This window comes from Actinomadura formosensis, assembly GCF_050948385.1.
Classification (GTDB): domain Bacteria; phylum Actinomycetota; class Actinomycetes; order Streptosporangiales; family Streptosporangiaceae; genus Spirillospora; species Spirillospora formosensis.
Map to the genome: position 1 here is coordinate 3666428 of NZ_CP192011.1, position 108121 is coordinate 3774548.

Sequence of the window (108121 nt, forward strand, 5' to 3'; positions counted from 1 at the left end):
TCCATCGGTGCCACGGATGTCACCTGGAAATCCTGAGCGTCACGCCGGCGGCCGGGCGAGTTTGGCGGCCACGGCGTCGAGGACCCACTCCAGGCCGGTCGCGAAGGACGCCTCGGCGTCCACGTCCGTGCCGTCGTACACGGCCTTGGCCAGTGCCGGGAAGCGGCCCGTGGCCAGTATCCTCCGCAGATGCGGGCCGGAGGCGCGCTGCCAGTCGCGCTTGGACAGGCCCGTGGCGCGCTCGGCCCGCAGGTTCGCGATCTCGCGCCTGATCGCGCCAGTGAAGTAGGCGCTGACAGTCTCCACGGCGCGCAGGACGGTGTCGAGGTCGGTGAGGCCGTCGAGGGCGGCCAGCGTGGTCTCGGTCACGGCGAGGGCGTTCGGGCCCAGGGTCGGACGGCCGCCGAGCAGGTCGGCCAGCCATTGGTGACGGAGGGTGGCCTGTCTGGTGCGGTGGGCGCGGATGCGCAGCGCCTCCCGCCAGTCACCGGGCTGCTCCTCGGGGAGGATCTCGGCGTGGACCTCGTCCACCATGAGGTCGAACAGCTCCTCCTTGGTGGAGATGTATCCGTACAGCCGCATCGGGCCGACGTCCAGCCGGGCGGCGACCTTGCGCAACGACACCGCCTCCAGCCCGCCCTCGTCGGCCAGCGCGATGGCGGCGGCAACGATCCGCTCCCGGTCGAGCGGCGCGGGGCGAGTCGGCGGCTCCGGCCGGTCCCACACAGTCATGGTTACAACGTACTGTTGCGATACGTTGTAAGAGAAAAATACAGTGTATCGACATGAGACACCGTATCGCCGTGATCGGGGGCGGCCCCGCCGGCCTTACCTTCGCCCGCGTCCTGCACCGCCATGATCATCGCGTCACCGTTCTCGAGCGCGATCCCGGCCCCGACGCCCGTCCCCCGGGCGGCACGCTGGACCTGCACGAAGGGCTTGGCCAGCTCGCGCTGGCGAAGGCGGGGCTGCTGGCGGAGTTCCAGGCGCTGTCCCGTCCCGAGGGGCAGGCCATGCGCATCCTGGACACGGACGGGACCGTCCTCCGCGACTGGCAACCCCGTCCGGGTGACCGGGCCAATCCCGAGATCGACCGCGGGCAACTCCGTGACCTGCTGCTCGGCCCTCTGGACGTTCAGTGGGGGCGGAGCGTGACGCAGGTAGTGCCGCAGACCCGGGATGGCGTGCTGGTCCATTTCGCGGACGGGCGACAGGAAACCTTCGACCTCGTGATCGGCGCGGACGGCGCCTGGTCCCGAGTCCGCCCGGCGATCTCGTCCGCGACGCCGCACTACACCGGCGTCACCTCGGTCGAGACCTCCCTGGACGACATCGACACCCGCCACCCCGACCTCGCCCGGCTGATCGGCGACGGTTCCGTGGCTGTGTACGGCGTGAACCGCGGCCTCGTCGCCCAGCGCAACAGCGGCGGCCACGTCAAGGTGTACGCCCAGTTCCGCGTGCCGCTGGACTGGCACACGGACCTGGACCTGGCCGAGGTCGAGGCCGTGCGATCAAGCCTGCTGGCTCTGTTCGACGGCTGGGCCGCTCCCGTCCTCGACCTCCTCCGCCACGGCACCGCTTTCGTCCACCGTCCCCTTTACGTCCTGCCCGTGTCCCACACCTGGGCCCACGTCCCCGGGGTGACGCTGCTGGGCGACGCCGCCCACCTGATGCCCCCATTGGGGGTGGGCGCGAACCTCGCGATGCTGGAAGGCGCCGAACTCGCCGAGTCCATCGCCGCCGCTCCCGGCCCTGGAGATCTGGACGAGGCCGTCCGCGCCTTCGAGGAACAGATGTGGGCACGGGCCGGCAGGTGGGCGAGAATCACGACGGCCGGTCTGGAACGCCTCGTGAGCCCGGACCCCGCCGAAGCCCTCGCCCTCTTCGACGAAGTCCAGCCGTCCTGACTGCCAAGCGCGATGTTCTCTGGTTGCTGTCCGGCCGCACCGCCCACGGCCTCCCGGCCCTCCCGCGGGCCGATGCGCATCGGCCGGTCAGGCTTGTCCGGCTTCGGGATGCCGGATGCCGCGGCCGGTGTTGACGAGATCGGCGAGCAGAGCGACGACGGTGGCCACGCGGTTGGTCAGCGCGTCCTCGAACGGCTCTGGATCGTTCTCGAAAGCTCGCCGTTGAGGTGGAAGTAGCAGCGCCGTCATGCCGGCGATTCTGCGCGCTCGGGCACCGCCCCGGCCACTTCCCGGGAAGCGGTGGTGCGGGCGGGCAGGACGACAACGGCGAGCACCGCGGCAGCGAGGGAGAGCACGCCGCAGACCACCAGCACCAGGTCCATGCCGTGGACGAAGGCCGCGTGGGCCGAGGCGGCCAGCGCGGCGTCGTGCAGTTGCTGCGCCACCGCGTCCGCGCCGGAAACCGAGCCGCGGGCGGCGGCCGCGGCGTCGGCGGGCAGACGGTCGGTCACCAGCCGCCGCAGGTAGCCGAATCCGAGCAGGCTGCCCAGCGCGGCGACCCCGAGGACGCCGCCCACCTGCTGCACCGTCTCCAGCAGGCTGGTGCCCGCCCCGGCCCGGTCGGCCGGGAGGGTACCGATCGCCAGGCTGGTGGCGGGGACGACCGCGAGGCCGAAGCCGAGGCCGGTCAGCACCAGCCAGAGAGCGGCGAAGCCGTAGCCGTCCGCAGGCCCGGTGGTCGCGCCGAGCAGCGCGCCGCCGGCGAGCAGGGTCAGGCCGAGGGCGATGACGGTGCGTGCGCCGAGGCGGGCGACCACCGGCTCGCCGGCCGCGGCGGCGGCCATCAGCCCGCCGATCAGCGGCAGCATCCGCAGACCGGTGCCGAGGGCGTCGGCGCCGAGCACGCCGGAGAGGTACTGCGGGAGGACGAAGAGGACGCCCATGACCGCGAAGTTGACGAAGACGGCGAGCAGCGCGCCCCAGCGGAACCCGGGGTCGGCGAGGAGCCGCAGGTCGACCAGCGGGCGCGGGTGGCGGCGCTCGTGCCAGAGGAAGGCTGCCAGCAACGCCAGGCCGAGCGGGAGCGAGACCAGGACCTGTGGGGCGGACCAGCCCTGCTCCGGGATCAGGATGGTGCCGTAGACCAGGGCCGTGATGCCGAGGGCGCTGAGCACGGTGCCCGTGGCATCGAACGGGCCGTCGACTCCGGGGCGGCGCTCGTGGCCTGCGTCGGAGGGGAGCAGCCAGGCGGCGGCGGCGAAAGCGAGGGCGACGACCGGCACGTTGAACAGGAAGACCGAGCCCCACCAGAAGTGCTGCAGCAGCCAGCCGCCGACGAGCGGACCGACCGGCAGGCCGAGTGCGGTCGCGGCGGTCCAGACACCGATGGCGCGCGGAAGTTCGTCCTTGTCGAAGACGCGGGGCAGGATCGCCATGGACAGCGGCATGATCGCCGCCGCGCCCAGGCCGAGCACGGTGCGGGCCGCGATGACGCCCGCGGCGGAGCCGGCGGCGGCGCCGCCGAGCGAGGCGAGACCGAACAGGGCCATGCCGCCGAGCAGCAGCCGCTTGTGGCCGAAGCGGTCGCCGAGCAGGCCGAACGGCAGCATGGCGATCGAGAGGGCGAGCAGGTAGCCGCCGCCGATCCACTGCAACTGGGCACTGTCGGCGGGCAGCCGGGCGGCCAGCGTGGGCAAGGCGACGCTGATGACGGTGCCGTCGAGCCCGACGATCAGCACGCTCAGGGTCAGCGCGGCCAACGCCAGCCAGCGGCGCGGGGAGCGGGGAAAAGCGGGGGCGGTCATGTCTGCCTCCTGGGGAGTCCGGAAACTGTTGGTGGACGGGGCCATCTCTGACACTGAATTTCCCTGGGGGATGAGCTGGTGGGGGGTTCAGGCGGCGCGGCGGTAGTCGGTCAGGGGCCGGGTGCTGCGGGCCTGCAGGCGGCGCTCGGCCGCGCCGAGAGCCTTCATCAGCGGCAGGCGGGCGAGGGCGTCGCGGACGCACCGGCCGCCGTCGGTCTTGGGGATCATGAGGCGGACGTTCGGGCCGATCTGCTGCTTGCGGTCGACCAGCGGCCGGTGGACGGCGTCGTAGCGGGCGAACGCGGTCCGGTGGTCGCCGCCCGCGGCGGCCAGTTCCCCGGCCAGCCGGTAGGCGCCGGTCAGGGCCAGCTCGGCGCCCGCGCCCGAGGCGGGGGAGGCGCACCAGGCCGCGTCCCCGACCAGCGCGATCCGGCCGTTCGACCAGGAGTCCATCTGCACCTGGCCCAGGGAGTCGAAGTAGAAGTCGGGGTCGGCCAGGGCCGCATCCAGCAGGCCCCGGGTCGGCGCCCACGGGTGGTCGGCGAACTGCTCAGCGACCAGGCGCTTGTGCGCGGCGACGTCGCGGTGGTCGACTTCCAGCCGCTGCGAGCGGAACATGAAGTACGCCTTGGCCTGGGCGTGGTTGCCCGACCGGTAGATCCCGGTCATCTTGCCGGGGGTGTTGAACATCGTCACCCAGCGGTCCTCGCCCAGCGCGGCGTCGGCGTCGGCGAAGGCGAAGTAGTGGTCCTTGAACGCCACGAACCGCTCCTCGGGCCCAAACGCCAGCCGCCGGACGTTGGAGTGCATCCCGTCGGCGCCGATCACCAGGTCGAAGCGGCGGGCGGGCGCGTGCTCGAAGGTGACTGTCACCTCGTCGTCGTCCTGCTCCAGGGCGCGGATCGAGTCGCCGAACAGGATCTCGGCGTCCTCGGTCGCCTCGCGCAGCAGCGCGACCAGGTCACCGCGCATGATCTCCACCGAGCCGGGATCGCGGGTGTCGATCCGGGCGACGGCGCGGTCGGCGGCGTCGACGAACTTCATGCCGCGCACGTCGGTGGCCAACTCCCGCACCCGGGCCATCAGGCCCATCCGCTCGACCACGGTGACCGCGTCGTCGCGCACGTCCACGCCGTTGCCGCCGGCGCGCAGCTCGGGAGCGCGCTCGACGATGGTGGGCCGGAAGCCGTGCCGGGCCAGCCAGTGGGCCAGCGTCAGGCCGGCGATGCTCGCTCCGGAGATCAGGATCCGCTCGTTCATGGGGGGCTCCTCACGCTAGGATTAAGTGAAACGTACGTTCCAGATGATTATGTGGAAGGAGCATTTCACTTGTCAACGCCTTCACCGGAACCCGCGCCCACGCCCAGGCGGCGCGCCGACGCCGTCCGCAACCGGGACCTCACCCTGGACGCCGCCATGGCGCTGCTGGCCGAACCGGGCACCTCCCTCACCGTCGAGGCCATCGCCAAACGCGCCGGACTGGGCGCCGCGACCGTCGTGCGCGCCTTCGGCGGCAAGGACGCCCTGCTGGACGCCGCCGTCGCCCGGCTACTGCAACCCGTCGTCGAGCGCGCCCGCACCCTGCTCGCCGAGACCACCCCCCACCAGGCCCTGTGCACCTTCCTGCGCGAGCTGATCGCCTTCCAGACAGCGCACCACGCCGTCAACGACCAGCTCGGCGGCCTCGACCTGCCCGCCACCACCGCGCTGCGCGCCGACCTGGTCGCCGCCGTCGAGGAGATGATCGACGGCGCCCGGCGCGACGGCGAGGTCCGCACCGACCTCGACCCCGCCGTCACCACCACGCTCATCGGCGCGACCGCCCTGGCCGTCGCCCGCGCCGAGCCCCCCTCACCCGGCCTCACCGACGCCTACCTCACCGTCCTGCTGGACGGCCTGCGCCCCCACAACTGAGGCGCGCGGGTCCAGCCGTGCCGGCAGCCGAGCCTTGCCCGTTTCCCTCCAGCCAGGAGCCCAAGCCCATGAGGCTGCGGGGGTGCCGACCTTGTCGATGAAGGCCGGGAGGAGCCGGGGCTTGTGCGGCTAACGGCCCAGCGGGTCAAAGAGAGCGGAGCTGTCGTGGTGTGGCGCGGTGGACGAAGCCGGCCCATGCTCGTTCGAAGCCCTGCGCAGCCCATCCGGTTCGCTGTCCCCACCGGAGGTGGGAGGGCCGAAACCCCAGGTGCATGCTGTAGCGGGCACCGCGAGGCGCAGTCAGCCGGGTACCGCGGTGGAAGGTCCCGTCTCGAAGGCGATGACCGTACCGGCCGGTCCGGCGCCGGATACCTCCGCCTCGTACAGTTCCAGGCTGCCGCTCCCGGCGAACGCGCGTGGCCTGGCCGCCCGTGGTGCTCGGCGGGCGCGGCGGCCAGGTCCATGTTCTCCACTGGTCCGGCCACGCCGGGCTCGTGCCGCAACGTGTCGGCCGCCCCTCGTGGGTGGTGGACGATGGTGACGTGGAGAACCTGCCCGACGACGTCCGCCATCACTGCGACGACGGCCCGGCGAGCGTGGCCGCAGTCCGTGAGCTGGCCTCAGGCGACCTCGACGAAACCCGGCATGAGACGGCGGTGGACGCGCTGGCGGACCTGATCGTGAACGGTGCGGGACCGGCGGCCCGGGAGTCCGCAGTGATCGCGCTGGCGGAGATCGACCAGGACAAGGCCACCACCGCCCTCTACCGGATGTTCGATCGTCACGGCGGCCACGGTTCCGCCGGGCGGTTGCTGGCGTACTTCACCGGCGAGGACGAATCCCCGACCGAGGAGCTCATCGCGAGCCTGCCAGGAATCGGCAACTTCCTCGGGGCGCTGGCCTCGGCCGCCTTGGGCGAACGCGGCGCCGCCGCGGTCCCGGCGGTGCACGCGGCGCTCCGCGCGTTCCCCTTCCCTTCCCGGCACGGCGCCGACCACTGGTTCCGTGACGAGTCGACCAAGTACCGGCTGATGTACGCCCTCGGGAGGGCCGGCGCGGCCGCGGCGCCCGCGACGCCGACCCTGCTGGCCGTCCTGGAGGACGAGGAGATCTACCGGGACACCCGGCACCAGGCGGAGGTGACCCTGCAAGCGATCGGCCTCCCGGAGACGGCCGACACGATCGCCGCCGAGATCCGGCGGCGGGCCGACCTTGCCGTCCACGACGAGGACGACGGTTTCAGCCTTCTGCTCGATGTGCTGCTGGGCATGCCGCCCTCGGCCCTGGCAGCCTCCCGCGAGGTCGGACCGGCGCTGGAGGCGGTGCGGCGCCGCTTCGGCGACGGCATCAGGACGTATGAGGAAGACGGCGAACTCCGCGAGTACACCGTCTTTGGGATACGGCACGCCGACTGCATCGACGAGAAGATCACCGAGCAGATCAAGAAGTGAGCAGCCCGCGGATGGGGGAGGCGACCGTGTCGAGCGCGATCTTCTGGAAGTCGCCCGTGCCGGGGTCTTCGGCTGATCGATAATCTCAACGTTGAGATGCTTCGGGGAGGTGCGATGGCGGACGCGGTGGACGCGATTTTGGCGCAGTGGGCGCGTGAGCGTCCCGACCTGGACGTGTCGGCGATGGGCGTCATCGGGCGGATCTCGCGGGCGCAGCAGCTGCTGGGCCGGGAGCTGAAGGCCTTCTTCGCCGCGCACGGCCTGGAGCGCTGGGAGTTCGACGTGTTGGCGACGCTGCGCCGGCACGGGGCCCCCTATGAGCTGACGGCGGGGGCGCTGCTGAAGGCGGCGATGGTGACCTCGGGCGCGATCACCAACCGGATCGACCGGCTGGAGGCCAAGGGGCTGGTCGAGCGGGTCCGTGACGCCGGTGACCGGCGGTCGGTGCGGGTTCGGCTGACCCCGCGGGGCCTGGAGGTCGTGGACGAGCTGCTCGGCCTGCACACCGCCAACGAGGACCGGCTGCTGGCGGGGCTGGACCCGGCCGGCCGTGACCGCATCGCCGCCGCGCTGCGCACGCTGCTGGAGTCGCTGGGCGACACCTCTCTCGGCTAGGTGGGCAGGTCGCGGGTGGCGCGGGTGGCGCGGCGGGCGATGGCGGCCAGGTGCGGGGCGAGTTCGGGTGGGTCGAGCAGGGTGTAGTCGACGGGCAGCAGGGCGACGCGGTGGGCGAGGAACCGCAGTGAGTCCGACCGGGTGTGCAGCAGGCAGGCGTGGTCGCCGGCGGGTTCCAGGACGCCCTGCCAGGCGGTGACGTGCTCGGCGGCCTCGGTGATGGGGACGTGCAGCAGGAGCCGCGCGCGGATCGTCCCGGATCCGCCGGCGAGGGCGTCCATGGTCCAGGAGACGGGGTCGGCGCCGCCGGGCAGTTCCCGTTCGGGGCCGCGCATCCCGGTGCGGTGGGGGTCGGTGATGCGGTCGGCGCGGAAGGTGCGCCAGCCGGCGCGGTCCTCGTCGTGGGCGAGCAGGTACCAGCGGCGGGCGGCGGTGAGGAGCCGGTGCGGCTGTGCCAGCCGCCGGGCCCGCTGCCCGCCGGCGGCGGTGTAGGTGAAACGGACCATCTCGCGGGTGACGCAGGCGGCGGCGAGCAGGGCCAGGACGGCGGACTCGGCGGGGGGCGGCGCACCGTCGTGCGGCGGGAGCGGCGCTGCGGCCTCGGTGAGCGCGGCGACGCGCTGCCGGAGCCGGTGGGGCAGGACCTGTTCGAGTTTGGCGAGGGCGCGCAGGGAGGTGTCCTCGATGCCGGTGACGGCACCGGCGGCGGCGGTGCGCAGGCCGATGGCGATGGCGGTGGCCTCCTCGTCGTCCAGCAGCAGCGGCGGCATCGCGGTGCCGGCGGTGAGGCGGTAGCCGCCGGTGTTGCCGTGGGTGGCGTGGACGGGGTAGCCGAGGCCGCGGAGCCGGTCGATGTCGCGGCGGATGGTGCGGGCGGTGACGCCGAGCCGCGCGGCCAGTTCGGTGCCGGACCATTCGCGGGGCGTCTGCAGCAGGGACAGCAGCCGCAGCAGCCGCCCGGACGGATCACGCATGTTCGCCATCCTGCCGTCCTGCTAGGACGTTCGCTGACCTATTGGCGGTCTAGCGTCGCCGGAACCGGGACGGAGGGCCCGTCCCGCAACGGCAAGGGGAGGCACGCCATGCTGCGAGGATTCGCGACCATCAGCCTGTGGGCGGACGACCTGGAGGCCGCCGGGGACTGGTACGCCGAGCTGCTGGGCGTCCGCCCGTACTTCAGCGCCCCGGGCCCGGACGGCCGCGCCGCCTACTACGAGTTCCGGGTGGGGGACTACGCGCACGAGCTGGGCCTGGTCGACGCCCGGTTCCGTCCCGGTGGCCCGGGCACCGGGGAGCCCGGCGGCGCGATCATGTACTGGCACGTGGACGATCTGGAGGCGGCGGTGGCCAGGCTGCTGGCGATGGGCGCCCGCGAGCACGAGAAGATCACCGAGCGCGGTGAGGGGTTCGTGACCGCGTCGGTGATCGACCCGTTCGGCAACCTCGTGGGCGTGATGTCCAACGCCCACTACCTGGAGGTCCTGGCCGGGGCCGCACCGCGCCGGCCCGCCGGGGAGGCGGGCCCCGGCGGGCCGGCGCGGGTCAGGCGCCGACGTACTGGCGCAGGTGGCGGGCGGTGAGGGTGTCGGCCCCGGCGACCAGATCGGCGGGGGTGCCGGTGAAGACGATCTCGCCGCCGTCGCTGCCGGCGCCGGGGCCGAGGTCGATGATCCAGTCGGCGTGCGCCATGACGGCCTGGTGGTGCTCGATGACGATGACGGTGTTGCCGGCGTCGACGAGCCGGTCCAGCAGGGCCAGGAGCTGGTCGACGTCGGCGAGGTGCAGGCCGGTGGTGGGCTCGTCGAGGATGTAGACGGCGGCCTTCTCGGCCATGTGGATGGCGAGCTTGAGGCGCTGCCGCTCACCGCCGGACAGGGTGGTGAGCGGCTGGCCGAGGGTCAGGTAGCCCAGGCCGACGTCGGCGAGGCGGTCCAGGACGGCGCGGGCCTGCGGCGCCGGCGGGCCGGCGGTGAAGAACTCGCGGGCCTCGGCGACCGACATGGCCAGGACCTGGCTGATGTCCTTGCCGCGCAGCGTGTGGGTGAGGACCTCGGCGGTGTAGCGGCGGCCCTCGCACTCCTCGCAGACCGAGGCGACGCCGGCCATCATCGCCAGGTCGGTGTAGACCAGCCCGATGCCCTTGCAGGTGGGGCAGGCGCCTTCGGAGTTGGCGCTGAACAGGGCGGCCTTGACGCCGTTGGCCTTGGCGAACGCGGTGCGGATCGCATCCAGCAGCCCGGTGTAGGTGGCGGGGTTGCTGCGGCGGGATCCGCGGATGGGGGACTGGTCGACCACGACGACGCCGTCGCGTCCGGGCAGCGCCCCGTGGATGAGGGAGCTCTTGCCGGACCCGGCGACGCCGGTGACGGCGGTGAGGACGCCGAGGGGGATCTCGGCGTCGACGTTCTTGAGGTTGTGCAGGTCCGCGCCCTTGATCGACAGGTGCCCGGACGGCTCGCGGACCGTGTCGCGCAGCCGGGCGCGGTGGTCGAGGTGGCGTCCGGTGAGGGTGCCGGACGCGCGGAGCCCGGCCAGGTCGCCGGTGTAGCACACCCGCCCGCCGGAGGCGCCGGCGCCGGGGCCGAGGTCGACGATGTGGTCGGCGATCATGATCGTCTCGGGCTTGTGCTCGACGACCAGGACGGTGTTGCCCTTGTCGCGCAGCCGCAGCAGCAGGTCGTTCATGCGCGCGATGTCGTGGGGGTGCAGCCCGGCGGTGGGCTCGTCGAAGACGTAGGTGACGTCGGTGAGGCTGGAGCCCAGGTGGCGGACCATCTTGACGCGCTGCGCCTCGCCTCCCGACAGGGTGGTGGACTCGCGGTCCAGGCTGAGATAGCCGAGACCGATCTCGACCAGGGAGTCCAGGGTGCCCTGCAGGGTGGCCAGCACGGGCGCGACGGACGGGTCGGTGATCTCGCGGACGAACCCGGCCAGGTCGCTGATCTGCATGGCGGCGCAGTCGGCGATGTTGCGGCCGGCGATCCGGCTGGCCAGGGCGGCGGGGTTGAGCCGGGCGCCGCCGCATGCGGCGCAGGCGCTGAAGGTGACGGCGCGGTCGACGAACGTGCGGATGTGCGGCTGCAGGGTCTCCTTGTCCTTGCCGAGGTACAGGCGCCGCACCTTGACCAGCAGCCCCTCGTAGGTGGTGTTGATCCCGCTGCTTTTGATCTTGGTGGCGGGTTTGTTGAGGAAGTCGTCCCACTGGGCGGGGGTGTAGTCGCGCACCTTGGCGTCGGGGTCGACCAGGCCGGACTCGGCGATCACCTTCCAGTACCAGGAGCCGACGGCAAAGCCCGGGACGGTGATGGCGCCCTCGTTCAGCGACAGGTCGCGGTCGACGAGCTGGTCGATGTCGACCCGCGAGGCGCGGCCGAGGCCCTCGCAGGCGGGGCACATGCCCTCGGCGTTGTTGAAGCTGAACGCCGAGGAGGTGCCGGCGTGCGGCCGGCCGATCCGGCTGAAGATGATCCGCAGCATGGTGTGGGCGTCGGTGGCGGTCCCGACGGTGGAGCGGGCGTTGCCGCCCATCCGTTCCTGGTCGACGACGATCGCGGCGCTGAGGTTGCGCAGCGCGTCGACGTCCGGGCGGCCGACGGGCGGCATGAACCCCTGCACGAACGCGGTGTAGGTCTCGTTGATCAGCCGCCGCGACTCGGCGGCGATGGTGCCGAACACCAGCGACGACTTGCCCGACCCCGACACGCCGGTGAACACGGTGAGGCGGCGTTTGGGGACGTCCAGGTCGACGCCGGCGAGGTTGTTCTCCCGGGCGCCGCGGACCTCGATGACGTCGTGGGCGTCGGCGGCGGCGCGCCCGCCCGGCGGCGGAGCCGTCGGCTGGACGGACATGGGGCTCCTTAATGGCTTAGACTGTAAAGAGAAGGATCAGTTTATGCCATAAGGAGATGTGGCTTGGTCGTCTTCGCCGGGCAGGGTGATCCGCGCCGCTCGATGGAACTGCTGTGGCGCGCGCCGGGGCCGTCCCGCCACGGGCCGGGGCCGAAACCGGGCCTGAGCGTGGAACTGATCGTGGACATCGCGATCGCCGTCGCCGACGAGGCGGGAATGGCGGCGCTGTCGATGCGCGCGGTCGGTGAGCGCCTCGGCCGCACGGCGATGGCCCTCTACACCTACGTCCCGGGCAAGAGCGAACTGGTCGACCTGATGTACGACCGGGCGCTGGCCGAGCTGCCCGCCAGCTACGACCTTGCGGGGGGCTGGCGGCCGGCACTGATGCGCTGGGCGCAGGACTCCTGGGAGTTCTACCTGCGGCATCCGTGGATGCTGCAGGTCTCCCAGGCCCGCCCGGTGCTGGGCCCCAACGAGTACCGGGCGCTGGAGGCGCTGCTGGGCGTCCTGACCGCGACCGGGCTGGACGCGCGGCGTGTCCGGCGGGCGGTGTCGGCGCTGGCGAGCGTGGTGCGGGGCACGGCGCAGACCCTCGCCGAGTCGCGGCAGGCGGCACAGGCGACGGGCCTGTCGGAGGAGCAGTGGTGGTACGGCCGCACCGACGCCCTGGAGGAGGTGGCACCCGGGTTCGGCGAGTGCTTCCCCCTGGTGTCCAGGCTGTACGGCAGTGCGCAGCCCGCCGGCCACGACGATGTCCCGTACCTGGAGCAGGCGGCGCGGGAGGCGTTCGAGGACGGTCTTGAACTCGTCCTGGACGGCATCGACGCCGCCATCGCCCGCACCTGAACCCGGTGCCGGCGGGGCCGGGGTGTGAGGTGCATCTCGCCCGGCCCGGCAGACGTCACATTCGTGAGGCCCGGGCGCTCATATCAGTATGGGAACTTTCGTGGTCCAGCCACGCGAGGCGGTCTGCCACACCCTGCTGTACGCCGCGCACCACGCATTCCGCCGGGACCTGGACCGGCTGGCGGCGGCCGTGGCGGCGGGCAAGGGCGGGGCCGCGCACGTCCGCGCGGGCTGGGACAACTTCAAAGATCAGCTGGACATGCACCATGACCTGGAGGACCGGCTGCTGTGGCCGCGGGTGCGGGAGGCGGTCGCGGGGCGCCGCGCCGAGCGGGCGGTGCTGGAGGAGATCCGCGCCGAGCACACCGGGATCGGCCCGCTGGTCGCCGATGTCGACGCGGCGCTGGGGGACCGCGGCGCCGCGCCGGGCGCGGTGCGGACGTTGCGGGAGGCGCTGGAGGCGCATCTGCGGCACGAGGAGGCGACCGCGCTGCCGCTGGCCGAGGCGGTGCTGGCGCCGGGGGAGTGGCGGGCGCTGGCCGTCGAGGCCGGCGCCCGCTGCCGGGCCGGCGTGCCGCTGTTCGTGCCGTGGGTGGTGGACGGGATCGCGCCGGTCGAGCGGAGCCGGTTCCTGACGGCGCTGCCCCGGCCGCTGCGGGAGCGCAACCGGGTGATGTGGGAGCCCCGCTACCGCAGACGCCGTCTGTGGAGCCCCTGAGCCCGCCCCCCGGGGGGGGCGGCACGGGTCACCGGTGCGGCGCTGGCGGCCAGGACGGGACGGCCGCCGCGGGACGGGGTCGAAAGCAGGTGGTGAGAAGGGCCAGGACGGCGACGCCAGCGGTGAGCCAGGCGGCGTAGTCGCCGATGTGGCCGGAGTGCAGCGCGTGCAGGCGGGCGGCGGTGACCGCGCCGGCGGCACGTCCCGCCCGCCGGGAACGCCGACCGGCCCCGCCGCGCGGCGGGGTGGCGGGCGGCGGCGACGGCGCCGCGGGTGAAGGGCAGCCGCAGCCCGGCGGCCACCGCGGCGACAGCACCGGCCGCAGCGGCCAGCGCCCCGACGGTGATCTCGGTGAGAGATGCCGGACACCAGCCCCAGGCAGAGGGCCAGCAGCGCAGCCCATCAGGCCAGCGGCTGCGCGGCTCGGCGGGCGGACCCGGGGCGCAGCAGCCGGGCAGGGCCGCCGCGGCGCGGCGCGTGCGCACCGGGCAGTGGGGCATGCGGCTGGGCGGGCATGGCCTTCGCCATACCCGGACCGACGGTTCCAACCGTCCCACGCCCGGACCGCCATGTTTACGGCGAGCAGGCCGGGTACGGCAATACCGAGGACGAGGCGGCCACACGGCCGCTGCGCGAGCACACCCCCGGGATGCACATCCGCATCGCGCGTCTACGCCGGCGTCGGCTTCGCCACCGTCTTTGTGACGCAGACCGGTCCCGGCACCGACGGTTTCGGCTTCTGCGCCGGTGAGGCGCCGCCGCGGCCGCGCAAGCGGCCGACCCGGCGCCCGCACGTTTCCCAGACACAAAAGCCCCAGATGGAAGGACGGACGATGGAAACCCCCTCGGTTCCCGACAACGGGTCCGGACAGATGAGCAAGAACGTGACCCGCGCCGGCACGACCGCCAAGACGGCCGCCGGCGAGGCGGGCGGTGCCGCAGGCAGCACGGCCGGCGGTGCGGCCGGCGCCGCGCAGAAGACCGCCGACGCCACCGCGCGGGCCACCGCGCGGGCCGGCGGGCAGGTGGCGGCACTGCCCGGCCATGCGGCGGCCCTGGTCAAGCTGGTGACGCTGCGGCGGTTCCTGCGGGCGGCGCCGGTGGTGGCGGCCGCCGCCGCGGGCGTCGTCGCCGGGCGCCTGACGGCCAGGAAACGCTGACCCCCGAGCCCCGCAACCGCCTGAACGCCCCCGGCCCGCCCCGGGGGCGTTTCGCTCCCGGGGCGGGCCGGTTCGGCCGCCCGCACCGGGCCGGGTGCGCTGACCCGCCGCTGACCGAAACCAGGTCATCCGTTTAGAGAGGTCAGTGAGGGTAAACCCCGGTCGTGCGAAACCCCGACAACAACCCCCATTCGAGGTGATGACATGACTGGGCCGATCGCCCAGCAGACTTCGGGCACCAACCAAGTCCAGCGTGGCGGATCCGGCAGCGGCCTCGCCGACGTCGTCGACCTGATCCTGGAGAAGGGTCTGGTCATCGACCTGTACGCGCGGGTGTCGCTGGTCGGCATCGAGATCCTCACGGTGGACGTGCGGATCGTGGTCGCCAGCGTCGACACCTACCTGCGCTTCGCCGAGGCGGTGAACCGGCTCGACATCGCCCACGACGGCACCTCCCAGGGCCTGCCGCAGTTCGTGGGGGGCATGCAGGAGTCGGGCGCGAAGAAGAAGACGCGCGGCGCGCTGGAGGGCGCTCAGGAGCGGCTGAAGGAGACCTTCGGCGGCTCGGACGAATCCGATGAGGAACAGCAGCCCGCACGGCGCCGCTCGTCCCGCAAGAAGGAGGACGAGGACGAATGAGCACGCCGCACAACCCCCCCGGCTCCGGCGACCGGGTCCCGCAGTACGTGTACGGGGTGACCCGTTCGGGCACGCCACTGCCCGCCGACGTGGCCGGCCTGGACGACCGCCCGGTGTCGCTGGTGGAGAACGGCGGCGTGTGCGCCGCGATCGTCAGCGACCTGCCCACCGGCCGGGCACTGGGTGAGCGCGCCGACCTGGTGGCGCACCAGCGGGTGCTGAACGCGCTGGTGGACGCCGGGACCGTAGTGCTGCCGTTCCGGTTCGGCGCCGCGCTGGCCGACCACGCCGCCGTGGAGAAGGAACTGCTGGCCGCCAACTCCGAACGTCTCGGGCAGGTCCTGGACCAGCTGGACGGACGGGTGGAACTGCGCGTGAAGGCCACCTACGTCCAGGACACGGTGCTCGGCGAGATCATGACGGCCGAACCGGAGATCGCCGAACTGTCGCGGCGGCTGCGGGAGGTCCCGCCGGACGCCGCCGACGCGGTCTACTACGACCGGATCCGGCTCGGCGAGCTGATCGCGCAGGCGATGGAGCGGCGCCGCGAGCACGACGGGCAGGTCCTGCTGGACGGGGTGGCCCCGGCGGCCGAGGCGTTCACCCGCAAGACCCCCGCCCGCGAGGAGGACGTCCTGGACGCCTCGTTCCTGGTCCGCGCCGACCACCGCGAGGCGTTCGAGCAGGCCGTGGACGAACTGGGCCGCGAGCACGGCGACCGGATCCGCATCCGGCTGATCGGGCCGCTGCCGCCCTACGACTTCGTCCCGGAGGAGTGAAGGAGACCATGGGACTGTTCACCGGGCTGGTGACCCTGCCGCTGGCGCCCGTGCGGGGCGTGATGTGGCTGGCCGAGACCCTCACCGAGCAGGCCGAGGCGCAACTGTACGACCCGGGGCGGATCGCCGCGGAGATGCAGCAGGTCGCCGACGAGACCGCCGCCGGTGAGATCACCGAGGAGGAGGCCGCCGCCCGCGAGGAGGAACTGATCCACCGGCTGAACGAGGGCCGCGCCCGCGGCGTGCAAACGGGCTGGTAGGGGAGGCCGCGATGATGTCCGCGTCCGAGGCCGCCAAACGGGCGGTCGAGCACGTCACCGCGATGACCGGCCGCAGCGCCGAGAGCGTGGTGGGGATCGAACGCACCGGCGAGGACGGCTGGCGCGTCACGGTGGAGGTCGTGGAGACCCACCGCATCCCCAACTCCGCCGACATCCTCGCGGCCTACACCACCGAGGTGGACGCGGACGGCGAACTGGTCGCCTACCACCGCGCCCGCCGCTACCCCCGCGGACAAGTGGAGAGGAACTGAGCACACGTGAGCGAGATCTCCTGGACCGGCTCCCGGTCCCCGGCACGGTCGATGTCCGGTGAGCGGACATCGGCCAACCTGGCGGACCTGCTGGAGCGCATCCTCGACAAGGGGATCGTGATCGTCGGGGACATCCGGGTGAACCTGCTCGACATCGAACTGCTGACCATCAAGCTGCGGCTGCTGGTGGCATCGGTAGACCGGGCCAAGGAGATGGGCATCGACTGGTGGGAGCACGACCCCTCACTGTCGTCCAAGGCCCGGCACAACGAGACCGAGAGCGGCCCGTCCGCCGACCGTGAGCTGCTGGAGGAGAACCGGCGGCTGCGCGAGCGGCTCGCCGCCCTGGAAGCAGGGAAGGAACCGACATCATGACCGGGACCCGGTTCGCCGGCGACACCGCCGTCTACCTGTACGGGGTGGCGCGCGGCCTGGACCCGGCAACGCTGCACGACGCCGCCGGGGTGGCGGGCGCACCCGTGCGCGGCGTCGTCGCGGGCGAACTGACCGCGCTGGTCAGCACCGTCGCGCTGGCCGACTACGGCGAGGCGGCACTGCGCGCCAACCTGGAGGACCTGGGATGGCTGGAGGCCACCGCCCGCGCCCACCACGACGTGGTGGGCCGGGCCGCGCACGCCGCACCGACCGCACCGGTGCGGATCGCGACGATCTACCGCGACGACGCGCGGGTCGCCGAGGTGCTGGCCGCGCAGGGCGAGCGGTTCACCCGGGTCCTCGACCTGATCTCCGGCCGGTCGGAGTGGGGCGTGAAGGCCTACGCCGACCCCGAAGCCCTGCGCGGCGACACCGGCGGCGACACCCCAGATCCCGGTGGGGGGCTCGCGCCCAGCGCCGAGCCCCCCACCGGCCCCCAACCCGGCAGCCCGCCCGGCGGCCCTTCGGCCGGCGTGGGAACGGCGTACCTGCGGCGCCGGCAACAGGAACGCCGCCGGCGCGCCGACGCCGGACGCCGCGTGCGCGAGCAGATCGACGCCGTGCACGCCGAACTCGCCGGCCACGCGGTGGCCTCCCGGCACCACCCGCCGCAGGACCCCCGCCTGTCCGGGCGGCCGGGCACGCAGATCCTCAACGTCGCCTACCTGCTGGACGAGGAACAGGTAGAGGGATTCTTGGCGGTGACACGCGCCACCGAAGAGCAACTGGCGGGCATCGAGGTGGAGGTGACGGGGCCATGGCCGCCGTACTCCTTCATCGACACCGCCGACACCCCGGACACGCACTCACCGGAGGACGTGTGACGGCCGTCCTGGACCACGGCACCGACGCCCCGATGGAGCGGATCGCGCTGGTCGACCTGCTCGACCGGCTCCTGGCGGGCGGCGTCGTCATCACCGGAGACCTGGTGATCTCGATCGCCGGGGTGGACCTGGTGGAGGTGTCCCTGCGGGCACTGGTCACGGCCGTCCGCGCCGAACTGCTGCCCGACGAGCCCGGCGAGGAGGAGGAACCATGAGCCGACCCGACCGAGACACCCGTGCGCCGGTGGCGGGGGAGGTGTCGGTACGGGACCCGGCCGCCGGGGACCCGTTCACCGACGACATCCTCGCCGGCCGCACCGGCGGCCCATCCGATCACGCCCCCGTGCGAGCCGCACCCGTCCGGGAGCGGGACCTGCGGGAACGCTCGTCCCGGACGATGCAGCGGCTGCGGTCCGACCCCGAAACCGTCGAACGCGACCTGGTGAAGCTGGTGCTGACCCTGGTCGAACTGATCCGCCAGCTGATGGAGCGGCAGGCACTGCGCCGCGCCGAAGGCGGCGACCTGACCGACCAGCAGATCGAGGACCTCGGGCTGGCGCTGATGCGGCTAGAGGAGGCCATGACCCGCCTCAAGGACCACTTCGGCCTCGACGACCACGACCTCAACCTCGACCTGGGCCCCCTCGGCCCGCTCCTGCCCGAGAACTGACCGGCCGATTCACAGCGGTCGCCTTGAAGAAGGTGTAGTGGAACGTCCCGTTCTGCCCGGCGGCACGGTGCAGGTCGGCGATACCGCGGTCCCAGTCGGCGGGCGTGGCCAGCCCGGCGGCGACCGCGTCATCGCGGACCGCCGCGACCATCGCGGCGAAGGTGTCACGCGTGAACGCCTCCGCCAGCACAGGCCGCGCCCGGTCGGCGTACACGGTCCGGGGGACGACGGCGACCCGCGCATATCCGGCATCGCTCAGCAGCGGCTGCAGACGCCGCCCGATCAGCGCGTCCCCACCCGCCGCGGCCTGCAGCGCCACCTGGTGCGCGATCACAGCGCGGGCATGGGCACTGTCGGGATGAAAGAACGCCGACCCGTGGTCGCCCTCGATCACGGTGAGCGTCCCACCGGGCCGCAGCACCCGCCGCAGCGCCACCAGCGCACCGCACGGATCCCGCAGATGCTCCAGCACGAAACACACGAACACATGGTCGAACGCCCCCTCCCCGAACGGCAGGTCATACAGGTCGGCCCGCAGCCAGCCCACCCGCGCACCCGGACACGCCGCCGCCACCCGCGCACGGGCCTGCGCAAGCGACGCCTCGGACACATCGACGGCGGTCACACGCGCGCCGGGGGAGCGGGCCACCAGATGCACCGTCTGCGCACCGACCCCGCAGCCGGCCTCCAGCACCCGGCTCCCCTCCGGGTACGACGTCCCCTCGTACAGCAGGTCGGCGAGCGCATCGGCCTGGTCACCGAGCCGCCGCGCCTCACGCCCGGAATATCCGTGCACATACCTGGTGGTCTTCATACGATCACCCTGGAGCCCACAATGGTCCAGTGCACAGGTCCAATACCGGCGAATCCGACCGGTCCGTAACGCGAGGGTCGGACTTCCTGCAACTCGACCCCGCCGACGCCCCACCCGGCGGCCTGTCGGACTGGCTCACCGAACGGCTCCGCAACGCCATCGCCGACGGCCGCCTGCCCATCGGCAGCCGCCTGCCGGCGACCCGCGCCCTGGCCACCGACCTGCGCGTCTCCCGAGGCGTCATCACCGAGGCCTACCAGCGCCTCATCGACGACGGCCACATCGCCGGACGCGGCCGCGCCGGCACCATCGTCGTCGCCGCCCCGCTCACCCCGCCACCCGCGCCGACCCCGAACCCACCACCCGGCGCCCCTTTCCCCACAGCGCCCGGCACCGACGCCTTCGACGTGCTGCGCGCCGCACCCGCCCGCATCGACCTGACCCCCGGCGTCCCCGACCTGTCGGCGTTCCCCCGCGCCGCCTGGCAACGCGCCGAACGCACCGTCCTACGCGACCTGCCCGCGGCCGGACTCGGCTACGGCGACCCGCGCGGCACGCCCGCACTGCGCACCGCCGTCGCCGCCTGGCTCGCCCGCACCCGCGGCATCCGCGCCGACCCCACCCAGATCGTCATCGTCGCGGGCACCGCACAAGCCCTCGGCCTCATCGCCCGCACCCTGACCCACGACGGCATCGACACGGTCGCGGTCGAGGACCCCGGCTCCCTCGGCGTCCGCCAACACCTGCGGCACTGGGGGATCACCACCCCTCCCATCCCCGTGGACCACGGCGGCGTCCGCGTCGACCGGCTCCGCGAATCCGGAGCCCCCGCCGTCCTGCTCACCCCCGCCCACCAGTTCCCGACCGGGGTCGTGCTGACCGGAGACCGCCGCCGCGACCTGCTGCGCTGGGCCGCCACCGGCGGCCTGGTCATCGAGGACGACTACGACGCCGAGCACCGCTACGACCGACCACCCGCCCCAGCCCTGCGATCCATGCTCCCCGACCGCGTCTTCCACGCCGGCAGCGTCTCCAAACTGCTGGCCCCCGCGCTGCGGACCGGCTGGCTCGTGCCGCCACCCCGCTTCCTGGACGCCGTCATCGCCGAGAAACGCTTCGCCGACCTCGGCAACGCCGCCCTGCCGCAACTCGTCCTCGCCGAACTGATGACCTCGGGAGAGATGGAACGCATCCTGCGGCTGCTGCGGCGCCGCCACCGGCGCCGCCGCGACACCATGATCGCCGCACTCGCCGCGCACCTGCCGGACACGGCCGTACACGGCGCCGCCGCCGGCCTGCACCTCACCATCACCTTCGGCGAAAACACCGGCAGGCACATCGACGACGCCGCACTCGCCGCCGCGGCCCTGCACGAGGGCGTGAAGGTCCACCCGCTGTCATGGCACGCCCAACGCCCCACCCAGCCCGGCCTCGTCCTCGGCTACGCCGCCGCCACCACATCCGACATCACCGACGGCATCGCCGCCCTCGGCCGAGCACTCAAGAAACACACCCCGAGACACCCAGCGCCCCACAGATCCCGATAGGCACCCACCACCCCGCGGAGGGTGGCCCTGCCACGCGGGCTTCAGCTCGCCCGCACGGCGTGGAGCGCGGTGAAGGCCAGGAGGAGCGCGGCGGTCCGCGGCGGATCCTCAAGCATGGGGGAGTGCCCGACATCGGACAGCAACTCCACTCTCGCGCCCGGAACGACACGGTATTCGGCGGCGGAGGAGGAACGCCATCTCCGGTCCTCCGCACCGAAGATCACCAGCAGCGGCTTACCGAGGGGCGCCAGCCGATCGGGGAGCGCACGCTGCTTCAGGTAGCCCTCGACCGCCCGCGATGTCGCGGTGAGCGCGTGGTAGGTCATGCCGCGCACATCGTTGACGAGCCGCTGGGGAACCGCGTAACCGTGGCGGCTGAACCCGGTGCCCAAACCCCGGCGAAGAACCTTGTCGCTCCGAAACCGCACTGGTCCGCTTCGACCATGCCGCCCACCGCCTGGCCGCGGGCGAAAACGCAGCCCGAGTCGCGGCGGAAGGCGGCTACGCCGACCAGTCCCACCTGCATCGCGACGTCATCGCGTTCACCGGAGCAACCCCGGCGACCGTGGCCGGCGAACCATGGCCGGCGGTCGACGACATCGCATGGCCCGACCACGAAACACCCGACCAAAACCTACGCCCGACCACCCTCGCCCGCCCTGCGCCTTTCGCCTAGCCGCGCCCACCCCAGCACGACCGCCACCACCAGGTACGGCACCGCCGCCACCCCCATCAGCACCCCCGCACCCGCCCACCGCGACCCCAACGCCCACCCCGCGAACACCAGCACCGCCACCGTCTCCGAACCGAACCCCGCCACCGACGTCACCGTCGCCCGCGCCCCGTCCCCGATCCGGTCCTGCAACCGCGCATCCGCCGCCGCCATCGCCCACCGGAACACCCCGAACGCCACCGCCACCCCGACCAGCCCACCCGGACGCCCGCTCAGCGACCCCACCGCCAGGCACCCCCCACCCACCGCCAGCACCGGCGCCAGCCACGCCGCACCCCGCCCCGCCAGCCAGCCGCCCACCGCGTCCCCGACCGTCACCACCAGCACCAGCAACGGCACCGACGCCTCCGCCACCCCCGTCGACCGCACCAGCAGCGGCACGTACTCATCCAACGACGTCACCCCCTCCAACACCGTCACCAGAACCAGCGCCCACCGCACCGCCGGCTCCCGCCGCACCTGCGCCCACCCCTCCCGCACCACCGACCCCGGCGACGGCTCCTGCCCGTCCCCGCCGGGCACCCGCGTCTCCGGCAGGAAACACCCCGCCACCGCACACGCCGCACACGCCGCCACGCTCGCCGCCCCCAGCGCCCGATAACCCCCGACCGCCAGCACCGGCGACGCCACCGCCGACGCCGCCACCACCGCCAGCAGCGACACCGACTCAGAACGCCCGAATAGGCGCGCGTACACGCCCGTCGCCCCCACCCGCTCCAACTCCTCGTACACCAGCGCCTGCGTCGTCCCCGACCGCAACGCCGACCCGACACCCCACAGCACAAAACCCGCGGCGAAAGCCGGATACGACGGAAAGAACGCCCACAACCCGAAACCCGCCCCCGCCAGCAGGGGAGAGGCCACGAGCAGCAACCGGCGCGAGAACAGATCCGCCCACAGACCGGACGGCACCTCAAAGCCGAACGCCGTGACCGACCAGATCACGAACAGCGACGAAATGGCGGCGGGAGACAACCCGGTATCGGCGAACAACACCGCATACACCGGGTACAGAAGAACGAAATCCTCAAAGAACGCGTAGACGTACAGCCTCCGCGCGAGCCCCGCCTCAGCCGAAGATCAATGTCGTTGTCGCATACCCGCACTCTAACCGCCGCGCCGCTCCACGCGCACCCCCCGGATCCGCCGGGGGAGAGGGGTCAGGCAGCGGGATCACGGCCGAACAGCGCCAGCAGCCGCGACTGATCATCGGCATCACCGGCCACGGCGGCCTCCGGGCCGACCTTGCCCATCTCACGCCCGCGCGGCCCCATCTGCCGCGCCGTCTCCAGCGCCGGACCCACCAGATCCGCGTCCAGCGCGGCCGCCTGCCCGGTGGCCCGCGCCAGATCCCACGTGTGGACGAGCAACTCCAGCGGATACCGCTCCACCCACTCGCACACCGTCATCTCCCCGAACGCCAGCCGAATCCGGCGCTCCAGCGCCCCCGGCCGTTCCAGCTCCGCCATCATCCGGGCCCGCACCGCACGCCAGCTCATCACCGGATCGGTACCGGCGACCACCCGCCAATCCGGATCGTCCTGGGGGAGAGGCCGCCCGGCCGCCCGCAGCTCGATCACCGACAGCCCGGCGATCACATGCCCCGCCACATCGACCGCGGCCCAGCCCGCGCACGGCGACGGCGAAAGCCACCGGTCCGCCGGCACCGCCGCGAGCACCGCCTCGAACCCGTCCAACGCGCGAACGAAACCCTCCGGAACCATGCGCCACCACCCGAACTCGGACCGCAGTCGACGGATCCCACCAAGGTAACGATCAGTCTGCCCACAGCAGGGGAGCACGATCAAGACCACCGGCCGCTGCCCGCCCCCGCCTTCCCTCCGCCTCACTTAACATAATGTTCATTATCGACCAAGCTCTGAGGCGGGTTCCGGCAGGTGAGCGCACTCGTCCCAACCTGTCATCACCGCGTCCCTGCAGTCTGAGGCAAGCTGAGCGGCCGCGCGTCGCATGCCGACGTGGGTTTCGCTCGCATGATTCGCCGTCGTGGAGCGGACCCCTTGGCCGTGATCGCCACATGACGTCGACGAGTTCTTCGCCCACACATGGAATCGGCGAGCACGTCGGCCGTCGACGCCGCAGGCCGATTCAAGCCGACGTGGTTGAGCGGCTCAGGAAGGGAACACCGACAGGCCGTCGATCTGCATCCAGCCGTCAGTGCCCATTCCCCAGAACCCGCAGAATACCGTGACCGAAGTGCGATTACCTGGATTGAACGGTTGCACGATTTCCTGATACTTCCCGGCCGGGCTGGGCCCGAAGTGCTGTTCGACCGGCGGCCATATCCCGGACATCCGAACGCCGAAGAAGGCGGTGTTCACATCGGCGCCGTTACCGTGACCGGACGTCCGAACGAACCCGCGTAGGACATAGTTTCGATTCGGGTCCACCGGGATCGTTTGCAGAATCGCATTCCAGTTCCGGCTCGAGGTGCGGATCCACGCGTTGTTCGCGCCGGTGTCGGCCAACCCTCGGCCAATGTCAAGACCTTTGGAATCTGGACCTTCCGTGAACCACGGGGGGACCACCAGCGGCGGCGACTGCGTCCATTCGAAGCCTCCGTCGAGGAGATCATCGATCCGGACATATGCGGTGGCATTATTGATAGTGAACCGGTAAGGCGTGAGTGCGCTCGCCTGTGTCAGGGTGGTGGGTGCCGCACCGAATACCCTGTGGCGCACGGTGACCGCCCGGAGGTCCCAGTTGTCGGTGCCCTCGAAGGGGCCGTAGGCGCGCAAATCGGGCTCTAGGGCGATGGAACTGATGTCGCCTGCCGGAATGTCTACTCCGTAGAGTTGTCGGAGATTGATCCCGATCGTGTGAGAGGTGTTACTTCCCCAACTCGCACCCAGGTTCACGTTCCCTATGGATCTCGGCCCCCGGGCTTCACCGCCTCGAGCCCTGACATCGACGCGTACCGTCAAGCCGACGCCGCCACCGCGCAGGTCGTCTCCACCGGTCTCGAACGTGACCAGAAGGCAGGTTTCGGCCACGGCCGCCGTACAGTCGTTGAATTCACCTGCCAACGCCGCGCCTGCCGGCACCGCAAGCCCGAAAACCGCTGCCGTCGCGGTGATGACCGATGCGATCCTCTTGACAGTGGCCATGGATCCAGATCTCCCATGCGATTGGGCTCGCCCCTCCATGGCAAGTAGAACCCACAATCAAGTTCAGCGGTGAACCGGTGACCAAATGTGGCCACATGTGCCTGAAGTCATATTGTGCCGTTCTAGGCCAATTATTGATCTTTTCAAGATGTTCATCGAGTTTCGGCATTCACCAACCTCAGTGCCCATCTGATGGGGCTCCTTCACAGTTCGATCCAGTAGCGGTCCTCGCCGCGGGCGCGGCCGTCGTGAACACCGCCGTTCGCGATGATCACGCGGCGGGACGGGTCGTTACCGGTGGCGCAGGTCAGCAGGATGCGGTCCAGGCCGAGGCGGCGGCACTCCACCAGGCCGGCGGCGAGCATCCGCGTCGCGTGGCCCCGCCGCCGCCATGGCATGACGACGTGATAGCCGACGTGGCCGCCGACCTCGGCGAGCTCCGGTGTCAGGCGGTGCCGGACGATCAGCGTGCCCAGGTAATGCTCACCCGAGACGTACCAGAACGTCGTGCACGGAACGCCCCAGCGCTCCTGGACGCCGCGGCGCCGCGCGGCGAACGCACCGAAGTCCTCGAATGCCTCGTCCAGCCAGTCCATGGGGTCGCCGCTCGCCAGGTGGTCGGCCTTCTCCCCGGCCAGGAACGACTCGCGCACGGCCTCCGTCGGCGGGACCAGGCGCGGGGGTGGGATGAGGTCGTCCATGCGTGCCAGTCTCGCCCGATACGGGGTGTCCGGCGGTGCGGGGTCCGGCGGGCCGCCGCCTCTCCTCCGCCGGCAGGGCTCGCCCGGGTTTGCGGTCAAACCAGACAGAAGCTGAATTCTGTCTGGTTTGCGACATTTGTGACGTTTTATCCGTTCACGCCCGGTGGTCGGGCCGCGCTTGCACGCCCCCGAGAGCGAGCGGGTCATCCGTGCTCCCCCGGCTCGGAACGAGAGGTGTCGGGGGTGACGAGGGCGGCGAAACGGAGGGCGTCGCGGACGGCGGCGCCACCTGGGTCGTTGTTGAAGTAGACGTAGGCGTCTTCGTCGTGGGCCAGTTCGCCCGCCCAGGTCTGGAGGGTCTGGTCGTCATACTCGGGCCAGGGCTCCGCAGGCCCTTCGTGGAAGCGCAGGTAGAGCCAGCCGGTGGTCCGCCAGAGGGGTGTCTGGGGACGGCCGAGGCTGTCGGCCCAGCACAGGGCGGCGCCGTGCCGTTCGAGGACGCGGCGGGTCTCGTCCGTCCACCATGAGGGGTGGCGGGGTTCGACGGCGATGCGAACCTCCGCGGGGAACTGGCGCAGGCAGGCGGTGAGGCGGTCGGTGTCGGCCTGCAGGGTGGGCGGGAGTTGCAGCAGGACGGGGCCGAGCTTGGTGCCGAGCCCGTTGGCGGCGTTCATGAGGCGGGCCACGGGTTCCGCGGGGTCCTTGAGGCGTTTCATGTGGGTGAGGTAGCGGCTCGCCTTGACCGCCATGACGAAGCCGGGCGGGGTGTTGTCGCGCCACAGCTCGAACGTTTCGCGGCTGGGCAGGCGGTAGAAGGCGTTGTTGTTCTCGACGGTGGCGAAGACGTCGCCGTAGTGCTGCAACCAGCGGCGCTGCGGGAGGCCGGGCGGGTAGAGGACGCCGCGCCAGTCGGTGTACTGCCATCCCGATGTGCCGATGAGCACGGCCCCTCCCCCTCGTCCGGTGGTGCGTGCCCCGGGTCATACCCCGCGGCGGCGGGGTTCGAGGGTGCGGATGTAGTCGACGAGGCGGACGCCGATCTCGAACGGGATGTCGGGGCCGTCGAGGTCGAGGTCGGGCCAGGTTTCGGAGATGCGGCGCCAGGTGCGGCGGCCGAGGAAGACACCGGTGACGGGGTCGTCGCCGAGTTCGGCGCGCCACTGCGGTTCGGTGGTGAGGAGGCGGGTGAGGGCGGCGTCGTTGTCGGGTTCGTTGCGGTGTTCGGCGTGGAAGCCGATTTCGACGGCGTGGGTGCGGGCGCCGGGTGCGAGGTCGGCGGGGATGATCTGGGCTTCGTAGTGTTCGCGGTGGGGTGCGGGGTCGCCGAACCAGGCTTTGACGCCGTTGTGGCGTGTCTGGACGTGGGGGTGCCCGAGGGCGGGCGGGGTCGATCCCCGGATGATCTCGCTGACCTGGTCGAACAGTGCGCGGTCCGTCATCGTGCCGATCTTAGGGGTGTTTGTCGGTGGCGGGCGGTAGCGTCCGGCGGGTGCGTCCTTCCGATGTTCAGCGTCTGACGGTGGCCGAGTGTGCGGATCGTTATGGGGAGATGGTGCGTGCGAAGACTTCGACGGGGGCGTTGGCGCCGGCGTCGGCGGAGGTGTACGCGCGGGACGTGGTGACGTTCGCGGCGCTGGCCGGCCCGGATCGGGTGCTGGACGATCTGACGGGTGAGGACGTCGATGAGGTGCTGCTTCGGTTCGCGCGCAAGCCGGATGAGCGGCGGCGGGTGCGTCCGGTGGCGGCTGGGGGCGGGCCGTTGCAGAGTGCGGCGTCGCAGGCGCGGTTCCGGCGTTCGGTGTCGGCGTTCTTCCGGTATGCGGTGGTGGCGGGGTGGGTGCAGCTGAATCCGATGCAGGCGGTGACGGTGCGGCCGAAGCATCGGGGTGGGTTGCGGGCGGAGCGGCGTGCGTTGACGGTGGAGCAGGCGGAGGGGCTGCTGGGGGCGGCGCGTGAGCTGGCGGAGGAGCCGGTGGCGGCGCGGCGGCGGGTGGATCAGCGGACGGAGTTGCGGGACGGGTTGATCGTGTTGCTGCTGGCGGCGGTGGGGCCGCGGGTGTCGGAGTTGACGGCGGCGAACACCGAGGATTTTTTCGTGAACGGGGGGACGCGGTATTGGCGGATCTTCGGTAAGGGTGGGCGGACGCGGGATGTGCCGCTTCCGCGTCCGGTGGTGGAGGTGCTGGATGCGTATCTGGTGGACGGGCGCGGGCTGCTGGATCGGGGGCGGGAGCCGAAGGCGCTGCTGTTGTCGTGGCGGGGGCGGCGGCTGGCGCGGGGTGATGTGCAGGGGGTGATCGACCGGGTGCTGGAGCGGGTGGAGCCGGGGCGGCGGCGGAGTGTGACGCCGCATGGGCTGCGGCATACGACGGCGACGCATCTGCTGGCGGCGGCGACGGACATGGATGCGGTGCGGCGGGTGCTGGGGCATGCGGATCTGTCGACGCTTGGGCGGTACCGGGATGAGCTGCCGGGTGAACTGGAGGCGGCGATGCGGGTGCATCCGCTGCTGGGGCCCGTGGAGGGGCGCCGGGGCGGCTGACCGTCCCCGCTCCCCCTCTCCCCCCGCCCCGCTGCGGGGGTCAGGTGGTGAGGGTGCGGGCGAGGGCGTAGGCCTCGGTGAGGTCGGTGCCGCGGTAGTCGAGGGCGGCGATGTCGGCGAGGTGCTGGTCGGCGTTGACGGCGACGGTGTTGGTGAGGTGCCGGAAGAGGGGCACGTCGGACATGGAGTCGCCGTAGGCGGTGCATTGGGTGAGGGTGAGGCGGTGGCGGGTGCGGAGCTCTTCGGTGACGCGGACCTTGTCGGCGGGGGTGAGGATGCCGGTGGGGTCGAGGGTGCCGGTGAAGGGCATCGGGGGGAAGCGGGAGGCGATGACGTCGTCGAAGCCGAGATCGAGGAGGTGGCGGGCGAAGAAGTCGGGCGACATGGTGATGACGGCGGAGTGTTCGCCGCGGGCACGGATGTCGGCGCAGACGTCGGCGATGCCGGTGAGCCAGGTGGCGGTGGTGTAGGCGGTGGCGACGATGTCGGGGGTGAGGTCGCGCCAGAGGCGGTGGATCTCGGTGGAGAAGCCGCGGGTGTCGAGGGTGTCGGTGGTGAATCGGGCTTCGAGTTCGTGGAGTTCGGGGAGGGTGCCGAGGTGGCGGGCGATTTCGAGGTTGGCGGTGGTGCCGGTGAGGAGGGTGCCGTCCATGTCGAAGATGTGCAGGTGTCCCACAGGATGTGGAGTGTGGCGGATGGGCGGGTGGGGGTGCGAGTGGTTTTCGGGTGTCTGCCCGCCGGTTTGGCGCGCTGGTGGGCGGCTTTGGAGGGGGGTAGGTCGGCGGTGGCGAGGGCGTCGCCGAGGAGTTGGAGGGTGTGGTCGTGGTCGCAGGCGCGGGTGGCGGCGTCGTGGGCTGGTGTGTTCATGGTGGTCTCCCCTGTCGTTGTGCTCCTTTCAGGGTGGTGGTCGCCGTGGGGGTGGGTCGTCCTTCTGGGTGAGGGATGTGTCGTACATCGTTCGGAGGATGCGGGGTTTGTCCTCTGCCGAAAGTCGGGGGTGGTGATGGTCGTCGGTGGGATCCGCGGGCGGGTGATCGTTTTCTAGTGTCGGGTTCATGGACGTGGTCATGGGGGTGGTGGACACGGCGGTGACGTCGCCGTGGTTCTACGTGGTGTTGTTCGTGGTCGCGGTGGTCGACGGGTTCTTCCCGGTGGTGCCGAGCGAGAGCATGGTGATCACGGCGGGGGTGTATGCGGCGTCGGGGCAGCCGGATCCGGTGCCGGTGGTGGTGCTGGCCGCGCTGGGGGCGTTCGCGGGTGATCATGTGTCGTTTCTGGTGGGGCGCTGGTCGGGTGGGCGGCTGGTGCGGGGGCTGCGGGCGGGGTCGCGGCGGCATGCGGTGTTCGGGTGGGCGCGGCGGGCGATGGCGGAGCGGGGTGGCCTGATCCTGGTGGTGGCGCGGTATGTGCCGGGTGGACGGACCGCGGTGACGGCGACGATGGGCGCGGTCGGGTATCCGGTGCGGTGGTTTTCGTTGTTCGCTGCGGTGGCGGCGGTGTCGTGGGCGGTGTACGGGACGGTGCTGGGTTATGTGGGCGGGGTGGCGTTCGAGGGTGATCCGTTGAAGGGGGTGGTGGTCGGGTTGGGGCTGGCGCTGTCGGTGGCGGTGGTGGTGGAGGGGGTGCGTTTTGTGCGGCGCCGCCGGGCGGGTGCGCGGCCGCGGGGTGCGGACGGCGGCGGTGCGGGGGCGGGGCCGTTGGCGGGCGGGTGATGTGTTGGCGGTGATCGTGGAAAGTGCCGGGTTTCGGGCTCGGGTGGTCGTAGGGTGAACTCCTGCGGTCCGTCCGGGGTCTCAAGGGTGTCGGGCGGGGATCGCTCGTGAGTGTGAGGGAGAGTATGGGAGCGCCGGATTTCAGCGCCGATCTGTACCGGGAGATCACCGGGTTCGCGCAGGGCACGCCGTCCTGGGTGCATGAGGTGGCGGACGTGGGGACGGATGCGGGGCTGCTGTTGTTCGCCGTGTTGTTCGTGGCGGGCTGGTGGCGGGCGCGGGGGCTGGACGCACGCGCGATGGGTTTGGCGTTGGCGGCGCCGTTCGCGGTGGTGTCGGCGTATCTGGTGAGCGAGGTGTCGAAGAGTTACATCCAGGAGGAGCGGCCGTGCCGGGCGGTGGCGGGTGCGGTGCACATCGCGGCGTGTCCGTCGCCGGGTGACTGGTCGTTCCCGAGTAATCACGCGACGATCGCGGCGGCGTCGGCGGCGGCGATCGTGGTGGCGTGGCGGGCGCTGGCGCCGGTGGTGCTGCCGTTGGCGGCTCTGATGGCGTTCTCGCGGGTGTTCGTGGGTGTGCATTATCCGCATGATGTGGCGGCGGGGTTCCTGGTGGGCGTTGTGGTGGCGCCGTTGGCGGCGCTGCTGCTGGTGCGGGTGCTGCGGCCGTTGGTGGAGGCGTTGCGGGGCGTGTCGGTGGGTGGGGTGCTGCTGGGGGCGCGTCCGGCGGCGGTGGCCGGTGCCGTGGGTGTGCCGGGGGCGCCGGTGCCGCATGGGGGGCTGGGGCCGGCGGTGGGTGCCGCCGCTCCGGTGGACGATGCGGCGGTGACGATGCCGGATGTGATGGGTGGGGTGACTCGCCGTCAGGGGCCTGTCCCCTAGCCCGGTGGGGTTCGGCGGGCCGTTCCGGTGGTGTGCCGGGGCGGCCCGTTTTGTGTTCGGTGTTCGCCGTTGACGCCGAGGCGTGTGTCAGGGGGTTTCGCCGGTGTCGTCGACGAGGCCGGCTTCGTAGGCGATGACGGCGGCCTGGACGCGGTTGCGGACGTCCAGGCGGGTGAGGATGGCGCTGACGTAGGCCTTGACGGTGCCTTCGACGAGGTGGAGGCGGGCGGCGATCTCGGCGTTGGGCAGGCCGGCGCCGAGGAGGGCGAGGACGTCGCGTTCGCGGGGGGTGAGGGCGGCGGTGCGGCGGCGGGCGCGGGCGCCGCCGGCGAGGCGGCCGGCGCCGATCTCGGTGATGACGCGGTGGGCGACCTTTGGGGACAGGTAGGCGGCGCCGCCGGCGACGGCGCGGACGCCGGCGATGAGTTCGCGGGGGTCGCCGGATTTGAGGAGGAAGCCGCTGGCGCCGCCGGACAGGGCGCGGGCGATGTAGTCGTCCTCGCCGAAGGTGGTGAGCATGATGATGCCGGTGGCGGGGGCGGTGCGGCGTAGTTCGGTGGCGGCGGTGAGGCCGTCCAGGCGGGGCATGCGGATGTCGAGGAGGGCGACGTCGGGGCGGTGGCGGAGGGTGAGGTCGATGGCCTCGTGCCCGTCGGCGGCCTCGGCGACGACGTCGATGCCGGGGTCGGCGGTGAGGATGGCGCGGACGCCGGCGCGGATCATGGCCTCGTCGTCGGCGAGCAGTGCGCGGATCACGGGTTCTCCTGGTCGCGGTGGCGGGTGCCGAGTTCGGCGGTGTCGTAGGCGTTTTTGGTGGTGAGGCGGCCGCCGGTGAAGCAGAGCCGGTACACGCGGGAGGGGCCGAGGAGGTTGGCGTCGGGGCGGTAGTAGCGGCAGTCGGCGTGGGCGGGTTCGGGGACGGTGGTGTGGACGATGCCGGCGTCGGTGGTTTCCATGGGCGGCAGGGTTTGCTCGACCTGGTGCTGGGGGGTGCCGACGCGGAGGGCGGCGTAGTCGGCGGGCGGGAGGACGGAGTTGAGGGCGGCGTAGATGTAGTAGCCGGCCATGAGGGCGCCGAGGGCGGCCATGAGGGCGGTGGGGACGGCGATGGCGGTGATGAGTCCGCGGCGGACCTGGCGGCGTTCGCGGCCGAGGAGGCGGGCGGATTCGGAGGTCCACTCCCCCGGCGGGGCGGTGGCCGGTTCGGGTGGGGTGGCCGGGGGGACGGCGGGGAGGCAGGCGGTGAGGGTGAAGCCGCCGCCGGGGGTGGGTGCGGTGTGCAGGGTGCCGCCGAGGACGCGGAGGCGTTCGGTGAGTCCGGTGAGTCCGTGTCCGCCGGAGGGCGGCGGTGGCGGGTCGTTGGGTGGCGGGTCGTTGGGTGGCGGGTCGTTGGTGACGGTGATGGTGAGTGCGCTGCCGGTGCCGCGGGTGAGGGTGGCGGTGATGGCGGCGCCGGGGGCGTGCTTGGTGGCGTTGGTGATGGCCTCCTGGACGACGCGGTGGGCGGTGAGCGCCGCCATCGGCGGCAGGCCGGTGAGGGCGTCGTGGCCGGTGAGGTGGATGGGGACGCCGGAGGCGCGGGCGCGGTCGACGAGGTCGGGGATGCTTTCGCGGGCGGGCCGGACCCGGGCCGCACCGCCGCCGAGGCCGCCGTCGCCGTGGTGGTGGTCGTGGTGGTCGTCGCGGAGGACGCCGATGATTTCGCGGAGGTGGTCGGTGGCTTCGGCGGCGCCGGTGCGCAGTTCGGCGGCGGCGGCGCGGTGCCGGTCGTCGAGGCCGGGGGTGACCTGCAGGGCGCCGGCGCGGACGGCGATGAGGGCGAGTTCGTGGCCGAGGGAGTCGTGCATGTCCTGGGCGATGCGGGCGCGTTCGCGGAGGCGTTCGCGTTCGGCGGTGATGCGCTGCTGGTGTTCGAGGCGTTCGGCGCGTTCCCATCCGGCGCGCAGGAGTTCTTGGTGCTGGCGCCAGTAGCGGCCGATGAGCCAGGGCAGGACGCCGAGCAGGACGAGCCAGACGGTGGAGGGGAACCAGGTGGCCACGTCCAGGCCGCGGGCGATCGCCAGGAGGCTGCCGCCGAGGAACACGGTGGTGAATCCCCACAGCAGGGGCTGTGTGCGGGCGGTGCGCAGGCCGGTCAGGTAGGCCAGGACGGGCATGGCGAACACGAAGTTGCCGTGGATGAGGTTGAGGGGGATGGCGGTGAGCAGGGCGGCGGTGGGCCAGGGGCGGCATCCGGCGATGGCGGCGGCCAGGACGGCGAGCCCGGCGCCCTGCAGCCACCAGAACGCGTGGCCGGGCTGCGGCGGGGAGATCATGTCGGCGGTGACGGGGAACGCCAGGACGGCGTAGAGCAGGGTGTCCTTGATCAGGGCGGCGCGGGTGGGGCGGCGGATCGCGGCGCGCAGCGCGGCCGGGCGGGCGGTTTGGAGGGCGGTCCGTGCGGCGTGGGTGAGGGTGTGGGGTGCCCGTGCCGGCGCGGAGTCGTTCACGGGCTTCACGCTACTGGCCGGTGAATCGCGGCGTTACTGACGAAAGTCGGGGTGCGGGTGCGGCGTGAAGATCGCGGGAGGGGCCGGGCTGAACTACGGTTGCCCCCGTGAGGGCGGCCTTGGTGCGCCGCCTCGGCGGTGGCGGGGCCGGGCGTGGCCGCCGCTGGACGGCGCCGGTGGTGAGGTGGAGGGGATCGCGTGATCCGGGTGATGCTGGCCGACGACCAGAGGCTGGTGCGGGCGGGGTTCCGGTCGATCCTGGAGGGTGAGGACGACATCGAGATCGTCGCCGAGGCCGGGGACGGGGAGCAGGCGGTGGCGCGGGCGGGTGAGCTGCGGCCCGACGTGGTGCTGATGGACGTCCGCATGCCGGTGCTGGACGGGTTGGAGGCGACCCGGCGGATCATGGCCGACCCGCGGCTCACCGGTGTCCGCGTGGTGATCTTGACGACGTTCGACCTGGACGATTACGTGTACGGGGCGATCAAGGCGGGTGCGAGCGGGTTCCTGGTGAAGGACACCGAGCCCGCGGAGCTGATCCACGGGGTGCGGGTGGTGGCGCGCGGTGACGCGCTGCTGGCGCCGGCGGTGACGCGGCGGCTGATCGCCGAGTTCGCGTCCCGGATCACCGCTCGGCCGCCGGCGGCGGAGCTGAGCGTGCTCACCGGGCGGGAGCGGGAGGTGCTGGAGCTGGTGGCGGCGGGCCTGTCGAACGAGGAGATCGCCGGGCGGCTGGTGCTGTCGCCGGCGACGGCGAAGACGCATGTCAGTCGTATCCTGGCCAAGCTGGGGGCGCGGGACCGGGCGCAGTTGGTGGTGCTGGCGTATGAGACGGGTGTGATCCGTCCAGGCTGGTTCGGCTGACCCGGCGCCCCGGCTGGACTTGGCTGAGCCGCCGCAACCGGGCAGGGCGGGGCGGTGTTGAACGGATGTGACGGTTACGGACGAGGCTCTCCCCCGCTCCCCCGCCGCCGGCCCGGCGGGCGATCCGGTGGGCGCGGAGGTCGTCGCGGCGCTGGTGCGGGACCTGGACGTGGGGTTCGCGGCCCTGTACGAGGCGTACCGGGGCGCGGTGTTCTCCACCGCGCTGCGGCTGTGCGGGCGGTGGGCCGAGGCCGAGGACCTGTCCGCGGAGGCGTTTCTGCGCGCCTACCGGGCGCTGGCCGGGTATGCGCCGGGGCGGGTGGCGGCGCTGCGTCCGCGGCCGTGGCTGCTGACGATCCTGGCGAACGTGTGGCGCAACAGCCTGCGGTCGGCGGCGCGGCGGCCGGCGGCGGCGCCGTTGGAGGACGCCCCCGATCCGCCCGATCCGGGTGAGGGTGTGGAGGATGTGGCCGCGCGCCGTGAGACGGGCCGGGAGCTGGCGGCGTTGCTGGCCGCGCTGCCCGAGATGCAGCGGGCGGCGGTGGTGCTGCGGCATGTGACCGATCTGCCCGTCGCCGAGATCGCGGCCGTCCTGGATCTCCCGGAGGGGACTGTGAAGTCGCACATCTCCCGGGGGCTGGCGCGGCTCCGTGAACTGCGTGCCGCCGGGCGGGATCCGGGGCAGAAAGGGGGCGTCCGATGAGCGGCATCGATTCAGGTGGCATCGGCCCGGGTGGGGCGGCTGATCGGCTGGAGGCCGAGCTGGCGGGGCTGGCCGCCGACGCGCCGCCCGCCCTGCTGGACCGCATCGCCGCCCGCCGCGTCCACGTCGCGGGGCCGCTGGAGGAGGGGCCGCTGGTGGGGGTGCAGGTGGCGTTCACCGACCGCGGTGTCGCCTATCTGCGCGCCGGGATGGGCGAGCGGGAGTTCGCCGAGGCGTTCCGGGCCCGGTTCGCGCGGCCGCTGCTGCCCGCCGCGCGTCCCCCGGCCGGGCTGGTGCCGGCGCTGCGCACGGGGCGGCTGGGCGGGCTGGCGCTGGACCTGCGGGGGCTCGGTGATTTCGAGGCCGCGGTGCTGCGCGCCGCGGCGCAGATCCCGCGCGGGCAGACCCGCCCGTATGCGTGGGTGGCGCGGCGGGCGGGGCGGCCGAAGGCGGTCCGGGCGGTGGGGTCGGCGCTGGGCCGCAACCCGGTCCCGCTGCTGATCCCCTGCCATCGGGTGACCCGGTCGGACGGGTCGCTGGGCGGCTATGTGTTCGGTGCGGACGCCAAGGAGCGGCTGCTGCGCGCCGAGGACGTGGACGTCGACGCCGTGGCCGAGCTGGCGCGGCGGGGGGTGCGGCTGGTGGGCTCCGACACCACCGGGGTCGTGTGCTATCCGACGTGCGGGGACGCGCGGCGGATCGCGCCGGGGCACCGGCGCGGGTTTCGGGATCTGGCGGCGGCGCGGGCGGCCGGGTACCGGCCGTGCGAGCACTGCCGTCCCGCCTGACCCGCCCCCGGGAGGCGCATAGATCGGTGTCGGCCGGGAATGGGGCGTCCACCTGCGGGGACGATCCCGCATCGAGCACCGCCGACGAGGGGGAGATCGCCATGCGTGTCGTCGTGACCGGCGCCACCGGCAACATCGGGACCAGCACGCTGCGGGCGCTTGCCGAGGATCCGGCCGTCACCGCCGTCACCGGTCTGGCCCGCCGCGCGCCCGGGCCCGGCGCCGTCCGCGACACCGATCCGGCCGGCACCGGCAAGATCGAGTGGGCGACCGCCGATGTCACCGACACCGATCTGGTTCCGCTGATGCGCGGCGCCGACGTGGTCATCCACCTGGCGTGGCTGTTCCAGCCCACCCATCGGCCCGCGGTCACCTGGGACGCCAACGTCGTCGGCAGCGGGCGGGTGTTCGACGCCGCCGCCCGGGCCGGTGTCGCGGCCCTGGTGTACTCCTCGTCCGTCGGTGCCTACTCCCCCGGTCCCAAGGACCGCCCGGTCGATGAGTCCTGGCCTACGCACGGGTGGCCCGGTGCCGCCTATTCGCGGGAGAAGGCGTACGTTGAGCGGCTTCTGGACGCGTTCGAGATCGCCAATCCCGGCTGCCGCGTGGTGCGGATCCGGCCGGGGTTCGTGTTCGAACGCCAGAGCGCGGGCGAGCAGCGCAGGCTGTTCGCCGGTCCGCTGCTGCCCGGGCGGCTCGTGCGGCCAGGCCGTATCCCGGTGGTGCCCGACCTGCCGGGTCTGCGGCTGCAGGTGCTGCACTCCGCCGATGCCGGGCAGGCGTTCCGGCTCGCCGCGACCGGTGATGTCCGCGGCGCGTTCAACATCGCCGCCGAACCCGTCCTGGACTCCGCCGAACTCGCCGACATCTTCGGTGCCCGCACGGTCCGGGTGCCCCAGCGGGGGGTCCGCGCCGCGATCGCCGCCGCGTGGGCGCTGCACCTGGTGCCCGCTTCGCCCGGTCTGTTCGACCTGGCCATGGAGATCCCGGTGATGGACACCGCGCGGGCCCGCACCGAACTGGGCTGGACGCCCCACCACACCGCCCGCGAGGCGTTCACCGAGTTCCTGGAGGGCCTGCGCGCCGGTGCCGGGCGTGACACCCCGCCGCTGGCCCCCGGCACCGGCGGGCCGGGCCGCGCCCGCGAGTTCGCCACCGGCGTCGGCCGTAAACCCTGACCCGCGAACACCGACCCGCGAACACCGACCCGCATCCCCGATCAGCATCCCGGTCCGCGATCACGAATCCGGAGGTCACCCGATGCCGACGATCACTGCCGACCACCTGCACGCCCTGCTGGCCTCCAGCGACCGCGGCGCCGCGCTCGTCGTGGTCGAGGGCCGCGCCGCCGTCGTCCCCGCCGATCCCGGCCGGGGTGACGGGCCTGAGGAGGCCTTGATGATCACCACGCGGGAGGCCGTCATCGCCGAACTCGACACCGGCGCCAACGAGGAGCGGATCGAGGCCCTGGCCCAGCGCCTGGACGTCGCCCTGCAAAGCCTCGGCGGCTGACTCCGCTGACGGCCCGCATCCCCGCCGGTCACCCGGCGGGGGCCTGGCCCGTGTCCTGAGCGGTGCCCGGATCTGTGCCCTGATCTGTGTCGGGGGCCGTGCGGACGCGGCGGCGGTGGCTGGTGTCGCAGAACGGGTAGGAGCGGCTGCGCCGGCACGTGCACAGCGCCACCAGCCACCGGTCCGACACCACCGTCGACCCGTCCTCCAGGACGACTTCGACCGGGCCCTCCACCAGCACCGGGCCACCCGGCATCATCCGCACCCGCCGCCGGTCCCGGTCCCGCGCGGGCATACGCTCAGGCGGGCTGCCGCTCACGCGCGTCCCCCTCCTCGTCCTGCTCGCCCCGATGCCCGGTGATCCGGTCGGCGCGCACCACGACCAGTTCCTCGTGGCGCTGCCCCGGGCCCAGCAGGCCCCGCGCCGCCAGGCCGGCCGCGCGGCGCCGCATCACCGGCCCGAACGGCTCCCGGTGCCGCGCCACCACCGACGCCCGCAGCCCCGCGGCGCGCAGCGACACCAGCGTCGCCGCCACCCCGTTCAGCGCCGAATGCACCACCAGCAGCGTTCCCGACGGCGTGAGGTGCCGCGGCGCCCGCGCGCAGATCCGGTCCAGCAGCACGCGCCCGCCGGGCCCCGCCTCCCACGCCCGGGAACGGCCCCGTACCCGGGCCGGGTCGGTGTCCCCGGCCACGTACGGGGGGTTGGCGACGATCACGTCGAACACCTCGTCCGCCACCGGCGCGAACAGGTCGCCGCGCAGCACCCGGACCGGCAGGCCCCGCACCAGCGCGTTCATCCGTGCGGTCAGCACCGCCTGCGCCGAGACGTCCACCGCGACGACCTCGCAGCCGGCGCGTGCCGCCGCCAGCGCCACCGCGCCCGTCCCGGTGCCGAGTTCCAGCAGCCGTGTGCCCGCCGGCGCCCCGGAGCGGCCCAGGGTGCGGGTCAGCGCGTCCGCCAGCAGCGAGGTGTCGGACTGCGGCCGGTACACCCCCGGCGGTCTCAGCAGCATCACCGGCCCTCCTTCACCGCGCCGGCCGGTGCGTCCGGGAGCGGGCGGCGCAGCGCCGAACGTCCCGCCCCCCAGGACCCCAGCAGGCGGGCGGCCAGCCGGTCCTCCAGCAGCCCCGTCGCCCGCACGCCCAGCGTCACGTCCCCGGCCAGGTCCGGCTCGGCGTCCAGCAGCGCGCCGATCACGTCGTGGCGCAGCACCTGTTCGTGGACGGCGTCGGCCTCGATGTGCTCGGTGTAGAACAGCCGGGCCCGCGGGCCCGCGCCCAGCCGCTGCAGCGCCGCCGCCATCCGCCGCGCGGACGGCGCCGTGGTGATCTCGGCCGCGGCGAAATGCCCGACCAGCGCGCCCCGCAGCGACCGCCGCAGCCCGAACAGCGACATCATGTTCACCGTCGCCAGCATCACCGCCGGGGCCGCGTCCACGTGGGCGCCGTAGGAGGAGTCCAGGCCCAGGTCGTCCAGCAGGCCGGCGTACAGGCCCTGGTGCATCATTTCGGGGCGTCCGCCGCCGAACTCGTCGTTCTCCACCGCCACCAGCGCGGTCTTGGCCCGGCCCCGCAGCCGCGGGATGACCCACGCATGGGGGTCGGCTTCTTTCAGGTGGTATATCGCCCGCAGCGCCGCATGTTCGCGGACCTGCCACCGTTCGCCGTGGTCGCGCAGGTGGTGGGAGACGCCTTGGGCGTCCACCGGCTCCACCAGCAGTTCCTCCAGCGCCGCCTGCACGTCGGTGCCGCCGGGGGTGTCGCGGCGCAGCGCCGCCAGGAACACCGTCTCCAGGGCGCCGCGCAGCCGCAGCAGCGCCGGGTCCCATTCCCAGTCGGGGTCGACGCCGGTGAACCCCTGGTAGTGCAGCTCGTAGCAGGTGTGCAGGGCCAGTTGCAGGTCCTCGCCGTAGGGGTCGGCGGACGCGGCGGCGCCGGCGGGCAGCAGGGCCGGGTCGCCTGGCGGCGGGCCCGCCCGCAGGGCCGTGATCACGGCCTGGGACAGGGGGCCGCGTGGTAGCGGCGGCCCCGGCGCGGTGTCCCGGGCGCGCGGCCGGACCGGGGTGGCGGGCGTCCCGGTGGGAGCCCGCCGTAGGGCGATGGCATGCGGAACGGTCATGTCTCCTCCGTGGTCAAGGGGCGTGGGCGGGGAGGTGCGGTCAGGGGGCGTCCGGCTCCGGTACCCGCTCGCATGCGTCCCATACGTCCGGTTCCTCCCCCGGGGGCGCGGTGGGCAGGACACCGGACTCGGTCTGGCGCGCCAGCATCTCCACCACCGTGCGGGGACCGCCCTCCACACCGTCGCCGGCGGCGTGCTCTGCGGCGGCGCGGCGCTGCCGGTCCGCGCCCGTCCCCGCCCGGCGGACGCCCTCCACCAGCGTGAACACCCGGTCCAGGTCCCCGGTGCCCGCCAGTGCGGGGGCGGCGCGGGCGATCAGGTCGTCCACCAGCCGCCACGCCGGGACGGACCGCCCGGTGACCGGGTCGGCCATCCGCCCGTCCAGGCCGCGGCGGGCCGCGTTCCACAGCGCCGCCGCGCACACCTGCCCGTCCGCGCGCGGCGCCTCCCGGCCGGCCGCCAGATCGGCCAGTGCCGCACCGACCAGGCCCCGTGTCAGCGCCGCCTGCAGCACCGCCTCGTCCGCGGTGGCCGCGGTGTCGGCCGCCCGGACCTCCACCGTCGGCCACCGCGGCGAGGGCCGCGCCAGCCAGAACGTCATGGCCGTGTCCACCAGCACGCCCGCTTCCACCAGCGCCTCGACCCGCGCGTCCCACGCGGCCGCCGACGCCGACCACGGCGGCACCCCCCATCCTGGGAACCGCGCCATCTCCACCATCCGGCGGGCCGCGTAACCGGTGTCGCGGCCGCGGTCGAACGGCGAGTTCACCGACAGCGCCAGCAGCACCGGCAGCCACGGCCGCAGATGGTTCACCACCGCCACCGCGGTCTCCCGGTCCGGGACGCCGACATGGACGTGGCAGCCGCACGCCTGGTAGTCCTCCACCACGTCCCCGTAGGCCGCCATGATCGCGGCGAACCGGTCGCCGCGGGCGGGCGGCGGCGCGGGAGCGTCCAGCACCGGCGTGCCCGAGGCGACCAGCCGGGCGCCGCCCGCCCGCGCCGCCGCCGCCAGCCGCGCCCGCCCGGACCGCAGTTGGGCCCGCAGGCCCGCCAGGTCGCGGCACACCCCCGTCGCCGCCTCCACCTGCGAGGACAGCAGCTCGGCCTGGAACGAGCCGCCCGAACTCTCCCACCCGTGCGGGCCGACCACCGCAAGGACACGTGCCGCATGCGGAACGCACCGCCCCGACACCGCGTCCACCAGCAGGAACTCCTCCTCCACGCCGAGAGTCACGCCCGGTGCCCCGGGGCCGTGTGCGCCCATGTGGTGTCCCCCTCGCTCGTGCGCGCCCCCGTCACCGGTGGCAATGCCCGCGCAGAACGTCCCCTCCCGCCCCCGGGCAAGATCCTTTGCGCCGCCGCCCGGCCCTGGTCGGCCGTGCCGTTCAGTGGTGCCGTTCAGCCGTGCAGGGCCACGTAAGGGGCCAGGGCCAGCAGGCTCACCACCAGCGCGCCTTTCAGCGCGCCGGCCGGCACCGCCCGCGCGATCACCCACCCCGCCAGCACTCCCGCCAGCTCCGGGACGCCCACCACCGCCGCCAGCGGCCAGTCCACCGCGCCCGCCGCGACGTACCCGGCCGTCCCGGCACCGGCGATCACCACCGACTGCGCCTGCGCCGCCGCCAGCGCCGGCAGCACCGGCGTCCCCAGCGCCACCAGCAGCGGGACGCTCAGCAGCGGCCCCCCGACCCCGAACATCGCGCCCACCACCGCCACCCCGGCGCCCACCGCCGCGGCGGCCGGCCGGCCCAGCTCACCGGCGGCCCGCGCGCCGGGCGGGCGCCGCCACAGCACCAGCACCGCCACCAGCGCGAGGAAGATCCCCAGCAGCACCCCGAACATCCGGCCCGTCACCAGCCCGTTCAGCAGCACCCCCAGCGGTGTCCCCACGACCGCGCCGCCCGCCAGCAGCGCCGCCGTCCGCCGCGTGCCCGGCTCCCGCAACTGCCCCGACCGGGTGTAGACGGCCGTGCCCAGCAGGCCCGTCGCGACATTGGTGACGATCGCCGTCCCCGCCACCTGCGCCGGCGGCAGCGCCGTGAACGTGAACAGCCCCACGGTGATCAGCACCCCGCCCGGCCCCACCGCGGTGATCCCGACCCCGGCCGCCAGCGCCAGCAGCATCAGCCCCGCGAGCGCACCCGGCTCCAGCCCGGCCACCGGCCCGTCCCCTCAGCGGCCGGCCGGCGCCGTGGCGGCGGCCGGCGGAGTCCCCGCCCGCCCATGGCCGCCGATGGCCGTGCCCGCGCTCATCGCCGCACACGCTACACCGCCGTCCGCGTCCGATGGCCGGACGGGCGCGGGTCTGGCATCCTGGCCGGCGGGTGGGACGCCCCGCCCGCCGGGACCAGGGGGGCAAGCCGTGCGCTACGTGCTCATGATCTGCAGTGACGAGACCGCCGGGACCGATCCCGCGCGCGCCGCCGCGACCGGCTGCGGCGGCTGGTCGCAGGAGATGACCGGCCGCGGCGTCATCCGCGGCGGCGCCGGGCTCGCACCGGCCAGCAGCGCCACCACCGTGAAGGTGCGCGGTGCGGAGGTGCTGCTCACCGACGGGCCGTTCGCCGAGACCAAGGACCAGATCGGCGGGTTCAGCATCATCGAGTGCTCCGGCCTGGCGGAGGCGATCGAGATCGCCGCCCGGCACCCGTGGGCCGAACTCGGCCAGATCGAGATCCGCCCGGTCGAGGAACCGGGCCCCGCGCAGGCGTGACCGCCACCGCGCAAGGCGCCGCGGAAGCCGCCGGGGCGGGGGGGGTGTGGCGGGGGCCGTCACGGCGGCGTTCCGCGCCGAGTGGGGGCAGGTCGTGGCGACGTTGATCCGGCTGACCGGCGACTGGGACCTGGCCGAGGAATGCGCGCAGGACGCCTTCACCGCCGCGCTGGAACGCTGGCCCCGCGACGGTGTCCCGTCCCGTCCCGGCGCCTGGCTGACCACCGTCGCCCGCAACCGCGCCCTGGACCGGGTCCGCCGCGACGCCGCCGGCGCCCGCAAACTCGCCCGCATCGCACCCCCCGAAGACCCCGCCGAACCGGGTGAGGCGGGTGAGGCGGGTGAGCCGGGCGGGTTCGGTGACGACCGGCTGCGGCTGATGTTCACCTGCTGCCATCCCGCGCTGCCGCTGGAGGCCCGCGTCGCCCTCACCCTGCGGACCCTGGCCGGGCTGACCACCGGCGAGATCGCCCGCGCGTTCCTGGTCGGGCAGGAGGCGATGTCCAAGCGCCTCACCCGAGCCAAACGCAAGATCCGCGACGCGGGCATCCCCTACCGCGTTCCGCCGCCCGACCTGCTGCCCGAGCGTCTCACCGCCGTCCTCGGCGTGCTGTATCTGCTGTTCAACGCGGGCTACACCGCCGGCGGCGGGGACGGGTTGCAGCGCCGCGCCCTGTGCGGGGAGGCGATCCGGCTGGCCCGGCTGCTGACCGCCCTGCTGCCCGCCGAACGCGAGGCGCGCGGCCTGCTGGCGCTGATGCTGCTGCACGACGCCCGCTCGGCCGCCCGCACCGACACCGCCGGTGTCCTGGTCCCCCTGGAACACCAGGACCGGTCCCGGTGGGACGCCGCCGAGATCGCCGAGGGCGTCGCCCTGCTGGAGGACGCGCTGGCGCCCGCCCCGGACCGGCCACCCGCCGGCCCCTACCAGGTCCAGGCCGCGATCGCCGCCTGCCACGCCACCGCACCCGACGCCGCCGCCACCGACTGGCCCCAGATCGCCGTCCTGTACGAGCGGCTGGAGCGGCTCGTGCCGTCCCCGGTCGTGGCGTTGAACCGCGCCGTCGCGGTCGGCATGGCCCGCGGTCCCGCCGCCGGGCTCGCCCTGGTCGACGAACTCGACCGCGCCGGGACCCTGGCCGGCTACCATCTGCTGCCCGCCACCCGCGCCGACCTGCTGCGGCGGCTGGGCCGCCGCGCCGAGGCCGCCGCCGCCTACCGCAGCGCCCTGGAGTCGGCCGCCAACGACGCCGAACGCCGCTACCTCGCCCGCCGCCTCGGCGAACTCGCCTGAAAAAACCCGCCGAAAAATTCCCGCCGCGGGTGTCCGCCTGGGGCCGTGTCGTTCGTCGGTGGGGTGAAACGGCCTGCGGCACCTTCGAAGGCCGCCAGCCTGGGAAGGGACACCCACATGGAAACCGTGTACTCCAAGGACGGCACCCGCATCGCCTGCGACCGGACCGGCGCGGGGCCCGCCCTCGTCCACGTCGGCGGCGCCCTCAACGACCGCGGCGCCGGTGCCGCGCTCGCCGGGCTGCTCGCGGAGCGTCACACCGTCCTCACCTATGACCGGCGGGGCCGCGGTGACAGCGGCGACACCCAGCCCTACTCCGTCGACCGTGAGATCGAGGACCTGGCCGCCGTGATCGACGCGGCCGGCGGGTCCGCCGCGGTGTACGGGATGTCGTCGGGCGCGGTGCTGGCGCTGCGCGGCGCCGCCCGCGGGCTGCCCATCACCCGGCTCGCGCTGTACGAGCCGCCTTTCCACTCCGGGCACGACGACCGGCTCACCCGCGCCCGCGCCTACCACACCGAGCTGACCGTGCTGCTGGCCGACGGCCGCCGCGGCGACGCGCTCGCGCTGTTCATGACCGGTGTCGGGATGCCGGAGGAGATGGTGCGGCAGATGCGGGGCGCGCCGATGTGGCCCGCGCTGGAGGCGCTCGCGCCCACCCTCGCCTACGACTCGGCCGTCATGGACGACGCCGCCGGCGGCGCGATGCCCGAGGCCCTCATCGAGCGGGTCACCGTGCCCGCGCTCGTCCTGGACGGCGGCGCCAGCCCCGCCTGGATGCGCGACACCGCCCGCCGTGTCGCCGCGCTGCTGCCCGCCGGGACGCACCGCACCCTGGAGGGCCAGACCCACGACGTCGCCCCCGAGGTCCTGGCGCCCGTCCTGGCCGGGTTCCTCGCCGCCTGACCCGGGGCCGCCTGACCCGGGGTCAGGTCACCGGGACCTCGATGTGGCCGGGTGTGCCGCGCCGCACCGTGGCCCGCCCGGCGGTGACCTCGGCCGCCCACGCCTCGAACGCCTCCAGGTCCGCTGTGGGCACCGCCACATCGGCCTCCACGCCGGTGCCGTAGCGGACGTCGCCGGGCTGGTGGCCGCGGGCGTGCAGGTCGCCGAGGAACCGTCCCGCCAGCGCGTGGTCGACGCCCACGGTGACCGTCACCACCGGGCGCAGTTCCACCACCCCGACGGCGTCGATGGTGTCGGCGACCGCCTGCGTGTAGGCGCGCACCAGGCCGCCCGCGCCGAGCTTCACCCCGCCGAAGTAGCGGGTGACGACCGCGGCCGTGCCGGTCAGGCCGCGCCGCACCAGCACCTCCAGCATGGGGATGCCCGCCGTCCCGGCCGGTTCGCCGTCGTCGCTGCTCTTGGTGATCTCGCCGTGTCCGCCGACCACGTAGGCGGTGCAGTTGTGGGTGGCGTCGCGGTGCGCCCGCCGGTGCCCGGCGATGAACGCCGTCGCCTCGGCCTCGTCGGCGGCGCGGGCGAGCGTGCAGATGAACCGGGATCTGCGGATCTCCAGCTCGTGGGAGCCGCCCTGTCTGATCGTGCGCATGGCGTCTCCGAGTCTATGTTTGCCGGGCCGCGCTGCCGGTCAGTCTCTGGGGATGCAGACATTGGACGCGCTTTACCGGCGCTGGCTTTTCCAGGTGTGGAACGGAGACTACGCCGTGGCGGAGGAGATCCTCGCCCCCGGCTTCACCGGGCACTGGCCAGACCTTGAGGTGCACGGCCCGGCCGGGGCGATCGAGCAGGTCCGCCGCTCCCGGGAGTACTTCGGCGACGTCAGCACCACCCTCGACGTCGGGCCGGTCGTCGGCGACGGCATGGTCGCCGCCGGGTGGAGCTTCCACGGCTCCTACCGCGGCGGCATTGCGGGAGCGACCGCCGCGCCCGGCACACGCGTGTCGTTCAGCGGGCACGACATCTTCCGCGCCGAGGGCGGCCGGTTCACCGAGTACTGGGTGGTCTCCGACGCGCTGGGCCTGATGACCGCGCTCGGCGCCGTCGGCCGGCCCGCCCCGCACACCGGCCCGGGGCGGGTCAGACAAGGTCGATGAGGTCGATGAGGTCGGCGATCGAGGGGACGACGCGGTGCGGCCGGAACGGGAACCGGGCGATCTCGTCTTTGCGGGTCACGCCGGTCAGCACCAGGATCGTCTCCAGCCCCGCCTCGATGCCGGCGACGATGTCGGTGTCCATCCGGTCACCGATCATCGCGGTGCGCTCGCTGTGCCCGCCGACCACGTTCAGCGCCGTCCGCATCATCAGCGGGTTCGGCTTGCCGACGAAGTAGGGCTCCACCCCCGTCGCACGGGTGATCATCGCGGCGACCGCGCCGCACGCGGGCAGCGACCCCTCCGGGGACGGGCCGACCGGGTCGGGGTTGGTCGCCACGAACCGCGCGCCGCCCTCGATCAGCCGGATCGCGCGGGTGATCTGGGAGAAGCTGTAGGTGCGGGTCTCCCCCAGCACCACATAGTCGGGGTCGATGTCGGTGAGGACGAAATCGGCCTCGTGCAGCGCCGTGGTCAGCCCCGCCTCCCCGATCACATACGCCGACCCCGCGGGGCGCTGGTCGGCCAGGAACCGGGCGGTCGCCAGCGCCGAGGTCCAGATCGACCCGGCCGGGACCTGCAGGCCCGCCGCCGCCAGCCGGGCCGACAGGTCCCGGCGCGTGTAGATCGAGTTGTTGGTCAGGACCAGGAACGGCTTGCCGGACGCCGACAGCCGGCGCACGAACTCCTCGGCGCCGGGGACGGGACGGCCCTCGTGGACCAGCACCCCGTCCATGTCCGACAGCCAGTACTCGATCGGCCCGCGTTCGGTCATGTCCCCATTGTCGCAGGTGAGGATCTTTGCCCGGCCGTTACAGGGTGGCCAAGCCGTTACAGGGCGGCCGGGGCGTGTCGGCTCGGGTCGTGCCGTCAGCCGGCGGTGACGGCGTGCAGGACCGCTGCGATGCCCTGCGCGGACAGGCCGGACGGCGCCAGCGCCGCGACCAGCCGGTCGCGGCGGCGCCGGATTCCCGTCGCCGCCGGGGTGCGCCCTCGGCTCGGCGTTCATGCTCGCCGGGCTGGCCGTCGCGGCGCGGGGTGAGCGGCCGAGCACGGGGCACCCCGCGGACCGGCCGCTTCGCCGCCGTCTCTGGTTCCGCGGGCCGGGCCTGCCCGGCAGCCCCGGCGGCAAGACCCGCAAGACCGGGCCGCGCGCGGAGCTCCTCGGCCGGCCCCGGCCGCCCGAGCGCGTAGGGTGATCTTGTGACAAGCAACGATCCGCGCTCCGGCATCCGGCAGATCGACGCGCCCGGCCTGGCGCCCGGCCCCGGCTACAGCCATGTGATCTCCGTCGACGTGCCCGGCCGGCTGGTGGTCGTCAGCGGGCAGATCGCCCTGGACGCCGCGGGGAACCTCGTCGGCCCCGGCGATCTGGAGGCCCAGACCCGGCAGGTGTTCACCAACCTGGAGGCCGCGCTGACCGCCGCCGGCGCCCGCTGGGAGCACGTCGTGCGGCTCGGGTACTTCCTGCGGGACGCGGGCGGCGTCGGCGTCGTGCGCGCGGTCCGCGCCGAGTTCGTCCCCGAGGGCGTGTCGCCCGCCGCGGCGCTGATCGAGGTGTCCCGGCTCGTCCGCGACGACCTGCTCATCGAGATCGAAGCCCTCGCCGTCGTCCCCGCCACCTAGCCGGACCAAAAAAGGGGGGGCGTCCCGGGTCTCCCGGGACGCCCCAGCACACCCTCGGGTGTGCGCGCCGGACGACGCTCAGACGTTCACGCCGAAGTCGGAGGCGATGCCCGACAGGCCCGATGCGTAGCCCTGGCCCACCGCGCGGAACTTCCACTCGGCGCCGTGGCGGTACAGCTCGCCGAAGACCATCGCGGTCTCGGTCGAGGCGTCCTCCGACAGGTCGTAGCGGGCGATCTCGCTGTTGTCTGCCTGGTTCACCACGCGGATGAACGCGTTGCGGACCTGCCCGAAGTTCTGCTGGCGGCTGTCGGCGTCGTAGATCGACACCGGGAACACGATCTTGGACACCTCGGCCGGGACACCACCGAGGTTGACCTTGATCTGCTCGTCGTCGCCCTCGCCCTCACCGGTGAGGTTGTCGCCGGTGTGCTCGACCGAGCCCTCCGGGCTCTTGAGGTTGTTGAAGAACACGAAGTGCTGATCCGACAGGACCTTGTTCTCCGCCGAGCACAGCAGGGCGCTGGCGTCCAGGTCGAAGTCGGCGCCGGTCGTGGTCCGCACGTCCCAGCCCAGACCGACCACGACGGCGGTCAGTCCGGGAGCCTCCTTGGTCAGCGAGACGTTGCCGCCCTTGCTCAGACTGACTCCCACTGTTGTCTACCTCCGTATCGGCCTGCGGGTGCGGTCACCCGCGATCGGTCTGTCTTACCAGAACGGTAGCCACCCCTCGCCGGTTCCCCCGTCCACTCGGCGGATTCGCGGCGTGGCGTGCCGTTTCGCCCCGTCCCGAGCGTAGGGGACGGGGCCCGGCGGCCGGGACGGAAACGCGGTCAGCGCTTCAGCGCGCGCAGCACCCGGCGGGACTCGGCGCGCCGGTCCCAGGCGACCGCGGCGAACACGACCGCGAACGCGGCGGGCAGCGCGCTCCACGCCGGCTCCAGCACCAGCACCTGGGTGAGGATCGCGCCGGCCATCAGGCCGATCAGCCCGGTCGCGGCCAGCCCGGCCAGCCGCGGGATCACCAGCCCGACCGCGCCGGCGATCTCGACCACGCCGGTCACGTACCGGAACCACTGGCCCCAGCCGATCTCGGTGAACGTCTCGACCGCGTCGGCCTGCCCGGCCAGCTTGGGCAGGCCCGAGGCGACCAGCAGGAACGCGGCGAGCAGGATCTGCGCCGCCCACAGCACCTTGCGCAGGGTGCGGCGGCCGTCCGCGGCCGGGCCGGTGACGGCGGCGCGGGCCTGGGGGGTGCGGGCCTGGGGGGTGCGGGTGGTCTGAGCGGTCATGGCGGTGGTCCTTTCGCGCGGTGCGTCTCATCGGCTTTTCACTGACGCGTCGCGCGGGCTCCCGCCGGATCGACATCCCGCCGGATTTTTTTTCCGCACGATTTTTTCGCCGCCGCCGGCCCTGTCCCGTGGGGGTCAGGCGGTGCGCGGCCAGCGGGCGCGGACGGCGTCGATGCACACCTCGCGGGACACCGGGCCCCCGAACCGCAGCCGGTCGTAGGCGGTGAACGGCGGCTCCAGCGCGTCCAGTTCGTCGACCAGGCGGTGCAGCCGGCGCGTCCAGGCCGGTGTACCGGCGTCCGGCCGTCCCGGCGCCGCGGTGATCGCGGCGACCAGCGCGGCCTTGGCCTGGACGGTGCGGGGCGACACCGTCCGCAGGCACACGTACTGGCCGCTGAGGTAGGCGGCCCATTCCTCCTCACCGGCCGCGGGGTCGTCCCAGTGGGCGACGCACCATCCGTGCAGGGCGTCCACGCCGCCGGCCGCGTCGGCGAGGGCGAACAGGTCGGACGGCACCATCTCGGTGCCGTCCGAGCGCAGGTAGGCGGGCAGCGGCAGCCGCCCGGCCAGCATCAGCCGCCGCGTCTCGCCGGTGTCGCGGCCGGCGGCGCGGCACACCTCCCGCAGGCCGGTGTACCAGGCGGTGACGTAGGCGTCGTCGGCCGCCGTCATCGGGTGGTCGCCGTTGACCTCGCGGAACCGCGCGGCCAGCCGTGCTTTCAGGTCGCGGTTGTCCATGCCGCCGACGCTAACCCGCGGTCGTTTCGGCGCCGCGCGAACCATGGCCGCGTAAAAGGGCGACGCGAAGGACGCTCACGGGGCCGGCTCGCGGGGCCGGTTCACCAGGGCGACAGCACGAGCGCCTGGACGGCCAGCGCGGTCACCGCCTGCGCGGCCATCCATGCCCGCGGGGCGGTCCGGTGCAGGGACGCCGCGGCCAGCGGCCACGCCGCGAACGGCACCCAGATCCGCTCGACCTCGCCGCGCGTCACTCCCGACGCGTCCAGGACGAGCACGCCCACCAGCGCCGCCGCCGCCAGTGCCGCCACCGCCGCCGGTGGTGACACGGCCCGCGCCCGCGCCGCGCCGCGCAGTGCCCCCAGCGTGGTGGGCAGCGCGTGCGCGACCGCCGGGCCGGTCAGCAGCCCCAGCACGGCCACGTTCGCGAACAGGAAGTAGGCGTATGACCGCTGCGCCGACCCGCGGCTGACCAGGTAGGTGTCCAGGGTGGCGCGGACCCCGTCCGGCCACCAGAACCCCAGCAGCGTCAACGCCGTGGGCACCACTGCCAGGCCCGCCGCCACGGCCGCGAGCATCCGGGCCCGCGGGCGGGTCAGCAGCAGCACCGCCAGCGGCACCGCGAACAGCGGCAGCAGCCCGTAGCTCAGATAGGGCAGGCACCCCAGCAGCAGCCCGCCCGCCGCGGCGGGGGCGAGTGCGCCCGCCCCCGCCCGGCGCGCGGCCAGGGCGAGCAGCGCCGTGCCCCACGCGCTCACGGCCAGGAAGAACGCATCCATCGCGGTCGCCACCCACACCGCCAGCGGCGCCAGCACCAGGAACGGCGCCGCCGCCCGCGCCGCCCGCTCGCCCGCCAGGCACCGCACCGTGACCGTGATCGCGGCGGCCGCGGACGTTCCCGCCGCGATGACCAGCGCCGCCGCCCAGCCGGTGCCGCCGAGCCCGGCCTTGTCCAGCGCCCACAGCACCAGCATCGGCAGCGGCGGATGCCCCCGCACGTGCGTGGGGTAGCCGCCGAGCCGCTCGGTGAACGTCCGCAGCCACGCGAGCGGGTCGGGGCGCAACCGCGCCAGGCCCGCCGGGTATTCGGTCGGCGCGTTCAGCGGCGCCGCCGCCGCGTCCGGGCCGTCGCTCACCGCCAGCGCCACCGTCCACGCCGCGGCACCCGCCCAGGTCAAAAGCGGCAGCGTCCGCCACGGCAGCCGCGCCGCCAGCGTCGGCAGCGCCGCGACCGCGACCGCCGCCAGCACCGCCGCCGGCAGCAGCTCCCAGGTCAGTGGCCGCTCCCGCGCCTGCGCATGCAGTGGGGGCAGCCGGTCCTCGGTCGCCAGGCCGGCGCGCCGCAGGTACCAGCCCGTGGCGAACGCGGCCGCGATCCCGGCCGCCCACACCGCGACGGCCACCCACCCGGGCCAGGCCCGCCGCCGCGTTGCCGCCGCGTGCCCGCCGGCATCGGTGAGGGTCACCGGCCCGGTCCCTTCCCGCCGGCGGTGCGGCGCGCGCCGCACCGCCGCCCCGGCGCCCGCGGTGAACGATGACCGCGCGGGCGATGACCGCGCGGGCCACGGCGGCGCAGGCCGCCGCGGCGGCGATGCAGCCCAGCACGACCGCCAGGTTGCGTTCGTAGGGCAGCGGGAGGCGGGACGGCTCGTCGGCGCGGCGCCCATGACCCAGGACGAGTGGGAGCGCGACCGCGGTGACGCACGCGCCGACGAGCAGCGCGGCACGCACGATGCGCCGGTACCGGCCGGGCAGCGGCCCGGTGAGCAGCCCCGCGGCCAGCACCACCGGGACCAGGACGCCGTCGTGCACGAGCACCGCCCCCGCGAACCATGCGGCCCACGCGGTGACGGGAACGTCCATGACGATCCCGCGCAGCCCCAGCGCGATGAGCACCAGGCCCGCCGCGTACGCCACGATCCGGGTCTTCACCAGACCACCACCCGATGCACCCATTTGGTCTGCATGACCCCGGGCCGGTTCGGCGCGATCAGGCGGCAGGGATAGCCGTGGTCCAGGGCGAGGGGCGCCCCGTTCAGGCCCAGGGCCAGCAGGGTCAGCGGGTCGTGCCAGTGCGGCGGATCGACCTGGGAGGCGCGGTGACGCCCGTGGCGTTCCAGCGACTCCACCCGCACCCGCGCGTCGCCCGCGACGCCGGCCAGGTGCAGCACGTCCCGCAGCCGCACTCCCCGCCAGGTCGCTTCCACGCTCCAGCCCTCCACGCAGGAGATGGGCAGCCGCGCGGTGTGCTGCGGCAGTGCGCGCAGGTCGGCCAGGGTCAGGGTGAGCGGCCGTGTGACGCGGCCGGTCACGGTGAGCCGCCAGCCGGGGTCGCGGGCCAGGGAGGTGACGCCGGTCGCGGCGGCCGATCTGTTGACCGGGACGCCCTGCGGCCCGTTTCCCGGGCGCCGCGGCGCCAGCACCGCCAGCCGCGCCAGCGGGGTGGCCGCCTCCCCCGCGGTGGTCAGGGCGACCGCTCCGCTCGCGGCGGCGACGGTCAGCAGGAAGCCGCGGCGCCCCACCGCGTCCTGCGGCCGGGTCATCACGGCCCGGCGCGCCCTGGGCCATTGACCGGCCACGTGGATGACCAGCGCCCCGAGGAGGATGTAGGCCGTCCAGTAGTGCGCGGTGGTGAAAAAGAACCCGAACGCATACCAGTAGCCGATGTTCAGCACCCCGGTGACGGACTGGAACAGGGCCGCGCCGACCAGGGCGAAGACCAGCAGCCGCCGCGCCCCGTGGGCCAGGGACCCGACCGGCGGCCACTGCCACAGCCGGGGGTAGACCGTCCACAGCTTGGCCAGCAGCAGCGGCACCGTCGCCAGCCCGCCGATGACGTGCACGCCCTGGGTGACCCGGTACAGGTTCACCGGACGCGACGGCCACCGCGTCCACCCGGCGGGCTGCTGCATGAAGTGGCTGACCAGCCCGGTGCCGAACGAGACCAGGACGCCGGCGCCGAGCGCGATGCCGAGCAGGGACGCGACCCGCTCGTCGTGCAGCCGGCTGGTGAACCGGCCCGGCAGCGCCGTGACCGCCGCCGGGAGCCGCGCAAGCGCGGGTTTCCAGGCCCCGGGTTTCAGCGACGCGGGTTTCCGGAGCGCAGGGCGACGAACCATCGGTCGGCCTCCTCCCAGAGTTCGGTCACGGTCGCGGTGCAGGCGGCGGCGAGCCCGGCGACGGCGTCGGCGGACACGTGCGCCCAGGTGAACCAGTCGCCGACCGAGCGGCCCGAGCGCAGCCGCAGCGGCTCGACCCGGAACCCGGCGCCGGGCGGCTCGGCCTCCAGCAGGACCCGGCCGCCGGGGGCCAGCAGCGCCAGGACGCGGCGCAGCAGCGCGGCGGGGTCCCCGCCGATGCCGATGTTGCCGTCGGCGAGCAGCACGGTGCGCCAGCGTCCGGTGCCGGGCACGCGGCCGAACACGTCCCGGCACAGCGCGGGCCCGCCGGCCGCGACGGTCAGCGCGACCGCGGCGGGGGCCAGGTCGATGCCCAGTACCGGGACGCCGCGCCGGGCGAGCGCGACGGTGAGGCGGCCCGGCCCCGACCCGACGTCCAGGGTGGCGCCCTCGCAGCGGTCCAGCAGCCCGCCGTCACCGGGCCGGGCCGCGAGCCAGTCCTGGACGGGCAGCGGGCGGCGGCGGCCGTCGGCGTGTTCGATCTCGACGCGCGCGCCGCCCCGCAGCGCCTCCTCGTACAGTTCGCCGATCATGGCCGGACGGTCCGCGTGCCCAGGGCCCGCACGGCGGCGGCGAACCGGCCGCCCCCGGCCATCGCGGCGACGGCGCGCGCGTCGGCGGGGGTGTCGACGTCGGTCAGCTCGGGCAGCAGCCCGACCCGCAGCCCCGCGTCGCGCAGCCGCGCGAGTTGCACCGTCCCGGTGTCGGGGCGCGACATCGGGACGCCGCGCAGCAGCCGCGCCTGGGGGCGGCGCAGCCCGAGCAGCCAGAACCCGCCGTCGCGGGCGGGCCCCAACACCGCGTCGCACCGGGCCAGCAGCCGCGCGGCCCGCGCCAGGAGCGCGGGCGTGACCTGGGGGGTGTCCATCCCGATGAGGACGAGGGGGCGGCCGGCCCACGCGTCGGTGAACGCGGCGGCCAGGCGCTCGTCCAGGCCGCCGCCGCGCTGGGCGACGACGGTGAAGCCGCCCGGCAGCCACGGGCCGGGGGTCCCGGCGAGCGCGAGGGTCCGGCGCACGGCCGGGGCGGCGGCGGCCGCGGCGAGGGTGTCGCGCAGCGCCGCCTCGGCCAGCGCGGCGGCCTCCGCGGGGGTGTAGGCGGAGGTCAGGCGCGTCTTGACCCGCCCGGGCACGGGCTCTTTGGCGATGACGATGAGATCCGCGCCGGGGCCCGCGCCGTTCACGGCGTTCACGGCGTCACCTGCGCCAGGACGCGGCGCATGTCGCGGACGGCGCGGACCGTCCCGCCGACCGTGCCGGTCACCTTCGACACGCCGGTGCGGGGACGGTAGGCGACGTCGATCTCACCGATCCGCCATCCGGCGTGGGCGGCGCGCAGCACCATCTCCAGCGGGTAGCCGAACCGGCGGTCGCGCAGGCCGAGGGCCAGCAGGGCGTCGCGGCGGGCGGCGCGCATCGGGCCGAGGTCGTGCAGGCGGGTGCCGGCGCGCCGGTTCAGCGAGCGGGCCAGGACGGTGTTGCCGAGGCGGGCGTGCGGTGGCCACGCGCCCCGCCCGCACGGCCGCCGCCGGCCGAGCACCAGCGCCGGCCTGCCGGCCTCCTCCAGGTCGCCGAGCGCGGCGGCCAGCCGGGGCAGTTCGGCCGGGTCGAGGGAGGCGTCGGCGTCCATCACGCACACGACCTCGCTTTCGGCGGCCAGCAGCCCGGCGTGGCAGGCGGCGCCGAAGCCGCGGTCGGCGGCCGGCACGACGCGGGCGCCGTGGGCCGCGGCGACGCGGGCGGAGCCGTCGGTGGAGGCGTTGTCGACGACCAGGGGCCGGAACCCGTCCGGCATCCGGGTCAGGACCCAGGGCAGGGCCTCGGCCTCGTTGAGGCACGGGAGAAGCACATCGATCACGGACCTGACGCTACTTTCGGTGCCGGGGGAACGACCCTTACGAACCGGTGACGGGCGGGCGGGCGAACTCGGCCATGCCGGCGGCGAACGCCACCGCGGGGGTGAAGCCCAGTTCACGGCGGGCCCGGTCGGGCCGGGCGACGATGTGGCGGACGTCGCCGAGCCGGTAGCCGCCGGTGACGTGCGGCTGCGGGCCGCCGAACGCGGCGGCGAGCGCGGCGGCCATGTCCCCGATCGTGCGGGGCTCGCCGCTGGCGATGTTGTAGGCGCGCAGCCCGCCGGGTTCGGGCGGCCCGGCCGCGACCCGTTCCAGCGCCAGCACGTTGGCGCGGGCCACGTCCCGGACGTGCACGAAGTCGCGGCGCTGCCCGCCGTCCTCGAACACCAGCGGCGCCTTGCCGTCCAGCAGCCGGGACCGGAAGATCGCCGCGACGCCGGCGTAGGGGGTGTCGCGCGGCATCCGCGGCCCGTAGACGTTGTGGTAGCGCAGCGCGGCGGCCGACCCGCCGGTCACGCGCGCCCACGAGGCGGCCAGGTGCTCCTGGGCGAGCTTGGTGTCGGCGTAGACGTTGCGGGGGCCGGGCGGGGCGTCCTCGGCGACGGCCCCGGGGACGAGGGGCCGGCCGCAGGTGGGGCAGCCGGGCTCGAACCGTCCCGCCCTCAGCGCCTCCTGCGGGCGGGGCCGGGGACGGACGGGCCCGTGCCGGTCGCAGGTGTAGGCGCCCTCCCCGTACACCACCATCGACGACGCCAGCACGAGGGCCGCGACGCCCGCGCGGGCCATCTCGGCCAGCAGCACGGCGGTGCCCTGCACGTTGGCCGAGGTGTAGGCGGGCAGGTCGGACACCTCGACGCCGAGGCCGACCTTGGCGGCCTGGTGGCAGACGGCGTCCACGCCGGCCAGGTGCCGCGCGACCGCGGCGGCGTCGCGGACGTCGGCGGCCGGGCCGCCGAGCCCGTCGGGCCGCAGGTCCAGGCCGCGGACGCGGTGCCCGGCGGCGGCCAGCGCCTCGGCGATGTGCGAGCCGATGAATCCGGCCGATCCGGTGAGCAGTACGTTCATGGCGACGAACGTAGGCCGCACGGCCCGGCCGCGGCGCCGCGCGCGGCCCGGTCACGGCGCCTTGTTCGCACCTTGTAAGAACTTCACCGCGCGGGCCGGGCCCGGCGGGTTCACGGTGTGACGAGCGGGGCGAGCAGGTCGACGGCCTTGTCGACGTCGGCTTCGGTGGTGGTGAGGTGGAACGCGCAGCGCAGCCGTCCCGCCCGGACGGTGGCGATCACGCCGTTGCCGCGCAGCAGGTCGGCGGCGCCGTCCGGGACGGCGAGCGACACGATCGCCGAGTCGCCGGGCGGCAGGCCGAGCCCGGCGCGGAACCGGCGGGCCAGCGCCACGTCGTGGTCGTGGATCGCCGGGACGCCGACCTGTTCGAGGAGTTCCAGGGCGGGGGCGTGCCCGGCCCAGCACTGCCATGCCGGCGACAGGTCCAGGCGGCGCGCGTCGGCGGTGAGCCGCAGCGGCAGCCCGTAGATGGAGTCCCAGATGTCGGCGCCCGCGTACCAGCCGGCGCCGACCGCGGGCAGCGCGTCCAGGGCGTCGGGGGTGCCGGTGAAAAAGCAGGTGCCGCGCGGGCCGAGCAGCCACTTGTAGCCGCCGGCGACGAGCCAGTCGACGCGGTCGGCGGGCAGCGGCAGCCAGCCCGCGGCCTGGGTGGCGTCCAGCAGGACGCGGGCGCCGTGCGCGCGGGCGGCGCCGATCAGGTCGTCGAGGGGGGCGATGCGGCCGTCGGCGGACTGCACCGCCGACACCGCGACCACGCCGGTGCCGCCGGTGACCTGCTCGGCGATCTGCTCCAGCGGGACCGACCGGACCGACAGCCCCGGCCGGGCCGCGAACGGGAACAGCAGCGAGGTGAAGTCGCCGTCGGCGACCAGGACCTCGGTCCCGGCGGGCAGCGACGCTGCGACCAGCCCCACGTAGTAGGACACCTGCGGCCCGCACGCGACCCGCGCCGCGGGCACGCCGAGCAGCCCCGCGAACGCCTTCCGCGCCCGCGTCACCGCCTGGTCCAGCGTGTTGGGGATCATCAGCCCGGCGGCGCGGTCGCGTTCGGCGGTGAGCATCGCCTCGTGCGCGGCGCGCGGCGGCAGCCCGTAGGTGGCGGTGTCGAGGTAGGCGACGCCGGCGCTGAACTCGCGCTGCGCCTCCTGGAGGGAAAGGGTCATACGCCGATCATGCGGCACCCGCCGCCGGACCGGCACCCCCGGGGTGCCGGTCAGGACAGGTGGCGGTGCAGGTCGGTGAGGCGTTCGGCGGCGGCGAGGACGGCCTCGGCCAGGCCGGGCAGCCGGTCGTCGCCGAACCGCACCGCCGGGCCCTGCAGCGCGACGGCCGCGAACACGCGCCCGCCGCCGTCGCGGACCGGCGCGGCCACCGCGCGGACCCCGGCCAGGCGTTCCTCGTCGTTGACCGAGTAGCCCCGCTCACGGACGCGCCGCAGATCGGTCTCCAGTTCGCGGCGTGTGGTGAGGGTGGCGGGGGTGTAGCGGCGGTACGGCTCGTCCATCGCGACGGGGTCGTCGTCGTAGGCCAGCAGCGCCTTTCCCATCGCGCACGCGTGCAGGGGGTTGCGGTCGCCGGGCGGCTGGTCGTAGCGCAGCGGATGCGCCGAGGGCAGGTGCAGCAGGATCGCGACCTCGTCACCGGCCCGCACGCCGAGGCTGACGGACTCGCCCGTGTCGTCGCGCAGCGCGGTCAGTTCGGGTTGCAGCAGCGTGGCGCCCATCCGCTCCAGCGCCAGCCGGCCGAGGATCGCGGTGGTGGGGCCGAGGAAGTACCGCTCGCTCGCCGGGTCCTGCGCGAGCATCCCGGTGGCGTGCAGGGCGTGCACGATGCGGTGCGCGGTGCTGACCGACAGGCCGAGCCGGTGCGCGATCTCGGTGGGGGTCTGCCGGGCGGTGCGTTCGAAGGAGCGCAGCACCGCCACCGACCGGTCCACGGTCTGCGTTCCCGGTTTGGGACGGCATGCCTCCTGTGTGCGCCCGCTCGCCTGTCCGCCGGGGACGGCGCCGCTGTCGTCCGTCACGCGTCCCATCCTCCCACCGCGCCCCGGCGGGCCCCCGGCAGGGGCGTGCCATGGTGGCCGGGTGGCCCCCAACCCCGCTACGCCCGGATGTTGCGCATCGTGCCCGCAGGACGGCGGGTCCGTCGCCGTGGCTGACGGCCCGGCACGGAATCGCCTCCGTGCGCAACCCGTGCGCGAGCCTGCTGCGCCTGCACGCCGAGGCCGGCACGGCGGGATTTGCGTTTTCATCTCTAAAATCATGGTCATGACCGCTGCCCTCGTGCTCATCGACCTCATGCCGCGGATCGTGGCGCTGCCCGTCGCCCCGCACTCCGGGGAGGAAGTGCTGGAGCGGTGCCGCAAACTGGCCGAGGCGTTCCGCGCACAGGGGCGCCCCGTGGTGCCGGTGCGGGCGGAGCGGCCGGACGTGGACGAGCAGCCACCGGGAAGCGACCTGGTCGAGGGCTTGGAACAGGACGGCGACATCGTCGTTGTGAAGCGGACGCTGAACGCCTTCCACGGCACCGGGCTGCATCGGCGGCTGCAGGAGCGCGGCGTGACCACGCTGGTGCTCGGCGGGCTCGTCACGACGATGGGTGTCGAGTCCACCGCCAGGGCGGGGGATGACCACGGGTACGAGTTGGAGTTCGTCGCGGACGCGATGTCCGGGCCGGCCGCCGACGAGCACGACTTCACCGTGGCGAAGATCTTCCCGAGGCTGGGCACGGTGCGCAGCACCGACGCCTACCTCTGACGCCTCGCGAGCCGGCGCCTGGCGGGCGGCGGGCGGCGTGCCCGCCGCCGGCAACCGCGATGCGGCCCCGCGGCGGGCTGCCCGCCGGGGTCCTTCAGCTCTGGCGCAGGCAGATGCAGAACGGGTGCCCGGCCGGGTCGGCCAGCACCCGCCAGCGGTCCTCGCCGGGCTGGAAGCCGAACCTGCTCGCGCCCAGTTCGACGGCCCGCGCCTCGGCCTTGTCCAGGTCGTCGACACCGAAGTCGAGGTGGAACTGCTGGGGCCGCTCCCCCTGCGGCCAGGTGGGGGCCCGGTGCCCGGGGACGCCCTGGAAGTAGACGTCCACGCCGTTCGGCAGCGTGACGGCGGCGGCCTCGGGGGTGTCGTAGGTGACCGCGCCGCCGGTGAACGCCGCGTAGAACGCCGCGAGCGCCGGCGGCTGCGGGCAGTCGAGGGTGACGGCGACGAACTCCGCGATGCCGGACTCCGCGATATCGGACATGGTGCACTCCTTCGTGATCGGGATGCCCCCAGGCTCCCAGCAGAAGCTGACACCTTCTGTCAGGTACGTGCGACCACGGCTACGCGGGACGCGCAGGTGGGACGCACAGGTGGTGCGCGCGGGTGGCTAGCCGCCCGCGGCGCGGGACAGGCGCGCCGCCATGGCCGCCACGCGGTCGCGGAGCTCGGCCGGTTCGCGGATCTCGAAGTCGATGTCGAGGTAGGCGATGCGCAGCGCCGTCCACTCCAGGGAGTCGGCGGCGGTGCGCAGCACGCAGGTGCGGTCGTCGACCGGCTCCACCTCGGCGCCGGTGACCCGGAACCGGTCGGCGAGTTCGTCGGCGGAGGCGTGCACGACCAGCACCGCCCGCCGCAGCGGACGCGACAGCGCCAGCGACCGGGTGACGAACGCGGCGGTGTCCTCGGCGGGCGGCTCGCGCGGCGCGCACCGGGCCCCCGTCGGCTGCGGGGACGACAGCCGGTCCACGCGGAACGTCCGCCAGTCGCCGCGGCCGGTGTCGAACGCGACCAGGTACCAGCGCCGCCCGGCCGACACCAGCCCGTGCGGTTCGGCCACGCGGCGGGTCTCGGCGCCGCCGGCGTCGCGGTAGGTGAAGCGGAGACGTTCGTGGTCGCGGCACGCGGTGGCCAGCACGGTGAGCGTCTCGGGGGCGGCGGCCGGCCCGGCGGGCGGGCCGGTCAGCGGTGTGGTGGCGCTGTGCAGGGCGGTGACGCGGCGCCGCAGCCGGGTGGGCAGCACCTGTTCGAGCTTGGCCAGCGCCCGCACGGACGCCTCGCCGATGCCCTCGACCGCTCCGCCGGCGGCGGCCCGCAGCCCGACGGCGATCGCGACGGCCTCCTCGTCGTCCAGCAGCAGCGGCGGCATCGCGGCGCCGGCCTCCAGCCCGTAGCCGCCGGCCGCGCCGAGGGTGGCGTGCACGGGGTAGCCGAGGCCGCGCAGCCGCTCGATGTCGCGGCGGACGGTGCGGGGGCTGACGCCGAGCCGCTCGCACAGCTCCGGCCCGCTCCATTCGCGGCGGGCCTGCAGGAGCGACAGCAGCCGCAGCAGACGTTCGGACGACATGCCCCCAGTATGCGCCCTCAATGAGGCCAGGTCCTGACCTCCTTCATGGTTAGCGTGGCCGGTATGAACGGCGACGACATCGTGATCACCGGGGCCCGGCACAACAACCTCAAGGACGTCTCGCTGCGCATCCCGAAGAACCGGCTCGTGGTCGTCACGGGCGTGTCGGGATCGGGCAAGTCGTCGCTGGTGTTCGGGACGGTCGCGGCCGAGTCGCAGCGGCAGCTGGGCGAGACGTTCCCCTGGTTCGTCCGCGACCGGATGCCCCGGCGCGAGCGGCCCGACGCCGACGTCATCGACCGGCTCACCACCGCGGTCGTGGTCGACCAGCGGCCGATCGGCGGGAACGCCCGCTCCACCGCCGGGACGATCACCGACATCTCCCCCGTCCTGCGGGTGCTGTTCTCCCGGCACGGCACGCCCAGCGCCGGGGAGGCCGCCGCGTACTCCTTCAACGACCCGCGCGGCATGTGCCCCGGATGCGACGGCCTCGGGCACGTGGCCCGGGTCGACCTGGACCGGTTCCTCGACACCGGGCGGTCACTGAACCAGGGCGCGATCACCTTCCCGCCGTTCGGCGTCGGAACGTTCACCTGGCAGCTGCACGCCGAGTCCGGCCTGTTCGACCCGGACAGGCCGCTGCGCGACTTCACCCCCGCCGAATGGGACCTGCTCCTGCACGGCAAGGGTTTTCGCGTGCCGCGCCTGAACCGGACCGGGTCGATGGGCCACAACGCCTACGAGGGCCTGATCGAGCGGTTCGAGCGCCTCTACCTCGGCCGGGACCTCGATGCGCTCCCGGCCGCGCAGCGGGAGGCGGTGCGGCGCGTCGTCCGCGAGGACACCTGCCCGGCGTGCGGGGGTGCGCGCCTCAACCCGGCGGCGCTGGCGTCCAGGATCGGCGGACGCACCATCGCCGACCTGTCCCGGATGGAGATCGGTGACCTGATCGCGGTGCTCGGCGAGATCACCGACCCGGTCGCCGCGCCCATCGCGGACGCGGCGATCACCCGGCTGCGGCGGCTCACCGACATCGGCCTCGGCTACCTCACCCTGGACCGGCAGACCCGCACCCTGTCGGGCGGGGAGGCGCAGCGGCTCAAGGTCGTCCGGCACCTGGGGTCGAGCCTGACCGCGATGACCTACATCTTCGACGAGCCCAGCGCCGGGCTGCACCCCCGCGACGTGGACCGGCTCACCGCGCTGCTGCTGCGGCTGCGCGACAAGGGCAACACGGTGCTGGTGGTCGAGCACGACGCCGATGTCATCCGCGCCGCCGACCACGTGATCGACATGGGGCCGGGCGCGGGCGTACGCGGCGGGCACGTGGTGTTCACCGGCACGGTCGGCGCACTGCGCCGCGCCGACACCCCGACCGGGCGTGCCCTGCGCCGCACGACACCGGTCAAGGACACCTTCCGGGAGCCGACCGGCTGGATGACGGTGACCGGCGCCCGCACCCACAACCTGAAGGACGTGACGGCCCGGTTCCCGGCCGGGGTGCTCACGGTGGTGACGGGCGTGGCGGGATCGGGCAAGAGCACCCTGGTCATGGACGAGTTCGCCGCCCGGCACCCCGAGGCGGTCGTGGTGGACCAGTCGGCGATCGCGGCGTCCCGCCGGTCGAGCCCGGCCACGTTCCTCGGCGTGATGGACCCGCTGCGGCGCCTGTTCGCGCGGGCGAACGGGGTCCCCGCGGGCCTGTTCTCCCACAACTCCAAGGGCGCGTGCCCGGCCTGCGGCGGCCACGGCGTGATCGTCACCGACCTGGCGTTCATGGATCCGGTGACGACCCGGTGCGAAGCGTGCGGGGGCCGCCGGTACCGGGCGGAGGTCCTGGCGCACCGGCTGCGGGGCCGCACCATCGCGGACGTGCTGGAGATGACCGCCGAGGAGGCCCTGGCCTTCTTCACGGCCTCCTCCCCCCGCCCGCCCTTCTCCGGCCCGTCCTTCTCCGATCCGGCCGGGCGGAAGATCACCGCCGCGCTGCGGGCGCTCACCGAGGTGGGCCTGGGCTACCTGACGCTCGGGCGCCCGCTGACCTCGCTGTCGGGCGGTGAGCGGCAGCGCCTCAAGCTGGCGGCGCGGCTGCGCCGCACCGGCACCGTCTACGTGCTGGACGAGCCGACGACCGGCCTGCACAGGACCGACGTCGGCGCGCTCCTCGCCCTGCTGGACGGGCTCGTGGACGGCGGTGACACCGTCATCGTCATCGAGCACGACCTGGAGGTCGTCGAGCACGCGGACTGGGTGATCGACCTCGGGCCGGGCGGCGGCCGGCACGGCGGCGAGATCGTCTTCGCCGGCACCCCGGCGGCGCTGGCGGCTGCGCCGGACTCGGTCACTGCCCGGTTCCTGCGCCGCGACCTGGCCCGGGATCTGGGGCGGGACGCCGTCGCCGGGTAGTACCGGCGGAGGGGCCATCCGGGGGTAAGGAGGACGATGATGACCGAGCGTGAGCCCGTCGAGGCCCGCAACCTCGACATCTACGGCGGCGGCGAACTGGCGTGGGAGACCGTGCGGGACGCGCTGGCGGCGGCGCTGCCCAAGCCGGAGACGGCGGTGTTCCTGGGGACCGTCCGCCCGGACGGCCGTCCGCACTCGGCGGGCGTCGGCCCGCTGTGGCGGGAGGGCGAGCTGTTCTTCACCAGCGGGCCGGGCACCCGCAAGTCCCGCAACCTCGCGGCGAACCCGGCGTGCACGCTGTCGGTGCGGGCGCCGGTCGCCGACGTCGTGCTGGAGGGCACGGCGGAGCGCGTCACCGACCCGGCCGTCCTGGAGCCGGTCGCGGCCGCCTACCGGGAGGGCGGCTGGCCGGCGCGGGTCGACGGGGACGCGTTCACCGCGCCCTACAGCGCGCAGAGCGCCGGCCCGCCGCCCTGGCATCTGTACCGGTTCATCTACCACACGGTGGTGGCGGTGGGCACGGTGGAACCGTTCGGCGCGACCCGGTGGCGCTTCGCGTCCTGATCGCCACCTCCCGATCATCGACTTTGGTCTGCGGGCCGTGGACGTTCGGGCATCGGGCGGACTCCCGGCCGTGACGGCCACCGCCCCTGCCGGGTCTCCCCCGGCCGAGCCGTCACCGGAACCGTAGACTCTGCGGTCATGAGCGACCAGACCTCCCCCGCCCCGTACCTGTCGGAGCTGTTCTCGCTGGAGGGTCGGGTCGCGGTCGTGACGGGCGGCAGCTCGGGCATCGGCCGGGCGATCGCCGTGGCGCTCGCGCGGGCGGGCGCGGCGGTGGTGGTGGTCGCGCGGCGGGAGGCGGAGCTGGCCGCGACCACCCGGGAGCTGGAGGGGCACCGGTGCCGGGCCGCGTCGGTCAGCGCCGACCTGGGCTCGCGGGACGCGGTCGCCAAGGCGGCCGAGGAGGCGGCGGCGGCGTTCGGGGAGCCCGACATCCTGGTCAACGCGGCGGGGGTCAACCTGCGGCCGCCGATGGACGATCTCGGCGCGCAGGTGTGGGACACCACGATGGCGGTGAACCTGGACGCGCCGTTCCTGCTCGGGCAGCGGTTCGGGCCCGGCATGGCCGAACGCGGGTTCGGGCGGCTGATCCACATCGCCTCGCAGCAGGCGTTCCGTGCGTCGTTGACCAGCGGCGCCTACGGGGTGTCCAAGGCGGGGCTGGTGGCGCTGGCGCGGTCGCAGGCCGAGGCGTGGTCGGCCCGCGGCGTCACCGCCAACACGCTCGTGCCGGGGTTCGTGATGACGCCGCTCAACACCCGGGTGTCGGCGGACCCGGTGAAGGTGAGGGCGCTGGCCGAGCGGACGATGGCGGGCCGCAACGGGCTGGCGGAGGACTTCGCGGGCGCGGCGGTGTTCCTGGCGTCGGCGTCGTCCGGCTACGTCACCGGCCAGTCGATCTTCGTGGACGGCGGTTTCTCCGCCCACTAGCCCGCGGTGCCGCGGCCCCACAGTCCGGTGGCCTCGACGGCGGCGGCGGGCCCGCCGGCGTGCACGATGCCGCCGGCGGGCCGTCCGTCCTGGTCGTGGACGTGCCATCCGCCGAGCTGCACGACGGGGATCCGCCCGGCGCGCATGGCCAGCGCGATCTCCGACAGCGTCCCCCAGGATCCGCCGACGGCGATGAGCGCGTCGGCGGCGTTGACGATGACGTTGTTGCGGGCCTGGCCGAGGCCGGTGGGGATCACGGCGGTGAGGTCGGGTCCGGCGGCGGCGCGGTCGGCGGCGGGCAGCACGCCGACCACGGTGCCTCCGGCGGCGCGGGCACCGGCCGCGGCGGCGGCCATCACGCCGCCGAGCCCGCCGCAGATCACCACGGCGCCGCGGCCGGCCAGCAGCCGCCCGGTCTGGTAGGCGAGGTCCCATTCGCGTGCGGTGCACTCGCCCGGCCCGCACACCGCGACCTGGGCGGGCACCTATTCGGCGTCGTGCCGGGCCGCGATCTGGTCGATCGTCGCGGCGAGGTCGAAGTCCTTGCCGGTGAGGCCGCCGGCGCTGTGGGTGGACAGCGTGAAGGTCAGGGTGCGCCAGCGGATGTCGATGTCGGGATGGTGGTCGGCGTCCTCGGCGGCGCGGGCGACGTCGGTGACCACGTCGATCCCGGCCAGGAACGAGGGCGCCTCGACCTGCCGGCGGATGGCGTCGCCGTCCCGGCTCCAGGCGGGCAGGCCGCGCAGGCGGTCCGCGACGGCGGTGTCGTCGAGCGTGTCGGCCATCGGGCTCACTTCCTGTTGGTCGGTGCCGTTGGTGGTGTTCTCCGCGATCCCGCGGGGACCGGATCCCGCGAGCAGCGGTTCAGTGGTGACTTCGGTGGTGACCTGGGCGGTGGCCTCCGCCCACGCGTCGCCGTCCTGCGCGTCACCGGTCTGCTCGCCGGTCTGCACGGTCGCCTCGACGATGACGGACGCCGTCACCGGCGCGGGACGGGTCGCGGTCGTCCAGGTGGTCTTGGCGACGTCCACGACCACGTCGCGGGACACCTCCAGCATGGCTCCGCGCAGTTCCTCCTTCAGCGCGAGCTTGAGGGCGTCGCGGAGCAGTTCGCGCAGCACGGCCTCCATCGCGGCGGTGGCGGCGCGGCCCGCGGCGCGCACGGCCAGGTCACGGGCGGTGCGGGCGAACGCGCTGCCCGCGGCGGCGGTGAGCAGGTCCCCGGCGGCCCGCGCGGCCTGTGATCCGGCCGCGCGGGAGGCCAGGTCGGCGGCCGCACCCGTCAGGGGGGCCAGTTCGGCGGCCAGGCCGGTGTCCTCGGCGGCGTCGCGGGCGGTGTCGCGCAGCGCGGCGGCCAGGTCCCGCGCGGCCTGCTCGGCGGTCTGCCGGACGACCCGGGCCACGACGTCCCGGCCCACGATCAGGGCGGCGTCGGCGGCCGCGCCGGCGACGGTGTCGATCGCGGCGTCCACGACGGCTTTGGTCGCGGCCTGCACGACGGGCGCGGACGCGGTGCGCCCGGCGACGTCCAGCGCGGTCGCGGTGGCGGCGCGGGTCAGCGGGTGCCCGGCGGCGAAGCGGCGCGCGGCGACCGCCGCCGGATGCTGCGCGGCCTGCTCGGCGAGGACCATCGCGGCGGTCGCGGCCTCGAACGCGCCGGCGGTGGCGGGGTTGGCCGCGGCGGCGGCGCGGGCCTCGGTGACGGCACGCTCGGCGGCGGCGCTCGCGGCCCGGACGGCGGCGTCCCGCGCGGCCTGCTCGATCACCCGCATGGCGGGTGTGCCCGACAGCTGCTCCAGGACGCGGGCCGCGGCGAGCGCGGCGGCGTCACGGGCGGTGTCGCGCACCGGTTCCCCGGCCTGCGCGGCCAGCCGCGCGGCGGTCGCGGCGGCCGGCGCCAGCCCGTCCCAGATCTCCTCCAGCCGCTCGGCGGCGGCCCGGTCGGCCCGCTCCACGAGCCCGCCGTCGCGCCGGTCCCTGTCGTCCCGGTCCCTGTCGTCGTCCACGGTCACGCCTCTCATCGCGATCCGCCCCCCAAATCACCATAACTTCCGAGCGCCCCCGCTGGTTCCGTCGCTAGCGGCCGCGTGTCCGGTAGGTGCGCACCGACAGCGGGACGAAGATCGCCAGCAGCACCACCGCCCAGCCGAGGGTGGCGGCGACGGGGTGCGCGACGGACCACGCCAGATCCCCGGTGCGGGACGCGGCGGGCGCACCGGGGTTGCCGAACAGGCCGCGGCAGGCGGCGGTGAGGGCGCTGACGGGGTTCCAGTCGGCGATGACCTGCAGGACCTTCGGCATGCCGCCGGTGGGGACGAAGGAGTTGGACAGCATCGTGACCGGGAACACCAGCGGCATCAGCTGGTCGGCGGTCTGCTCGTTCTTCACCACGAGCCCGAGGTAGCAGCCGGCCCAGCTGAGCGCGTACCGCATCAGCGCCAGCAGCGCGAACGCCTCGGCGGTGGGCCCGATCCCGCGGTGGGCGCGCCATCCGACCAGCAGCCCGGCCGCCGCCATGACGGCCATGCCGAGGACGCCGTTGAGGATCTCGGCGCCGGTCTGCCCGAACGGGACGGCCGAGCGGGCCATCGGCATGGAGCGGAACCGGTCCATGACGCCGCGGGAGGCGTCGGTGGCGACCCGCATGGTGACGGCCATGGTGGCGGTGAAGGTGACCATGGCGAACAGGCCGGGCATCAGGTATTCGCGGTAGTCGCCGCCGCCGGGGACGGAGATCGCGCTGCCGAACACGTACCCGAACAGCACGACCATGACGGCGGGGAAGATCAGCGCGGCGATGAGCTCGCCGGGTTCGCGGCGGACGCGCGACAGTTCGCGTCCGATGAGGGTGAGGCCGTCGGCGAGGGCCCAGCGCAGCCGTCCGGCGTGGGCGGTGAGGGCGGTCATCGGGCGGTCTCCTTCTCGCGCTCGCCGGCCTGGTCGCCCGCCTGGTCTCCGGCGGGGCCGGCGGTGAGGCGCAGGAACACCTCGTCGAGGGTGGGGCGGCGCAGTCCGGCGTCGGCGGCGGTGATGCCGGCGCGGTCGAGTTCGCGGACGACGTCGGCGAGCCGGACGGCGCCGGCGGGCAGCGGGACCGACAGCCGGGCGCCGTCCAGGGCGGGGTGGGCCCCGGCGAGGGCGTACAGGACGCCGGCGGCGGCACCGGCGTCGGCGGGGTCGCCGAGGACGACGTCGAGGCGGTCGCCGATGGATGCCTTCAGCCGGTCGGGGGTGCCGGTGGCGATGACGCGGCCGTGGTCGACGACGGCGATGTCGTCGGCGAGGTGGTCGGCCTCGTCCAGGTACTGGGTGGTGAGCAGGACGGTGGTGCCGTCGGCGACCAGGTCGCGGACGGCGTCCCAGATCTCGCCGCGGCTGCGGGGGTCCAGGCCGGTGGTGGGCTCGTCCAGGAACAGCACCTGGGGGCGCAGGATCAGGCTGGCGATCAGGTCGAGGCGGCGCCGCATCCCGCCGGAGTAGCCGCTCACCTGCCGGTCGGCGGCGTCCATCAGCCCGAACCGTTCCAGCAGTTCGTCGGCGCGGCGGCGGGCGTCGCGTCCGGACAGGTGGTGGAGGCGGCCGAACATGCGCAGGTTGCCGCGTCCGGTGAGCTTCTCGTCGACGGCGGCGTGCTGGCCGGCCAGCCCGATGCGGGCGCGGACCCGGTCGGGGTGGCGGGCGATGTCGTGGCCGGCGATGCGGGCGTGCCCGGAGTCGGCGTCGGCCAGGGTCGCCAGGATGCGCACGGCGGTGGTCTTGCCGGCGCCGTTGGGGCCGAGCACGCCGCAGACGGTCCCGGCGGGGACGGCGAGGTCGAGGCCGTCCAGGGCCTGGGTGGTGCCGTAGCGCTTGCGTAGCGCCTCGGCCACCACGATCGGTTCGTTCGTCACTCCGCCTCCTCTGGGTACAGCGTACGCATCTACGGTAGACAACCGGGTACGGCGTACGCAACTAGGATGCTCACAACGACGGCGAGCAGGAGGTTCGGTGACCGGCGGCGAGCGGCACGTCAGCATCTGGTCGATGCCCGAGCGGCAGGGCCGGGGGCCGCGCCCCGCCTACAGCCGCGCCCAGATCACCGAGGCGGCGATCCGCATCGCCGACGCCGAGGGGCTGGAGGCCGCCTCCATGCGCCGCATCGCGGCCGACCTCGGCACGGGCGCGATGTCGCTGTACCGCTACGTCCCGTCCCGCGACGACCTGATCGAGCTGATGATCGACCATGTGCTGCTGGAAATGGACATCCCCGACCGTCCCACCGGGGACTGGCGCGCCGACCTGACGCTGATCGCCGAGAACACCCGGGCGGCGTGGCGGCGGCATCCGTGGCTGGTGGGCCTGTACCGCCCGCGCGCCACGCTCGGCCCGAACCGGCTGCGGCTGCTGGAGTTCGCGTTCGGCGCCCTGGACGTCGGTGTCCCCATCGACGAGATGCTCACCCTGCTGGACATGCTGAACGGCTACGTCGAGCGCGTCGTGCGCGGTGAGATCGAGTGGATGCGGGAGATGCGGCAGAGCGGGATGACCCCGGAACGCTGGATGACGCAGAACGCCCCCTACGTCCGCGAACTGCTGGACACCGGCCGGTACCCGATGTTCGAGCGGATCGTGAGGGACGCGCGGCTGCCCCACATGGACCCCGAGGAGCAGTTCCGCTACGGGCTGGACCGCGTCCTGGACTGCATCGCCGGCGCCCTGCCCCCGCCGCCGTCAGCGCCCCGGCACACCCGGCGAGAGCATCGCGAAGGGTCGTAAAGTTCCCTATCACTCCCTATTTCAGCTAGGTTAGGGAGTGATGGAGGAGAAAATGTACTCGGTCGAGGAGGTGGCCGGGCTGCTGGGTCTGCATGTGCGGACGGTGCGCGGCTACATCCGGGACGGCCGGCTCAAGGCGGTGCGGATCGGCAAGCAGTACCGGGTGGCGCGCGCCGACCTGGAGGCGCTGACCGGGCGGCCCGCGCCCGCACCCGCGCCCGGCTCGGTGGAGGTGTCGAGCATCGTCCAGATCGAGGGGGTCGGGCGGGACGCGGCGGGCCGGCTGGCCACGCTCGTGCAGGCCGGCGCCGGCACTGGCGCCGGCGATCCCGGGCGGGCACTGCGCCTGCAGGTCGTCCACGACGAGGAACGCAACCGGATGAAGATCGTGATCCTGGGCGGCGCCGCGGCCACCGCCGATGTGCTGCACATGCTCGACGCGGTGATCAGCGGCGAGAACGGGCTGCTGGACGGGCGGCCGGACGGGGAGGACGACGATGGCTGACCTGGTGCAGGAGCGGGCGGGGATGACGGTGCTGGTGTGCGCCCCGGACGGCCCGCCGATCAGCACCGTGGACGATGCGCTGGAACTGATCGGCGCATCGTTCCTGGGCGCGGAGGTCGTGGCGGTGCCCGCGGCGCGGCTGGACGAGCAGTTCTTCTCGCTGGGCACCCGGCTCGCCGGGGAGATCATGCAGAAGTTCGTCACCTACCGGCTGCGGCTGGCGATCGTCGGCGACATCGGACGGTGGACGGCGGCCAGCCCGGCGCTGGCCGCCCTGGTGCGGGAGTCGAACACCGCCGACCACGTGTGGTTCGTCCCCGACCTGCACGCCCTGGACGCCCGGCTGCGCGAGATCGCCTGACCCTGCCCGGCTGACCCTGCCCGGCCGGGCAGGGTGTCCCGTCCCCAGGGTGACAGCGGGGACGGGACCAGAGACGCCGGTGGGAGTCGAACCCACATCCGCCGGGGGCGTCCGCGTGATCACAGCGTGCCCCGCGGCCGCGCGGCGCCGCAACGGGTTTTCCCCTGGAGGGGCTGCCGCCGCGCGGTTCCCCGGGGGCCGCGCGGTTCCCGAGGGTCAGGGACATCGGGGGGCCCTGGACGGTCACGGGCACGCGGCGGCGCAGGCCGTGCCCGCGGCACGGCGGCCGGGTGACGCGCAGGCCGCGCATCACCGGGCGGCGCGGGCGCTGCGGACCGCGGGAAAGGTCAGGCGGCGGCGCGTACCCGGCGGTCCAGGACGGGGCGGCGCTCACGCAGCCGGATGTAGGCGGCGGCGGAGACGACCACCCGCGCCGCGCCGATCAGCGAACCCATGCGCGTGATCGTAGAGCGGCCGCCCCCACGGGCCCAACGGGTTTTCCCGGGCCGGGTTCTCCGGGCGGGAACAAGGCACCGGCGACGTAGGCTCGGGGACGTGAGGGGCCGCGACCCGCAATACCTGGCGTTCCTGCGGCGCCGCCTCGCCGAACCCGCCGAACCCGCCGAGCCGGGCGGGACGGTCCAGGACGCGCGCCGCGCGCACGCCGCCGACCTCGCCCGCTCCCCCCGCGTGCCCGCCGGCACCGTCCGGGACCTGGTCATGGACGGGGCGGCGGGGCCGCTGCCCGCCCGGCTGTACCGGCCCGCCACCGACGGGCCGGCGCCCGCACTGGTCTACTTCCACGGCGGCGGCTGGGTGCTCGGCGACGTCGACTCCTACGACCCTGTCGTGCGGGCACTCACCGCCGCCAGCGGCGTCGCGTGGGTGTCGGTCGGGTACCGGCGCCCGCCCGAGGACCCCTTCCCCGCCGCGCTGGACGACGCCGTCGCCGCCGTCCGCTGGACCGTCCGGGGCGCCGCCCCGCTGGGCCTGGACGCCACCCGGATCGGGGTCGCCGGCGACAGCGCGGGCGGGCAGCTCGCCGCCGCGGCGGCCGGGCTCCTGCGCCGGCCGGGACCCGCCCGGCCCACCCTGCAGGTCCTGCTGTACCCGGCGCTCGACCTGCGGGACGTCCCGCCGCCCCCACCCGACCCCGACGGGCTGCCGATACCGCACTCCGGGATGCGGTCCGGGATGCGCCGCGCCCTGGCCGCCTACCTGCGCGGCACCGACCGCACCCGCCCCGACGTCTCCCCGCTGCTGGACCCCGACCCCTCCGGACTGCCCCCCGCGATCATCGCGACCGCCGAATACGACCGGCTGCGCCCCCAGGCCGAACGGCACGCCGCCCGCCTGCGCGCCGCCGGCGTCCCCGTCACCCTCATCACCGGGACGGGCCTGGACCACGGTTTCCTCGGCTGGGGCACATTCGCGCGCCGCCCCGCCGAGGCGATCGCGGAGATCGGCGGCGCCGTCCACCGCGCCCTCACCGGCGTTCCGGCCGCCCCCAACCCCGCACAGTCTCGACCTTAAAGACTCTTGCCCCTGCCGTTTAACCACTTTGACGTGGGAAATCCCAAAGAGGCGAGCCTTTACCGGAATCCGCCAACGAATCACCGGGAGGGGTCACCGTCGTACACAGGACGCACGAGATGCAGCTGATCCGGACCGCGGAGTCCGGGCACGAGGAATGGGCGTGCCCCACCTGCGGCCGCCGCATACTCCTGCACTGGCCGCCCGACTACACCAAGCAGGTCCTCACGCCCGGCGACGAGACCGCCTGCCATCTCGCCCGCAGCCCCGACGGCCCGCCCCCCGGCCCCTCCTCCGCCGTCACCGACACCGCCACCGCCGCCCTTGCGGTGGGCCGCCGGCTCCGCGAAACCGGCATCGACACGCTCCGCAGCCCCGCCCGGCCCCGCCTCAACCCCTCCGAACCCGTCTGACCCCTGTCAGGTGCGGGCCAGTTCAGCACGCAGCAGATCCAGGCCCATCGGCCCCAACTCCAGCGCCCGCCGATGGAACTCCTTCAGATCGAACACCGCACCCGCACGGCGCCGCGCCGCGTCCCGCGCCTCCAGCCACACCTTCTCCCCCAGCTTGTAGGCGATCGCCTGCCCCGGACGCCCCAGATACCGGTCGATCTCGAACGCCACCATCGAATCGGGATCCGGGCCCTTCCTCGACCGCAGGAACTCCACCCCCAACTCCGGCGTCCACCGCTCCCCCTCATGGAAACCCGTCCCCTCCGGGATCGGCAGCTCCAGATGCATCCCGATGTCCAGCACCACCCGCGCCGCCCGGAACCGCTGACCGCCCACCAGCATCCCCAGCCGGTGCGCCGGATCCCGGTAATACCCCAGCTCCCCCATCAGCCACTCGGCGTACAACCCCCACCCCTCGCAATACCCGGGATGCAGCTCGCTCGACAGCCGGTGGAACCGGTCCAGCCGCCGATTCAGCGTCGTCATCCCCAACTGCAGATGATGACCCGGCACCCCCTCGTGGAACATCGTCGTCGGCACCGTCCACGTCACGACCTCCGCGTCCGGACCGTCCACCGTCCACCACACCGTCCCCGGACGCGACAGGTCCTCCGCCGGCGCCAGGTAGTAGACCCCCGACTCCACCGGCGGAATCCGGCACTCGATCCGCCGCAACGGCTCCGGAATGTCGAAATGCACCCCGTCCAGCTCCGCGATCGCCCGATCCGCCAGCTCCTGAATCCACCCCCGGAACGCCTCCGCGCCCGTGATCCGGTGCGCCGGGTCGGCGTCCAAAGCCGCCATCACCGCCGGCAGCGGCTCACCCGGCAGGATCTCGGCCGCCGCCTCGGCCATCTCCGCCTCGATCCGCGCCAGCTCCTCCCAGCCCCACGCGTACGTCTCCGCCAAGTCCAGCTCGGTGCCGAGGAACTCCCGCACCCCCAGCCGGTACCGGTCCGCGCCCAGCGCATCCCGCTCCGGCGCCCGCGGCGCCAGCACCCCCGTCAGGAACGACGCGAACTCCCCCAGCGCCGCCCCCGCCGCCCGCGCCGCCTCCACCAGCCCGTCCCGCAGCGGCCCGTCCCCGTACCGGGACGCCAAACCCGCCAGATAACCCGGGAACTCCGCACACTCCCGCGCACTCCGCAGCACCTGCCGCCGCGCCGAACCCCGCCCCGCCCCCGACGCCCGCTCCAGCGACACCCGCAGCCCCGCCAGCGCGCCCGGCAGCGCCCGCAGCCGCGCCCACACCGCCTCCCAGTCGGTCCCCGCCCCCTGATCCAGCAGCTCGAACGCCATCCGCAGCCGCTGAACCGGCCCGTCGGTGGTGTCCAGGAACCCCTCGCGCACCCCCGCCTCGTCCAGCGCCCGCTCCACCTCCAGCCGCTCCCGCAGCACCGCCGCCGCGACCCGCCCCGCATCACCCTCCACCGGCGTACGGTCCAGCTCCGCCAGCGTCCGCCGCGTCAGATCCGCGCGGGCCGCCGCCCCGTCCGGGCCGTAGTCGGTCAGCCGCGCATCCTGCCCCGCGATCCCCATCAACGCCGCCAGGCACGGATCCAGCATGGCGAGCTCGTCGGCGTACCGGTCGGTCAGATCATCCAGAGCGGTCATCGCCCCAGGCTACGACCACCACCCCCAAAAATCGATCATGAAAATGTGACAAAACACCCACCCACTCGTCCGTCAACGCGCCTCCGCCGCCAACCGCACACCCAACCCCACCAGCACCACACCCGACACCTGATCCAGCCGCCGCCGCACCACCGGCCGCCCCAGCAACCGCCGCGCCGCCCCCACCGACCACACCACCGCCGTGTACCAGGCCAAGTCGATCAACACCCACAGCACCGAGAACCCCACCAGCACCCACCCCACCGGCCACCCCTGCGGCACGAACTGCGGAAGAAACGACACCGCGAACACCCCCGCCTTCGGATTGGCGAAATTCGTCACCAGCCCCAACCGGAAACACCGCCACCCCGACGACACCGCACCCCCCACCTCCGGCACCACCCCACCCGGCCGGCCACCACGCCGCGCCTGCCACAGCGCCCGCACCCCGAACCACACCAACACCACCGCACCCGCCACCCGCAACCCCTCATACGCCACCCGCGACGCCGCCAGCAGCGCCGACAGCCCCACCGCCGCCGCCACCCCCCACACCAGCACACCCGCCTCGTTCCCCAGCACCGTCGCCAGCCCCGCACGCCGCCCCGACCGCATCGACTGACGCATGATCACCACCGTGCTCGGCCCCGGCGCCATCGCGATCAGCACCGCCGCACCCGCAAACGCGAGCAGACTCTCCACCATCCCCCCATGATCACCGCCCCCACCCCGCCGGACAACACCGCTCCCCCCGCCTCACCCGCGACCACTCACAACGGCGCACCATCACCCCCGCCACTGCCACCCGACGGCGACGGCGCCGGAGACGGCGACCCCGGACGCGACGGCGACGTCGGCGCACCCGACGGCGACGGCCGCGGCGACGTCGGCACCGGCGACTGCGACGGCGCCCGGAACGACGGCGCCGGCTCCGGCGGCTCCGGCGCCGGCTCCCGCACCACCGGCTGACACGCGAACAACACCCCCATCAGCAACGCCAGCACCAGCAGCGCCCCCGCCAACGCCACCACCGCCGCCACCAGATTCCGCTCCGGCGGACGCTCCCCCACCACACCCGCCGGCGGCCCCGGCACCGGACCCGGCGGCCCCTCCAACGCCGGCTCCCCCGACCCCAACCAATACGGCTGGAACTGCGGGCCACGCCGCCGACCACCCCACCAGCCCCGATCCGCCCCCCGCAACACCACCGGCTCCAAAAACCGCTCCGCCCCCACCCGGTCCGCCTCGTACACCGTCGCCACCCACGGCGCCGGACCATCCGGCTGCGCCGCCACCACCGGCGCCGCACCCCCCGCACCCTCATCCCGCCCCCGCACGGCACCCGGCACCCCGCCCCGCGCGGGCACCGCCGCATTGATCGCCGCACGGAACCGATCCCGCGCCGCCGCATCCCCCGCAGCACCACGGTTCAACACCGCCACACTCACCCGCCGGCCCTCACCGTCCACCCCCAGGAACACGATCCCGGCGGCGGACTCCGACAAGCGCGCCGACAAACGAAACGGCCCCAGATGAACAGGATCACCCGGCGGCAACGGCCTCGACATGGCCGCCACACTAACAACCACGCCCCACCACCGGGCCGAGGACAGCCCCACCACCCCTGGACGATCACCCTTGAACCGATCAGCCCCCGAGCGCACGTATCACGAACGAACGGGTACAGGTGATCGGTAGGGTCTTAAGGCGCCCACCGGCACACGACGGACAGGCACACCAGGGACAGCGAGGGGACTGCCACCATGACCATCGCCGCCACGGATGTCGACGACGCCGCCGCACTCCTGCAAAACACCCTCACCGAAGTCAAAAAAGTCATCGTCGGCCAAGACCACATGGTCGAACGCATGATCGTCGCACTCCTCGCCCGCGGCCACTGCCTCATCGAAGGCGTCCCCGGCGTCGCCAAGACCCTCGCCGTCGGCACCCTCGCCCAAGTCGTCGGCGGCACCTTCGCCCGCCTCCAGTTCACCCCCGACCTCGTCCCCTCCGACATCGTCGGCACCCGCATCTACCACCCCTCCACCGAACAATTCGACGTCGAACTCGGCCCCGTCTTCGTCAACTTCGTCCTCGCCGACGAAATCAACCGCGCCCCCGCCAAAGTCCAGTCCGCCCTCCTGGAGGTCATGGCCGAACGCCAGGTCTCCCTCGGCGGCAACACCTACCCCCTCCCCAAACCCTTCATCGTCCTCGCCACCCAGAACCCCATCGAATCCGAAGGCGTCTACCCCCTCCCCGAAGCCCAGCGCGACCGCTTCCTCATGAAAATCGACGTCCGCCACCCCGCCGCCCACGAAGAACTCCAGATCCTCCAGCGGATGAGCGTCGACCCACCCGAAGCCGCCCAACTCCTCGACACCGACCACCTCGCCGGACTCCAACGCGCCGCCGAAGAGGTCTCCGTCCACGAACTCATCGCCGACTACATCGTCCGCCTCGTCATGGCCACCCGCGAACCCGAGCAGTACCGCCTGCCCGACCTGCGCGGCGTCATCGAAATCGGCGCCAGCCCCCGCGCCACCCTCGGCCTCGTCGCCGCCGCCCGCGCCCTCGCCCTGCTGTCCGGACGCGACTACGTCCTGCCCGACGACGTCCACGCCGTCGCCCGCGACGTCATGGCCCACCGCCTCGTCCTCACCTTCGACTCCCTCGCCGACGGCATCGACCCCGCCGACGTCATCACCCAGATCCTCACCGCCGTCCCCCCACCCCGCGTCGTCTGGAACCACGGAGCGGCGGCGGTGACCACCGCATGAACACCGGGCGCACCACGGGCCGGCGCCGGCGCGACGGCAAACTCGCCCACCTCGCCCCCGAACGCACCCTGCGCCGCCTCGAACTCCAGGTCACCCGCCGCCTCGACGGCCTGCTCAACGGCGAACACCTCGGCCTGCTCCCCGGCCCCGGCACCGAACTCGCCGAAGCCCGCCTCTACCAGCCCGGCGAAGACGACGTCCGCCACATGGACTGGGCCGTCACCGCCCGCACCACCACCCCCCACGTCCGCGACCTCGTCGCCGACCACGAACTCGAAGCCTGGGCCCTCGTCGACCTCACCCCCAGCATGGACTTCGGCACCGGCACCATGATCAAACGCGACCTCGCCGTCGCCGCCCTCGCCGCCGTCGGCTTCCTCACCGTCCGCCTCGGCGACCGCGCCGGCGCCTACCTCCTGCACACCGACGGGATGCGCCGCTGGCCCGCCCGCACCGGCAAAGCCGCCCTCCACGCCCTCCTGCAGACCGTCCTGGACGCCCAGTCCGCCCACGACACCCGCAACGGCCGGGCCCGCACCGTCCCCACCGCACCCCGCGACCTCGCCGCCGCCATCACCGCCCTCGACCGCGGCCAGACCCGCCGCGGCCTGCGCGTCATCATCTCCGACTTCCTCACCCCCGACGGCGACGACCCCGGCCAAGGCCCCCACGGCCGGCCCGGCTGGGAACGCCCCCTGCGCCGCCTCGCCGCCCGCCACCAGGTCCTCGCCATCGAGATCATCGACCCCCGCGAACTCGACCTCCCCGACGTCGGACTCGTCGAGATGGCCGACCCCGAGACCGGAACCGTCCACGAGATCGTGCTCAGCCGCCGCGTCCGCGAACGGTACGCCGCCGCAGCCGCCGCCCAGCGCGAGCGCACCCGCACCGCCCTGCGCCGCTGCGGCGCCCACCACCTCGTCCTGCGCACCGACCGCGACTGGATCACCGACGTCGCACGCTTCGCCCTCCGCCAGCGCCGCGCCGCAGGCCGGCCCGTCACCACCGCGGGAGTGCGCCCATGACCTTCCTGTCACCCGAACGCCTCTGGCTGCTCGGCCTCCTGCCGCTGCTGGCCGCCGGCTACCTGCTCGCGCAGCTGCGCCGCGGCCGGTACGCCGTCCGCTTCACCAACCTCGCGCTGCTGTCCCAGGTCGCCCCACGGCGGCCCGGCTGGCGCCGACACGTCGCCGCCGCCCTGTTCCTCATCATGATCACCCTGATGATGATCGGGTTCGCGCGGCCCGCCAGCTCCGTCAAGGTCCCCCGCGACCGCGCCACCATCATGGTCGCCGTCGACGTGTCGCTGTCGATGATGGCCCGCGACGTCTCCCCCAGCCGCCTCGACGCCGCCAAGGCCGCCGCCAAGAAGTTCATCGGCGACCTCCCTGGACGCTTCAACGTCGGCGTCGTCGCGTTCGCCGGCAGCGCCAACCTCGTCGCGGCGCCGTCCGCCGACCGGGAGGCCGCCATCGCCTCCCTCGACCAGCTCGTCCTCGCCAAGCGCACCGCCATCGGCGAAGCCGTCTTCACCTCCCTGCAGGCCGTCCGGTCCTTCGACGCCGAGGCCCGGCAGGACCCGCCGCCCGCCCACATCGTTCTGCTGTCCGACGGGGACAACACCACCGGGCGGTCCGTCCAGGAGGCCATCGACGCCAGCCGCGTCGCCCACATCCCCGTCTCCACCATCGCGTTCGGCACCCCGTACGGCACCGTCGACATCGAGGGCGAGACCACCAGCGTCTCGGTCAACAAGGAGACGCTGAAGACCCTCGCCGACAGCACCGAGGGCAGGGCCTACGAGGCCGCCGACGCCGGCCAGCTCCGCGACGTGTACACCAACATCGGCAGTTCCCTCGGCTTCAAGACCGAGCACCGCGACGTCGCCGCCCGCTACATCGGCCTCGCGCTGCTGTTCGCCCTCGGCGCCGGCGGCGTCTCCCTCGCCTGGTTCTCCCGCCTGCCCTGATCCGGGCCCGCCCTGACCGCGCCCGTCCAAGCCGCGGGCACTGATAGCGTCGGCGGACGTGGGGGATCACTACTTCGCCGAGCGGCCCGAGGCCGCCAGCCGGCGCCGCACCGTCGACCTCGTCCTGCCCGACCTGCACCTGCGGCTCGAAACCGACAGCGGCGTGTTCTCCCCCGACCGCATCGACCCCGGCACCCGCGTCCTGCTGGAGACCGTCCCCCCGCCGCCGCAGGAGGGGAACCTGCTCGACCTCGGCTGCGGATACGGCCCCATCGCCCTCACCCTGGCGAAGCGTTCGCCGTCGGCGACGGTTTGGGGTGTTGATGTGAACCGGCGTGCGTTGGAAAACGCTGAGAGTAATGCCAAAGCCGCCGGCCTTGACAATGTAAGGTTCAGCTTGGCGGACGAGATCGACCCCGCGCTGCGGTTCACCGCGATCTGGTCGAACCCGCCGATCCGCATCGGCAAGGCCGCCCTGCACGACCTCCTCCTCACCTGGCTCCCCCGCCTCACCCCGGGCGGGCTCGCCCACCTCGTCGTCCAGAAGCACCTCGGCTCCGATTCCCTCCAGCGGTGGCTGACCGCCCAGGGCTTCCCCACCGAGCGGATCGCCTCCCGGTCCGCCTACCGCGTCCTGCGCGTCTCGTCCCGCACGGAAGGCCCCACCCGATGAGCACCCACGACCACACCCAGGGCCGCCGGCAACTGCGCCCCACCGACGTCAAACGCCTCAACCGCGACTGGCGCCGCCGCACCGGCGCCCGCCTCGGCCTGCTCGTCGAGTCCGTCACCCAGCCGTTCAACATGGGTTCGATCATCCGCAGCGCCGCCGTGTTCGGCGTCGAGCACCTCTGGCTCGCCGGCAACGCCACTCCCCCCACCCACCGGGGCGTCGCCAAGACCGCCCTCGGCACCGACCGGCTCGTCCCCTGGGAACACGCCGGAACACCCGCCGAGGCGGCCGCCGCCATCCGCAAGGAGGGCCTGCGCCTGGTCGCCGTCGAGCTCACCGCCGACGCCGTCCCCCTGCACGAGGCGCCGCTGGACGGCGACGTCTGCCTCGCCGTCGGCGGCGAGGACCACGGCTGCTCCCCCGCCCTGCTCGCCGCCGCCGACGCCGTCACCTACATCCCCCAGATCGGGCGCGTCGGCTCGCTGAACGTCGCCGTCGCCACCGCCATCGCCCTCGCCGAGGCCCGCCGCCGCGAATGGAGCGGCTGACCCGCCTGCACCCTCACGCCCCCCGCAAATGGGTGCCACACCCCATGGCAGGCCGTGCCCGCTTGTCCCATGGTGGAGGTTCGCCACGTATTTTCCCGGCGACCGAAGGGAGCCCATCGCGATGACGGTCAACAGCGTGGTCAACGGCGTGCCCGGAGGGTACCCGCCCGGCGGCGCGGCGGCCCGGCAGGCCCGCGAACTGCTGGAGCAGGAGCGCCGGACCCGCATCGCAGAGCTGGCCCTCCTCGACGCCGAGGCCACCGGCGCACCCGACGAGGCCGCCCTCGCCCGCCGCGGCACCCTCCAGGGCAACGTGGAGGAGATCGACGCCGCCCTCATCCGCCTCGACGACGGCACCTACGGCCTGTGCGGGGACTGCCGCAAGCCCATCCCCGAAGGCCGCCTGGAGATCATCCCGTACGCGCGCCGCTGCGTCGGATGCCAGCAACGGCGACGGTGACCACCGCACCGCCGGCGGCCCCGGACGGCCCGCGCGCCGCCCTCGACCTCGGCAGCAGCCGCATCCGCGCGACCCTGCCCGCCCTGGAGGTGATCGTCGACCGCCCGTCCGCGGTCGACGATCACCTCCGGGCACCGCCGGGCGCCGCCGCGCCGGCGCGGGCCCGGCCCGCCCCATCGAGCACGGCATGGTGACCGACGCCGCGGCCTGCACCCGGCTGGCCCGGCTGACACTGCTGGCGGCCGGCGCCGGCGTGCGGCCCCGGCAGGTGCTGCTCGCCGTGCCCGCCGCCGCCAGCGGCACCCAGCTCGGCCGCGCGGCCGGCGCCGTCCGCGCCGCCGCCGAGTGCCCCGTCCGCACCATGGAGGCGCCCCTCGCCGCCGCCATCGGCGCCGGCATCGGCGTCGGCGACCCGCGGCCCCGGCTCGTCCTCGACATCGGCGCCGGGATCGTCGAAGCGGCCGTCATCATGCGGGGACGCGTGCACTGCGCACGAGCCATCCAGTACGTCCCCGAACGGCAGGCCGGGCACACCCTCCCCCGGCTGCCCGACTACGTCCGGGAACGGCTCGCCGCGAACGTCCACCACCTGCTGGCCGACCTGCCCGCCCCGCTGCGCCGCACCGCCCGCGACGGCGGCCTCCTGCTCACCGGCGGCGGCGCCCGGCTGCCGTCCCTGCCCGGACGGCTCACCGCCGAGATGTCCCTCTCGATCACGATCGCCCCCGACCCGGCCCGCGCCACCATCCGCGGCCTCGCCCACGCCTGCCGCTCCCCCGACACCTGGCGCCTCACCCATCCCTGACCCGCGCTACGATCACCCCGTGCAGTTCCTCGTCTGTGCGTAGGACGCCCCGCCGCCGCAGAACGCCGCGGCGGCCTCCGGCGTCCCCGTGAACCGCCCCTCAACGGGCTTCTTCTGAGGAACACTCTCGTGACACCGTCGTACGCGGCCGTGCTGCGCGCACCGCACGCCCTCCGCACCTTCGCCCCCGCACTGCTGGGACGGCTGTCCTACGGGACGGTCTTCCTGTCGCTCACCCTGGCCCTCACCACCGCCACCGGCTCCTACGCCCGGGCCGGCGGCCTCATGGCCCTGCTCGGCCTCGCCGTCTCCGTCCTGTCACCGCTGCGCGCGGGGCTCATCGACCGGCACGGGCCCCGCCGCGCGCTGCCGCCGATGACCGCCGCCTACGCGCTCAGCCTCGCCGGGCTGGCCGCCCTCACCTGGCGCCCCGGCGCGCCGCTCCCGATCCTGACCGCCCTGACGGCCACGGCCGGCGTCACCGCTCCCCCGCTGGGCGTGGTCATGCGCACGCTCTGGAACGTCCTCCTGCCGGACGGGCCGCTGCTCCGGCGCGCCTACAGCCTCGACACCGTCAGCGAAGAACTCGTCTTCGTCACCGGGCCGCTCCTTGCCGGGCTGCTGGCCGCGGTCGCCGTCCCGTCCCTCGGGATCGCGCTCAGCGCGGTCCTGGCGGCCGCCGGAACCGCCGGGCTGATCGCCTCCCCGGTGCTGCGGCCGCGGCCGTCCGCACACTCCAGGGGACGGCGCGTGATCCCGCTCGCCCCGGCCGTCGCCGCCGCGGCCACCGGCGTCGTGCTCGGCTCGACCGGCCTGCTCGCCGTCGCGTTCACCCGGCATCACCACCAGCCCGCCGCGGTCGCCTGGGTGGAGGCCGCGCTCGGGGTCGGCAGCACCCTCGGCGGCCTCGCCCACGGCAGCCTGAGCCGTTCCCTTCCCGGGCGCGGCCGGCTCGCCGCGCTCCTCTGCCCGCTGGGCCTCGCCCTGGCCGCGGCGGGCCTCGCGCCGTCCACCCCCGCGCTGACCGCGATGGCGTGCGCCGCCGGGCTCTTCATCGGCCCGACGCTGACCACCGCCTACCTGCTGGCCGACGCGTCCGCACCGCCCGGCGCCCGCACCCGCGCGGCGGCCTGGGTGAACACCGCGCTGAACCTCGGCGCGGCCGGCGGGACGGCCGCCACCGGCGTGCTCCTGGACGTGCTGCCCCTGCCGCTCTGCTACGCCCTCGCCGCCGCCCCCGCCATCGCCGTCGCGGCACTGCTGCCTGCGTTGCCGGAACGGCAACGCAATTCGCCTTCGGCCCTGGTCACGGCGCACCATCGGGGCATGGACGACTCCACCACCGACCAGGAATTCTGGGACGCCCGCTACGCCGAGCGCGACCACATCTGGAGCGGCGACCCCAACGCCGTCCTCGTCCGCGAGGTCACCGGGCTGACACCGGGCACCGCCCTCGACCTCGGTTGCGGGGAGGGCGCCGACGCGATCTGGCTCGCGCGGCAGGGCTGGCGCGTCACCGCCACCGACATCTCCGGGGTCGCGCTCGACCGCGCCGCCCGCCACGCCGCCGCCGCGGGCGTCGCCGACCGCATCGACTTCCAGCGGCGCGACCTGGCCGCATCCTTCCCGGAGGGCTTGTTCGACCTGGTCTCCGCGCAGTTCCTGCACTCCCCCACGGCCATGCCCCGCGACCGGGTCCTGCGGGCCGCCGCCGCGGCCGTCGCGCCCGGCGGCGTCCTGCTCATCGTGGGCCACGCCGGGCCTCCGCCGTGGGATCCCGACTCCCATCCCGACGTGCACCTGCCCACCCCGGACGAGGTGCTGAAGTCGCTGGGCCTGCCGGACGGCGCATGGGAGGTGCTGCTCAGCGACGAGCACGAACGCCTCCAGACCGCCCCGGACGGGCGGACGATGACCCGCACCGACAACGCCCTCAAGCTCCGGCGCCCGCCGGCCTGACGCTCAGTGGCGGGCCGCCCGCTCCATCAGGGCGGTGAACTCCTCCAGGGAGATCTTGCCGTCCCGGTTGGCGTCGGCGGCCACGACCACCTCCACCGCGCGGGTGCCGGTGATGTCCTGGCCGAGCCTGCTCATCAGGTTCTTCAGCTCGCCGGTGGAGATGTAGCCGTCACCGTCCACGTCTACGAGCTCGAATGTCGCCCGGTAGTCGTCCATGTCCGCCATGTGCGTGTGCTCCTTCGCTGATCGATCGCGGGGCGACGGTAGCACCACGGCCCGGCCCTTTACACAGTAAGGTCGGTGTTGATCACAAGGTCCGCCATAATCGGACGGGTGCGTCGCCCGTACGAATTCCTCGACCACCCGGGGCCGATCCCCTTCGCCCACCGCGGCGGGGCGGCCGGCCTGCCCGAAAACTCGATGGTCGCGTTCCAGCGCGCCGTCGACCTCGGCTACCGCTACCTGGAGACCGACGCCCACGCCACCGCCGACGGCGTCGTCGTCGCCTTCCACGACCGCACCCTGGACCGCGTCACCGACCGCACGGGCGCCATCTCCCGCCTCCCCTACACCGAGGTCGCCAAAGCCCGCATCGGCGGCACCGAGCCCGTCCCCCGGCTGGAGGACGTCCTCGGCTCCTTCCCCGACGCGCGCGTCAACATCGACCTGAAGGACGCCCCCGTCATCGGCCCGCTCGCCGCGACGCTGCACCGCACCAACGCCTGGGACCGGGTGTGCATCACCTCGTTCTCCACCCGCCGCCTGGCCCAGATGCGCGCCCGCCTCCCCCTGTTCACCGACCACGACGTGTGCATGGCACTCGGCCCGCGCGGCCTGATGGCGCTGCGCGCCATCTCCTACGGCGGCCCCGCCGCCAAGCTCGTCCGGCTCGCCGCCACCGGCGTCGCCTGCGCGCAGGTCCCCTACGGCCTCGGCCCCGTCCCCTTCGTCACCGAGTCGTTCATCGCCCAGGCACACCGCCTCGGCCTGCAGGTCCACGCCTGGACGGTCAACGACCCCGCCGCCATGGAACGTCTCCTGGACCTCGGCATCGACGGCATCATGACCGACGATCTCCTCACCCTGCGCCGCATCATGAGGTCCCGTGACCTCTGGCACGCCCCCCGCCCCGCCCCCACCTCCTGACGATCATCGCGCCGCATCCGCCCGCAACTCCGCAACCCCGGCGAACAGCAGCGCCCGGATCCCCGGCGACCGCGCCGAGGTCCCCGAGCCGCTCACCGAGATCCGGCGGCGACGCGAATCACAGGTCAGCGGTTGAAGCCCGGCGGGCGGTACTCGGCCGCGATGCGCATCGGCGGCTGCGGCTGCGGGCGTTCCCCGGGCCGGGACGGCTGTCCCGGCGGGACCGTCCCGCCGACCTGGAGGTCGAGGCGCTGGGCGCGGACCGCCTCCAGGAGTTCCAGATCCTCCGGGGTGACCAGGGCGGCCATCACCTTGCCGCGCCGCGTGAGCTTGACGGGCTCGCCGGTGTAGGCGACCCGGTTCACCAGATCCGCGAACTGGGCACGTGCTTCGGTTACCGGAACATCCACGTGATTCATCGTATAGCGAAACATCCGATCTCCCCTTGGCCCGGCTTCTCGCTCAGCAATACGCTCCTACGTACAGAGCGTACGAAATGTACAGATGATCGAGGAGGGGTCGTGAGCGGCGAACCGAGGCGATGGGACGGCGAGCGGTGGGCGGAGACGTTCGTGGGGAGGTCGCGGGCCGGCGTGGCGGAGGCGCCGCAGCTCGCGGACGCGCATTTGTTCGAGCGGCTGCTGGCGCAGCGGATCGTGTTCCTCGGCAGCGAGATCGACGACCGGGTCGCCAACCGGATCAACGCGCAGCTTCTGCTGCTCGCCGCGCGGGACTCCAAACGCGACATCACGATCTACATCAACTCGCCCGGCGGGGTCGTGGACGCGGGGATGGCGATCTACGACATGATGCAGTTCGTCCCGAACGATGTGTCCACGGTCGCAATGGGTATGGCGGCGTCCATGGGGCAGACGCTGCTGTGCGCGGGGACGCGGGGCAAGCGGTACGCGCTGCGGCACGCGCGGGTGATGATGCACCAGCCGCACGGCGGGATCGGCGGCACCGCCTCCGACATCAGGATCCAGGCCGAGCAGTCGCTCTACCTCAAGCGGACGCTCGCGGAGCGGACGGCGTTCCACACCGGGCAGCCGCTGGAACAGATCGAGGCCGACGGAGACCGGGACGCGTGGTTCACCGCGGAGGAGGCCCGCGACTACGGTTTCGTCGACCATGTCATCGACAACACCGACCGGGTGGGCACATGACACGGGCGGAACGGCGGTACCTCGTCCCCGAGTACGAGGAGCGGACGAGCCACGGCCGCAAGGACACCAATCCCTACAACAGGCTCTTCGAGGACCGCATCATCTTCCTCGGGGCGCCGGTGGACGACACCAGCGCCAACGACGTCACCGCGCAGATGCTGACGCTGGAGGGCATGGACCCCGACCGGCCCATCGCCCTGTACATCAACTCGCCGGGCGGGTCGCTGACGGCGATGCTGGCGATCTGCGACACGATGCGCTACGTCCGGCCCGAGATCGAGACGACATGCGTCGGGCAGGCCGGATCGGCGGCGGCGATCCTGCTGGCGGCGGGCTCACCGGGACGGCGGCAGGCGCTGCGCGGCGCGCGGATCCTGCTGCACGAGCCGGCGATCGAGGTGTCCCGCGGCTACACCACCGACCTGGACCTCCAGGCGCGGGAGGTGCTGCGGCTGCGCGAGCGGACCGAGGCGATCCTCGCGGAGGCGACCGGACGCGCCCCCGAGACCGTGCGCCGTGACCTGGACCGCGAGCGGTATTTCAGCGCCGGGGAGGCCAAGGACTACGGCCTGGTCGACGAGGTGCTCACCTCCCGCGTCTAGGGAGGGCCCGCCGATCTCCGGCCGGACGCGGGCGGCACCGGCCGGCAGTCCCGGGCCGGGACCCGGCCGCCCCCCGATCAGCGGGTATGGCGCCGGGGTTAGAACGCCGGATGTTCGGGGAATCTTGTCACGGTATCCAGCGTTGGTCAGGGCAAGACCGCAAGCCGTCTGGGAGGCACGTGACGATGGCCGAGCGCGCACTTCGCGGTACCCGGCTCGGAGCGACGAGCTACGAGAACGATCGCAACACCGATCTGGCCCCTCGGCAAGAGGTGGACTACACCTGCACCAAAGGCCACCGGTTCACCGTGACGCTCGCGGCCGAAGCCGAGGTGCCGATGACCTGGGAATGTCGCAACTGCGGCGCCACGGCCCTGCGAGTGGACGGGGAGCTGCCCCAGGCCAAGAAGGGTAAGCCGCCGCGAACCCACTGGGACATGCTCATGGAGCGCCGAACCGTCGAGGATCTGGAGGAGGTCCTCGCCGAGCGGCTGGAGATCCTGCGGGCGGGGCGCAGGAAGTCCGCGTGAGCGACTGAGTTTCCGAAGGGCACGGGCCCGTACCGGTGACGGTGCGGGCCCGTCCCATGTCCGCGGTCAGCGGCCCGAGCGCGGCAGGACGAGGCCGCTCTCATAGGCGGTGACGACGGCCTGGACGCGGTCGCGCAGCCCGAGCTTACGCAGGATGCGGCTGACGTGGGTCTTCACCGTCTCCTCCCCCACGACCAGGCGGGCGGCGATCTCGGCGTTGGACAGGCCCGCGGCGACCAGCCGCAGCACGTCGGTCTCGCGCGGGGTGAGGGCGTCCAGGACGCCGGCCGCGGGCGGGCGGGGCCGCAGCCGGGCGAACTCGCCGATGAGGCGGCGGGTGACGGCGGGGGCGAGCAGCGCCTCCCCGGCGGCGACGACGCGGACGGCGTCGAACAGCCGCTCGGCCGTGACGTCCTTGAGCAGGAAGCCGCTGGCGCCCGCGACCAGGGCGTCGTAGACGTGCTCGTCGAGGTCGAACGTGGTCAGCATGAGGACGCGGGGCGGGTCCGGTTCGGCGGTGAGGCGGCGGGTGGCCTCGATGCCGTCCATGACGGGCATCCGCACGTCCATCAGCACGACGTCGGGGCGGTGCTCGCGGCACACCTCAAGCGTCCGCGCACCGTCGGACGCGGTCGCCACGACGGCCAGGTCGGGCTGGGTGCCGAGCAGTGCCCCGAATCCGGCGCGGACGACCTCCTGGTCGTCGGCGACCACCACGCGGACGGTCACGGCGCCGCCCGCGGGAGCGTCGCCTCGACCAGGAACCCGCCGAGCGGGCCGGGGCCGGTGCGCAGGTCGCCGCCGGCGGCGGCGGCACGTTCGCGCATGCCGAGCAGCCCGTGCCCGGCGGGTGCGCCGCCCGGGCCGGGACCGTTGTCGCGGACGCGCACCCGCAGCGCACCGGGCCCGTACTCGATCTCCACGTCGACGGCGGCGCCGGGTGCGTGCCTGCGGGCGTTGGTCAGCGCCTCCTGCGCGATCCGGTAGGCGGCCAGTTCCAGCCCGGGGTCGAGGGCGGCGACGTCCCCGCGGACGATCAGCCGGATGCTCCCCGCGCCGTCTCGGCCTGGACGGAGATCATCGAGATGTGGTGGGCGACGACGTCGTGCAGCTCGCGGGCGATGCGGGCGCGCTCACCGCGCGCCGTGTGCTCCAGCAGCGTCGTCTCGAACGCGCGGCGGGAGGACTCCAGCGCGGCGGCCCGCGCGCGGCGCCGCAGGACCCGCCGCCGCACCAGCGCGGTCCAGACGATCGTGAGCGCGGCGAGCGCGGCGAGCGCGGTACCGCGGTGCAGGACGCACGCGGCCGCGGCCGCGACCGTGATCGTGATCGTCGCGGCGGCGCCGGTGATCCGGTCGCGGGCCAGGACGAGCGGGAGCGTCGCGCACACGTCCACCACAATGGCCAGCGAAAGGACGGCACCGGAGCCGTGCGTGCGGTAGACGGCCTCCACGGCGCCGGCCACGGCGAGGCAGGAACCCGCCACCGGCCACCGTGACCGCCCGCCGATCTCCCCCACGGACGCCATTGTGGCGCGGCCGGCGGTCCGGTGGCGTCCCTCCCGGGAGGGACGCCGCGTCCCCCGGTTCCCGCCCGCCAAGACGGCCCCGCCGCGGGATGACCGCGGGCCGCCGCCGTCCGTAGCCTCCCGGGGCATGGAGGCAACGATCGAAGTACGCGGCCTGCGCAAGCGGTACGGGGCGGCCGTCGCCGTGGACGACCTGTCGTTCACGGCCGGACCCGGGCAGGTCACCGGGTTCGTCGGCCCGAACGGCGCCGGCAAGTCCACCACCATGCGGATGATCATGGGCCTGGACCGGCCGGACGGCGGGACGGCGCTGGTCGGCGGGAAGCCCTACCGGTCGCTGCGGACACCGCTGTGCGGGCTCGGGGCGATGCTGGACGCCTCGGCGGTGCATCCGGCCCGGCGGGCCCGCGACCATCTGCGGTGGCTCGCGCACGCGGGCGGGCTGCCCGCCCGGCGGGTGGACGAGGTGATCGAGCTGACCGGGCTGGGCGGCGCGGCCCGGCGGCGGGCGGGCGGGTTCTCGCTCGGCATGCGGCAGCGGCTCGGGATCGCCGCCGCGCTGCTCGGCGATCCGCCGGTGCTGATGTTCGACGAGCCGGTCAACGGGCTGGACCCCGAGGGCATCACCTGGATCCGGGGGCTGCTGCGGTCGCTGGCCGCCGAGGGACGCGCGGTGCTGGTGTCCAGCCACCTGATGAGCGAACTGGAGGGCGGCGCCGACCGCCTGGTGGTGATCGGGCGGGGCCGGCTGATCGCCGACACCAGCGTCGGGGACCTGCTGAAGGCGGCGTCCCGCGGACGTGTCGAGGTGCGCACCACCGCGCGGCAGGACGTCATGACGGTGCTGGCGCGGGCGGGCGCCACGGTGACGGCGACGGGAGGGAACGCGGTGACGGTCGCGGGCATCCCGTCCGAGCAGATCATCGCGCTGCTGACGCAGGCCGGGGCGGCGTTCAGCGGGATCGCCGAGCACCGGGCGTCGCTGGAGGAGGCGTACATGGAGCTGACCGGGGACGCGGTGGAGTTCCGGGCCGTGACCGGGCGGGAGGCCCGGTGACCGCCCCTGACCCCACCACGGCGCCCTCGTACCGCAGCAGCGTCCAGGCGGACGCCCGCGGCGGGTTCGGGGGGCTGCTGCGGGCCGAGTGGACCAAGCTGCGGACCGTCCCGCGCTGGCCGCTGGCCCTGCTGGCGTCGGCCGCGCTGACGGTGCTGGTGGCGCTGCTGTCCGCGGCGGGCAGCGAATCGACCGCCTCCGGGGACGGCCCGGCCGATCCCGGCCGGCTCCAGATCATCGACCTCGGCCACTTCACGTACCTGCCCCTGGCGGGAGACGGATCGATCGTCGCCCGTGTCACGTCCCAGCGGGACGGCGGCGCGTGGGCGAAGGCCGGCCTCATGATCCGGGAGAGCACGCGGCGGGGCGCCCCGTACGCGGCGCTGATGGTGACGCCGGGGCACGGCGTCCGGCTGCAGACCGGCTATGAGAGCGGCGGCGCGGGCGGCGGGACGGCGGCGCTGCCGCACTGGCTGAAGCTGACCCGCTCCGGCACGGCCGTGACCGGCTACGACTCGGCGGACGGGCGGACCTGGCGCCGGGTCGGGTCGGTCCGGCTGGAGGGGCTGCCGCGGCAGGCGCCGGCCGGGATGTTCGTGGCCGTGCCCGACACGGTGGAGGTGCGGCGGCAGTTCGGCGGGGAGACCGTCTCCGGGCGTCCCGGCGCCACCCGGGCGATGTTCGACCACGTGTCGGTGTCGTCGTCGCAGCCGGGCGCGTCCTGGCAGGACCGGGGCGGTGCGGGCGGGCCCGCCGCCGATCCCGGCGCCGACGGGCGCGCCGAGGCGGGCGGGACGTTCACGCTCAAGGGGATGGGCGACATCGGCCCCAACCGGTTCGCCGACGACATCACCAGGACGACCCTCACCGGCGTCCTGATCGGGCAGGCGGCGATCATCGCGCTCGCGGTGCTGTTCGTGACGGCCGAGTACCGGCGCGGGATGCTGCGCACGACGTTCGCGGCGAGCCCCCGCCGGGGCCGGGTGCTGGCCGCCAAGGCGATCGTGGCGGCGCTCGCGGCACTGGCCGCGGGGCTGGCGGGGGCGTTCGGGTCGGTGCTGCTCGCCGGGCCGGTCCTGCGCTCGCACGGCATGTCGCCGCCGTCGCTGGCGGATGAGGCGGTGCTGCGCGCGGTGCTCGGCACGGCGGCGCTGCCGGCGGTCATCGCGGTGTTCTCGCTGGCCGTCGCGGTGATCGTGCGGCGCAGCGCGCCCGCGATCACGGTCGTGCTGCTGGTCCTGCTCGTCCCGCAGATCGCCGCGACGGGGCTGCCGCTGCCGGCGGCGCGGTGGCTGGAGCGTCTCACCCCGGCGGCCGGGTTCGCGATCCAGCGGACGGTGACGCGGTTCGACCAGGCGATCAGCCCGTGGGCCGGGTTCGGGGTGCTGTGCGGCTACACGGCGGCCGCCCTGGCGGCGGCGGCATGGCTGATCCGGAAGAGGGACGCGTGAGCGGGGCGAACCGGGGCGCGCGGAGGGCCGTCCTCCCGCGGGGAGCGTGGACGAACACGCTGCACGCCGAGTGGACGAAGCTGCGGACGCTGCCGGGCGTCTGGTGGACGCTCGTCGCGTTGGCCGGGCTGACCGCCGCCGTCGGCGCCGCGGTGACCGGGTCGGTGGACACCGCGAACTGCGCGAGCCCCGCCGGGTGCATGGAGGACACGCCGAAGCTGGCGTTGTCGGGCGTCCGGCTCGGGCAGGTCGCCGCGGTCGCGGTCGGTGTCCTCGCGGTCGGCGGCGAGTACACGACCGGGACGATCGCGGCGACGCTGGCGGCCGTCCCGCGCCGGGCCGCGGTGCTGGCCGCCAAGGCCGCCGTGGTCGCGGGCGCCGTGGCCGCCGCCGGGACGGCCGGGGTGCTGGCGTCGCTGGCGGCCGGGCGGAGCCTGCTGCCCGGCAACGGGTTCACCGCCGCGAACGGCTACCCGCCGCTGTCGCCGCTGGACGGGCCGACGGCGCGGGCCGCGGCCGGGACCGTCCTGTACCTGGTGCTGGTGGCGCTGCTGTCGCTCGGCGTGGGGACGGCGCTGCGGGAGCCGGCGGCGGCGATCACGGCGGTGCTGGCGCTGCTGTGGCTCGTCCCGGTCGTCACCCGCCTCACCGCGAGTGCGGTGTGGCAGGACCGGCTGGACAAGGTCGCGCCGATGCCGGCGGGGCTGGCGGGGCTGGCGACGCGGGACCTGGACCGGCTGCCGATCGGGCCGTGGGCGGGCCTCGGCGTCCTGGCCGGCTACGCGGCGGCGGCGCTGCTGGCGGGCGGCGCCGTGTTCGCGGCGCGGGACGCCTGAGCGGTCAGGCGCGGGACGCCGTGTCGTCGTCCTCGTGGATGACCTCGCCGCGGACCACCGGTCCCGGCGGGGTCTCGACACGCTCCGGGCCCCCGTCGAACGGCCCGAAGGGGCCGGTGCCGGGGCCGGGCGGGAACACGGCGGCGGCCCGGTCCTCGGCCGCCCGCATCCGGCGCGCCGCGAACGCCGCCAGCGACCGCCGGACGAGCGGGCGGGTGAACGGCAGCACGAGCAGCAGCCCGAGCACGTCGGTGACGAACCCGGGGAACAGCAGCAGCATCCCGCCGGCCATGACCAGGGCGGCGTCGCCGAGGTCGCGGTCCTGCAGGACGCCGCTGCGGACGGTGTCGTGGAGCGCGCCGAAGGCGCGGCGCCCCTCCCGCCGGATCAGCCACGCGCCGAGGAACGCCTCGGCGAGCAGCAGCCCGACCGTGGGCCAGGCGCCGATCACCCCGCCGACCTGGACGATCACGAAGATCTCCAGCACCGGCAGGAGCAGGACTCCCAGAACGATCAGCAGCGGCAGCATGGCCCCATCTTCGGGTCGGAAAAGCCTCCACCCCGTTCAACGCCGCGGCGGCCCCGAACGTTTCCCCCGCGAACGCCCCGCCGGCGGCGGATCTCAGCGGGGCGGGCGGAGCCTGCCGACACGGTCGGCCATGCCCCACTGGGTGATGCGCAGTGCCGCCTCGGCCATCACGTCCCGGCTCATCTTGCTGGTGCCGTGCTCGCGTTCGACGAAGGTGATCGGCACCTCGACCACGCGCAGGCCCTGCCGCAGCGCCCGCAGCGCCAGGTCGATCTGGAAGCAGTAGCCGCGTGAGTCGACCTCGTCCAGGCCGATCTTCTCCAGTGTCGCGGCGCGGAACGCGCGGTAGCCCGCGGTCGCGTCGTGCAGCGGGATGCCGAGCATCAGCCGGGCGTAGGTGTTGGCGCCGCGCGACAGCGCCTCGCGCCGCTTCGGCCAGTTGCGCACCCTGCCGCCGGGCACCCAGCGGGCGCCGATGACCAGGTCGGCGTCCTCCAGCGCCGCGAGCAGCCGCGGCAGCTCCTCGGGCTGGTGGGAGCCGTCGGCGTCCATCTCGACCATGACGTCGTAGCCGTGCTCGGCGGCCCACCGGAACCCGGCGATGTAGGCGGGGCCGAGCCCGTCCTTGCCCTTGCGGTGCAGGACCTTGATCTGCTCGTCGCGGTCCGCCATCGCATCGGCGACCTCGCCGGTGCCGTCGGGGCTGGCGTCGTCCACCACCAGGACGTCCACCGACGGGACGGCCTCGCGCACCCGCCCGGCGATGCGCTCGATGTTGTCCCGCTCGTTGTAGGTCGGGATGATCACGAGCACCCGGCCGAGGTCGGCTGGGATCTCCATCGGTGTCAATTCCCCTCGTTCTTCCTGGCTGTCCATGCCGCCGCGAACACCGCGCCGAGCCCGAGCAGCGCGAGCGCCCACTCCGGCGCCGCCCCGAGCCGGTCCGCGGGCGTCCGCGCGGTGCGCGCCGGGACGGTCCGGACCAGGATGTCGGGCACGAACTCGCGGGACTCGCCGAGCATCCGGCCGTCGGGGGCGACGATCGCGCTGATCCCGCTGGTGGCGGCAACCAAGATCGTACGGCCATGTTCGACGGCGCGCAGCCGCGACATCGCGATCTGCTGCGGCGGCAGGCTGGTGCGGCCGTAGGTGGCGTTGTTGGTCTGCACGACCAGGACGTCCCCGCGCGCCACGTCGCGGACCTCCTTGTCGTAGGCGACCTCGAAGCAGATCACGTCGCCGACGGTGGCCGGGCCGAGCCGCATCACGCCCGACCGGGTGCCCTTGGCGAAGTCGCGCGGGATCCGCTCGAACCGGGTGATGAGCCTGGTGAGGATGTCGCGGAACGGCAGGTACTCCCCGAACGGCACGGGGTGCCGCTTGACGTAGTAGTCGCCGGGGCCGCCGCGGGGGTCCCAGACGATGCCGCGGTTCTCGACCTTCTCCCCGTCGGGGGTGTCGGTGAGGGCGCCGACGAGGACGGGGACGCCGACGTCCTTCACCGCCCCGTCGATGGCGCTGTAGGCGTCGGGCTCGGCGTAGGGGTCGAGGTCGCTGGCGTTCTCCGGCCACACGACGAGCTCGGGCCGGGGCACCTGGCCGGCGCGGACCCTGGCGGCCAGCTCGTGGGTGGCCTTGACGTGGTTGTCCAGGACGGCCTTGCGCTGGCCGAAGGCGTCCAGGCCGGTGCGCGGCACGTTCCCCTGGATGACGGCGACGGTGACGGGACGCCCGGACGCGGGCGCGGGGATCAGCGCCCCGCCCCCGGCGACCGCGGCGACCAGCGCCAGCGGGACCGCGACCGGCACCAGGGCGCGCCGCGCGGTGGGCGCGTCCGCTCCCCCGCGGCGGGACGCACGGGCGCGATGGGCGGCCACGGCCGCGTACGCGAGGAGACCGCCCACCAGCGCGGTGACGAACGTGACGAGGGGCGCGCCGCCCCAGGACGCGTACGGGGTCAGCGGCGTGGCGGTCTGGCTGAACGCCAGCCGCGCCCAGGGGAACCCGCCGAACGGGACCCGGCCGCGGATGAACTCCTGGCCGACCCACAGCGCGGCCGTCCACACCGGCCAGCCGGGCAGCCGGGTGACGACGGCGATCCCGGCGCCGAGCGGCAGGAAGTAGGCGGCCTCGACGAGGCTGAGGAGGATCCAGCCGTCCGGGCCGATCCGGGAGATGCCCTCCAGGGCGGGGATGAAGAACGCGGCGCCGGCGACGAACCCGAGCCAGGCGCCGGTGCGGGCGGGCCGCCCGCGCAGGACGAGGGCGAGCAGCGCGACGCCGGCCGGGGCGAGCGGGGTGAGGTCGAACGGCGGGAACGCCTGCCACATGAGCAGGCCGGCGCCGACGGCGAGCAGGGTGCGGCGCCACCCGGCGCGGCCGCCGGTGCGCACACCGCGGCGCAGCCGGCCGAACCGGCCGGTGCGCGCCGGGTCGCCGGGTGCGCCTCCGGAGCCCTCGCCGTGGCCCGTGGCCGGCGACCGGTCCGGGAGGGTCTCCTGGGCCACGTCCCACCTCGTTCGCTCGTTCCCTGCCCGGAACGCTACCGGTCCGGGACGGCCGCGGCGACCACGGCCCGCGCGGACGGCGCGTGGCGGCCGTGACCATGGAGGGTCCGGACGCCGGGGATCCCGGCCGGACTCAGGACACTTCGGACACGGAAGAGGGCCCGCGACATCCGTCGGGCCGGAGTCGTCCCACAGGCGGTGAGAGCGAGGCTCCGTTTTCTACTGGATGTCCGGGCCCTTCCCGGGTCCAACCCCCCGCGCGATCGTGTGGTTCCGCCCGGGCCCGGTCCCGGATCACCGCACTGGCTGAGGCGGGCACGATGCCGACCACTCGCGTGATCCCCGTCCCCGTCGTGCTGCGGTGCCCGGCGGCGCCTCGCGCGGCCGATCGGTGAGTCCCGTGCTGGACTGCAGCAAAACTACCGGCTTCCAGGCCCTTGTCAACCGCCTCATGTTCTGCGGTGACTCCCTGTCACCGCAGCTCAACGCCATGATCACGATGCTCGGGGGAATTCCCCGCCGGGCATCGTGATCATGGCGTGGTGGGCCGGTTCAGCCGCCCGGCGGGGGGACGACGACCGTCCCGGTCGCGGTGACCGCGACGATCGGCTCGGCCAGCACCTCGGCGGCCGACTCGCCCTTGTCGGGGCGGCCCCGGCACACCACGCGCGCCTCGAACGCCATCGCGCGGCTGCGGGTGCCGGCGCGGGTCAGCACGGCGGTGGTCTCCAGGACGTCCCCGGCCTTGACCGGCGCGCGGAACTGGACGTCGGAGTAGGACGCGAACAGGCCCTCGTCGCCGTCGGTGCGGACGCACAGCTCCGTCGCCACGTCCCCGAACAGCCCGAGCACGTAGGCGCCGTCGACCAGGTTCCCGGCGTAGTGGGCGTGCGAGTAGGGAATGTAGCGGCGGTGGGTGACGGTCGTCCCCTCACGCGGGTCACTCATCGTCGTCCTCTCCGATCTCACCGGTGTCGCCGGTGTCGCCGTTCTGGCCGGGCAGCAGCGCATGCACGAGGTAGCTGGCCACCTCGGCGGGCGTGGTGCCCTTGCCGAAGATGCGGTCGACGCCGAGGTCGGCCTCGGTGACGGTGTCGAACCGGGGGCCGCCGACCACCAGCAGCGGCCGTCCCATCCCGCCGGCGACCGCGGTCGGGTACTCGGCGTGGAACGCGGCGGCCATCTGCTTGGTGTTGTGCAGGTGCGCGTTGCGCTGGGTGACGACCTGGGAGACCAGGACGGCGTCGGCGTTCTCGGCCTTGGCGCGCTCCACCAGCTCGGCGACGGTGACCTGGGCGCCCATGTTCACGACCTGGATCTCCCGGTAGTACTCCAGGCCCTTCTCCCCCGCGAACCCCTTGACGTTGAGGATCGCGTCGATGCCGACGGTGTGGGCGTCGGTGCCGATGCAGGCGCCGACGACGACCAGCCGCCGGTTCAGCGTGCGCCGGATCGCGAGGTTCACCTCCTGGGAGCTCAGCAGCGGGTAGGCGCGCTCCTCCGGGACGGGGATGGAGGCGTAGTCGATCAGATGCCGCACCTTCCCGTACACGATGAAGAAGGTGAAGTCGGGGCCCATCGGCTTGGCGTGCACGACGCTGGCGGGGTCCAGGCCCATCTTCCCCGCGAGCTGCAGGGCGGCGGCCTCGGCGCGCTTGCCGGCGGGGACGGGCAGGGTGAACGACATCTGCACCATGCCGTCGCCGGTGGTGTCGCCGTAGGGGCGGATGACCTGGCGGGTGTCGGCGGGCTCGGTGGGGGCCTGTGCGCCGGTTCCGGGGCTCTCGACGGTCATGCGGGCACCTCCTGGTCGGTGGCGGCGCGGGCCGCGGCGTGCGGGTCCTCGGTGTCGAGGATCTCGATGGCGGGGTTGAAGTAGCCGTCGGCGCGGGGGACGACGCCGTCCAGTCCCTTGCCGCCGTCGGGCGGGCGGCGGGTGACGCCGAACGTGCCCTCGGCGATCGCGGTGAGCAGCCCGTCGCCCTCGATGCGCTCCAGCAGCTCCACCGACTCCGACAGGACCCGCTTGGCGCGCTGGACGAGCATCCCGTCCGGGCGGGGCATGAAGTCCTCGGCGAGGTTCCCGCACGCGTCGCGGACGTAGCGGACGTTCTCCAGCGCCAGGTCGCGGTCCGACAGCCACGGGGTGTGGATGCCCTCGGTCATCATCCCGATCAGGATGATCGACTGCCCGGTCAGCACCCCGGCGAGGTTGAAGAAGGCGTCCAGCAGGTAGCCGGCGAAGATGTTGCCGGTCATGTGCTTGGTCGGCGGCATGTACTTCAGCGGCGCGCCGGGGAACAGCTCCCGGACGAGCTGGGCGTGCGCGAGCTCCAGCCGGAACGACTCGGGGACCGCCGGGTTGATCTCGAAGGCGTGGCCGAGGCCGAGCTGGGCGTCGGCCAGGCCCGCCTCGTGCCCGAACCGCTCGTTGAGCAGCTGGCTGACGATCACGGTGTGCGCGGCGTCGACCGCGTCGGCGGTGGTGAGGTAGTTGTCCTCGCCGGTGTTGATGACGATGCCGGCGCGGGCGTGGATCTGCCGGGAGAACCGCTGGTCGATGAACGTGCGGCGCGGGTTGATGTCGCGGAAGATGATGCCGTACATGCAGTCGTTCAGCATCATGTCCAGGCGCTCCAGCCCGGCCAGCGTCGCGATCTCCGGCATGCACAGCCCGGAGGCGTAGTTCGTCAGCCGCACGTAGCGGCCCAGCTCGCGGGACACCTCGTCCAGCGCCGAGCGCATCAGCCGGAAGTTCTCCCGGGTGGCGTAGGTGCCGGCGTAGCCCTCGCGGGTGGCGCCCTCGGGAACGAAGTCCAGCAGCGACTGGCCGGTGGAGCGGATCACCGCGACGACGTCGGCGCCCTCGCGGGCGGCGGCCTGGGCCTGCGGGATGTCCTCGTAGATGTCGCCGGTCGCCACGATCAGATACACCAGCGGCCGCGGCGGGCCGGCCATGTCGGGGGTGGGAAGCTCGGCGAGCAGCCGGTCCCGTTCGGCGCGGCGCCGGTCGATGCGGCCCATGCCGCCGCGGGCGGCCTCACCGGCGGCCTTGCGGGCGTGGGCGGCGTCGGTCCCGGACGGGAGCCGGAACGACGCCCGCCCCCGGGCGGCGGCCTCGGCGAGGTCGCGCAGGGAGCCGTGCGGGCCGGTCAGCAGCGCGTCCCAGACCGGCAGGGCGACGCCGTGCTCCAGGCCGACCTGGTCGCGGACGGTGTCGGCGAGGTGGTTGACCCAGGGGCGTCCCTCATCGTCGGCGCCGGTGAGGCCGGCGAGGCGCAGCAGCGCCCGCTCGACCGAGACGGTCGTGTGGGAGCGGGCCATGCGGATGATCGGTTCCGCGGCACGGGCGGCGAGCCGCCGGGCGGTGCGCACCACTTCCGGGTCGAGGTCCAGTTTTCCCTGCGGCCCCATCGCCGTCTCCCCTCACGCAGCCGCCCTTCTCAGGCCGGTCCGAACAATCATCCGCCGTAGCGAGTTCTCTACGGGAGATCTTCCGGCATGACCACCGTATTTCACAAGAACTAGCAGCACATCTCCGTCGCCTTCCCCGGCCGGCCGGGCCCGCCACCGCCGGGCGGCGGACCCCGAAATCCCAAGAAGGCGACGATCAGCGAAAAAGTAATCACCCAGAGTCACCGCCCCTGGGCCGGCAAGGGGCTGATCGTTCACTGCGCGGCCATCGGCACGCCCATCGCGTTCCCCCGCCGAGGGGACGGTCAGGGCAGCCGGGCCACCCCGCCGAAGCCCAGGAAACGCTCGGGGTTCTCGACGGTCTCGCCCTCGTCCGGACGCCACAGCGGCAGGTACACCAGGCCCGGGTCGAGCAGTTCCCAGCCGTCGAAGAACCGCAGGATCCCCGCGTGCGACCGGGACACCGCCGGGGAGGTGGCCCGGTCGTACAGCTTGCCGATCGCGGCGGCCTTGCCCGGCTGCGCCTCATGGGTGAGATGGGAGATCACCAGGTGGCTGCCGGGGGCGGCGGCCTCGCGCAGGGCCTCGACGATGCCCTCCGGGTCCTCCTCGGACTTGACCAGGTGCAGCGCCGCCACCAGCAGGAACGCCACCGGCTCGGTGAAATCGATCAGCCGTTTCAGCTCCGGGGCGGCGAGGATGTCCGCCGGCCGCCGCATGTCGGCCTGCAGGATCGCGCTCTGGTCGTCGCCCGCCAGGATCGTGCGGCTGTGCGCGACGGCGACGTCATCGTTGTCGATGTACACCACCCGCGCGTCCGGGTTCACGCCGCGCGCGATCTCGTGCACGTTGCCCTGTGTCGGGATGCCCGACCCGATGTCGACGAACTGCGCGATGCCCGCCCCGGCGAGGGTGCGCACCGCGCGGCGCAGGAAGGCCCGGTTCGCGCGGGCCAGTTCCCGCGCCTGCGGCTCGACCCGCAGCAGCCCGGTGGCGAGATCACGATCGGACGCGAAATTGTGCGCTCCGCCGAGCAGGAAGTCGTACACCCGTGCGACGCTTGGTCTCTGACTGTCGACCTCGGGTGGGAACCACTCGGAGTCCATGCATCGTCTCCCTTTTGACCGAGGGGTGCGTCCGCGGGGCGGGTTCAGCGTAACGCCGAGCCTCGCCGGGCGTCCCCGGATAAGGGACAGTGAGGACCGATGTCCGATCGACCCCCAGGACCGGGACCGGTGACCGTCCTGCTCGACCCCGGCGGCAGGATCATCGGGTGGAGCGAGGGCGCGGCACGCCTGTTCGGCCGCGGCGCGGGTGAGGCGGTCGGCACCAGCCTGCCCGAGTTACTCGGCCGGCCCGCCGCGGCCGAGCCCCTGGCGACCGCGCTGAAACCGGCCGCTTCCGGCCGCTCCTGGTCCGGTGTGCTGCCGCTGTCGGACGGCGGCGTGTCCGTCCTGTGCGACCCGATGATCCGTGAGGACGGCGGCACCGCCGTCGCGCTGACCGTGTCGCCGCCGTGGGCGGGCGGCCTGGACCTGCTGAACGAGGCGGGCCGCCGCATCGGCTCCACCCTCGACCTGCACCTGACCGCCCGCGAGATCGTCGCCGTCACCGTCCCCCGGTTCGCCGACGCCGGCGCCATCTACGTCCTGGAACGGCTCCTCGCCGACGACGACCACCCCGCCGCGGAGGCCGACGGCTCGGCCGTCGTGCGGCGCCTCGCGGTGGCGTTCGCCGAGGACGACCCGCGCGACTGGTCCCGCGAATTCCCCGTCAACGAGGTGATCGTCTACCCGCCGTCCACCCCCTACGCCCGCTGCCTCACCACCGGCACCATGATCGAGTTCGGCGGCGAGGCCGTCCAGGACACGATGGCGCACCGCACCGGCCGCGTGCTGGACGGGCTCCTCGACCACGTGTCGCTGCTGGCGCTGCCGTTGGTGGCGCGGGGCCGGGCGCTCGGGTTCGCGGTGTTCAGCCGCAAACGCGACCGGCCGCCGTTCACCGCCGCCGACACCGCGCTGGCCTCCGAGCTCGCCGGACGCGCCGCGACGTGCGTCGACAACGCCTGCCTGTACCGGCGCGAGCACCGCACCGCGACCACGCTGAAGGCCGGGCTGCTGCCGGCCGGCATCACCGTCCCGCCCGGCCTGGAGATCGCGCACCGCTACCTGCCCGCCCGCAGCGGCGTCGGCGGCGACTGGTACGACGTGGTGCCGCTGCCCGGCGACAAGGTCGCGGTGGTGATCGGCGACTCGGTCGGGCACGGCGTCACCGCCGCCGCGGCGATGGGGCAGCTGCGGGTCGCCGCGCACACCCTGGCCAGCTGCGAGTTCCCGCCCGGCGAGGTGCTGGAGCGGCTCGACGCGATCGCGCAGGACCTGGACGCCGCGCAGTTCGCGACCTGCCAGTGCCTGGTGTGCGACCCGGCGACGCTGCGCTGCGAGCTGGCGTGCGCGGGGCATCCGCCGCCGCTGCTGGCCCTGCCCGACGGGACGGCGCGGCACTTCACCGTCCCGCACGGGCTGCCGCTCGGGGTGTCCGACCCCGCGCACCCGGCCGAGTACCGGCAGGTGTCGGCGCGGATCCCGCCGGGCGCCGTCCTCGCCTTCTACACCGACGGCCTCGTGGAGAGCCGCCTGCGCAGCGTCGACGAGGGCATCGCCCGGCTGGCGTCCGCGCTGACCGCCTCGCGGGCGGACTCGCTGGAGGAGACCGCCGACGGCGTCCTGACCCTGCTGGCCGACCAGCGGGGCCACGACGACATCGCCCTCCTGCTGATCCGCCCGGCCCGCTGACCCGGCGGCCCCGCCTTACAGGCCGGGGATCTCGTGATTGCGGAACGCGTCCACGAAGTAGGCGTGGTCCTGCCGGACGATCTCGGCGTACTGGGTGCCGAACGCGACCATCGCCTCGACGAACGCGGACTCGTCCGGGCCGATCACCGCGTGGATGGCGTCCTCGACCTGGAAGCCGACCAGGGTGTGGTCGGAGTCGGTGTCGGAGACGCAGTGGACCTTGGCGGTGGCGCGGCCGAGGTCGTCCAGGACCGACAGCATGTCCTCCGGCTCGGTGAGGCCGCCCCAGTCCAGGTCCTCCTCGTAGGGGGACAGCTCCTGCACGACGTAGCCGACGCCGTCGATCTGGGTGTGGCCGAGCCACGGGTCGCTGTTGGCCTGCAGCGCGCGCCGCGACACGGCGGTGCGGTGCCCGTGGTGCTGGAAGTACTCGCGGATGCGCGGGTCGTCGACGACGCGGCTGGGCGCGGCGACGTTGCCCTGCTTCATCGACAGGATGACGTCGTTCTCCAGCGCCTGGGTGTTGCCCTCCACCAGGATGTTGTAGGCCGACAGCCCGGCCGACCCGATGCCGAACCCGGACGCGCCCACGATGTCCTTGACCTCGTAGGTGAGGCTGCCGAACCGCTTCTCGCTCGGGATGGTGGCCAGGTACCCCTGGTAGGCGGCCTCGACCCGGGCGCGTTCCTCGGCGCCGAGGCGGCGGACGCCGGGCCGGTCGCGGAACCGGCGGTCGGCCCCGTCCACGACCGTCATGTCCTTCAGCAGCTCGATCCGGGTGCCGCTCATCGCGGCGACGAGCACGTCCCGGACGTAGCCGTCGGTGGTGGCGAGGGTCAGCGCGAACTTCTCGTCGTCGTCGTGCGCGGCGAAGTGCCGGACCTGGTCGACGTAGGCGCGCACGTAGGCCTCGATGAGCCGGCGGATGTCGGCGTCGGAGATCGCCTTCTGCCAGGCCAGCAGCGCCAGGCTCGCGACGAGCCGCTTGACGTCCCAGGTGAAGTGGCCGACGTAGGCCTCGTCGTAGTCGTTGACGTCGAAGATGAACACGCCGTCGTCGTTCATGTAGGTGCCGAAGTTCTGCGCGTGCAGGTCGCCCTGGATCCACACGCGGGACGTGCGCTCGTCGGCCCACGGGTCGTCGTCGTGGACGATGTCGGCGTAGAACAGGCAGGCGCTGCCCCGGTAGAACGCGAACGGGTCGGAGGCCATCTTGCGGAAGCGGCGGCGGAATTCGGCGGGGCTGCGCTCCATCAGGTCCGAGAACGCGTCGACCAGGACGTCGACGATCTGCGCCCGGCGCTCCTTGGGATCCCGCCCGCGCAGTTCCTCGGTGATGCTCGCCATTCTGTCTCCCTCGATGATCGGGTGAGCCCCGCCGCTGCCGGGGCGTTCCGGGTCATTGTGCCGAATCCGGACCCGTCCGGGAGGTGAACAGTGCGCGGACGGCCGGTATCGTCCGCACCAGGTCAAGGGCGGTCTCGGCGTGCCCGGGGACGTAGCCGTTCCCGATGAGCATCGTGACGTCGGCGGCGAGCCCCTCGGCGCCGAGCGCGGCGGCCGGGAACGAGGTCGCCATCGAGAAGAACACGACGGTGCCGCCGGCGGCGGTGGCGAGGATCGCGCCGTGCTCGCAGCCCGGCACGTCCACGCACACGACGGTGACGTCCACCGGCTCCCCGATCGCGGCGGCGACGGCCACCGGGTCGCGGGCGTCGGCGCGGACGACGACGTCGGCGAGCCCGGACGCGGTGAGGCGGTCCTCCTCCTCGGCGGTGGGGACCAGCCCGATCACACGGGACGCGCCGGCACGGCGCGCGGCGGCCAGCGCCAGGCAGCCGGACTTGCCGGCCGCGCCCAGCACCGCGACCGACGGGGCGTCCCCGGCCGCGACGACCCGCGCGGTGAGGGCGGGCGCGCCGCACACGTCCATGACGGCCAGGGCCAGCGGCACCGGCAGGTCGTCCGGCAGGACGGCGGCGATCGAGCGGGCGAACAGGATCGCGTGGCCGCGCGCGGGCACCTGCTCGGACCGCCCGTCCCAGCCGGCCAGGCCATCGGTGATCGCCAGCGGGGTGAGGGTGAGCGAGACGAGGGTGGCGACGCGGTCGCCGGGCTTCAGGCCGAGCGGCGACTGCGGCCCGGCCTCCTCGACGACGCCGACGAGCATGCCGCCCGACCCGGTGACGGGGTTGTGCATCTTGCCGCGCTCACCGATGATCCGCAGCACCTCGGCGCGGATCGCGTCGGGGTCGCCGCCGTGCGCGGTGTGCAGCTGCCGGTAGGACGCGGCGTCCAGGTTGAGCCGCTCGACGCCGATGCGGACCTCGTCGGGCCGGATCCCCGGGTCGGTGTCGAGCCGGTGCGCGGCCTGCGGCAGCACGCCCTTCGGCTCCAGCACCCGGTGCAGCCCCACGGCCGTCCCCGTGTCCGTCCCGATCCCCCCGCCGTTGGTCATCTCGTGCCCGCCTCTCTTCCGAAAACCCGTCGATGTAGCGCAAGATGTACAGGACACCTCTGGTTTGATCGAAAGTCTTCCCGTACCGTCGGCGTCATACAAGAGTTTTATGCGATCAATGTGAGGCGAGGAGGCGGTCGACGATGACCACAGCCCTGCACCCGGACGCGGCCCCATCCGGCGCATCCGGGTCCGACGAGACCGCGCGCCAGCCGTACGCCTACCGGCGCCGGCCGCTGCAGGAACCGGACTGGCGGCGCCTGCCGGGGTGGCGGGACGTCACGCAGGACGAATGGGAGTCGGCACAGTGGCAGCGCGCCCACTGCGTGAAGAACCTGCGGCAGCTCCGCCAGGTCATGGGCGACCTGCTGGACGAGTCCTTCTACGCCGACCTCGAACGCGACCAGGCCGAGCGCGCCACGATGTCGATGCTGGTCCCGCCGCAGATGCTCAACACGATGGACTGCTCCTCCACCGCCGCCTTCCACGCCGACCCCGTGCGGCGCTACATGCTGCCGGTCTTCAGCGACCGGCGCACCGACTGGCCGTCCCACCCGCACGCCTCCCGCGACTCGCTGCACGAGGCCGAGATGTGGGCGGTCGAGGGCCTCACCCACCGCTACCCCACCAAGGTGCTCGCCGAGCTCCTGCCGACATGCCCGCAGTACTGCGGCCACTGCACCCGCATGGACCTGGTCGGCAACTCCACCCCGAACGTCGACAAGCACAAGTTCACCATCAAGCCGCCGGACCGGCTCGGCGCCATGCTCGACTACCTGCGCCGTACCCCCGGCGTCCGCGACGTGGTCGTGTCCGGCGGCGACGTCGCCAACCTGCCCTGGGCGCGGCTGGAGTCGTTCGTCGGCTCCCTGCTGGACATCGACAACATCCGCGACATCCGCCTGGCCAGCAAGGCGCTCATGGGCCTGCCGCAGCACTGGCTGCAGGACGACGTCCGCGCCGGCATGGAGCGCCTGGCCCGCAAGGCGCACGAGCGCGGCGCGCAGATCGCGATCCACACCCACGTCAACGCGGCCCAGTCGGTGACGCCGCTGGTCGCGAAGGCCGCCCGCGCGATGCTCGACACCGGCATCCGCGACGTCCGCAACCAGGGCGTGCTGCTGCGCGGGGTCAACGACGCCCCGGACGCGCTGCTCGACCTGTCGTTCGCGCTGCTCGACGAGGCCGGGATCCTGCCGTACTACCTGTACATGTGCGACATGATCCCGAACAGTGAGCACTGGCGGCTCGCGGTCTGGGAGGCGCAGGAACTGCAGCACGCGATCATGGGCTACCTGCCCGGCTTCGCCACCCCGCGGATCGTCTGCGACGTCCCCTACGTCGGCAAGCGGTGGGTGCACCAGCTCGCCGACTACGACCGCGAGCGCGGGATCTCCTACTGGACGAAGAACTACCGCACCGGACTGGAGCTGTCCGACCCGGACGCGCTGACCCGCCGGTACGAGTACCACGACCCGATCTACACGCTGCCGGAGGAGGGGCAGGAGTGGTGGCGGGAACGTTCCGGGGGTGCCTGACGCGCCATGGCCGGCGCCTTTACGTTGTAGATCAGGAATGCGGCGGAATATCCTCGGACGGGTGACCACATCCGGCCTGACCGCCGCCGACCTGACCGCCGCCGACCTGGAGGACGACCCGCATCCGCACCTCGCGCGGCTGCGGGAGCACGAGCCGGCCGCCTGGATCCCGGCGCTCGGCGGCCGGCTCGTGACGTCCCGCGCCCTGGCGCTGCGGGTGCTGCGCGACGCGGGCACCTTCACCGTGGACGACCCGCGCTTCTCCACCGCCCAGGTCGTCGGGCCGAGCATGCTGTCGCTGGACGGCCCCGCCCACACCCGGCACCGCGACCCGTTCGCACGGCCGCTGCGTCCCGCGCGGACCCGCGAGCGGTTCACCGCGTTCGCCGAGGCCGAGGCCGCCCGGCTGGTGGCCGCCCTCGCGCCCGCGGGCCGGGCCGAACTGCGCGGCGAGCTGGCGGGGCCGCTGGCCGTCGCGGTCGTCGCCGAGGCCCTGGGGCTGGACGGCGTGGACGCCGCGGTCGTCCGCTCCTGGTACGGCGCGTTCGTCGAGGCGGTGTCCGCCATCACCGCGGGCGGCACCGCCCCGCAACGCGCCGCCGAGGCGTACCGGCTGCTCACCGCGGCGGTCGAGGACGCGATCACCGCGTCCCGTCCCGGGTCGCTGCTGGCCGAGGCCGCCCGCGACGAGGCCGGGCTGACCACCGCCGAACTCGTCGCGAACTCCGCGATCTTGATGTTCGGCGGCATCGACACCACCGAGGGCATGATCGCCAACGCCGCGCTGCACCTGCTCGGGCACCCCGATCAGCTGCGGCTCGTCCTGGACGACCCCGCCCTGCTGCCGGCGACGGTCGAGGAGTCGCTGCGGCTGGAGCCGCCGGCGGCCGTGGTCGACCGGTACGCCACCCGCGACACCGACCTCGGCGGGACACCGGTCCGCGCGGGCGACCTGGTGCGGGTGTCGATCGCCGGCGCCAACCGCGACCCGGCCGTCTTCCCCGACCCCGGCCGCTTCGACGTGCGGCGGCACAACGCCGCCGCGCATCTGGCGTTCGCGCACGGCCCGCACTTCTGCTTCGGCGCCCCCCTCGCCCGGCTGGAGACCCGCGCGGCCCTCACCGCGCTGCTCGGCCGGCTCCCCGGGCTGCGGCTGGACCCGGACCGCCCGGCGCGCCCGCGCGGGCTGGTGTTCCGCAAACCGCCGCAACTGGACGTCCGCTGGGACCGCTGAAGGCCAGTTCAGGCCCTGTCCCCCGTCCAAACGGGCACTCCGGATATGGGAATATGTCGCAATGATCGTGGAACGCCGGGTCGAGCTGCGCTTCGGGCTGGAAAGCCGGGAAGCCGAGACGCACACCAACCTGTCCGCCGTACGCCAGGACGGCCGCTGCCTGTGGGTCGCGGGCGACGAGACGGCCACCATCGAGCGGCTCACCGCCGTCCTGGACGGGGACGGCCGCGTCACCGGCTACGAGGGGCAGGCCACGGTCGCGCTCGCCGACCTCGTCCCGCTGCCCGCCGGGCCCGACGAGGAGGCCGACATCGAGGGGCTCGCCCGGTCGAACGGCTGGCTGTGGGCGGTCGGCTCGCACAGCCTCAAGCGCAAGAAGATCAAGCCGGGGCAGAGCGGAGGGAAGGCGCGCAAGCGGCTGGCCACCGTCGTCCGCGAGGACAACCGCTTCATCCTCGCCCGGCTCCCCCTGGTCACCGGCGACGACGGGCTGCCCCGCGTCGTCCGCGCGGACGGGGACCGCACCGCCGCCGTCCTCGGCCTGGACAAGGACTCGATCACCGACCTGCTCACCGGCGACCCGCACCTCGCGCCGTTCCTGTCCATCCCGAGCAAGGACAACGGCATCGACATCGAGGGCATCGCCGCGCACGGCGACCGCCTCTACATCGGGCTGCGCGGGCCGGTGCTGCGCGGCTGGGCCGTACTGGTGGAGATCCGCCCCGAGACCCATCCGGACGACCCGCGCCGGCTGCGGCTGCTGCCCGTCGGCGACGGCGGGGACCGCTACCGCACGCACTTCCTCGACCTGGGCGGCCTCGGCATCCGCGACCTGTGCCCGCACGGCGACGACCTGCTCATCCTCACCGGCCCCAGCATGGACCTCGACGGCCCGGTCCGGGTCGTGCGGTGGCGGGACGCGGTCGAGGCCGACGCCCCGGAGATCGTTCCGGCCGGGGAACTGGAGACGCTCGGCGACCTGCCCTACGGCGACGGCGACGACCACGCCGAGGGCATCGCGGTCCTCGACGAGCCCGGCACCCGCCTCCTGGTCGTCTACGACAGCCCCTCCCCCGCGCGCCTCACCGCGGAGGGCGGCGTCCTCGCGGACGTGGTCGATCTCGGCTAGCGGTACCCGAATAAGCGCTCGCTTTCGCGCTCTGCTTGGATGGGCCCGGCAACCGGCAGGAGTCGAAGGGGCAGGGCATGATCGAGTGGTCCGAGGAAGACCTGATGATCCGGGACGCGGTGCGCGGCTGGATCGACGCGGAGGTCCGGCCCAACCTGGACGCGCTGGAGTCGGGCGACCTCCCGCCGTACGACCTGCTGCGCAACATGTACAAGACGTTCGGGATGGACGAGATGGCCCGCTCGTCCTTCCACGCCCGGCTCGCCAAGGAGAAGCAGGGCGGGGCGGACGGCGCGGAGGAGCGCTCGGGCGGCGGCGCGGCGATGACCATGCTGCCGGTCATCGAGCTGTGCAAGGTCGCGCCCGGCCTGGTGTCGGCGATGGGCGTCGGCCTCGGCCTCGCCGCCGGGACGATCATGAAGCGCGGCACACCCGAGCAGAAGGAACGCTGGGCGCTCCCCCTGCTCACCATGGAGAAGGTCGGCGCCTGGGCGATCACCGAGCCGAACTCCGGGTCGGACGCGTTCGGGGGCATGCAGGCCACCGCGCGGAAGGTCGGCGACGAGTACGTCCTCAACGGCAGCAAGACCTTCATCACCAACGGCCCCTACGCCGACACGATCGTCTTCTACTGCAAGCTGGACGACGGCGACCGTTCTCCGGCCCCCGCCCACCACCCATCGAGTGAAGAGCCTCGCTCGGCCTCCGCTGACCCCCGCGACCGGGAGATCCTCACGTTCGTCCTCGACCGGGGCATGGAGGGCCTGGAGCAGAGCAGGCCGCTGCGCAAGATGGGACTGCACTCCTCCCCCACCGGCGAGCTGTTCCTCAACGACGTCCGCGCCGGAGCCGACCGGCTCCTCGCGTCCGGAACGCAGGGCGGCAAGGAGTCGGCGAAGCAGAACTTCGTCACCGAGCGCGCCGGCGTCGCGGCCATGGCCCTCGGCGTCATCGAGGAGTGCCTGAAGCTGTCGGTCGAGTACGCCAAGACCCGCGAGCTGTGGGGGCAGCGGATCGGCGACTTCCAGCTCATCCAGCTGAAGCTGGCCAAGATGGAGGTCGCGCGGCTCAACGTCCAGAACCTGGTGTTCCGGCACATCGAGATGCAGCGCGCCGGCCGCGCCATGACGCTCGCCGAGGCGTCGGCGATGAAGCTGTACGCGGCGCAGGCCGCCAGCGAGGTCGCGCAGGAGGCGGTGCAGCTGTTCGGCGGCAACGGCTACATGAGCGAGTACCGCGTCGAGCAGCTCGCCCGCGACGCCAAGTCGTTCCAGATCTACGCGGGCACCGACGAGATCCAGGTGACGCACATCGCCCGCGACCTGCTGTCGCGCTGACCCGGGCGAGGGATCCAGGAAGGCGCGGCCGGCAACGAACTTCCGCGGGCGGCCGGACATCGAACAGGTGGGGGTGGGCGAGGGCGATCACCCACCCCCACCGAGACGGCCTTTCTGGACAGCCGACGATGGGGACTGGATACTCACAGCCATGGACGGTCAGCCCTCATTCCCGGTGAGAGCGTCCGACACACAGCGGGACCGGGTCCTGCGCGTCCTCAGCGACCGCGTGGCCGAGGGCCGGATGTCGAACGACACCTTCGAGCGCCGTGTCGACCAGGTGCTGCGGGCACGCAGCCAGGCCGAGCTGGCCGACATCGTGCACGACCTGCCGCCGCCGAGCCGCGTCGTCGACCGGCTGACCGGCCTGATCTCATCGGTGTCGCACGCGACGGCGCGGATCGAGGCGGCCTGGCGGGCGCCGCGGCTGCCCCGGTTCATGCTGCCGCCGGCCGAGCTGAGGCGCATCGTCATCGGCCGGGCCCCGGCCTGCCAGTTCGTCCTCACCGACCTGACCGTCTCGCGGTTCCACGCCGAGATCTACCCGGCCGGCGAAGGCTGGACGATCTGCGACCTCGGGTCGATGAACGGCACCCGGGTGAACGGGTGGCGGCTGACCGGCCCGGCCCGGCTCCGGCCGGGCGACGAGGTCGGCTTCGGCAACGCCGTCTTCATCGCCACCGCCCCCTGACCCCCGCCCGGCCTCCCCCGGCTACAGGGGCGGGCGGCGCGCCTCCCAGGGGGTGCTGAGCACGACCGTGGTCCGGGTCGCGACGTTCGCGGCGGCGCGGATCTTCTGGAGCAGGTCCTCCAGCTCGTTCGGCGACGAGACCCGCACCTTGAGGATGTAGCTCTCCTCGCCGGCGACCGAATGGCACGCCTCGATCGCCTGGAGATGCGCCAGCCGGTCGGGGGCGTCGTCCGGCGCGGCCGGGTCGATCGGCTTGATCGACACGAACGCGGTCAGCGGCAGCCCGATCCGCTGGGTGTCCAGCTGGGCGGCGAACCCCTTGATGACGCCGCGCTTCTGCAGCCGCCGGACACGCTGGTGCACCGCCGACACCGACAGCCCCGTCTCCTTGGCCAGGTCGGTGAAACTCATCCGCCCGTCGTCGGCGAGCAGCGCCAGAATCTGACGATCGATCTCCTCCACGCGGGAAATGTAGCGTGCCGGAGACGGGGCGTGCGCCCCCATAGATCACGGATCGGCGTTATCCGGGCGGTTTCAGCGGCGCGCGGGCCGCAGCGGGCCGCAGCTGCCGCGCACCACCAGCTCGGTCGGCAGCAGCACCGGCCCTCCCCTGCCGCGCCGGGCCGGCTCGCGCAGCAGCAGCTCACAGGCGCGGTAGCCGATGTCGTGGCCGGGACGGGCGACGGCGGTCAGCGGCGGGTCGCACAGTTCCGCCCACGCCACGTCGTCCACCATCGCGATCGACACGTCGGCGGGGACCCGCAGGTCCAGCTCGCGGGCCACCAGCACGGCCGCCTCCCCGAGCAGGTGCCCGGCGGCCAGGATCGCGGTGACGTCGGCGCGGCGCTGCAGCAGCCCGGCGGCGGCCGCGTAGGCGGCGTCGCGGGCCGGGCGGGCGGCGACGACCAGGTCCTCCTCGACGGGGACGCCGAGCTGGGCGAGCGTGTCGCGGAACGCGCGCTCGCGCACCCCGGCGGCGGCGCCGGGGGCACCGCCGAGGAAGCCGATGCGCCGGTGCCCGAGCCCGGCGAGGT

At 74.0% G+C, this 108121-nt stretch carries 124 protein-coding genes (1 of these 124 only partly in view); 64 read left to right on the forward strand and 60 right to left on the reverse strand.

Annotated features, from left to right (window positions below):
* Positions 1-39: 39 nt before the first annotated feature.
* The gene (locus tag ACQP1N_RS17300; protein ID WP_067799737.1) at positions 40-732 is read right to left on the reverse strand and encodes a TetR/AcrR family transcriptional regulator; all 693 of its coding nucleotides are present in this window, start codon (positions 730-732) and stop codon (positions 40-42) included.
* 53 nt (positions 733-785) lie between these two features.
* On the opposite strand from ACQP1N_RS17300, the gene ACQP1N_RS17305 reads away from it, so the two are divergent.
* Positions 786-1910, forward strand: coding sequence for an FAD-dependent oxidoreductase (locus tag ACQP1N_RS17305; RefSeq protein WP_067799739.1), 1125 nt, complete (start codon positions 786-788; stop codon positions 1908-1910).
* An 87-nt stretch (positions 1911-1997) separates the two neighbouring features.
* Here the strand turns inward: ACQP1N_RS17305 and ACQP1N_RS17310 are convergent, their stop codons facing one another.
* The 3 genes from ACQP1N_RS17310 to ACQP1N_RS17320 all read right to left on the reverse strand — a co-directional run bounded on the left by ACQP1N_RS17310 (position 1998) and on the right by ACQP1N_RS17320 (position 4975).
* Positions 1998-2159: a hypothetical protein gene (locus tag ACQP1N_RS17310; RefSeq protein WP_157419217.1), complete on the reverse strand. Its 162-nt coding sequence runs from the start codon at positions 2157-2159 to the stop codon at positions 1998-2000.
* Positions 2156-3715: an MFS transporter gene (locus ACQP1N_RS17315; protein ID WP_433225195.1), complete on the reverse strand. Its 1560-nt coding sequence runs from the start codon at positions 3713-3715 to the stop codon at positions 2156-2158. Before ACQP1N_RS17315 ends, ACQP1N_RS17310 begins: the two co-directional genes overlap by 4 nt.
* An 87-nt stretch (positions 3716-3802) precedes the next feature.
* A complete protein-coding gene (locus tag ACQP1N_RS17320) occupies positions 3803-4975 on the reverse strand; it encodes an FAD-dependent monooxygenase (RefSeq protein WP_433225197.1) in 1173 nt (390 codons plus the stop codon).
* Positions 4976-5044: 69 nt separating this feature from the next.
* Between ACQP1N_RS17320 and ACQP1N_RS17325 the strand changes: the two genes are divergently transcribed.
* The 3 genes from ACQP1N_RS17325 to ACQP1N_RS17335 all read left to right on the forward strand — a co-directional run bounded on the left by ACQP1N_RS17325 (position 5045) and on the right by ACQP1N_RS17335 (position 7695).
* On the forward strand, positions 5045-5629 hold the full coding sequence (locus ACQP1N_RS17325; protein ID WP_067799749.1) for a TetR/AcrR family transcriptional regulator: 585 nt from the start codon (positions 5045-5047) through the stop codon (positions 5627-5629).
* A gap of 416 nt (positions 5630-6045) precedes the next feature.
* Entirely contained in the window at positions 6046-7080 is a 1035-nt protein-coding gene (locus ACQP1N_RS17330; RefSeq protein WP_433225200.1) for a hypothetical protein, read from the forward strand.
* 114 nt (positions 7081-7194) lie between these two features.
* Complete coding sequence (locus tag ACQP1N_RS17335; protein ID WP_067799754.1) at positions 7195-7695, forward strand: MarR family winged helix-turn-helix transcriptional regulator; 501 nt, start codon at positions 7195-7197, stop codon at positions 7693-7695.
* Here ACQP1N_RS17335 and ACQP1N_RS17340 read toward each other — a convergent pair.
* The gene (locus ACQP1N_RS17340) at positions 7692-8669 is read right to left on the reverse strand and encodes a helix-turn-helix transcriptional regulator (RefSeq protein ID WP_433225202.1); all 978 of its coding nucleotides are present in this window, start codon (positions 8667-8669) and stop codon (positions 7692-7694) included. The two genes, ACQP1N_RS17335 and ACQP1N_RS17340, sit on opposite strands and share 4 nt — an antisense overlap.
* 108 nt (positions 8670-8777) lie before the next feature.
* Here ACQP1N_RS17340 and ACQP1N_RS17345 point away from each other — a divergent pair, with 108 nt between their 5' ends.
* Positions 8778-9275, forward strand: a complete 498-nt coding sequence (locus ACQP1N_RS17345) for a VOC family protein (protein ID WP_084263030.1) — start codon at positions 8778-8780, stop codon at positions 9273-9275.
* Here the strand turns inward: ACQP1N_RS17345 and ACQP1N_RS17350 are convergent.
* Positions 9238-11544 carry an ATP-binding cassette domain-containing protein gene (locus ACQP1N_RS17350; RefSeq protein WP_433225206.1) on the reverse strand — a complete coding sequence of 769 codons (2307 nt, stop codon included), beginning with the start codon at positions 11542-11544 and terminating at the stop codon, positions 9238-9240. The genes ACQP1N_RS17345 and ACQP1N_RS17350 overlap by 38 nt on opposite strands.
* A gap of 63 nt (positions 11545-11607) precedes the next feature.
* Between ACQP1N_RS17350 and ACQP1N_RS17355 the strand changes: the two genes are divergently transcribed.
* The gene (locus ACQP1N_RS17355) at positions 11608-12390 is read left to right on the forward strand and encodes a TetR/AcrR family transcriptional regulator (protein ID WP_433225208.1); all 783 of its coding nucleotides are present in this window, start codon (positions 11608-11610) and stop codon (positions 12388-12390) included.
* Positions 12391-12478: 88 nt separating this feature from the next.
* Complete coding sequence (locus ACQP1N_RS17360) at positions 12479-13108, forward strand: hemerythrin domain-containing protein (RefSeq protein WP_067799765.1); 630 nt, start codon at positions 12479-12481, stop codon at positions 13106-13108.
* A 28-nt stretch (positions 13109-13136) separates the two neighbouring features.
* Here ACQP1N_RS17360 and ACQP1N_RS17365 read toward each other — a convergent pair whose 3' ends face one another.
* Positions 13137-13424 (reverse strand): hypothetical protein, encoded by a 288-nt coding sequence (locus ACQP1N_RS17365; RefSeq protein ID WP_433225210.1) that lies wholly within the window; start codon positions 13422-13424, stop codon positions 13137-13139.
* Between the two features lie 517 nt (positions 13425-13941).
* Here ACQP1N_RS17365 and ACQP1N_RS17370 point away from each other — a divergent pair.
* The 9 genes from ACQP1N_RS17370 to ACQP1N_RS17410 all read left to right on the forward strand — a co-directional run bounded on the left by ACQP1N_RS17370 (position 13942) and on the right by ACQP1N_RS17410 (position 18147).
* On the forward strand, positions 13942-14268 hold the full coding sequence (locus ACQP1N_RS17370) for a hypothetical protein (protein ID WP_433225212.1): 327 nt from the start codon (positions 13942-13944) through the stop codon (positions 14266-14268).
* 204 nt (positions 14269-14472) lie between these two features.
* The gene (gene gvpJ, locus ACQP1N_RS17375) at positions 14473-14907 is read left to right on the forward strand and encodes a gas vesicle protein GvpJ (RefSeq protein ID WP_067803476.1); all 435 of its coding nucleotides are present in this window, start codon (positions 14473-14475) and stop codon (positions 14905-14907) included.
* A complete protein-coding gene (locus ACQP1N_RS17380; RefSeq protein ID WP_433225215.1) occupies positions 14904-15686 on the forward strand; it encodes a GvpL/GvpF family gas vesicle protein in 783 nt (260 codons plus the stop codon). Before gvpJ ends, ACQP1N_RS17380 begins: the two co-directional genes overlap by 4 nt.
* A gap of 8 nt (positions 15687-15694) precedes the next feature.
* On the forward strand, positions 15695-15946 hold the full coding sequence (locus tag ACQP1N_RS17385; RefSeq protein ID WP_067803469.1) for a gas vesicle protein GvpG: 252 nt from the start codon (positions 15695-15697) through the stop codon (positions 15944-15946).
* 11 nt (positions 15947-15957) lie between these two features.
* Positions 15958-16218 (forward strand): gas vesicle protein GvpO, encoded by a 261-nt coding sequence (gvpO, locus tag ACQP1N_RS17390; protein ID WP_067803466.1) that lies wholly within the window; start codon positions 15958-15960, stop codon positions 16216-16218.
* Between the two features lie 6 nt (positions 16219-16224).
* The gene (locus ACQP1N_RS17395; protein ID WP_242608984.1) at positions 16225-16593 is read left to right on the forward strand and encodes a gas vesicle protein; all 369 of its coding nucleotides are present in this window, start codon (positions 16225-16227) and stop codon (positions 16591-16593) included.
* Positions 16590-17477 carry a GvpL/GvpF family gas vesicle protein gene (locus ACQP1N_RS17400; RefSeq protein WP_433225218.1) on the forward strand — a complete coding sequence of 296 codons (888 nt, stop codon included), beginning with the start codon at positions 16590-16592 and terminating at the stop codon, positions 17475-17477. The genes ACQP1N_RS17395 and ACQP1N_RS17400 overlap by 4 nt, the downstream gene beginning before the upstream one ends.
* The gene (locus tag ACQP1N_RS17405; protein WP_433225220.1) at positions 17474-17692 is read left to right on the forward strand and encodes a gas vesicle protein; all 219 of its coding nucleotides are present in this window, start codon (positions 17474-17476) and stop codon (positions 17690-17692) included. The genes ACQP1N_RS17400 and ACQP1N_RS17405 overlap by 4 nt, the downstream gene beginning before the upstream one ends.
* On the forward strand, positions 17689-18147 hold the full coding sequence (locus ACQP1N_RS17410) for a gas vesicle protein K (protein WP_433225222.1): 459 nt from the start codon (positions 17689-17691) through the stop codon (positions 18145-18147). Before ACQP1N_RS17405 ends, ACQP1N_RS17410 begins: the two co-directional genes overlap by 4 nt.
* On the opposite strand, the gene ACQP1N_RS17415 is transcribed toward ACQP1N_RS17410, so the two are convergent.
* On the reverse strand, positions 18101-18961 hold the full coding sequence (locus ACQP1N_RS17415) for a methyltransferase domain-containing protein (RefSeq protein WP_433225224.1): 861 nt from the start codon (positions 18959-18961) through the stop codon (positions 18101-18103). The genes ACQP1N_RS17410 and ACQP1N_RS17415 overlap by 47 nt on opposite strands.
* Before the next feature lie 29 nt (positions 18962-18990).
* Here ACQP1N_RS17415 and ACQP1N_RS17420 point away from each other — a divergent pair, with 29 nt between their 5' ends.
* Positions 18991-20508 carry a PLP-dependent aminotransferase family protein gene (locus ACQP1N_RS17420; RefSeq protein ID WP_433225226.1) on the forward strand — a complete coding sequence of 506 codons (1518 nt, stop codon included), beginning with the start codon at positions 18991-18993 and terminating at the stop codon, positions 20506-20508.
* 41 nt (positions 20509-20549) lie between these two features.
* Here the strand turns inward: ACQP1N_RS17420 and ACQP1N_RS17425 are convergent, their stop codons facing one another.
* The 7 genes from ACQP1N_RS17425 to ACQP1N_RS17455 form a co-directional block, all read right to left on the reverse strand.
* Positions 20550-20936, reverse strand: a complete 387-nt coding sequence (locus ACQP1N_RS17425; RefSeq protein WP_433225228.1) for an alpha/beta fold hydrolase — start codon at positions 20934-20936, stop codon at positions 20550-20552.
* 206 nt (positions 20937-21142) lie between these two features.
* Positions 21143-22237, reverse strand: coding sequence for an MFS transporter (locus tag ACQP1N_RS17430; protein ID WP_433225230.1), 1095 nt, complete (start codon positions 22235-22237; stop codon positions 21143-21145).
* A 164-nt stretch (positions 22238-22401) separates the two neighbouring features.
* The gene (locus ACQP1N_RS17435; RefSeq protein ID WP_433225232.1) at positions 22402-22938 is read right to left on the reverse strand and encodes a TIGR03086 family metal-binding protein; all 537 of its coding nucleotides are present in this window, start codon (positions 22936-22938) and stop codon (positions 22402-22404) included.
* Between the two features lie 435 nt (positions 22939-23373).
* Positions 23374-24369: a hypothetical protein gene (locus tag ACQP1N_RS17440; RefSeq protein ID WP_067803448.1), complete on the reverse strand. Its 996-nt coding sequence runs from the start codon at positions 24367-24369 to the stop codon at positions 23374-23376.
* 203 nt (positions 24370-24572) lie between these two features.
* Positions 24573-25070: a GNAT family N-acetyltransferase gene (locus ACQP1N_RS17445; protein ID WP_433225234.1), complete on the reverse strand. Its 498-nt coding sequence runs from the start codon at positions 25068-25070 to the stop codon at positions 24573-24575.
* 203 nt (positions 25071-25273) lie between these two features.
* A complete protein-coding gene (locus tag ACQP1N_RS17450; RefSeq protein WP_433225236.1) occupies positions 25274-26014 on the reverse strand; it encodes a DUF72 domain-containing protein in 741 nt (246 codons plus the stop codon).
* A 36-nt stretch (positions 26015-26050) separates the two neighbouring features.
* The gene (locus tag ACQP1N_RS17455; RefSeq protein ID WP_067803439.1) at positions 26051-26509 is read right to left on the reverse strand and encodes a hypothetical protein; all 459 of its coding nucleotides are present in this window, start codon (positions 26507-26509) and stop codon (positions 26051-26053) included.
* 50 nt (positions 26510-26559) lie between these two features.
* On the opposite strand from ACQP1N_RS17455, the gene ACQP1N_RS17460 reads away from it, so the two are divergent.
* Positions 26560-27612, forward strand: a complete 1053-nt coding sequence (locus ACQP1N_RS17460; protein WP_067803493.1) for a tyrosine-type recombinase/integrase — start codon at positions 26560-26562, stop codon at positions 27610-27612.
* A 40-nt stretch (positions 27613-27652) separates the two neighbouring features.
* On the opposite strand, the gene ACQP1N_RS17465 is transcribed toward ACQP1N_RS17460, so the two are convergent.
* Complete coding sequence (locus tag ACQP1N_RS17465) at positions 27653-28288, reverse strand: HAD family hydrolase (protein WP_433225238.1); 636 nt, start codon at positions 28286-28288, stop codon at positions 27653-27655.
* A gap of 379 nt (positions 28289-28667) precedes the next feature.
* On the opposite strand from ACQP1N_RS17465, the gene ACQP1N_RS17470 reads away from it, so the two are divergent.
* Positions 28668-29324, forward strand: coding sequence for a DedA family protein (locus tag ACQP1N_RS17470; RefSeq protein WP_067803433.1), 657 nt, complete (start codon positions 28668-28670; stop codon positions 29322-29324).
* Positions 29325-29449: 125 nt separating this feature from the next.
* Positions 29450-30205: a phosphatase PAP2 family protein gene (locus ACQP1N_RS17475; RefSeq protein ID WP_067803430.1), complete on the forward strand. Its 756-nt coding sequence runs from the start codon at positions 29450-29452 to the stop codon at positions 30203-30205.
* Positions 30206-30292: 87 nt separating this feature from the next.
* Here ACQP1N_RS17475 and ACQP1N_RS17480 read toward each other — a convergent pair whose 3' ends face one another.
* Together ACQP1N_RS17480 and ACQP1N_RS17485 are read right to left on the reverse strand one after the other, a co-directional pair.
* The gene (locus ACQP1N_RS17480; protein WP_067803427.1) at positions 30293-30961 is read right to left on the reverse strand and encodes a response regulator transcription factor; all 669 of its coding nucleotides are present in this window, start codon (positions 30959-30961) and stop codon (positions 30293-30295) included.
* On the reverse strand, positions 30958-32694 hold the full coding sequence (locus ACQP1N_RS17485; protein ID WP_433225242.1) for a sensor histidine kinase: 1737 nt from the start codon (positions 32692-32694) through the stop codon (positions 30958-30960). The genes ACQP1N_RS17480 and ACQP1N_RS17485 overlap by 4 nt, the downstream gene beginning before the upstream one ends.
* A 198-nt stretch (positions 32695-32892) precedes the next feature.
* Between ACQP1N_RS17485 and ACQP1N_RS17490 the strand changes: the two genes are divergently transcribed.
* From ACQP1N_RS17490 to ACQP1N_RS17510, 5 genes are all read left to right on the forward strand, one after another.
* Positions 32893-33558 (forward strand): response regulator, encoded by a 666-nt coding sequence (locus ACQP1N_RS17490; RefSeq protein WP_433225244.1) that lies wholly within the window; start codon positions 32893-32895, stop codon positions 33556-33558.
* Between the two features lie 67 nt (positions 33559-33625).
* Entirely contained in the window at positions 33626-34261 is a 636-nt protein-coding gene (locus ACQP1N_RS17495; RefSeq protein ID WP_433225247.1) for an RNA polymerase sigma factor, read from the forward strand.
* Entirely contained in the window at positions 34258-35049 is a 792-nt protein-coding gene (locus ACQP1N_RS17500) for a methylated-DNA--[protein]-cysteine S-methyltransferase (protein ID WP_433225249.1), read from the forward strand. The genes ACQP1N_RS17495 and ACQP1N_RS17500 overlap by 4 nt, the downstream gene beginning before the upstream one ends.
* Positions 35050-35150: 101 nt before the next feature.
* Positions 35151-36227, forward strand: coding sequence for an NAD-dependent epimerase/dehydratase family protein (locus ACQP1N_RS17505; RefSeq protein ID WP_433225251.1), 1077 nt, complete (start codon positions 35151-35153; stop codon positions 36225-36227).
* Positions 36228-36309: 82 nt separating this feature from the next.
* Positions 36310-36561: a hypothetical protein gene (locus ACQP1N_RS17510; protein ID WP_067803413.1), complete on the forward strand. Its 252-nt coding sequence runs from the start codon at positions 36310-36312 to the stop codon at positions 36559-36561.
* 28 nt (positions 36562-36589) lie between these two features.
* Here ACQP1N_RS17510 and ACQP1N_RS17515 read toward each other — a convergent pair whose 3' ends face one another.
* From ACQP1N_RS17515 to ACQP1N_RS17535, 5 genes are all read right to left on the reverse strand, one after another.
* Entirely contained in the window at positions 36590-36856 is a 267-nt protein-coding gene (locus ACQP1N_RS17515) for a CDGSH iron-sulfur domain-containing protein (protein ID WP_433232740.1), read from the reverse strand.
* Between the two features lie 4 nt (positions 36857-36860).
* Complete coding sequence (locus ACQP1N_RS17520) at positions 36861-37577, reverse strand: HemK2/MTQ2 family protein methyltransferase (RefSeq protein ID WP_306303184.1); 717 nt, start codon at positions 37575-37577, stop codon at positions 36861-36863.
* Positions 37577-38683: an iron-containing redox enzyme family protein gene (locus tag ACQP1N_RS17525; RefSeq protein WP_433225253.1), complete on the reverse strand. Its 1107-nt coding sequence runs from the start codon at positions 38681-38683 to the stop codon at positions 37577-37579. The genes ACQP1N_RS17520 and ACQP1N_RS17525 overlap by 1 nt, the downstream gene beginning before the upstream one ends.
* Before the next feature lie 40 nt (positions 38684-38723).
* The gene (locus tag ACQP1N_RS17530) at positions 38724-39950 is read right to left on the reverse strand and encodes a carboxylate-amine ligase (RefSeq protein ID WP_433225255.1); all 1227 of its coding nucleotides are present in this window, start codon (positions 39948-39950) and stop codon (positions 38724-38726) included.
* Positions 39951-40084: 134 nt separating this feature from the next.
* Positions 40085-40846, reverse strand: a complete 762-nt coding sequence (locus tag ACQP1N_RS17535; protein ID WP_242608990.1) for a sulfite exporter TauE/SafE family protein — start codon at positions 40844-40846, stop codon at positions 40085-40087.
* Positions 40847-41048: 202 nt separating this feature from the next.
* Here ACQP1N_RS17535 and ACQP1N_RS17540 point away from each other — a divergent pair, with 202 nt between their 5' ends.
* The 3 genes from ACQP1N_RS17540 to ACQP1N_RS17550 all read left to right on the forward strand — a co-directional run bounded on the left by ACQP1N_RS17540 (position 41049) and on the right by ACQP1N_RS17550 (position 43599).
* The gene (locus ACQP1N_RS17540) at positions 41049-41399 is read left to right on the forward strand and encodes a YciI family protein (RefSeq protein WP_067806372.1); all 351 of its coding nucleotides are present in this window, start codon (positions 41049-41051) and stop codon (positions 41397-41399) included.
* 46 nt (positions 41400-41445) lie between these two features.
* Positions 41446-42693, forward strand: coding sequence for an RNA polymerase sigma factor (locus ACQP1N_RS17545; protein ID WP_433225258.1), 1248 nt, complete (start codon positions 41446-41448; stop codon positions 42691-42693).
* Between the two features lie 117 nt (positions 42694-42810).
* Positions 42811-43599 (forward strand): alpha/beta fold hydrolase, encoded by a 789-nt coding sequence (locus ACQP1N_RS17550; RefSeq protein ID WP_433225260.1) that lies wholly within the window; start codon positions 42811-42813, stop codon positions 43597-43599.
* A 22-nt stretch (positions 43600-43621) separates the two neighbouring features.
* On the opposite strand, the gene ACQP1N_RS17555 is transcribed toward ACQP1N_RS17550, so the two are convergent.
* Positions 43622-44245 carry an IMPACT family protein gene (locus ACQP1N_RS17555; RefSeq protein WP_067806379.1) on the reverse strand — a complete coding sequence of 208 codons (624 nt, stop codon included), beginning with the start codon at positions 44243-44245 and terminating at the stop codon, positions 43622-43624.
* A 52-nt stretch (positions 44246-44297) separates the two neighbouring features.
* Here ACQP1N_RS17555 and ACQP1N_RS17560 point away from each other — a divergent pair, with 52 nt between their 5' ends.
* Positions 44298-44750: an ester cyclase gene (locus ACQP1N_RS17560; RefSeq protein WP_433225262.1), complete on the forward strand. Its 453-nt coding sequence runs from the start codon at positions 44298-44300 to the stop codon at positions 44748-44750.
* Here the strand turns inward: ACQP1N_RS17560 and ACQP1N_RS17565 are convergent.
* The gene (locus tag ACQP1N_RS17565; RefSeq protein WP_067806383.1) at positions 44734-45522 is read right to left on the reverse strand and encodes an HAD-IIA family hydrolase; all 789 of its coding nucleotides are present in this window, start codon (positions 45520-45522) and stop codon (positions 44734-44736) included. The two genes, ACQP1N_RS17560 and ACQP1N_RS17565, sit on opposite strands and share 17 nt — an antisense overlap.
* A 232-nt stretch (positions 45523-45754) precedes the next feature.
* On the opposite strand from ACQP1N_RS17565, the gene ACQP1N_RS17570 reads away from it, so the two are divergent.
* The gene (locus ACQP1N_RS17570; protein WP_433225264.1) at positions 45755-45946 is read left to right on the forward strand and encodes a hypothetical protein; all 192 of its coding nucleotides are present in this window, start codon (positions 45755-45757) and stop codon (positions 45944-45946) included.
* Between the two features lie 4 nt (positions 45947-45950).
* Positions 45951-46373: a RidA family protein gene (locus ACQP1N_RS17575; protein ID WP_433225267.1), complete on the forward strand. Its 423-nt coding sequence runs from the start codon at positions 45951-45953 to the stop codon at positions 46371-46373.
* Positions 46374-46451: 78 nt separating this feature from the next.
* On the opposite strand, the gene ACQP1N_RS17580 is transcribed toward ACQP1N_RS17575, so the two are convergent.
* From ACQP1N_RS17580 to ACQP1N_RS17595, 4 genes are all read right to left on the reverse strand, one after another.
* Complete coding sequence (locus ACQP1N_RS17580; RefSeq protein WP_067806390.1) at positions 46452-47027, reverse strand: TerD family protein; 576 nt, start codon at positions 47025-47027, stop codon at positions 46452-46454.
* A 179-nt stretch (positions 47028-47206) separates the two neighbouring features.
* Positions 47207-47665 carry a DoxX family protein gene (locus ACQP1N_RS17585; RefSeq protein WP_084263442.1) on the reverse strand — a complete coding sequence of 153 codons (459 nt, stop codon included), beginning with the start codon at positions 47663-47665 and terminating at the stop codon, positions 47207-47209.
* Positions 47666-47800: 135 nt separating this feature from the next.
* Positions 47801-48403: a DUF6058 family natural product biosynthesis protein gene (locus ACQP1N_RS17590; protein WP_433225270.1), complete on the reverse strand. Its 603-nt coding sequence runs from the start codon at positions 48401-48403 to the stop codon at positions 47801-47803.
* Positions 48404-48504: 101 nt separating this feature from the next.
* Positions 48505-49869: a hypothetical protein gene (locus ACQP1N_RS17595; RefSeq protein WP_433225272.1), complete on the reverse strand. Its 1365-nt coding sequence runs from the start codon at positions 49867-49869 to the stop codon at positions 48505-48507.
* A 61-nt stretch (positions 49870-49930) separates the two neighbouring features.
* Between ACQP1N_RS17595 and ACQP1N_RS17600 the strand changes: the two genes are divergently transcribed.
* The gene (locus ACQP1N_RS17600) at positions 49931-50410 is read left to right on the forward strand and encodes a hypothetical protein (RefSeq protein ID WP_433225274.1); all 480 of its coding nucleotides are present in this window, start codon (positions 49931-49933) and stop codon (positions 50408-50410) included.
* Here the strand turns inward: ACQP1N_RS17600 and ACQP1N_RS17605 are convergent.
* From ACQP1N_RS17605 to ACQP1N_RS17635, 7 genes are all read right to left on the reverse strand, one after another.
* Complete coding sequence (locus tag ACQP1N_RS17605; RefSeq protein WP_433225276.1) at positions 50332-51522, reverse strand: molybdopterin-dependent oxidoreductase; 1191 nt, start codon at positions 51520-51522, stop codon at positions 50332-50334. The genes ACQP1N_RS17600 and ACQP1N_RS17605 overlap by 79 nt on opposite strands.
* Positions 51483-52115: a methyltransferase domain-containing protein gene (locus ACQP1N_RS17610; RefSeq protein WP_433225278.1), complete on the reverse strand. Its 633-nt coding sequence runs from the start codon at positions 52113-52115 to the stop codon at positions 51483-51485. Before ACQP1N_RS17610 ends, ACQP1N_RS17605 begins: the two co-directional genes overlap by 40 nt.
* Positions 52112-52774: a TIGR04282 family arsenosugar biosynthesis glycosyltransferase gene (locus ACQP1N_RS17615; RefSeq protein ID WP_433225280.1), complete on the reverse strand. Its 663-nt coding sequence runs from the start codon at positions 52772-52774 to the stop codon at positions 52112-52114. The genes ACQP1N_RS17610 and ACQP1N_RS17615 overlap by 4 nt, the downstream gene beginning before the upstream one ends.
* On the reverse strand, positions 52771-53439 hold the full coding sequence (locus ACQP1N_RS17620; protein WP_433225282.1) for a glycosyltransferase family 2 protein: 669 nt from the start codon (positions 53437-53439) through the stop codon (positions 52771-52773). The genes ACQP1N_RS17615 and ACQP1N_RS17620 overlap by 4 nt, the downstream gene beginning before the upstream one ends.
* Positions 53440-53476: 37 nt before the next feature.
* Positions 53477-54502, reverse strand: coding sequence for an NAD-dependent epimerase/dehydratase family protein (locus ACQP1N_RS17625; RefSeq protein ID WP_433225284.1), 1026 nt, complete (start codon positions 54500-54502; stop codon positions 53477-53479).
* Positions 54503-54612: 110 nt separating this feature from the next.
* Entirely contained in the window at positions 54613-55665 is a 1053-nt protein-coding gene (locus ACQP1N_RS17630; RefSeq protein ID WP_433225286.1) for an aminotransferase class V-fold PLP-dependent enzyme, read from the reverse strand.
* A gap of 50 nt (positions 55666-55715) precedes the next feature.
* The gene (locus ACQP1N_RS17635; RefSeq protein ID WP_067806922.1) at positions 55716-56525 is read right to left on the reverse strand and encodes an IclR family transcriptional regulator; all 810 of its coding nucleotides are present in this window, start codon (positions 56523-56525) and stop codon (positions 55716-55718) included.
* A gap of 244 nt (positions 56526-56769) precedes the next feature.
* Here ACQP1N_RS17635 and ACQP1N_RS17640 point away from each other — a divergent pair, with 244 nt between their 5' ends.
* Entirely contained in the window at positions 56770-57258 is a 489-nt protein-coding gene (locus ACQP1N_RS17640; RefSeq protein ID WP_067806939.1) for an isochorismatase family protein, read from the forward strand.
* 94 nt (positions 57259-57352) lie between these two features.
* Here the strand turns inward: ACQP1N_RS17640 and ACQP1N_RS17645 are convergent, their stop codons facing one another.
* Entirely contained in the window at positions 57353-57739 is a 387-nt protein-coding gene (locus ACQP1N_RS17645) for a VOC family protein (RefSeq protein WP_433225289.1), read from the reverse strand.
* 126 nt (positions 57740-57865) lie between these two features.
* Positions 57866-58822, reverse strand: coding sequence for a helix-turn-helix transcriptional regulator (locus ACQP1N_RS17650; RefSeq protein ID WP_433225291.1), 957 nt, complete (start codon positions 58820-58822; stop codon positions 57866-57868).
* Between the two features lie 63 nt (positions 58823-58885).
* On the opposite strand from ACQP1N_RS17650, the gene ACQP1N_RS17655 reads away from it, so the two are divergent.
* From ACQP1N_RS17655 to ACQP1N_RS17665, 3 genes are all read left to right on the forward strand, one after another.
* The gene (locus ACQP1N_RS17655) at positions 58886-61228 is read left to right on the forward strand and encodes an ATP-binding cassette domain-containing protein (protein WP_433225293.1); all 2343 of its coding nucleotides are present in this window, start codon (positions 58886-58888) and stop codon (positions 61226-61228) included.
* A 39-nt stretch (positions 61229-61267) separates the two neighbouring features.
* The gene (locus tag ACQP1N_RS17660) at positions 61268-61792 is read left to right on the forward strand and encodes a pyridoxamine 5'-phosphate oxidase family protein (RefSeq protein WP_067806933.1); all 525 of its coding nucleotides are present in this window, start codon (positions 61268-61270) and stop codon (positions 61790-61792) included.
* A 138-nt stretch (positions 61793-61930) separates the two neighbouring features.
* Complete coding sequence (locus ACQP1N_RS17665) at positions 61931-62722, forward strand: SDR family NAD(P)-dependent oxidoreductase (protein WP_067806913.1); 792 nt, start codon at positions 61931-61933, stop codon at positions 62720-62722.
* Here ACQP1N_RS17665 and ACQP1N_RS17670 read toward each other — a convergent pair.
* The 4 genes from ACQP1N_RS17670 to ACQP1N_RS17685 form a co-directional block, all read right to left on the reverse strand.
* The gene (locus tag ACQP1N_RS17670; protein WP_433225296.1) at positions 62719-63207 is read right to left on the reverse strand and encodes a TIGR00725 family protein; all 489 of its coding nucleotides are present in this window, start codon (positions 63205-63207) and stop codon (positions 62719-62721) included. The two genes, ACQP1N_RS17665 and ACQP1N_RS17670, sit on opposite strands and share 4 nt — an antisense overlap.
* On the reverse strand, positions 63208-64728 hold the full coding sequence (locus ACQP1N_RS17675) for a 4a-hydroxytetrahydrobiopterin dehydratase (RefSeq protein ID WP_433225298.1): 1521 nt from the start codon (positions 64726-64728) through the stop codon (positions 63208-63210).
* Between the two features lie 70 nt (positions 64729-64798).
* On the reverse strand, positions 64799-65629 hold the full coding sequence (locus tag ACQP1N_RS17680; RefSeq protein ID WP_433225300.1) for an ABC transporter permease: 831 nt from the start codon (positions 65627-65629) through the stop codon (positions 64799-64801).
* Positions 65626-66612 (reverse strand): ATP-binding cassette domain-containing protein, encoded by a 987-nt coding sequence (locus tag ACQP1N_RS17685; protein ID WP_242609044.1) that lies wholly within the window; start codon positions 66610-66612, stop codon positions 65626-65628. Before ACQP1N_RS17685 ends, ACQP1N_RS17680 begins: the two co-directional genes overlap by 4 nt.
* A gap of 97 nt (positions 66613-66709) precedes the next feature.
* Here ACQP1N_RS17685 and ACQP1N_RS17690 point away from each other — a divergent pair, with 97 nt between their 5' ends.
* The 5 genes from ACQP1N_RS17690 (at position 66710) to ACQP1N_RS17710 (ending at position 70289) form a co-directional block, all read left to right on the forward strand.
* The gene (locus ACQP1N_RS17690) at positions 66710-67477 is read left to right on the forward strand and encodes a TetR/AcrR family transcriptional regulator (protein WP_067806218.1); all 768 of its coding nucleotides are present in this window, start codon (positions 66710-66712) and stop codon (positions 67475-67477) included.
* Between the two features lie 40 nt (positions 67478-67517).
* Entirely contained in the window at positions 67518-67982 is a 465-nt protein-coding gene (locus tag ACQP1N_RS17695) for a helix-turn-helix domain-containing protein (protein ID WP_433225303.1), read from the forward strand.
* A complete protein-coding gene (locus ACQP1N_RS17700) occupies positions 67975-68343 on the forward strand; it encodes a DUF4180 domain-containing protein (protein ID WP_067806224.1) in 369 nt (122 codons plus the stop codon). Before ACQP1N_RS17695 ends, ACQP1N_RS17700 begins: the two co-directional genes overlap by 8 nt.
* Before the next feature lie 555 nt (positions 68344-68898).
* The gene (locus ACQP1N_RS17705; RefSeq protein ID WP_433225305.1) at positions 68899-69876 is read left to right on the forward strand and encodes an alpha/beta hydrolase; all 978 of its coding nucleotides are present in this window, start codon (positions 68899-68901) and stop codon (positions 69874-69876) included.
* 119 nt (positions 69877-69995) lie between these two features.
* Complete coding sequence (locus ACQP1N_RS17710; RefSeq protein ID WP_067806233.1) at positions 69996-70289, forward strand: hypothetical protein; 294 nt, start codon at positions 69996-69998, stop codon at positions 70287-70289.
* 6 nt (positions 70290-70295) lie between these two features.
* Here the strand turns inward: ACQP1N_RS17710 and ACQP1N_RS17715 are convergent, their stop codons facing one another.
* Together ACQP1N_RS17715 and ACQP1N_RS17720 are read right to left on the reverse strand one after the other, a co-directional pair.
* Positions 70296-71942 carry a DUF885 domain-containing protein gene (locus ACQP1N_RS17715; protein WP_433225308.1) on the reverse strand — a complete coding sequence of 549 codons (1647 nt, stop codon included), beginning with the start codon at positions 71940-71942 and terminating at the stop codon, positions 70296-70298.
* A 72-nt stretch (positions 71943-72014) separates the two neighbouring features.
* Positions 72015-72647: a LysE family translocator gene (locus ACQP1N_RS17720; protein WP_433225310.1), complete on the reverse strand. Its 633-nt coding sequence runs from the start codon at positions 72645-72647 to the stop codon at positions 72015-72017.
* 6 nt (positions 72648-72653) lie between these two features.
* On the opposite strand from ACQP1N_RS17720, the gene ACQP1N_RS17725 reads away from it, so the two are divergent.
* From ACQP1N_RS17725 to ACQP1N_RS17770, 10 genes are all read left to right on the forward strand, one after another.
* Positions 72654-72911, forward strand: a complete 258-nt coding sequence (locus ACQP1N_RS17725) for a hypothetical protein (protein WP_067806239.1) — start codon at positions 72654-72656, stop codon at positions 72909-72911.
* Positions 72912-73705: 794 nt separating this feature from the next.
* Positions 73706-74722: an AAA family ATPase gene (locus ACQP1N_RS17730; RefSeq protein WP_067806246.1), complete on the forward strand. Its 1017-nt coding sequence runs from the start codon at positions 73706-73708 to the stop codon at positions 74720-74722.
* Entirely contained in the window at positions 74719-75747 is a 1029-nt protein-coding gene (locus ACQP1N_RS17735; protein ID WP_084263435.1) for a DUF58 domain-containing protein, read from the forward strand. The genes ACQP1N_RS17730 and ACQP1N_RS17735 overlap by 4 nt, the downstream gene beginning before the upstream one ends.
* Positions 75744-76691 carry a VWA domain-containing protein gene (locus tag ACQP1N_RS17740; protein WP_433225313.1) on the forward strand — a complete coding sequence of 316 codons (948 nt, stop codon included), beginning with the start codon at positions 75744-75746 and terminating at the stop codon, positions 76689-76691. Before ACQP1N_RS17735 ends, ACQP1N_RS17740 begins: the two co-directional genes overlap by 4 nt.
* Before the next feature lie 58 nt (positions 76692-76749).
* Positions 76750-77364 carry a class I SAM-dependent methyltransferase gene (locus tag ACQP1N_RS17745; RefSeq protein WP_433225315.1) on the forward strand — a complete coding sequence of 205 codons (615 nt, stop codon included), beginning with the start codon at positions 76750-76752 and terminating at the stop codon, positions 77362-77364.
* Positions 77361-77912: a TrmH family RNA methyltransferase gene (locus tag ACQP1N_RS17750; protein WP_067806255.1), complete on the forward strand. Its 552-nt coding sequence runs from the start codon at positions 77361-77363 to the stop codon at positions 77910-77912. Before ACQP1N_RS17745 ends, ACQP1N_RS17750 begins: the two co-directional genes overlap by 4 nt.
* A 121-nt stretch (positions 77913-78033) precedes the next feature.
* Entirely contained in the window at positions 78034-78372 is a 339-nt protein-coding gene (locus ACQP1N_RS17755; protein ID WP_067806258.1) for a TraR/DksA family transcriptional regulator, read from the forward strand.
* Complete coding sequence (locus ACQP1N_RS17760) at positions 78369-78566, forward strand: hypothetical protein (protein ID WP_433225318.1); 198 nt, start codon at positions 78369-78371, stop codon at positions 78564-78566. Before ACQP1N_RS17755 ends, ACQP1N_RS17760 begins: the two co-directional genes overlap by 4 nt.
* Complete coding sequence (locus ACQP1N_RS17765) at positions 78560-79177, forward strand: rod shape-determining protein (protein WP_433225320.1); 618 nt, start codon at positions 78560-78562, stop codon at positions 79175-79177. Before ACQP1N_RS17760 ends, ACQP1N_RS17765 begins: the two co-directional genes overlap by 7 nt.
* Positions 79178-79306: 129 nt before the next feature.
* Positions 79307-81136, forward strand: a complete 1830-nt coding sequence (locus tag ACQP1N_RS17770; RefSeq protein ID WP_433225322.1) for an MFS transporter — start codon at positions 79307-79309, stop codon at positions 81134-81136.
* Between the two features lie 3 nt (positions 81137-81139).
* On the opposite strand, the gene ACQP1N_RS17775 is transcribed toward ACQP1N_RS17770, so the two are convergent.
* Positions 81140-81361, reverse strand: a complete 222-nt coding sequence (locus ACQP1N_RS17775; RefSeq protein ID WP_433225324.1) for an EF-hand domain-containing protein — start codon at positions 81359-81361, stop codon at positions 81140-81142.
* 108 nt (positions 81362-81469) lie between these two features.
* Between ACQP1N_RS17775 and ACQP1N_RS17780 the strand changes: the two genes are divergently transcribed.
* Positions 81470-82282 (forward strand): glycerophosphodiester phosphodiesterase, encoded by an 813-nt coding sequence (locus tag ACQP1N_RS17780; RefSeq protein WP_067801962.1) that lies wholly within the window; start codon positions 81470-81472, stop codon positions 82280-82282.
* A gap of 125 nt (positions 82283-82407) precedes the next feature.
* Here ACQP1N_RS17780 and ACQP1N_RS17785 read toward each other — a convergent pair whose 3' ends face one another.
* Positions 82408-82692 (reverse strand): type II toxin-antitoxin system Phd/YefM family antitoxin, encoded by a 285-nt coding sequence (locus ACQP1N_RS17785; RefSeq protein ID WP_174548878.1) that lies wholly within the window; start codon positions 82690-82692, stop codon positions 82408-82410.
* Positions 82693-82875: 183 nt separating this feature from the next.
* On the opposite strand from ACQP1N_RS17785, the gene ACQP1N_RS17790 reads away from it, so the two are divergent.
* The 3 genes from ACQP1N_RS17790 (at position 82876) to ACQP1N_RS17800 (ending at position 84580) form a co-directional block, all read left to right on the forward strand.
* Complete coding sequence (locus tag ACQP1N_RS17790) at positions 82876-83448, forward strand: ClpP family protease (protein WP_275938304.1); 573 nt, start codon at positions 82876-82878, stop codon at positions 83446-83448.
* A complete protein-coding gene (locus tag ACQP1N_RS17795; RefSeq protein WP_067801966.1) occupies positions 83445-84050 on the forward strand; it encodes an ATP-dependent Clp protease proteolytic subunit in 606 nt (201 codons plus the stop codon). Before ACQP1N_RS17790 ends, ACQP1N_RS17795 begins: the two co-directional genes overlap by 4 nt.
* A gap of 185 nt (positions 84051-84235) precedes the next feature.
* On the forward strand, positions 84236-84580 hold the full coding sequence (locus ACQP1N_RS17800) for an RNA polymerase-binding protein RbpA (RefSeq protein WP_067802035.1): 345 nt from the start codon (positions 84236-84238) through the stop codon (positions 84578-84580).
* Between the two features lie 66 nt (positions 84581-84646).
* Here the strand turns inward: ACQP1N_RS17800 and ACQP1N_RS17805 are convergent, their stop codons facing one another.
* The 3 genes from ACQP1N_RS17805 to ACQP1N_RS17815 are packed head-to-tail and all read right to left on the reverse strand — an operon-like array spanning position 84647 to position 86099.
* Positions 84647-85309 (reverse strand): response regulator, encoded by a 663-nt coding sequence (locus ACQP1N_RS17805; RefSeq protein ID WP_433225327.1) that lies wholly within the window; start codon positions 85307-85309, stop codon positions 84647-84649.
* Positions 85306-85626 carry a sensor histidine kinase gene (locus ACQP1N_RS17810; RefSeq protein ID WP_433232744.1) on the reverse strand — a complete coding sequence of 107 codons (321 nt, stop codon included), beginning with the start codon at positions 85624-85626 and terminating at the stop codon, positions 85306-85308. The genes ACQP1N_RS17805 and ACQP1N_RS17810 overlap by 4 nt, the downstream gene beginning before the upstream one ends.
* Positions 85617-86099, reverse strand: coding sequence for a histidine kinase dimerization/phosphoacceptor domain-containing protein (locus ACQP1N_RS17815; protein WP_433225329.1), 483 nt, complete (start codon positions 86097-86099; stop codon positions 85617-85619). The genes ACQP1N_RS17810 and ACQP1N_RS17815 overlap by 10 nt, the downstream gene beginning before the upstream one ends.
* A 136-nt stretch (positions 86100-86235) precedes the next feature.
* Here ACQP1N_RS17815 and ACQP1N_RS17820 point away from each other — a divergent pair, with 136 nt between their 5' ends.
* Genes ACQP1N_RS17820 through ACQP1N_RS17830 form a run of 3 tightly spaced genes read left to right on the forward strand, consistent with a single transcriptional unit; the run spans position 86236 to position 89452 of the window.
* Complete coding sequence (locus tag ACQP1N_RS17820; RefSeq protein ID WP_433225331.1) at positions 86236-87165, forward strand: ABC transporter ATP-binding protein; 930 nt, start codon at positions 86236-86238, stop codon at positions 87163-87165.
* Positions 87162-88616 (forward strand): ABC transporter permease subunit, encoded by a 1455-nt coding sequence (locus tag ACQP1N_RS17825; protein WP_433225333.1) that lies wholly within the window; start codon positions 87162-87164, stop codon positions 88614-88616. The genes ACQP1N_RS17820 and ACQP1N_RS17825 overlap by 4 nt, the downstream gene beginning before the upstream one ends.
* Positions 88613-89452, forward strand: coding sequence for an ABC transporter permease (locus ACQP1N_RS17830; RefSeq protein WP_433225335.1), 840 nt, complete (start codon positions 88613-88615; stop codon positions 89450-89452). Before ACQP1N_RS17825 ends, ACQP1N_RS17830 begins: the two co-directional genes overlap by 4 nt.
* A 4-nt stretch (positions 89453-89456) precedes the next feature.
* On the opposite strand, the gene ACQP1N_RS17835 is transcribed toward ACQP1N_RS17830, so the two are convergent.
* The 7 genes from ACQP1N_RS17835 to ACQP1N_RS17865 all read right to left on the reverse strand — a co-directional run bounded on the left by ACQP1N_RS17835 (position 89457) and on the right by ACQP1N_RS17865 (position 97008).
* The gene (locus tag ACQP1N_RS17835) at positions 89457-89981 is read right to left on the reverse strand and encodes an FxsA family protein (RefSeq protein WP_433225337.1); all 525 of its coding nucleotides are present in this window, start codon (positions 89979-89981) and stop codon (positions 89457-89459) included.
* Between the two features lie 93 nt (positions 89982-90074).
* On the reverse strand, positions 90075-90821 hold the full coding sequence (locus tag ACQP1N_RS17840; protein WP_067801981.1) for a polyprenol monophosphomannose synthase: 747 nt from the start codon (positions 90819-90821) through the stop codon (positions 90075-90077).
* Between the two features lie 5 nt (positions 90822-90826).
* A complete protein-coding gene (lnt, locus tag ACQP1N_RS17845) occupies positions 90827-92488 on the reverse strand; it encodes an apolipoprotein N-acyltransferase (protein ID WP_433225340.1) in 1662 nt (553 codons plus the stop codon).
* 552 nt (positions 92489-93040) lie between these two features.
* Positions 93041-93436 carry a hotdog domain-containing protein gene (locus ACQP1N_RS17850; RefSeq protein ID WP_067801985.1) on the reverse strand — a complete coding sequence of 132 codons (396 nt, stop codon included), beginning with the start codon at positions 93434-93436 and terminating at the stop codon, positions 93041-93043.
* On the reverse strand, positions 93429-94283 hold the full coding sequence (locus ACQP1N_RS17855; protein ID WP_067801987.1) for an OAM dimerization domain-containing protein: 855 nt from the start codon (positions 94281-94283) through the stop codon (positions 93429-93431). Before ACQP1N_RS17855 ends, ACQP1N_RS17850 begins: the two co-directional genes overlap by 8 nt.
* Positions 94280-95902 (reverse strand): lysine 5,6-aminomutase subunit alpha, encoded by a 1623-nt coding sequence (locus ACQP1N_RS17860; RefSeq protein ID WP_067801990.1) that lies wholly within the window; start codon positions 95900-95902, stop codon positions 94280-94282. Before ACQP1N_RS17860 ends, ACQP1N_RS17855 begins: the two co-directional genes overlap by 4 nt.
* Positions 95903-96207: 305 nt before the next feature.
* The gene (locus ACQP1N_RS17865; RefSeq protein ID WP_067801993.1) at positions 96208-97008 is read right to left on the reverse strand and encodes an SAM-dependent methyltransferase; all 801 of its coding nucleotides are present in this window, start codon (positions 97006-97008) and stop codon (positions 96208-96210) included.
* 99 nt (positions 97009-97107) lie between these two features.
* Between ACQP1N_RS17865 and ACQP1N_RS17870 the strand changes: the two genes are divergently transcribed.
* Complete coding sequence (locus ACQP1N_RS17870) at positions 97108-98700, forward strand: SpoIIE family protein phosphatase (protein ID WP_084263185.1); 1593 nt, start codon at positions 97108-97110, stop codon at positions 98698-98700.
* A gap of 15 nt (positions 98701-98715) precedes the next feature.
* On the opposite strand, the gene ACQP1N_RS17875 is transcribed toward ACQP1N_RS17870, so the two are convergent.
* Together ACQP1N_RS17875 and ACQP1N_RS17880 are read right to left on the reverse strand one after the other, a co-directional pair.
* A complete protein-coding gene (locus tag ACQP1N_RS17875) occupies positions 98716-100047 on the reverse strand; it encodes a DUF2252 domain-containing protein (protein WP_067801998.1) in 1332 nt (443 codons plus the stop codon).
* Positions 100048-100099: 52 nt separating this feature from the next.
* The gene (locus ACQP1N_RS17880; RefSeq protein WP_433225344.1) at positions 100100-101158 is read right to left on the reverse strand and encodes a zinc-binding dehydrogenase; all 1059 of its coding nucleotides are present in this window, start codon (positions 101156-101158) and stop codon (positions 100100-100102) included.
* Between the two features lie 143 nt (positions 101159-101301).
* On the opposite strand from ACQP1N_RS17880, the gene ACQP1N_RS17885 reads away from it, so the two are divergent.
* The 5 genes from ACQP1N_RS17885 to ACQP1N_RS17905 all read left to right on the forward strand — a co-directional run bounded on the left by ACQP1N_RS17885 (position 101302) and on the right by ACQP1N_RS17905 (position 107087).
* A complete protein-coding gene (locus ACQP1N_RS17885) occupies positions 101302-102696 on the forward strand; it encodes a KamA family radical SAM protein (protein WP_433225346.1) in 1395 nt (464 codons plus the stop codon).
* A gap of 61 nt (positions 102697-102757) precedes the next feature.
* Positions 102758-103930: a cytochrome P450 gene (locus ACQP1N_RS17890; RefSeq protein ID WP_433225348.1), complete on the forward strand. Its 1173-nt coding sequence runs from the start codon at positions 102758-102760 to the stop codon at positions 103928-103930.
* A 61-nt stretch (positions 103931-103991) separates the two neighbouring features.
* Positions 103992-105059 carry a DUF3616 domain-containing protein gene (locus ACQP1N_RS17895; protein ID WP_433225350.1) on the forward strand — a complete coding sequence of 356 codons (1068 nt, stop codon included), beginning with the start codon at positions 103992-103994 and terminating at the stop codon, positions 105057-105059.
* A gap of 77 nt (positions 105060-105136) precedes the next feature.
* Positions 105137-106396, forward strand: coding sequence for an acyl-CoA dehydrogenase family protein (locus ACQP1N_RS17900; RefSeq protein ID WP_067802015.1), 1260 nt, complete (start codon positions 105137-105139; stop codon positions 106394-106396).
* Between the two features lie 151 nt (positions 106397-106547).
* On the forward strand, positions 106548-107087 hold the full coding sequence (locus tag ACQP1N_RS17905) for an FHA domain-containing protein (RefSeq protein ID WP_433225352.1): 540 nt from the start codon (positions 106548-106550) through the stop codon (positions 107085-107087).
* Between the two features lie 21 nt (positions 107088-107108).
* Here the strand turns inward: ACQP1N_RS17905 and ACQP1N_RS17910 are convergent, their stop codons facing one another.
* A complete protein-coding gene (locus ACQP1N_RS17910; RefSeq protein ID WP_207394023.1) occupies positions 107109-107549 on the reverse strand; it encodes an Lrp/AsnC family transcriptional regulator in 441 nt (146 codons plus the stop codon).
* Between the two features lie 72 nt (positions 107550-107621).
* Positions 107622-108121: the 3' end of a LacI family DNA-binding transcriptional regulator gene (locus tag ACQP1N_RS17915; protein ID WP_067802022.1), read on the reverse strand. The gene runs 523 nt beyond the window's last position; only the last 500 of its 1023 coding nucleotides appear in the window; the start codon falls outside the window, past its right edge; its stop codon occupies positions 107622-107624.

Coding starts and splice junctions, on each gene's coding strand:
- ACQP1N_RS17300 (WP_067799737.1), bottom strand. CDS start 732: ATGACTGTGTGGGACCGGCCGGAGCCGCCGACTCGCCCCGCGCCGCTC.
- ACQP1N_RS17305 (WP_067799739.1), top strand. CDS start 786: ATGAGACACCGTATCGCCGTGATCGGGGGCGGCCCCGCCGGCCTTACC.
- ACQP1N_RS17310 (WP_157419217.1), bottom strand. CDS start 2,159: ATGACGGCGCTGCTACTTCCACCTCAACGGCGAGCTTTCGAGAACGAT.
- ACQP1N_RS17315 (WP_433225195.1), bottom strand. CDS start 3,715: ATGACCGCCCCCGCTTTTCCCCGCTCCCCGCGCCGCTGGCTGGCGTTG.
- ACQP1N_RS17320 (WP_433225197.1), bottom strand. CDS start 4,975: ATGAACGAGCGGATCCTGATCTCCGGAGCGAGCATCGCCGGCCTGACG.
- ACQP1N_RS17335 (WP_067799754.1), top strand. CDS start 7,195: ATGGCGGACGCGGTGGACGCGATTTTGGCGCAGTGGGCGCGTGAGCGT.
- ACQP1N_RS17340 (WP_433225202.1), bottom strand. CDS start 8,669: ATGCGTGATCCGTCCGGGCGGCTGCTGCGGCTGCTGTCCCTGCTGCAG.
- ACQP1N_RS17345 (WP_084263030.1), top strand. CDS start 8,778: ATGCTGCGAGGATTCGCGACCATCAGCCTGTGGGCGGACGACCTGGAG.
- ACQP1N_RS17350 (WP_433225206.1), bottom strand. CDS start 11,544: ATGTCCGTCCAGCCGACGGCTCCGCCGCCGGGCGGGCGCGCCGCCGCC.
- ACQP1N_RS17360 (WP_067799765.1), top strand. CDS start 12,479: ATGGGAACTTTCGTGGTCCAGCCACGCGAGGCGGTCTGCCACACCCTG.
- ACQP1N_RS17370 (WP_433225212.1), top strand. CDS start 13,942: ATGGAAACCCCCTCGGTTCCCGACAACGGGTCCGGACAGATGAGCAAG.
- gvpJ (WP_067803476.1), top strand. CDS start 14,473: ATGACTGGGCCGATCGCCCAGCAGACTTCGGGCACCAACCAAGTCCAG.
- ACQP1N_RS17380 (WP_433225215.1), top strand. CDS start 14,904: ATGAGCACGCCGCACAACCCCCCCGGCTCCGGCGACCGGGTCCCGCAG.
- ACQP1N_RS17385 (WP_067803469.1), top strand. CDS start 15,695: ATGGGACTGTTCACCGGGCTGGTGACCCTGCCGCTGGCGCCCGTGCGG.
- gvpO (WP_067803466.1), top strand. CDS start 15,958: ATGATGTCCGCGTCCGAGGCCGCCAAACGGGCGGTCGAGCACGTCACC.
- ACQP1N_RS17400 (WP_433225218.1), top strand. CDS start 16,590: ATGACCGGGACCCGGTTCGCCGGCGACACCGCCGTCTACCTGTACGGG.
- ACQP1N_RS17410 (WP_433225222.1), top strand. CDS start 17,689: ATGAGCCGACCCGACCGAGACACCCGTGCGCCGGTGGCGGGGGAGGTG.
- ACQP1N_RS17415 (WP_433225224.1), bottom strand. CDS start 18,961: ATGAAGACCACCAGGTATGTGCACGGATATTCCGGGCGTGAGGCGCGG.
- ACQP1N_RS17440 (WP_067803448.1), bottom strand. CDS start 24,369: ATGGCCACTGTCAAGAGGATCGCATCGGTCATCACCGCGACGGCAGCG.
- ACQP1N_RS17445 (WP_433225234.1), bottom strand. CDS start 25,070: ATGGACGACCTCATCCCACCCCCGCGCCTGGTCCCGCCGACGGAGGCC.
- ACQP1N_RS17455 (WP_067803439.1), bottom strand. CDS start 26,509: ATGACGGACCGCGCACTGTTCGACCAGGTCAGCGAGATCATCCGGGGA.
- ACQP1N_RS17470 (WP_067803433.1), top strand. CDS start 28,668: ATGGACGTGGTCATGGGGGTGGTGGACACGGCGGTGACGTCGCCGTGG.
- ACQP1N_RS17475 (WP_067803430.1), top strand. CDS start 29,450: ATGGGAGCGCCGGATTTCAGCGCCGATCTGTACCGGGAGATCACCGGG.
- ACQP1N_RS17500 (WP_433225249.1), top strand. CDS start 34,258: ATGAGCGGCATCGATTCAGGTGGCATCGGCCCGGGTGGGGCGGCTGAT.
- ACQP1N_RS17505 (WP_433225251.1), top strand. CDS start 35,151: ATGCGTGTCGTCGTGACCGGCGCCACCGGCAACATCGGGACCAGCACG.
- ACQP1N_RS17510 (WP_067803413.1), top strand. CDS start 36,310: ATGCCGACGATCACTGCCGACCACCTGCACGCCCTGCTGGCCTCCAGC.
- ACQP1N_RS17515 (WP_433232740.1), bottom strand. CDS start 36,856: ATGCCCGCGCGGGACCGGGACCGGCGGCGGGTGCGGATGATGCCGGGT.
- ACQP1N_RS17520 (WP_306303184.1), bottom strand. CDS start 37,577: ATGCTGCTGAGACCGCCGGGGGTGTACCGGCCGCAGTCCGACACCTCG.
- ACQP1N_RS17525 (WP_433225253.1), bottom strand. CDS start 38,683: ATGACCGTTCCGCATGCCATCGCCCTACGGCGGGCTCCCACCGGGACG.
- ACQP1N_RS17530 (WP_433225255.1), bottom strand. CDS start 39,950: ATGGGCGCACACGGCCCCGGGGCACCGGGCGTGACTCTCGGCGTGGAG.
- ACQP1N_RS17550 (WP_433225260.1), top strand. CDS start 42,811: ATGGAAACCGTGTACTCCAAGGACGGCACCCGCATCGCCTGCGACCGG.
- ACQP1N_RS17555 (WP_067806379.1), bottom strand. CDS start 44,245: ATGCGCACGATCAGACAGGGCGGCTCCCACGAGCTGGAGATCCGCAGA.
- ACQP1N_RS17560 (WP_433225262.1), top strand. CDS start 44,298: ATGCAGACATTGGACGCGCTTTACCGGCGCTGGCTTTTCCAGGTGTGG.
- ACQP1N_RS17565 (WP_067806383.1), bottom strand. CDS start 45,522: ATGACCGAACGCGGGCCGATCGAGTACTGGCTGTCGGACATGGACGGG.
- ACQP1N_RS17570 (WP_433225264.1), top strand. CDS start 45,755: ATGCTCGCCGGGCTGGCCGTCGCGGCGCGGGGTGAGCGGCCGAGCACG.
- ACQP1N_RS17585 (WP_084263442.1), bottom strand. CDS start 47,665: ATGACCGCTCAGACCACCCGCACCCCCCAGGCCCGCACCCCCCAGGCC.
- ACQP1N_RS17590 (WP_433225270.1), bottom strand. CDS start 48,403: ATGGACAACCGCGACCTGAAAGCACGGCTGGCCGCGCGGTTCCGCGAG.
- ACQP1N_RS17605 (WP_433225276.1), bottom strand. CDS start 51,522: ATGGTTCGTCGCCCTGCGCTCCGGAAACCCGCGTCGCTGAAACCCGGG.
- ACQP1N_RS17610 (WP_433225278.1), bottom strand. CDS start 52,115: ATGATCGGCGAACTGTACGAGGAGGCGCTGCGGGGCGGCGCGCGCGTC.
- ACQP1N_RS17625 (WP_433225284.1), bottom strand. CDS start 54,502: ATGAACGTACTGCTCACCGGATCGGCCGGATTCATCGGCTCGCACATC.
- ACQP1N_RS17630 (WP_433225286.1), bottom strand. CDS start 55,665: ATGACCCTTTCCCTCCAGGAGGCGCAGCGCGAGTTCAGCGCCGGCGTC.
- ACQP1N_RS17640 (WP_067806939.1), top strand. CDS start 56,770: ATGACCGCTGCCCTCGTGCTCATCGACCTCATGCCGCGGATCGTGGCG.
- ACQP1N_RS17645 (WP_433225289.1), bottom strand. CDS start 57,739: ATGTCCGATATCGCGGAGTCCGGCATCGCGGAGTTCGTCGCCGTCACC.
- ACQP1N_RS17650 (WP_433225291.1), bottom strand. CDS start 58,822: ATGTCGTCCGAACGTCTGCTGCGGCTGCTGTCGCTCCTGCAGGCCCGC.
- ACQP1N_RS17655 (WP_433225293.1), top strand. CDS start 58,886: ATGAACGGCGACGACATCGTGATCACCGGGGCCCGGCACAACAACCTC.
- ACQP1N_RS17660 (WP_067806933.1), top strand. CDS start 61,268: ATGACCGAGCGTGAGCCCGTCGAGGCCCGCAACCTCGACATCTACGGC.
- ACQP1N_RS17665 (WP_067806913.1), top strand. CDS start 61,931: ATGAGCGACCAGACCTCCCCCGCCCCGTACCTGTCGGAGCTGTTCTCG.
- ACQP1N_RS17680 (WP_433225300.1), bottom strand. CDS start 65,629: ATGACCGCCCTCACCGCCCACGCCGGACGGCTGCGCTGGGCCCTCGCC.
- ACQP1N_RS17695 (WP_433225303.1), top strand. CDS start 67,518: ATGGAGGAGAAAATGTACTCGGTCGAGGAGGTGGCCGGGCTGCTGGGT.
- ACQP1N_RS17700 (WP_067806224.1), top strand. CDS start 67,975: ATGGCTGACCTGGTGCAGGAGCGGGCGGGGATGACGGTGCTGGTGTGC.
- ACQP1N_RS17710 (WP_067806233.1), top strand. CDS start 69,996: ATGCAGCTGATCCGGACCGCGGAGTCCGGGCACGAGGAATGGGCGTGC.
- ACQP1N_RS17715 (WP_433225308.1), bottom strand. CDS start 71,942: ATGACCGCTCTGGATGATCTGACCGACCGGTACGCCGACGAGCTCGCC.
- ACQP1N_RS17720 (WP_433225310.1), bottom strand. CDS start 72,647: ATGGTGGAGAGTCTGCTCGCGTTTGCGGGTGCGGCGGTGCTGATCGCG.
- ACQP1N_RS17725 (WP_067806239.1), top strand. CDS start 72,654: ATGATCACCGCCCCCACCCCGCCGGACAACACCGCTCCCCCCGCCTCA.
- ACQP1N_RS17730 (WP_067806246.1), top strand. CDS start 73,706: ATGACCATCGCCGCCACGGATGTCGACGACGCCGCCGCACTCCTGCAA.
- ACQP1N_RS17735 (WP_084263435.1), top strand. CDS start 74,719: ATGAACACCGGGCGCACCACGGGCCGGCGCCGGCGCGACGGCAAACTC.
- ACQP1N_RS17740 (WP_433225313.1), top strand. CDS start 75,744: ATGACCTTCCTGTCACCCGAACGCCTCTGGCTGCTCGGCCTCCTGCCG.
- ACQP1N_RS17750 (WP_067806255.1), top strand. CDS start 77,361: ATGAGCACCCACGACCACACCCAGGGCCGCCGGCAACTGCGCCCCACC.
- ACQP1N_RS17755 (WP_067806258.1), top strand. CDS start 78,034: ATGACGGTCAACAGCGTGGTCAACGGCGTGCCCGGAGGGTACCCGCCC.
- ACQP1N_RS17765 (WP_433225320.1), top strand. CDS start 78,560: ATGGTGACCGACGCCGCGGCCTGCACCCGGCTGGCCCGGCTGACACTG.
- ACQP1N_RS17775 (WP_433225324.1), bottom strand. CDS start 81,361: ATGGCGGACATGGACGACTACCGGGCGACATTCGAGCTCGTAGACGTG.
- ACQP1N_RS17795 (WP_067801966.1), top strand. CDS start 83,445: ATGACACGGGCGGAACGGCGGTACCTCGTCCCCGAGTACGAGGAGCGG.
- ACQP1N_RS17800 (WP_067802035.1), top strand. CDS start 84,236: ATGGCCGAGCGCGCACTTCGCGGTACCCGGCTCGGAGCGACGAGCTAC.
- ACQP1N_RS17820 (WP_433225331.1), top strand. CDS start 86,236: ATGGAGGCAACGATCGAAGTACGCGGCCTGCGCAAGCGGTACGGGGCG.
- ACQP1N_RS17835 (WP_433225337.1), bottom strand. CDS start 89,981: ATGCTGCCGCTGCTGATCGTTCTGGGAGTCCTGCTCCTGCCGGTGCTG.
- ACQP1N_RS17840 (WP_067801981.1), bottom strand. CDS start 90,821: ATGGAGATCCCAGCCGACCTCGGCCGGGTGCTCGTGATCATCCCGACC.
- ACQP1N_RS17850 (WP_067801985.1), bottom strand. CDS start 93,436: ATGAGTGACCCGCGTGAGGGGACGACCGTCACCCACCGCCGCTACATT.
- ACQP1N_RS17855 (WP_067801987.1), bottom strand. CDS start 94,283: ATGACCGTCGAGAGCCCCGGAACCGGCGCACAGGCCCCCACCGAGCCC.
- ACQP1N_RS17860 (WP_067801990.1), bottom strand. CDS start 95,902: ATGGGGCCGCAGGGAAAACTGGACCTCGACCCGGAAGTGGTGCGCACC.
- ACQP1N_RS17865 (WP_067801993.1), bottom strand. CDS start 97,008: ATGGACTCCGAGTGGTTCCCACCCGAGGTCGACAGTCAGAGACCAAGC.
- ACQP1N_RS17870 (WP_084263185.1), top strand. CDS start 97,108: ATGTCCGATCGACCCCCAGGACCGGGACCGGTGACCGTCCTGCTCGAC.
- ACQP1N_RS17875 (WP_067801998.1), bottom strand. CDS start 100,047: ATGGCGAGCATCACCGAGGAACTGCGCGGGCGGGATCCCAAGGAGCGC.
- ACQP1N_RS17880 (WP_433225344.1), bottom strand. CDS start 101,158: ATGACCAACGGCGGGGGGATCGGGACGGACACGGGGACGGCCGTGGGG.
- ACQP1N_RS17885 (WP_433225346.1), top strand. CDS start 101,302: ATGACCACAGCCCTGCACCCGGACGCGGCCCCATCCGGCGCATCCGGG.
- ACQP1N_RS17895 (WP_433225350.1), top strand. CDS start 103,992: ATGATCGTGGAACGCCGGGTCGAGCTGCGCTTCGGGCTGGAAAGCCGG.
- ACQP1N_RS17900 (WP_067802015.1), top strand. CDS start 105,137: ATGATCGAGTGGTCCGAGGAAGACCTGATGATCCGGGACGCGGTGCGC.
- ACQP1N_RS17905 (WP_433225352.1), top strand. CDS start 106,548: ATGGACGGTCAGCCCTCATTCCCGGTGAGAGCGTCCGACACACAGCGG.